This is a genomic window from Lysobacter enzymogenes (genome assembly GCF_023617245.1).
Lineage (GTDB): Bacteria > Pseudomonadota > Gammaproteobacteria > Xanthomonadales > Xanthomonadaceae > Lysobacter > Lysobacter yananisis.
In genome coordinates this window covers 282,035-397,377 of sequence record NZ_CP067396.1, presented here as the reverse complement: position 1 = coordinate 397,377, position 115,343 = coordinate 282,035, and the positions used below count along the sequence as shown (strand labels likewise).

92 protein-coding genes and 1 pseudogene (1 of these 93 cut by a window edge) are annotated in these 115,343 nt (G+C 70.5%); 36 read left to right on the top strand and 57 right to left on the bottom strand.

Features of this window, described 5'->3' with window-relative positions; translation table 11 throughout:
* The first annotated feature begins 91 nt into the window (after positions 1-91).
* Positions 92-1,108: a pteridine-dependent deoxygenase gene (locus JHW41_RS01635; RefSeq protein ID WP_250448796.1), complete on the top strand. Its 1,017-nt coding sequence runs from the start codon at positions 92-94 to the stop codon at positions 1,106-1,108.
* Between the two features lie 180 nt (positions 1,109-1,288).
* Here JHW41_RS01635 and JHW41_RS01630 read toward each other — a convergent pair whose 3' ends face one another.
* From JHW41_RS01630 to JHW41_RS01615, 4 genes are all read right to left on the bottom strand, one after another.
* A complete protein-coding gene (locus JHW41_RS01630) occupies positions 1,289-3,907 on the bottom strand; it encodes a YadA family autotransporter adhesin (RefSeq protein ID WP_250448795.1) in 2,619 nt (872 codons plus the stop codon).
* Positions 3,908-4,055: 148 nt separating this feature from the next.
* Positions 4,056-4,235: a hypothetical protein gene (locus tag JHW41_RS01625; protein WP_250448794.1), complete on the bottom strand. Its 180-nt coding sequence runs from the start codon at positions 4,233-4,235 to the stop codon at positions 4,056-4,058.
* 254 nt (positions 4,236-4,489) lie between these two features.
* Positions 4,490-6,040: a dipeptide ABC transporter ATP-binding protein gene (locus JHW41_RS01620; RefSeq protein ID WP_250448793.1), complete on the bottom strand. Its 1,551-nt coding sequence runs from the start codon at positions 6,038-6,040 to the stop codon at positions 4,490-4,492.
* On the bottom strand, positions 6,037-6,903 hold the full coding sequence (locus JHW41_RS01615; RefSeq protein ID WP_250448792.1) for an ABC transporter permease: 867 nt from the start codon (positions 6,901-6,903) through the stop codon (positions 6,037-6,039). Before JHW41_RS01615 ends, JHW41_RS01620 begins: the two co-directional genes overlap by 4 nt.
* 205 nt (positions 6,904-7,108) lie before the next feature.
* Here JHW41_RS01615 and JHW41_RS01610 point away from each other — a divergent pair, with 205 nt between their 5' ends.
* The 9 genes from JHW41_RS01610 to JHW41_RS01570 all read left to right on the top strand — a co-directional run bounded on the left by JHW41_RS01610 (position 7,109) and on the right by JHW41_RS01570 (position 15,843).
* Positions 7,109-7,624 carry an RrF2 family transcriptional regulator gene (locus JHW41_RS01610; RefSeq protein WP_082644722.1) on the top strand — a complete coding sequence of 172 codons (516 nt, stop codon included), beginning with the start codon at positions 7,109-7,111 and terminating at the stop codon, positions 7,622-7,624.
* Complete coding sequence (locus JHW41_RS01605; protein WP_057949463.1) at positions 7,621-7,872, top strand: hypothetical protein; 252 nt, start codon at positions 7,621-7,623, stop codon at positions 7,870-7,872. The genes JHW41_RS01610 and JHW41_RS01605 overlap by 4 nt, the downstream gene beginning before the upstream one ends.
* Before the next feature lie 200 nt (positions 7,873-8,072).
* Complete coding sequence (locus JHW41_RS01600) at positions 8,073-9,524, top strand: OprO/OprP family phosphate-selective porin (RefSeq protein WP_250448791.1); 1,452 nt, start codon at positions 8,073-8,075, stop codon at positions 9,522-9,524.
* Between the two features lie 73 nt (positions 9,525-9,597).
* Positions 9,598-10,599, top strand: a complete 1,002-nt coding sequence (locus JHW41_RS01595) for a sulfate ABC transporter substrate-binding protein (RefSeq protein WP_082644723.1) — start codon at positions 9,598-9,600, stop codon at positions 10,597-10,599.
* A gap of 349 nt (positions 10,600-10,948) precedes the next feature.
* Positions 10,949-11,812 (top strand): sulfate ABC transporter permease subunit CysT, encoded by an 864-nt coding sequence (gene cysT / locus JHW41_RS01590; RefSeq protein ID WP_057949466.1) that lies wholly within the window; start codon positions 10,949-10,951, stop codon positions 11,810-11,812.
* Entirely contained in the window at positions 11,805-12,662 is an 858-nt protein-coding gene (cysW, locus tag JHW41_RS01585) for a sulfate ABC transporter permease subunit CysW (protein ID WP_250448790.1), read from the top strand. Before cysT ends, cysW begins: the two co-directional genes overlap by 8 nt.
* A 15-nt stretch (positions 12,663-12,677) precedes the next feature.
* Positions 12,678-13,721, top strand: coding sequence for a sulfate/molybdate ABC transporter ATP-binding protein (locus tag JHW41_RS01580; protein ID WP_343226586.1), 1,044 nt, complete (start codon positions 12,678-12,680; stop codon positions 13,719-13,721).
* A gap of 287 nt (positions 13,722-14,008) precedes the next feature.
* Positions 14,009-15,001: a porphobilinogen synthase gene (gene hemB, locus JHW41_RS01575; protein WP_250448789.1), complete on the top strand. Its 993-nt coding sequence runs from the start codon at positions 14,009-14,011 to the stop codon at positions 14,999-15,001.
* A gap of 23 nt (positions 15,002-15,024) precedes the next feature.
* Positions 15,025-15,843, top strand: a complete 819-nt coding sequence (locus tag JHW41_RS01570; protein ID WP_250448788.1) for a hypothetical protein — start codon at positions 15,025-15,027, stop codon at positions 15,841-15,843.
* Here the strand turns inward: JHW41_RS01570 and JHW41_RS26170 are convergent.
* From JHW41_RS26170 to JHW41_RS01560, 3 genes are read right to left on the bottom strand one after another with little or no spacing between them, the layout of a single operon-like run.
* Positions 15,803-16,018, bottom strand: coding sequence for a DUF6053 domain-containing protein (locus tag JHW41_RS26170; RefSeq protein WP_428995440.1), 216 nt, complete (start codon positions 16,016-16,018; stop codon positions 15,803-15,805). The genes JHW41_RS01570 and JHW41_RS26170 overlap by 41 nt on opposite strands.
* Positions 16,019-16,049: 31 nt before the next feature.
* A complete protein-coding gene (locus tag JHW41_RS01565) occupies positions 16,050-16,397 on the bottom strand; it encodes a hypothetical protein (RefSeq protein WP_250448787.1) in 348 nt (115 codons plus the stop codon).
* Positions 16,385-17,311 carry a TolB family protein gene (locus JHW41_RS01560; RefSeq protein WP_250448786.1) on the bottom strand — a complete coding sequence of 309 codons (927 nt, stop codon included), beginning with the start codon at positions 17,309-17,311 and terminating at the stop codon, positions 16,385-16,387. Before JHW41_RS01560 ends, JHW41_RS01565 begins: the two co-directional genes overlap by 13 nt.
* 49 nt (positions 17,312-17,360) lie before the next feature.
* Here JHW41_RS01560 and aroE point away from each other — a divergent pair, with 49 nt between their 5' ends.
* The 3 genes from aroE (at position 17,361) to JHW41_RS01545 (ending at position 18,911) form a co-directional block, all read left to right on the top strand.
* The gene (gene aroE / locus JHW41_RS01555) at positions 17,361-18,230 is read left to right on the top strand and encodes a shikimate dehydrogenase (protein ID WP_057949471.1); all 870 of its coding nucleotides are present in this window, start codon (positions 17,361-17,363) and stop codon (positions 18,228-18,230) included.
* A gap of 70 nt (positions 18,231-18,300) precedes the next feature.
* Positions 18,301-18,645, top strand: coding sequence for a hypothetical protein (locus JHW41_RS01550; protein WP_250448785.1), 345 nt, complete (start codon positions 18,301-18,303; stop codon positions 18,643-18,645).
* Positions 18,646-18,656: 11 nt separating this feature from the next.
* Positions 18,657-18,911, top strand: coding sequence for a YkgJ family cysteine cluster protein (locus JHW41_RS01545; RefSeq protein ID WP_250448784.1), 255 nt, complete (start codon positions 18,657-18,659; stop codon positions 18,909-18,911).
* Between the two features lie 41 nt (positions 18,912-18,952).
* Here the strand turns inward: JHW41_RS01545 and JHW41_RS01540 are convergent, their stop codons facing one another.
* The 8 genes from JHW41_RS01540 to JHW41_RS01505 all read right to left on the bottom strand — a co-directional run bounded on the left by JHW41_RS01540 (position 18,953) and on the right by JHW41_RS01505 (position 27,231).
* Positions 18,953-20,338 carry a DUF58 domain-containing protein gene (locus JHW41_RS01540; protein ID WP_250448783.1) on the bottom strand — a complete coding sequence of 462 codons (1,386 nt, stop codon included), beginning with the start codon at positions 20,336-20,338 and terminating at the stop codon, positions 18,953-18,955.
* A complete protein-coding gene (locus tag JHW41_RS01535; protein ID WP_057949474.1) occupies positions 20,335-21,324 on the bottom strand; it encodes an AAA family ATPase in 990 nt (329 codons plus the stop codon). Before JHW41_RS01535 ends, JHW41_RS01540 begins: the two co-directional genes overlap by 4 nt.
* A complete protein-coding gene (locus JHW41_RS01530; RefSeq protein WP_078997201.1) occupies positions 21,321-22,538 on the bottom strand; it encodes a DUF4350 domain-containing protein in 1,218 nt (405 codons plus the stop codon). Before JHW41_RS01530 ends, JHW41_RS01535 begins: the two co-directional genes overlap by 4 nt.
* Positions 22,535-24,376, bottom strand: a complete 1,842-nt coding sequence (locus JHW41_RS01525; protein ID WP_250448782.1) for a DUF4129 domain-containing protein — start codon at positions 24,374-24,376, stop codon at positions 22,535-22,537. Before JHW41_RS01525 ends, JHW41_RS01530 begins: the two co-directional genes overlap by 4 nt.
* Positions 24,373-25,386: a stage II sporulation protein M gene (locus JHW41_RS01520; RefSeq protein ID WP_057949477.1), complete on the bottom strand. Its 1,014-nt coding sequence runs from the start codon at positions 25,384-25,386 to the stop codon at positions 24,373-24,375. Before JHW41_RS01520 ends, JHW41_RS01525 begins: the two co-directional genes overlap by 4 nt.
* Before the next feature lie 16 nt (positions 25,387-25,402).
* Entirely contained in the window at positions 25,403-26,086 is a 684-nt protein-coding gene (locus JHW41_RS01515; RefSeq protein ID WP_057949478.1) for an RDD family protein, read from the bottom strand.
* Positions 26,086-26,592, bottom strand: coding sequence for an RDD family protein (locus JHW41_RS01510; protein ID WP_057949479.1), 507 nt, complete (start codon positions 26,590-26,592; stop codon positions 26,086-26,088). Before JHW41_RS01510 ends, JHW41_RS01515 begins: the two co-directional genes overlap by 1 nt.
* Before the next feature lie 96 nt (positions 26,593-26,688).
* Positions 26,689-27,231 (bottom strand): gamma carbonic anhydrase family protein, encoded by a 543-nt coding sequence (locus JHW41_RS01505; RefSeq protein ID WP_057949480.1) that lies wholly within the window; start codon positions 27,229-27,231, stop codon positions 26,689-26,691.
* A gap of 135 nt (positions 27,232-27,366) precedes the next feature.
* Here JHW41_RS01505 and JHW41_RS26165 point away from each other — a divergent pair, with 135 nt between their 5' ends.
* From JHW41_RS26165 to xth, 5 genes are all read left to right on the top strand, one after another.
* Positions 27,367-27,654, top strand: coding sequence for a DUF6053 domain-containing protein (locus tag JHW41_RS26165; RefSeq protein WP_428995439.1), 288 nt, complete (start codon positions 27,367-27,369; stop codon positions 27,652-27,654).
* Entirely contained in the window at positions 27,543-28,970 is a 1,428-nt protein-coding gene (locus JHW41_RS01500) for a coniferyl aldehyde dehydrogenase (protein WP_250448781.1), read from the top strand. Before JHW41_RS26165 ends, JHW41_RS01500 begins: the two co-directional genes overlap by 112 nt.
* 67 nt (positions 28,971-29,037) lie before the next feature.
* On the top strand, positions 29,038-30,303 hold the full coding sequence (locus tag JHW41_RS01495; RefSeq protein WP_250448780.1) for a hypothetical protein: 1,266 nt from the start codon (positions 29,038-29,040) through the stop codon (positions 30,301-30,303).
* Between the two features lie 58 nt (positions 30,304-30,361).
* Positions 30,362-31,702, top strand: coding sequence for a hypothetical protein (locus JHW41_RS01490; RefSeq protein ID WP_250448779.1), 1,341 nt, complete (start codon positions 30,362-30,364; stop codon positions 31,700-31,702).
* Positions 31,703-31,778: 76 nt separating this feature from the next.
* Positions 31,779-32,546: an exodeoxyribonuclease III gene (gene xth, locus JHW41_RS01485; protein ID WP_057949484.1), complete on the top strand. Its 768-nt coding sequence runs from the start codon at positions 31,779-31,781 to the stop codon at positions 32,544-32,546.
* Between the two features lie 192 nt (positions 32,547-32,738).
* On the opposite strand, the gene JHW41_RS01480 is transcribed toward xth, so the two are convergent.
* Positions 32,739-33,014 (bottom strand): GlsB/YeaQ/YmgE family stress response membrane protein, encoded by a 276-nt coding sequence (locus JHW41_RS01480; RefSeq protein ID WP_057949485.1) that lies wholly within the window; start codon positions 33,012-33,014, stop codon positions 32,739-32,741.
* A 244-nt stretch (positions 33,015-33,258) separates the two neighbouring features.
* Here JHW41_RS01480 and JHW41_RS01475 point away from each other — a divergent pair, with 244 nt between their 5' ends.
* Positions 33,259-33,621, top strand: a complete 363-nt coding sequence (locus JHW41_RS01475; RefSeq protein ID WP_250448778.1) for a hypothetical protein — start codon at positions 33,259-33,261, stop codon at positions 33,619-33,621.
* Between the two features lie 365 nt (positions 33,622-33,986).
* On the opposite strand, the gene JHW41_RS01470 is transcribed toward JHW41_RS01475, so the two are convergent.
* Positions 33,987-35,048, bottom strand: a complete 1,062-nt coding sequence (locus JHW41_RS01470; RefSeq protein WP_057945874.1) for an IS30 family transposase — start codon at positions 35,046-35,048, stop codon at positions 33,987-33,989.
* A gap of 152 nt (positions 35,049-35,200) precedes the next feature.
* On the opposite strand from JHW41_RS01470, the gene JHW41_RS01465 reads away from it, so the two are divergent.
* Positions 35,201-35,389 (top strand): hypothetical protein, encoded by a 189-nt coding sequence (locus JHW41_RS01465; RefSeq protein ID WP_250448777.1) that lies wholly within the window; start codon positions 35,201-35,203, stop codon positions 35,387-35,389.
* 139 nt (positions 35,390-35,528) lie between these two features.
* Here the strand turns inward: JHW41_RS01465 and JHW41_RS01460 are convergent, their stop codons facing one another.
* From JHW41_RS01460 to JHW41_RS01450, 3 genes and pseudogenes are all read right to left on the bottom strand, one after another.
* A complete protein-coding gene (locus JHW41_RS01460) occupies positions 35,529-36,551 on the bottom strand; it encodes a 3-oxoacyl-ACP synthase III (RefSeq protein WP_057949486.1) in 1,023 nt (340 codons plus the stop codon).
* Positions 36,552-36,822: 271 nt separating this feature from the next.
* A pseudogene (locus tag JHW41_RS01455) lies at positions 36,823-37,125 on the bottom strand (DUF4156 domain-containing protein); the annotation flags it as partial.
* A 204-nt stretch (positions 37,126-37,329) separates the two neighbouring features.
* Positions 37,330-40,200: a M16 family metallopeptidase gene (locus JHW41_RS01450; protein WP_250448776.1), complete on the bottom strand. Its 2,871-nt coding sequence runs from the start codon at positions 40,198-40,200 to the stop codon at positions 37,330-37,332.
* A gap of 139 nt (positions 40,201-40,339) precedes the next feature.
* Between JHW41_RS01450 and JHW41_RS01445 the strand changes: the two genes are divergently transcribed.
* A complete protein-coding gene (locus JHW41_RS01445; RefSeq protein ID WP_057949488.1) occupies positions 40,340-40,819 on the top strand; it encodes a tRNA (cytidine(34)-2'-O)-methyltransferase in 480 nt (159 codons plus the stop codon).
* Between the two features lie 136 nt (positions 40,820-40,955).
* On the opposite strand, the gene JHW41_RS01440 is transcribed toward JHW41_RS01445, so the two are convergent.
* The 12 genes from JHW41_RS01440 to JHW41_RS01385 form a co-directional block, all read right to left on the bottom strand.
* A complete protein-coding gene (locus JHW41_RS01440; protein ID WP_250448775.1) occupies positions 40,956-42,185 on the bottom strand; it encodes an MFS transporter in 1,230 nt (409 codons plus the stop codon).
* A gap of 8 nt (positions 42,186-42,193) precedes the next feature.
* Positions 42,194-43,033 (bottom strand): Rossmann-like domain-containing protein, encoded by an 840-nt coding sequence (locus JHW41_RS01435; protein ID WP_250448774.1) that lies wholly within the window; start codon positions 43,031-43,033, stop codon positions 42,194-42,196.
* A 65-nt stretch (positions 43,034-43,098) separates the two neighbouring features.
* Positions 43,099-44,376 carry an ATP-grasp domain-containing protein gene (locus tag JHW41_RS01430; protein WP_250448773.1) on the bottom strand — a complete coding sequence of 426 codons (1,278 nt, stop codon included), beginning with the start codon at positions 44,374-44,376 and terminating at the stop codon, positions 43,099-43,101.
* A gap of 25 nt (positions 44,377-44,401) precedes the next feature.
* Entirely contained in the window at positions 44,402-45,463 is a 1,062-nt protein-coding gene (locus JHW41_RS01425; protein WP_250448772.1) for a pyridoxal-phosphate dependent enzyme, read from the bottom strand.
* Entirely contained in the window at positions 45,460-46,404 is a 945-nt protein-coding gene (locus JHW41_RS01420) for a hypothetical protein (RefSeq protein WP_250448771.1), read from the bottom strand. The genes JHW41_RS01425 and JHW41_RS01420 overlap by 4 nt, the downstream gene beginning before the upstream one ends.
* 22 nt (positions 46,405-46,426) lie before the next feature.
* The gene (locus JHW41_RS01415; protein WP_250448770.1) at positions 46,427-48,373 is read right to left on the bottom strand and encodes a TonB-dependent receptor domain-containing protein; all 1,947 of its coding nucleotides are present in this window, start codon (positions 48,371-48,373) and stop codon (positions 46,427-46,429) included.
* A gap of 2 nt (positions 48,374-48,375) precedes the next feature.
* On the bottom strand, positions 48,376-49,908 hold the full coding sequence (locus tag JHW41_RS01410; RefSeq protein WP_250448769.1) for a DUF3526 domain-containing protein: 1,533 nt from the start codon (positions 49,906-49,908) through the stop codon (positions 48,376-48,378).
* Complete coding sequence (locus tag JHW41_RS01405; protein ID WP_250448768.1) at positions 49,905-51,308, bottom strand: ABC transporter permease subunit; 1,404 nt, start codon at positions 51,306-51,308, stop codon at positions 49,905-49,907. Before JHW41_RS01405 ends, JHW41_RS01410 begins: the two co-directional genes overlap by 4 nt.
* The gene (locus JHW41_RS01400; protein ID WP_250448767.1) at positions 51,305-52,060 is read right to left on the bottom strand and encodes an ABC transporter ATP-binding protein; all 756 of its coding nucleotides are present in this window, start codon (positions 52,058-52,060) and stop codon (positions 51,305-51,307) included. The genes JHW41_RS01405 and JHW41_RS01400 overlap by 4 nt, the downstream gene beginning before the upstream one ends.
* Positions 52,057-54,312 carry a TonB-dependent receptor gene (locus JHW41_RS01395; RefSeq protein WP_250448766.1) on the bottom strand — a complete coding sequence of 752 codons (2,256 nt, stop codon included), beginning with the start codon at positions 54,310-54,312 and terminating at the stop codon, positions 52,057-52,059. Before JHW41_RS01395 ends, JHW41_RS01400 begins: the two co-directional genes overlap by 4 nt.
* Positions 54,313-54,610: 298 nt before the next feature.
* Positions 54,611-55,390, bottom strand: a complete 780-nt coding sequence (locus tag JHW41_RS01390; protein WP_250448765.1) for a peptidoglycan-binding domain-containing protein — start codon at positions 55,388-55,390, stop codon at positions 54,611-54,613.
* 330 nt (positions 55,391-55,720) lie between these two features.
* On the bottom strand, positions 55,721-56,476 hold the full coding sequence (locus tag JHW41_RS01385; RefSeq protein ID WP_250448764.1) for a 2OG-Fe(II) oxygenase: 756 nt from the start codon (positions 56,474-56,476) through the stop codon (positions 55,721-55,723).
* Between the two features lie 350 nt (positions 56,477-56,826).
* On the opposite strand from JHW41_RS01385, the gene JHW41_RS01380 reads away from it, so the two are divergent.
* Positions 56,827-57,477, top strand: coding sequence for a diffusible signal factor-reguated Ax21 faimly protein (locus JHW41_RS01380; RefSeq protein WP_250448763.1), 651 nt, complete (start codon positions 56,827-56,829; stop codon positions 57,475-57,477).
* A gap of 215 nt (positions 57,478-57,692) precedes the next feature.
* Here JHW41_RS01380 and JHW41_RS01375 read toward each other — a convergent pair whose 3' ends face one another.
* From JHW41_RS01375 to JHW41_RS01355, 5 genes are all read right to left on the bottom strand, one after another.
* Positions 57,693-58,730, bottom strand: coding sequence for an NAD(P)H-dependent glycerol-3-phosphate dehydrogenase (locus JHW41_RS01375; protein WP_057949500.1), 1,038 nt, complete (start codon positions 58,728-58,730; stop codon positions 57,693-57,695).
* 31 nt (positions 58,731-58,761) lie between these two features.
* Entirely contained in the window at positions 58,762-59,271 is a 510-nt protein-coding gene (secB, locus tag JHW41_RS01370; protein WP_057949501.1) for a protein-export chaperone SecB, read from the bottom strand.
* Between the two features lie 397 nt (positions 59,272-59,668).
* Complete coding sequence (locus JHW41_RS01365; RefSeq protein WP_078998131.1) at positions 59,669-60,106, bottom strand: rhodanese-like domain-containing protein; 438 nt, start codon at positions 60,104-60,106, stop codon at positions 59,669-59,671.
* 183 nt (positions 60,107-60,289) lie between these two features.
* Positions 60,290-60,712 carry a hypothetical protein gene (locus JHW41_RS01360; protein ID WP_250448762.1) on the bottom strand — a complete coding sequence of 141 codons (423 nt, stop codon included), beginning with the start codon at positions 60,710-60,712 and terminating at the stop codon, positions 60,290-60,292.
* A 75-nt stretch (positions 60,713-60,787) separates the two neighbouring features.
* The gene (locus tag JHW41_RS01355) at positions 60,788-61,246 is read right to left on the bottom strand and encodes a YiiD C-terminal domain-containing protein (RefSeq protein ID WP_057949503.1); all 459 of its coding nucleotides are present in this window, start codon (positions 61,244-61,246) and stop codon (positions 60,788-60,790) included.
* A gap of 278 nt (positions 61,247-61,524) precedes the next feature.
* Between JHW41_RS01355 and JHW41_RS01350 the strand changes: the two genes are divergently transcribed.
* The 5 genes from JHW41_RS01350 (at position 61,525) to JHW41_RS26155 (ending at position 65,644) form a co-directional block, all read left to right on the top strand.
* Complete coding sequence (locus JHW41_RS01350; protein WP_250448761.1) at positions 61,525-62,226, top strand: uroporphyrinogen-III synthase; 702 nt, start codon at positions 61,525-61,527, stop codon at positions 62,224-62,226.
* 464 nt (positions 62,227-62,690) lie between these two features.
* Positions 62,691-63,692: a uroporphyrinogen-III C-methyltransferase gene (locus JHW41_RS01345; protein WP_078998133.1), complete on the top strand. Its 1,002-nt coding sequence runs from the start codon at positions 62,691-62,693 to the stop codon at positions 63,690-63,692.
* 52 nt (positions 63,693-63,744) lie between these two features.
* On the top strand, positions 63,745-64,995 hold the full coding sequence (locus JHW41_RS01340; RefSeq protein ID WP_057949506.1) for a heme biosynthesis HemY N-terminal domain-containing protein: 1,251 nt from the start codon (positions 63,745-63,747) through the stop codon (positions 64,993-64,995).
* A gap of 339 nt (positions 64,996-65,334) precedes the next feature.
* The gene (locus JHW41_RS26160; protein WP_428995610.1) at positions 65,335-65,538 is read left to right on the top strand and encodes a DUF6053 domain-containing protein; all 204 of its coding nucleotides are present in this window, start codon (positions 65,335-65,337) and stop codon (positions 65,536-65,538) included.
* Positions 65,456-65,644 (top strand): DUF6053 domain-containing protein, encoded by a 189-nt coding sequence (locus JHW41_RS26155; protein ID WP_428995609.1) that lies wholly within the window; start codon positions 65,456-65,458, stop codon positions 65,642-65,644. Before JHW41_RS26160 ends, JHW41_RS26155 begins: the two co-directional genes overlap by 83 nt.
* On the opposite strand, the gene JHW41_RS01335 is transcribed toward JHW41_RS26155, so the two are convergent.
* Complete coding sequence (locus JHW41_RS01335; protein WP_428995608.1) at positions 65,557-67,131, bottom strand: CocE/NonD family hydrolase; 1,575 nt, start codon at positions 67,129-67,131, stop codon at positions 65,557-65,559. The genes JHW41_RS26155 and JHW41_RS01335 overlap by 88 nt on opposite strands.
* 394 nt (positions 67,132-67,525) lie before the next feature.
* Here JHW41_RS01335 and JHW41_RS01330 point away from each other — a divergent pair, with 394 nt between their 5' ends.
* Both JHW41_RS01330 and JHW41_RS01325 read left to right on the top strand, forming a co-directional pair.
* Positions 67,526-68,380, top strand: coding sequence for a hypothetical protein (locus tag JHW41_RS01330; RefSeq protein WP_057949508.1), 855 nt, complete (start codon positions 67,526-67,528; stop codon positions 68,378-68,380).
* A 22-nt stretch (positions 68,381-68,402) separates the two neighbouring features.
* Positions 68,403-69,668, top strand: a complete 1,266-nt coding sequence (locus JHW41_RS01325; RefSeq protein WP_250448759.1) for an XVIPCD domain-containing protein — start codon at positions 68,403-68,405, stop codon at positions 69,666-69,668.
* Between the two features lie 100 nt (positions 69,669-69,768).
* Here JHW41_RS01325 and JHW41_RS01320 read toward each other — a convergent pair whose 3' ends face one another.
* Positions 69,769-70,497, bottom strand: coding sequence for a hypothetical protein (locus tag JHW41_RS01320; protein ID WP_250448758.1), 729 nt, complete (start codon positions 70,495-70,497; stop codon positions 69,769-69,771).
* A 461-nt stretch (positions 70,498-70,958) separates the two neighbouring features.
* Positions 70,959-72,236 (bottom strand): acetyl-CoA C-acetyltransferase, encoded by a 1,278-nt coding sequence (locus tag JHW41_RS01315; protein ID WP_078998142.1) that lies wholly within the window; start codon positions 72,234-72,236, stop codon positions 70,959-70,961.
* A gap of 139 nt (positions 72,237-72,375) precedes the next feature.
* Here JHW41_RS01315 and JHW41_RS01310 point away from each other — a divergent pair, with 139 nt between their 5' ends.
* The gene (locus tag JHW41_RS01310; RefSeq protein WP_057949511.1) at positions 72,376-73,293 is read left to right on the top strand and encodes a hypothetical protein; all 918 of its coding nucleotides are present in this window, start codon (positions 72,376-72,378) and stop codon (positions 73,291-73,293) included.
* A gap of 145 nt (positions 73,294-73,438) precedes the next feature.
* Here JHW41_RS01310 and JHW41_RS01305 read toward each other — a convergent pair whose 3' ends face one another.
* The 5 genes from JHW41_RS01305 to JHW41_RS01285 all read right to left on the bottom strand — a co-directional run bounded on the left by JHW41_RS01305 (position 73,439) and on the right by JHW41_RS01285 (position 78,244).
* The gene (locus JHW41_RS01305) at positions 73,439-73,948 is read right to left on the bottom strand and encodes a GNAT family N-acetyltransferase (protein WP_250448757.1); all 510 of its coding nucleotides are present in this window, start codon (positions 73,946-73,948) and stop codon (positions 73,439-73,441) included.
* 148 nt (positions 73,949-74,096) lie between these two features.
* Positions 74,097-74,672, bottom strand: coding sequence for a superoxide dismutase family protein (locus tag JHW41_RS01300; RefSeq protein WP_057949513.1), 576 nt, complete (start codon positions 74,670-74,672; stop codon positions 74,097-74,099).
* A 424-nt stretch (positions 74,673-75,096) separates the two neighbouring features.
* Positions 75,097-76,503 carry a nitrogen regulation protein NR(I) gene (gene ntrC / locus JHW41_RS01295; RefSeq protein WP_250448756.1) on the bottom strand — a complete coding sequence of 469 codons (1,407 nt, stop codon included), beginning with the start codon at positions 76,501-76,503 and terminating at the stop codon, positions 75,097-75,099.
* Positions 76,500-77,561: a two-component system sensor histidine kinase NtrB gene (locus JHW41_RS01290; protein WP_250448755.1), complete on the bottom strand. Its 1,062-nt coding sequence runs from the start codon at positions 77,559-77,561 to the stop codon at positions 76,500-76,502. Before JHW41_RS01290 ends, ntrC begins: the two co-directional genes overlap by 4 nt.
* Positions 77,562-77,629: 68 nt before the next feature.
* Positions 77,630-78,244: a flagellar basal body L-ring protein FlgH gene (locus tag JHW41_RS01285; protein WP_250448754.1), complete on the bottom strand. Its 615-nt coding sequence runs from the start codon at positions 78,242-78,244 to the stop codon at positions 77,630-77,632.
* A 235-nt stretch (positions 78,245-78,479) separates the two neighbouring features.
* Here JHW41_RS01285 and JHW41_RS01280 point away from each other — a divergent pair, with 235 nt between their 5' ends.
* Positions 78,480-79,277 carry an SDR family NAD(P)-dependent oxidoreductase gene (locus tag JHW41_RS01280; protein WP_250448753.1) on the top strand — a complete coding sequence of 266 codons (798 nt, stop codon included), beginning with the start codon at positions 78,480-78,482 and terminating at the stop codon, positions 79,275-79,277.
* Between the two features lie 34 nt (positions 79,278-79,311).
* Here the strand turns inward: JHW41_RS01280 and JHW41_RS01275 are convergent, their stop codons facing one another.
* The 4 genes from JHW41_RS01275 to JHW41_RS01260 form a co-directional block, all read right to left on the bottom strand.
* On the bottom strand, positions 79,312-79,716 hold the full coding sequence (locus JHW41_RS01275) for a hypothetical protein (protein ID WP_078999554.1): 405 nt from the start codon (positions 79,714-79,716) through the stop codon (positions 79,312-79,314).
* A gap of 186 nt (positions 79,717-79,902) precedes the next feature.
* A complete protein-coding gene (locus JHW41_RS01270) occupies positions 79,903-80,394 on the bottom strand; it encodes a hypothetical protein (RefSeq protein ID WP_139382083.1) in 492 nt (163 codons plus the stop codon).
* Complete coding sequence (locus JHW41_RS01265; RefSeq protein WP_250448752.1) at positions 80,394-94,931, bottom strand: LysM peptidoglycan-binding domain-containing protein; 14,538 nt, start codon at positions 94,929-94,931, stop codon at positions 80,394-80,396. The genes JHW41_RS01270 and JHW41_RS01265 overlap by 1 nt, the downstream gene beginning before the upstream one ends.
* Positions 94,932-95,159: 228 nt before the next feature.
* A complete protein-coding gene (locus tag JHW41_RS01260; RefSeq protein WP_250448751.1) occupies positions 95,160-95,636 on the bottom strand; it encodes a tetratricopeptide repeat protein in 477 nt (158 codons plus the stop codon).
* Between the two features lie 170 nt (positions 95,637-95,806).
* On the opposite strand from JHW41_RS01260, the gene JHW41_RS01255 reads away from it, so the two are divergent.
* Complete coding sequence (locus JHW41_RS01255) at positions 95,807-96,574, top strand: trans-aconitate 2-methyltransferase (protein WP_250448750.1); 768 nt, start codon at positions 95,807-95,809, stop codon at positions 96,572-96,574.
* A 1,006-nt stretch (positions 96,575-97,580) separates the two neighbouring features.
* On the opposite strand, the gene JHW41_RS01250 is transcribed toward JHW41_RS01255, so the two are convergent.
* The 3 genes from JHW41_RS01250 to JHW41_RS01240 form a co-directional block, all read right to left on the bottom strand.
* Positions 97,581-100,661, bottom strand: a complete 3,081-nt coding sequence (locus JHW41_RS01250) for a TonB-dependent receptor (protein ID WP_250448749.1) — start codon at positions 100,659-100,661, stop codon at positions 97,581-97,583.
* Between the two features lie 301 nt (positions 100,662-100,962).
* Complete coding sequence (locus tag JHW41_RS01245) at positions 100,963-102,054, bottom strand: FecR family protein (RefSeq protein WP_250448748.1); 1,092 nt, start codon at positions 102,052-102,054, stop codon at positions 100,963-100,965.
* Positions 102,032-102,658, bottom strand: coding sequence for an RNA polymerase sigma factor (locus tag JHW41_RS01240; RefSeq protein WP_057949523.1), 627 nt, complete (start codon positions 102,656-102,658; stop codon positions 102,032-102,034). The genes JHW41_RS01245 and JHW41_RS01240 overlap by 23 nt, the downstream gene beginning before the upstream one ends.
* 146 nt (positions 102,659-102,804) lie before the next feature.
* On the opposite strand from JHW41_RS01240, the gene JHW41_RS01235 reads away from it, so the two are divergent.
* Together JHW41_RS01235 and JHW41_RS01230 are read left to right on the top strand one after the other, a co-directional pair.
* Positions 102,805-103,935, top strand: coding sequence for a cyanophycinase (locus JHW41_RS01235; RefSeq protein WP_078997896.1), 1,131 nt, complete (start codon positions 102,805-102,807; stop codon positions 103,933-103,935).
* A 49-nt stretch (positions 103,936-103,984) separates the two neighbouring features.
* Positions 103,985-104,989, top strand: coding sequence for an isoaspartyl peptidase/L-asparaginase family protein (locus tag JHW41_RS01230; RefSeq protein WP_250451337.1), 1,005 nt, complete (start codon positions 103,985-103,987; stop codon positions 104,987-104,989).
* A 348-nt stretch (positions 104,990-105,337) separates the two neighbouring features.
* Here JHW41_RS01230 and JHW41_RS01225 read toward each other — a convergent pair whose 3' ends face one another.
* The 4 genes from JHW41_RS01225 to JHW41_RS01210 form a co-directional block, all read right to left on the bottom strand.
* Positions 105,338-107,992, bottom strand: coding sequence for a LysM peptidoglycan-binding domain-containing protein (locus tag JHW41_RS01225; RefSeq protein ID WP_250448747.1), 2,655 nt, complete (start codon positions 107,990-107,992; stop codon positions 105,338-105,340).
* A 457-nt stretch (positions 107,993-108,449) separates the two neighbouring features.
* Entirely contained in the window at positions 108,450-109,283 is an 834-nt protein-coding gene (locus JHW41_RS01220; protein WP_250448746.1) for a DNA alkylation repair protein, read from the bottom strand.
* A gap of 297 nt (positions 109,284-109,580) precedes the next feature.
* Entirely contained in the window at positions 109,581-110,543 is a 963-nt protein-coding gene (locus JHW41_RS01215; protein ID WP_057949527.1) for a TerC family protein, read from the bottom strand.
* Between the two features lie 371 nt (positions 110,544-110,914).
* Positions 110,915-112,360, bottom strand: coding sequence for an alpha-L-fucosidase (locus tag JHW41_RS01210; protein WP_250448745.1), 1,446 nt, complete (start codon positions 112,358-112,360; stop codon positions 110,915-110,917).
* A 240-nt stretch (positions 112,361-112,600) separates the two neighbouring features.
* On the opposite strand from JHW41_RS01210, the gene JHW41_RS01205 reads away from it, so the two are divergent.
* The gene (locus JHW41_RS01205) at positions 112,601-114,088 is read left to right on the top strand and encodes an alpha-L-fucosidase (protein WP_250448744.1); all 1,488 of its coding nucleotides are present in this window, start codon (positions 112,601-112,603) and stop codon (positions 114,086-114,088) included.
* 250 nt (positions 114,089-114,338) lie between these two features.
* Positions 114,339-114,803, top strand: a complete 465-nt coding sequence (locus tag JHW41_RS01200) for a hypothetical protein (RefSeq protein ID WP_057949529.1) — start codon at positions 114,339-114,341, stop codon at positions 114,801-114,803.
* An 88-nt stretch (positions 114,804-114,891) separates the two neighbouring features.
* On the opposite strand, the gene JHW41_RS01195 is transcribed toward JHW41_RS01200, so the two are convergent.
* On the bottom strand, positions 114,892-115,343 hold the final stretch of the coding sequence (locus tag JHW41_RS01195; protein ID WP_250448743.1) for a DNRLRE domain-containing protein. 1,294 nt of this gene lie beyond the right edge of the window; the window shows 452 of its 1,746 coding nt (coding positions 1,295-1,746); its start codon lies beyond the right edge, outside the window — the gene reads right to left on this strand; it ends in the stop codon at positions 114,892-114,894.

Sequence of the window (115,343 nt, the reverse complement as noted above, 5' to 3'; positions counted from 1 at the left end):
CCGAGCCGTCCGCACCCGTTCCGACCGCTCGCCCCACCCCGCTCCCGGCGCCGCGCGCCGCCCCGGCCGCCCGGCCGCCGCGAGGCGGCGCATGAGCGCGGCCGCCGCGACCGTCGCCGGCCCGCGCCTGGACGTCGATTACCTCGACGCCGATCCGGCCCAGGCGCTGGCCCAGGACGACACCCTGGCGCTGTTCGGCTTCGGCCAGGAGGCCCCGCACCACGACGACCCGCGCTACCTGCGGGTGCCGCTGGAACCGGTCGGCGACCGCCGCCTGGAACGCTGGCGCGGCAGCGGCCCGGTCGCGCGCGGGCGCGACGGCGACCTGGCCTGGGCGGAGGACGGCGCGCTGCAGTTCGGCGTGATCGAAGTCGACGAGCCCGCGCCGCTGCCGGGCGAACCGGCCAACGGCGAGATCGGCCGCGCCGCCGAATACCTCTACCGCAAGCTGCTCGCGTTCACCGCGCAGCGCGGCTACCCGCAGTTGCTGCGGATCTGGAACTACCTCGACGGCATCACCCTCGGCCACGGCGACGAGGAACGCTACCGCGTGTTCTGCGTCGGCCGCGCGGCCGGCCTGGGCGAGTTCCCGATCGCGCGCCTGCCGGCGGCGACCGCGATCGGCCGCGTCGACGGCGCGCGCCGGCTGCAGGTGTACTGGCTGGCCTCGCGCACGCCGGGTACGCCGCTGGAGAACCCGCGCCAGGTCAGCGCCTACCGCTACCCGCGCCAGTACGGCCCGCAATCGCCGAGCTTCGCCCGGGCGATGCTGCCGCCGGGTCCGGCGCGGATGCCGCTGCTGCTGTCGGGCACCGCGGCCGTGGTCGGCCACGAATCGCGCCACGCCGAATCGGTGCTGGCGCAACTGGAAGAAACCCTGGCCAACTTCGACAGCCTGATCGGCGCCGCGCGCCAGCACCGTCCCGACTTGCCGCCCGCGTTCGGCCCCGGCTCGCGCCTGAAGGTGTACGTGCGCGACCTGCCCGACCTGCCGATCGTCGCCGCCGAACTCGACCGCCGCTACGGCGACCGGGTGCCGCGAATCCTGGTGCATGCGGCGGTGTGCCGGCACGAGTTGCTGGTCGAGATCGACGGGGTGCACGGCTGAGGCCGGGGACCGGGGACCGGGGACCGGGCAAGAGCGTAAAACACCGTGCCGGACTGCACGGCTGAAACGATCCGCGAAAAGCAAGAAGGCCCGCCGAAGCGGGCCTTCCTGCTTTTGTGGGTCCCCGGTCCCAGGTCCCAGGTCCCCGGTCCCCGGTCCCGGGTCCCGCAGCCCCATCACTTACAGATCGACGCCGAACCCCACGCCGCCGGAGCTCTCCGAGCCCGAGAACGCCGCGCCGATGCTGATCGACACGTTGTCGTTGATGCGCCGGCCGTAGCCGATGGCCAGGCCGCTCTCGCCGTCCTGGAAGCCCGCGCCGACCGACAGGCGGCCGCGGCCGGGCTTGGCGTAGGCGCTGTTGGCCGACATCTGCGCCATCGCCGCCGACATCGCGCCGTTGCGGCGGATGCGCCGGTCCAGGTCCTCGAAGCGGTCGTTGACCTCGGCGCGGAAATTGCCGAAGTCCAGGTTCAGGCCATTGATGCGCTGGTCGGTGTAGCTGTTGGCCGACTGCAGGGTGCGCGCGTCGCCGGCGTCGGCGCGGGCGTTGGCCTGCTGCACCTGCTGATTGGTGTAGCCGTTGGATTGCTGCACCGCGGCCGCGTCGCCGGCCTGCATCTGGCGCAGGTTGACCGCGTCGGTCGCGGCGGTGGCGTCGGCGACGTTGGCCACGCGGGTGCCGTTGGCGCCTTCCAGGGTCAGGGTGCCGCGCGAGGCGTCGTCGTAGTTCGCCGACAACGGCGAGCCGCCCGAACCGCCCGGGCCGGCCGGCCCCTGCGGGCCTTGCGGTCCCTGGGGGCCTTGCGGACCCTGCGGCCCTTGCGGGCCCTGCGGACCGGCCGGAATGTTGGCGATGCGCCCATACAGGTCGGTCAGGCGGCCATCGACCGCGCCGAACGCCGAAGCCACGTCGTTGAACGCGCTGCCCTGGACGGTGAAGGTCGGCGCGGCGAACACGCCGCCGGCGAAGCTGGCGCCGCCGCCGAACACGCCCATGACCCGACCGAGCTGGGACAGGTTGACCGCATCGGTGTCCTGGGTCGCCGCGGCGACGTTGACGATCTGCCGTTCCGCGCCGGCCGCACCGACCGACACGGTGTTGGCGCGATCGGCCACCGCGTTGTTGCCCAGCGCCACCGCATCGTCGGCCGTGGCCTGCGCGTTGTAGCCGGCCGCAAGGCTGCGCGCGCCGCTGGCGACGTTGTTGTTGCCGATCGCGGTCGCGTCCACGCCGCTGGCGTCGTTGTCGCCGCCGAACGCATTGGCGCGTTCCGCGCGCGCCCGGTTGCTGCGGCCCACCGCGTTCGCGCCGACGCCGTCGGCGACGTTGAAGTTGCCCAGCGCGCTGCTGTCCTGCACGTTGGCGCTGTTGACGTAGCCCACCGCCGTCGCGCTCGCGCCCGCGGCCTGGTTGCCCAGGCCGACCGCGGTGGCGTCGTCGCCGCCGGCCACGCTCGAGGCGCCGACCGCGGTCGCATTCACGCCGATGGCCTGCGCGCCGTTGCCCAGCGCGCTGCTGCCGACGCCGCTGGCGGCGCTGCCCGCGCCGGCGGCCACGCTGTCGGTACCGGTCTGGGCGCCGCGCACCACGAAACCGTCGCCGATGGCGCCGACCGCGCCTTGCAACTGGCGCAGGTTCACCGCATCGGTCGCCTGGGTGCCGTCGGCGACGTTGACGACCTGCCGTTCCGCGCCTGCCGCGCCGACCGACACGGTATTGGCGCGGTTGGCGACCGAGTTGTTGCCCAGCGCCACGGCATCGTCGGCCGTCGCTTGCGCGTTGAAGCCCGCCGCGAGGCTGCGCGCGCCACTGGCGATGTTGCCGTTGCCGACCGCGGTCGCATCCACGCCGCTCACGTCGTTGTCGCCGCCGAACGCGTTGGCGCGATCCGCGCGCGCCCGGTTGCTGCGGCCCACCGCGTTCGCGCCGACGCCGTCGGCGACGTTGAAGTTGCCCAGCGCGCTGCTGTCCTGCACGTTCGCGCTGTTGACGTAGCCGACCGCCGTCGCGCTCGCGCCGGCGGCCTGGTTGCCCAGGCCGACCGCGGTGGCGTCGTCGCCGCCGGCCACGCTCGAGGCGCCGACCGCGGTCGCGTTCACGCCGATGGCCTGCGCGCCGTTGCCGAAGGCGCTGCTGTTGATCCCGCTGGCGCTGGCGGCTACGCCGACCGCGACCGCATCGTCGGCGCCGGCCTGCGCGCCGAAGCCGGCGGCGAGGCTGCGCGCGCCGCTGGCGACGTTGTTGTTGCCGAGCGCGGTCGCGTCCACGCCGCCGACGTCGTTGTCGCCGCCGAACGCGTTGGAGCGATCCACGCGCGCGCGGTTGCCGCGACCGACCGCGTTGGAACCCACGCCGTCGGCGAAGTTGAAGTTGCCCAGCGCGCTGCTGTCCTGGGCGTTGGCGCTGTTGATGTAGCCCACCGCGCTGGCGTTGGCGGCGGCGGCCTGGTTGCCGCGCCCCAGCGCCACGCTTTCGTCGCCCGAGGCGGCGTTGTCGGCGCCCACCGCGGTGGCGCTGACGCCGCCGGCGAAGTTGCCGTTGCCGATGGCCTGGGCATCGATGCCGTCGACGGTGTTGTTGCGGCCCAGCGCGACGCCGCCGTCGGCATTGGCGTTGTTGCCGCGGCCGCAGGCGATCGCATCGACGCCGTTGGCGGTGCTGCCGCCGCTGTTTTCGTTGCCCGCGACGCCGTCGTTGAGGTCGCAGTCGTTGCCTGCGAACGCCTGCCCTGGCGCGGCCATGTTCATAGCGATGACGCTGGCGATGGCCAGCGCCAATAAGGTGCTGCGATTCATTCCTTGTTTCCCCTAAGACTGACAAGAACCGATTCGGAACCGTCGTGGCGTGCGTGCTGCTCGATCGGAAGACCGCGCCCTCCCCGGCACCGGCCTTGCCAACCATAAAGCGAATTGATGCACTTTTATACGGCTAAACACGTACGAATTACTTCACCGACACCGCCAGTTCCGGCACGCTCGCGGTCATGCTGTTGCAACGCAGCAGGCGGATGCTGTCCGGTGGCCTGGCATTCGCTTCACCGCGCCGATGCGCGAGGCCGCATCCGCGCGCCGCCACACGCGCCGCGCCGGCGCGGCGGCGGCTTGCGGTGTCGGCGGAAGCCAAGCGCGGCCGCGACGCGCGATTTGCGCCAATTGCAAAGCGGACTGCGTCGTGCCGTCCCGGCATGCGGCACGGCGGCGGACGACGCCCGAATCGCCGCGTTCAGCCGCCGACCGCGTCGTCCCGAGCAGCAGCGGCGCAAGCCGCGACCGCGCCGCCGCGACTACGACGAACCCGATCCACGCAGGCGTTCCGCGCGAGCGGCGCGACCGCCCGGCATCGATGCAGCGCCGGAAGCCGGCCGCCGCGCGCGAAGCTCACAACGTCGCGCGCGCCGCCAGCAACGCCCGCGTATGCGCGTGCGCCGGCGCCGCCAGCACCTGCGCCGTCGTGCCGGACTCGACGATCCGCCCCGCCTCCAGCACCGCGATGCGCTCGGCCACCGCGGCGGCCGCCGACAGGTCGTGGGTGACGAACAGCAGCGCCAGCCCGTGCTCGCGCTTGAGCCGCGCCAGCAACTGCAGCACCGCCGCGCGATGGTGCGCGTCCAGCGCCGACACCGCTTCGTCGCAGACCAACAGCTGCGGCCGCGTCGCCAATGCGCGGGCGATGGCGATGCGCTGGCGCTGGCCGCCGGAGAACTGGTGCGGGTAGCGTTCGAGCATGGCCTCGTCCAGACCGACCGCGCGCAGCAGTTCGGCGGCGCGGGCGCGGCGCGCGCCGGCATCGCCGTGGCGATGGATGCGCAGCGGCTCGGCCACGATCTCGGCGACGCTCAGCCGCGGGTCCAGCGAGGCGTAAGGGTCCTGGAACACCACGCCGGTGCGCGCGCGCAGGCGGCGCAGCGCGGCGGCGTCCAGCGTCGCCAGGTCGACGCCGTCGAACGCCACCCGCCCCTGCGCGCCGCGCAACAGCCGCAGCAACGCGCGGCCGAGCGTGCTCTTGCCGCTGCCGCTCTCGCCGACCAGGGCCAGGCCTTCGCCGCGGCGCAATTCGATGTCGACGCCGTCCAACGCGGCGCGCGACGCGCGCGGGTAGCGCATGCGCAGGCCCTCGCCGCGCAGCAGCACCGGCGCGTCGTCGACGGCGGGCGCGGCCAGCGGCGCGATCCGGTCGGCGGCGATCAGCTCGCGGGTGTAGGCCTGCGCGGGCGCGGCGAACACCTGCGCGGCGTCGCCGCGCTCGATCGCCGCACCGCGCTGCAGCACCAGCAGTCGCTGCGCGTAGGCGCCGACCAGCGGCAGGTCGTGGCTGATCAACAGCAGGGCCAGCCCGTCCTCGCGGCGCAGGCGGTCGAGCAGGTCGAGGATGTCGCGGGCGATGCGCGCGTCCAGCGCCGAGGTGGGTTCGTCGGCGATCAACCCGCGCGGCTCGGTCGCCAGCGCCAAAGCGATGGCGATGCGCTGGCGCTGGCCGCCGGAGAACTGGTGCGGATAGCGCGCCAGCGCCGCGGCCGGCTCGGGCAGTTGCACGCGTTCGAGCAGCGACCGCGCCTGCCGCTGCGCGTCGCCGGCCGGCAAACCGCGCACCGCGCGCAGGGTTTCGACCAGTTGCGCGCCGACCCGGCGCAGCGGATGCAGCGAAGCCAGCGGGTCCTGCGGCACCCAGGCCAGCGTGCGGCCGCGCAGGCGCGCGTGCGCGGGCGACGCCAAAGCGATGTCCGCGCCGTCCACGCGCAACCGCCCCTGCGCGCGCAGCGGCGGCGGCAACAGGCCCAGCAGCGCCAGCGCGGTCAGGCTCTTGCCGCTGCCGCTTTCGCCGACCACGCCCAGGCATTGCCCGGCGCGCAGTTCCAGGTCGAGCGGGCCGAGCAGTTCGCGCCCGGGCAGCGACACCCGCAGTTCGCGCAGTTCCAGCAGCGCGCTCATGCCGCCGCGGCCTCGGGCGCCGGACCGTCGCCGCGCGCCTGCGCCTGGCCGCGCACGTCGAGCCAGTCGCGCAGGCCGTCGCCGAGGAACTGGAACGCGGCCAGGGTCGCGACCAGGAAGCCGGCCGGGAACAACAAGGTCCACGGCGCGCTGTCGAGTTCCTGCACGCCCTCGGCGAGCAGGCCGCCCCAGCTGGAGGACGGCTCGTCGATCGACAGGCCGAGGAAGCCGAGGAAGCTCTCGACCAAAATCGCCTGCGGCAGGATCAGGCCCAGGTAGACCAGCGCCAGCGGCAGTAAGTTGGGCAGCACGTGCCAGCGCAGGCGCTGGCCGAAGCTGGCGCCGGCGGCCTGCGCGGCCAGTACGAACGCCGCCTCGCGCAGGCGCGCGGCCTCCGCGCGCATGACCCGGGCCAGGTCGATCCAGACGTAGCCGCCGATCGCCGCCAGCAGCAGCCACAGCGAGCGGTCGAACAGGGTCAGCAGCAGGATCACCACCAACAGGAACGGCAGCGCCGAGAACACGTCGAGCACGCGCAGCATCCAGCGCTCGACCCAGCCGCCGGCGAGCCCGGCGACCGCGCCGTAGCCCAGCCCGATGACCAGCGCGACCACGCTGGCGAGCAGGCCGATGCCCAGCGACAGCCGGCCGCCGGCCAGGGTGCGGGCGAACACGTCGCGGCCGATGGCGTCGGTGCCGAACCAGTGCCCGGCCGTGCCCGGCGCGGCCGACAGCGCCTCCCAGTCCGGCAGCACCGGCCCGTAGCGGCCGAGCCACGGCCCCAGCCAGCACGCGGCGGCGAGCAGGCCCAGCACGGTCAGGCAGGTGCGGGCGAGCGGAGGCAGGGGAGTGGCGAATCGCATCGGGGGGCATCGTAACGGTTTGGCTTCGACGATCGGGACCGGGGACCGGGGACCCGGGACCCAGAGGCCGGATCCTGGTCCCGGGTCCCGGGTTCCCGGTCCCGAACCCCACCCGCCACATTCCCACCCGTCATATCCCCATCACCCAATACCTTTTCCCCCGCCCGGCCCCGCCGCGCCACATTTCCTACATGGTGACTGGGAAATGCTGACGATGAAGGCCAAGTACGCCCTGCGCGCGATGTGCGCGCTGGCGCGCGCCGAGAGCGGGCGGACCGCGCCGGCGGTGCGCCACGGCCGCCTGCAGGCGAAGGCGATCGCCGAGCACAGCGGCGCGCCGAGCAAGTTCCTCGAATCGATCCTGGTCGATCTGCGCGAGGCCGGCTTCATCCACAGCCGGCGCGGGCAGAAGGGCGGCCACACCCTGGCGCGGCCGGCCGACCAGATCATGGTCGGCGACCTCATCCGCGCCATCGACGGCCCGCTGGCGCCGGTGCGCTGCGCCAGCGTCAGCGCCTACCAGCCCTGCGCCGACTGCGCCGACCCGGACGCCTGCAGCCTGCGCGCGCTGATGCGCGAGGCCCGCGACGCGCTCTCGCACGTGCTCGACCGGCGCAGCCTGCGCGAGCTGGCGCTGGCGCCGGACTTCGGCGCGGCGGCGATCGACCCGGCCCTGCTCGACGCCACCTTCCTGTCCGGCGAGCTCGGAGGCGGCCGGTGAGCCGGGCGCGCAAGCCCTCCGCCAAGCGCGCCGACGCGCAGGTGTCGACCGTGCGCTACGAAGCCGGGCGCGCGCCGGAGCCGGAGATCAACATCGTCAACCTCAGCGACAGCGAGTTCGTGCTGTTGCAGGCGCTGCGCGGGCTCGCCGCGGGGCGGATCGAGGTGGTGGTGCAGGGCGCGCGGATCGTCGAGATCACCCGCAGCGAGCGGGTGGAGGTGACGGTGGCGGGGGAGTCGTGGGGGTGAGGGGGCGCTGTTGTTGAACTGAGAGCGCGGCCGCCGGGGGGTGGGCGCGGGTACTCGAAGACTTTTGTTATTGGGGAGATCGTGGGGACGCCTGGGGGCGGCTGCGGTTTCTATCGGGAACACCTTTGTTGTTTTTTCTGCCAGTTCCGTGGTCCGCGCCACCGGGCCCTTCCACCGTTTTCGATGAAAGGAGCACACCGATGCCAATCCAGGTTCGCCGCCGACCGCGCCCGTTCGCGCGCCTGACCGCCGCGCCGCTATGGGCCGCGCTGGCCTGCGCCGCCGGCCTGCCGGCGCACGCGGCCGAACTCACGGTCGAGCAGTTGGCGCAACGGCTCAAGGCGATCGAACAGCGCCTGGGCACCGCCGCGCCGGCCGACGCCGGCGGCGAAGGCCTGGCCGATCTCGACCAGCGCCTGCGCATCATCGAGCGCAAGCTCGAACTGCAGGCCGAGGACAGCGCGGCCAAGGCCGCCAGCACGCCGACGGTGGCGCTGAGCGCGAGCAAGGGGCTGTCGATCAAGTCGCCGCCGCCGGGCGATGTCGAAGTCAAGTTCAAGGCGCTGCTGCAGGCCGACGGCCGCTTCTTCGTCGGCGATTCGCAAGTGCCGCAGAACGACACCTTCCTGTGGCGCCGGATCCAGCCGAGCATCGAAGGCAGCTGGGGTTCGCTGGTCGGCTTCCGGATCCTGCCCGAGTTCGCCGGCGACAGCGCCACCATCAACGACGCCTACCTCGACCTCAAGTTCGATCCGCGCGCGACGCTGCGGGTCGGCAAGTTCAAGAGTCCGGTCGGCCTGGAGCGGCTGCAGTCCAGCGGTTCCACCGGCCTGATCGAACTGGGCCTGGCCTCCGAGCTCACGCCCAACCGCGACCTCGGCCTGCAGCTGCAGGGCGAGTTCGCCGGTTCGACCGTGTCCTACGCGCTGGGCGTGTTCAACGGCGCGGTCGACGGCCGCGACAGCCCGACCGCCAACCCCGACAACGAGTTCGAATACGCCGGACGGATCTTCCTGGAACCGTGGAAGAACGCCGGCGGCGCGCTGCAGGGCCTGGGTTTCGGCCTCGGCGCCAGCGCCGGCGACCGCGCCGGCAGCGGCAACAACTTCTTGCCGCGCTACCGCACGCCAGGGCAGTCGCAGTTCTTCAACTACCGCAGCACGGTGCTCGCCGACGGCGCGACCAAGCGCTGGTCGCCGCAGCTGTACTTCTACCGCAACGCCTTCGGCCTGCTCGGCGAATACGTCAGCTCCAGCCAGGAAGTGCGGGTGAGCGCGGCGCGCGAGGAACTCGACCACCGCGCTTGGCAGCTCACCGCCGGCCTGGTGCTCACCGGCGAAGACGCCGGCTACCGCGGCGTCGCCCGGCCTAACCAACCTTTTACCGTGGGTAGTGCAGGCTGGGGCGCGTTCGAGCTGGTCGCGCGCTATGGCCGCCTGGAGATCGACGACGCCGCGTTCCCGCGCTTCGCCGATCCCAACGCCGTCGCCGCCGCGGCGCGATCGTGGGGGCTGGGCTTGAACTGGTACCTCACCGCCAACCTGAAACTGGTCGCCAACTACACTCAGACCGCATTCGACGGCGGCGCCGCCAACGGCCGCGACCGCGAAGACGAAAAGGCGTTCTTCACCCGCGCCCAGCTCGCGTTCTGATGCGCGGCCGCACCACGCCGCGACCGCCCCACACGCTGTATTGGACTTACGCCACTTCGCAGAGGATCGACCGATGAAAACCGCATTCCGATGGGTTCTGCTCAGCGTGGCGCTCGCCGCCGGCACCGCCGCGGCCAAGGACGCCGAACTGCTCAACGTTTCCTACGACCCCACGCGCGAGTTCTACGCCGAGGTCAACCAGGTCTTCGCCGCGCAATGGAAACAGCAGACCGGCGAAACGCTCAACATCCGCACCTCGCACGGCGGCTCGGGCAAGCAGGCGCGCGCCGTGGTCGACGGCCTGGAGGCCGACGTGGTGACGCTGGCCCTGGCCGGCGACATCGACACCGTCGCCAACGCCAAGCAGCTGCCGGCCGACTGGCAGAAGCGCCTGCCGCACCAGAGCTCGCCGTACACCTCGACCATCGTGTTCCTGGTGCGCAAGGGCAATCCGAAGGGCATCAAGGACTGGGACGACCTGATCAAGCCGGGCGTCGGCGTGATCACCCCGAATCCGAAGACCTCCGGCGGCGCGCGCTGGAACTACCTGGCGGCCTGGGCCTGGGCCTCGACCAAGTTCCGCGAGGGCGACAAGGTCACCGGGTATCTGACCCAGTTGTTCAAGAACGTGCCCGTGCTCGACACCGGCGCGCGCGGCTCCACCACGACCTTCGTCGACCGCAAGATCGGCGACGTGCTGATCGCCTGGGAGAACGAGGCGCTGCTGACGCTGGATCAATCCAACAGCCGCGGCCAGTTCGAGATCGTGGTGCCGAGCCTGAGCATCAAGGCCGAGCCGCCGGTGGCCTGGGTCGACAAGAACGTCGACAAGCACGGCACCCGCAAGCAGGCCGAAGCCTACCTGCGCTTCCTCTACACCCCCGAAGGCCAGCGCCTGGCGGCCAAGCACGGCTACCGCCCGGCCGAACCCGACAAGGTGCCGGCGGCGGAGCTGGCCAAGTTCCCGGCGGTCAAGCAGGTGACCATCGACGGCGCGTTCGGCGGCTGGAAGAAGGCGCAGGCCGCGCATTTCTCCGATGGCGGGTTCTTCGACAAGATCTACCAGCCCAAGTGAGTTCCGCCTGAGACCGCGGCCGCGCCGGCGTGCGAGAGCCGGCGCGGCCGCGGCTCGCTGTCTGTCGAAGCCGGGTTGTGCTGTTGTGGGAGGGCCTTCAGGCCCGAAGCTTTTCTCTCAGGTCATGGCGATCTGAAACAAGCTTCGGGCCTGAAGCCCCCCCACAACAGCCTGGTTCTTCCACCAGGCGCCGCCCATTCACCGTACGGAACTTCCCGGCCATCTCCGACTCAGACCCCATATCGCCATCGCGCACCTCGAAACAACCAACGCGCATTTCCACCGGTTCGGGAAACCGCGATAGCGTCGCCACCCTGCGTCCCTCAAAACTTCTGCCGCCCACCGCCACATGAGCGAGCAAGCCCTCCCATTGCCGGCCTCCGGTCGCTGGCGCCGTCCCCTGCCCGGTTTCGGGCTCGGCCTCGGCATCGGCCTGACCTGGCTCGGCCTCATCGTGCTGCTGCCGCTGGCGGCGCTGATCCTGCGTTCCGGCGGGCTCGGCTGGGCCGGCTGGGCGCGCGCGATTTCCGATTCGCGGGTGATCGCCTCGCTCAAGGTCAGCTTCGGCGCGTCGTTCGTCGCCGCGGTCGCCGCGCTGCTGTTCGGCGCGCTGATCGCCTGGGTGCTGGTGCGCTACCGCTTCCCCGGCCGGCGCCTGATGGACGCGCTGGTCGACCTGCCGTTCGCCCTGCCGACCGCGGTCGCCGGCATCACCCTGGCGGCGATCTACGACGAGAACGGTTGGGTCGGGCAACTGCTGCAGCCGTTCGGCATCCAGTTGGTCAACAACTTCACCGGCATCGTCATCGCCCTGATCTTCGTCGGCCTGCCGTTCGCGGTGCGCACGGTGCAGCCGGTGCTGGAAGCGCTCGGCCGCGAGCAGGAAGAAGCCGCCATCTCGCTCGGCGCCTCGCGCCTGACCACGCTGCGACGGGTGATCCTGCCGGAATTGCTGCCGGCGCTGCTGACCGGCTTCGCCCTCGCCTTCGCCCGCGCGCTCGGCGAATTCGGCTCGGTGATCTTCATCTCCGGCAACCTGCCGTGGAAGACCGAGATCGCGCCGATGCTGATCACCATCCGCCTGGAAGAAGACGGCGGCGTGCCCGCCGCGATCGTGCTGGCGACCTTGCTGCTGCTGATGTCGTTCGCCTGCCTGCTGGCGATCAACGCCGCCTCGACCCTGTTCGCCCACGGGAACCGCCGCGATGGCTGAGCGCGACCACCTGCAGGAATCGGCCTGGGTGCGCTGGCTGCTGATCGGCCTGGCCGCGGCGATCATGCTGCTGGTGGTGGTGCTGCCGCTGTTCGCCCTGCTCGGCGCGGCGTTCGGCAGCGGGCTTGCGGTGTGGTGGAACGCGGTCGCCGAAGAACACACCGTCGCCGCGCTCAAGCTCACCCTGCTGACCGCGGCGATCGTGGTGCCGGTGAACGCGATCTGCGGCGTGTTCGCGGCCTGGGCGCTGACCCGCTTCGAGTTCCGCGGCAAGCGCGCGCTGCTGTCGCTGATCGACCTGCCGTTCGCGGTCTCGCCGGTGGTCGCCGGCCTGTGCCTGGTGCTGTTGTTCAGCCCGACCCACGGCTTCCTCAAGGACGTATTGAACGCCTACGACCTCAAGATCCTGTTCGCCACGCCCGGGATCGTGCTGGCGACCTTGTTCGTGACCTTCCCGTTCGTGGTGCGCGAGCTGATCCCGCTGATGGAGCAACAAGGCAGCGACGAGGAACTCGCCGCGCGCTCGCTCGGCGCCAACGCCTGGACCATGTTCTTCAAGGTCACCCTGCCGAACATCAAATGGGGCCTGCTGTACGGCGTGCTGTTGTGCAGCGCGCGGGCGATGGGCGAGTTCGGCGCGGTCACCGTGGTCTCGGGCAACGTCATGGGCAGCACCAACACCCTCTCGCTGCATGTGGAAGTGCTGTACAAGCAACTCGGCGGCGAAGCCGCGGCGGCGTTCGCGGCGGCCTCGCTGCTGGCCGGCCTGGCGCTGGTGACGCTGGTGGTGAAACTGTGGCTGGAAACGCGGCACGGCGATGCGCTGGCGCAATCGCACCGGCGCAATTGATCGAGCGGATACCGAATGGACCTTCATCTCAAAGCCATCGCCAAGCGTTACGCGAACGTGGCCGCGCTCGACGCGGTCGACCTGGACGTCGCCTCGGGCGAACTGGTCGCGCTGCTCGGCCCGTCGGGTTCGGGCAAGACCACCCTGCTGCGGGTCATCGCCGGCCTGCTGCAACCCGATTCGGGGCAGATGCTGTTCGGCCAGACCGACGCCACCCGGCTGAGCCTGCGCGAGCGCAACGTCGGCTTCGTGTTCCAGCACTACGCGCTGTTCAAACACATGACTGTGGCCGAGAACATCGCCTTCGGCCTGCGCAGCCGGCCGCGCGCGCGGCGGCCGGACAAGGCGGCGATCGCCGCGCGCGTGCGCGAACTGCTCGGACTGATCCAACTGCCCGATCTGGGTTCGCGCTATCCGGAGCAGTTGTCCGGCGGCCAGAAGCAGCGCGTGGCGCTGGCGCGCGCGCTGGCGATCGACCCGACCGTGCTGCTGCTCGACGAACCCTTCGGCGCGCTCGACGCCAAGGTCCGGGTCGAACTGCGGCGCTGGCTGCGCCGCCTGCACGACCAGACCGGCCAAACCACCTTGTTCGTCACCCACGACCAGGAAGAAGCGCTGGAACTGGCAGACCGCGTGGTCGTGCTCAAGGACGGCCGGATCGAGCAGATCGGCACGCCCGACGAGATCTACAGCGCGCCGGCCTCGGCCTACGTGTTCGACTTCATCGGCCGCGCCAACGTCATCGACGGCCAGACCGAAGGCGGCGAGCTGTCCGTCGACGGCCACGGCCTGCGCCTGCCGGTGGACCTGCACAGCCGCAGCCGCGCGCGCCTGTACGTGCGCCCGCACGACATCGGCCTGGTCGGCGAAGGCGAAGGGCTGCCGGCGCGGGTGCTGTCTTCTCACCGGCTGGCCGAGCGCATCACCCTGGAACTCAACGTGGAAGGCCAGGCGCGGCCGCTGGAGCTGGACCTGGTGGCGACCCCGGACGCGGTGACGCCGGCGTCGGGCAGCCTCGTCCACGTGCGGCCGCTGCGCTACCGCGTCTACTCGGACTAGCCGAAGCCTCCTGTAGGAGCGGCGCAAGCCGCGACCAACCGAAGCGACGTACGCAAGCGCAACCACCGGAAAACCGGTCCTCCAAGCCCTCATGGGCGATTCTGGGGATCGCCGCAGGCTCCGGGCGCCGACGCTTACATAAACCGTTTCGGTTGGTCGCGGCTCGCGCCGCTCCTACAGGGCGCTTTGCCGCATCCGCGGCATCCGGTTGATGCAACGCGCTGTCCCACCCATCCGCGACCCTCGGCCGCAGGCCCCCGCCCCGCGCGGGAGTAGACTAGGCCGCCATGAGCTACCCCTACACCCGCCCGCGGCGGATGCGCCGCGACGACTTCTCGCGCCGGTTGATGCGCGAGACCGTCCTCACCGCGAACGACCTGATCTACCCGGTCTTCGTCCACGAACTCGACGGCCGCGCCCCGGTCGGCTCGATGCCCGGCATCGAGCGCCTGTCGATCGACGAACTGCTGCGCGTGGCCGAACGCGCCAGCGAACTGCGGGTGCCGGCGCTGGCGCTGTTCCCGGTCACCGCGCCGGAAGCCAAGTCGCTGACCGCCGAAGCCGCGTGGCAGGACGACGGCCTGTGCCAGCGCGCGGTGCGCGCGCTCAAGCAGCGCTTCCCGGACCTGGGCGTGATCACCGACGTCGCCCTCGACCCCTACACCACCCACGGCCAGGACGGGCTGATCGACGACAGCGGTTACGTCATGAACGACGAAACCGTCGAAGCCCTGGTCAAGCAGGCGCTGTCGCATGCCGCCGCCGGCGCCGACGTCGTCGCGCCGAGCGACATGATGGACGGCCGCATCGGCCAGATCCGCGCCGAGCTGGAAAGCCAGGGCCACATCCACACCCGCATCCTGGCCTACAGCGCCAAGTACGCCTCCAGCTTCTACGGCCCGTTCCGCGACGCGGTCGGCTCGGCCGGCGCGCTCGGCAAGGGCAACAAGTACACCTACCAGATGGACCCGGCCAACAGCGACGAAGCGATGCGCGAGATCGCGCTCGACCTCGACGAAGGCGCCGACATGATCATGGTCAAGCCGGGCATGCCGTACCTGGACATCGTGCGCCGGGCCAAGGACGAATTCGGCGCGCCGACCTTCGTTTACCAGGTCAGCGGCGAGTACGCGATGCTGCGCGCGGCGATCGGCAACAGCTGGCTCGACGAACGCGGCTGCGTGATGGAAGCGCTGACCTCGATCAAGCGCGCAGGCGCCGACGGGGTGCTGACCTACTTCGCATTGGATGCGGCGCAGTGGATGCGCGAGGCGGGCTGACGGCGGGCCATACGCCGCCCGCGGTGCGCGTCCACATCCTGCTGGCGCGCGCCGCGGACACCGCCGTCGTCATTCGCCGCGGCCCGGAAAAGATCGGCTGCGTGCTCGGCTGGGACCGCGCCGGCGATCGCATCGAAGTCGGCCAATGGCTCAAGGCGCGCATCCACGAACGCCGCTGCGACCTGTCCCCGGACGGCCGCCACCTGCTTTACTTCGCGACCGATTATCGTGGCGTGCGCGGCGACTTCTGCGGCTGGCAGGCGATCTCGCGCGCGCCGTACCTCAAGGCCCTGGGGTTCTGGCCGATGACGGACAACGCTTACGGCGGCGGCCAGTTCGACTCGAACGAATCCTACTGGCTGCGGCGCGTGTCCGACCCGCACGCGCTGGATCGCGACGCGACCGACTTGCGGCGCGTCGCGCCGAGCGCGGCCGCCCTGGACAACCGCGGCTACTTCGAGCTGTACGACCTGCGGCTCCAGCGCGACGGCTGGACCCTCGTCGACAGCCAGCACACCGGCAGGTTCGCCCAGGCCGATTTCCGCAAATCCACCGGCGGCCCCTGGTCGCTGCACAAATCGGTCTATAGCGGCTTCGGCCGGCGCAAGGGCGACCCGCGCCGCGCAGTCAACGAAGACCACGCCCTGCTGCATCGCGACGGCCGCGCGATCCCGCTTCCCGACTGGTCGTGGGCCGACATCGATGCCGCGCGCGAGCGCCTGGTCTGGGTCGAACACGGACGCCTGATGGCCGCGCCGATCGCAGACGCGGGCCTCGGTACGGCGCGCGAACTCTACGACTTCAACCCGCTGGCCTGGCAGTCGCTGCAAGCGCCGTATTGAATCGGACCGCCGCGGCCTGAAACAAAAGTATCGGGCCTGAAGGCCCTCCTACAACCACCTTGCAACCGACTATCGCGCGAAGGCCATCCTCGTGGGAGGGCCCTTCAGGCCCGATGCTTTTCGCTCGGATCGCCATGACCTGAAACAAGAGCGTCGGGCCTGAAGGCCCTCCCACTACACTCTCGCAGCCGCTCCTCGCCGCGGGATCAAGCCGGCGCGTGCAGCACGCAGACCGGCGAATCCGCGCCCCCTTCCAGGCTTGCCAGCAACTCCATCGCCTCGTCGGCGTCGGCGAACCAGCTGCCGAGAATGAAGCGGTGTTCGCCGTTTTCGGCGTCGAGATCCAGCATCACGCAGACATCGATGAACCGATCGAACAACTGCGACGAACGCGCGCCGACGAAGGCGACGGCATCGATGCCGTCGCTGCGCCATTGCGGCACCCAACGCCGCAGTTCGTCGAGATCGTCGAGATCGCTCAACACCATGAGCTTGCGGCCGTAGCCGGCAACGACGCCCGCATCGCCGCCGACCTGCGCCGTCACCGCGCCCACGCTTTCGTCTCGGCCGCGCCCACGCATCCGTCCTTGCCCGTGACCGCCGGCGCCGCGATCCGGTAGATGTCCTGCTTGCCCGCCTTCGGCGCCTTGGCCATGCCGTTGAGCAGCATCTCGCCGGGCTTGTTCCAGTCGATCACCGGCCCGTAGGTGAATCCTTCGGCGGTGTTGAACGACAAGCCCAGCGGCACCGCTTCGCCATAGCGCTTGCCGTCGCATTGCGCGACGTACAGCCGCACCGGTTTTTCGTTGACGTCGTCGGAGCGGGTGAACACGATCGCGCGGCCGTCGCCGAGCCAGGTCGCGTCGAATTCGTCGGCGGCGGTGTTGATGCCCGGCGCCGGTCGCGGATCGACGAAGGCCTTTCCATCCCAGCGCGCGATCCACAGGTCCTGGCGGCCCGCGCCGCCGCGTCCGTCGCTGGCGAACAGCAGGTGGCGTCCGTCGCGGCTCGGCGCCGGCGCCCACTCGCGTCCCGGCGTGTTGACGCCGGGGCCGAGGTTCTCGGCCGGGCCGTAGCCGCCGTCGGGCCGCACCGCGGCGCGATAGAGGTCTTCGCCGCCGAGCCCGCCGGGACGGTCGGAGAAGAAATACAACCAGCGGCCGTCGCCGCTGAACATCGGATCGTAGTCCTTGGCCGCGCTGTTGATCGGCAACGGCTCGGGGTTCTGCCAGCGGCCGTCGACCAACGTCGCCTGCCACAGATCGCGCCCGCCCGGACCGCCGGGACGGTCGCTGCCCCAGACGATGCGCCGGCCGTCGGGACTCACGCTCGCGCGCACTTCGCTGTGCGGCGTGGACACCACGCCCATGCCTTCTATGCCGAATTCGTTCAGGGCCGCGGCCGGCGGGCTGGCTACGGCGCAGACGAGGAGTACACTCGGAATCCACCAGACCCTGGCGTGGCGCATGCGCGTCTTGCTCCCATCGGAAGGGTCACCAGTCTAACGAGGCGCGCCCATGTCGATCGACTCCAGTTCGTCCAGCCCGGTCCTGCGCTTCGCGGTCTTCGGCCATCCGGTCGCGCACTCGCTGTCGCCGCGCATCCACGCGCACTTCGCGCGCCAGTTCGGGATCGCGCTGGACTACGCGGCGATCGACGCCGCCGCCGAGCGCTTCGACGTAGCCCTGGCCGAGTTCGCCGCCGAGGGCGGCCTCGGCGCCAACATCACCCTGCCGCTGAAGACCCGCGCCGCCGGCATCTGCACCCACCTGAGCGAGCGCGCGCGCCGCGCCGGCGCGGTCAACACCCTGATCCGCAGCGCCACCGGCTGGGAAGGCGACAACACCGACGGCGTCGGCCTGATCCGCGACCTCACCGAACGCCACGGCCTGGACCTGCGCGAGCGCCGCACCCTGCTGATCGGCGCCGGCGGCGCCGCGCGCGGAGTCGCGCCGGCGCTGCTCGATGCCGGCATCGGCGACCTGTTCATCGTCAACCGCACCGGCGAGCGCGCCGACGCGCTGGCCGACACGCTCGGCCAGCCCGGCCGCGTGCATCCGCGCTATCTCGACGACGTCGGCAACCTCGGCAACTTCGACCTCATCGTCAACGCCACTTCGGCCGCGCGCGAACATGAGTTCCCGAGCCTGCCGATGAGCCTGGCCACGCCGCGCACCGCGGCCGTGGACCTGAGCTACGGCGAAGCCGCGATCCCGTTCCTGGCCTGGGCCAAGGTCGCCGGCGCGCACGACCGCATCGACGGCCTCGGCATGTTGGTCGAGCAGGCCGCCGAGAGCTTCGAGCGCTGGCATCGCCGCCGTCCGGAGACCGATCCGGTCTACGCGCTGCTGCGCCAGGGCGCGGGCACGCTGGTGACCGCGGACTGATGCCGGCAGCGTTCGCCGCCGCATTCGACCGAACCCCCATCTTCGCCGCGCCCATGGCAAGGAGCCGCGCATGACGTTCAACGACTGGCTGCCCGCCCTCCTGTCTCAGGCGGCGTTCATGACGCCGAGCCTGCTCGCCTACATCACCGGCATCGTGCTGTGCCTGTCGTGGCGGCGGCGCATCGGCGTCGGCGCGACCTATGCGGTGGCCGCCTTCGCGCTGCTGGTGTTCGGCCAGGCGCTGAGCCTGCTCGGGCAGGTCTGGATCTACCGGGCGATGGCCGACGGCATCAGCGCGAGTTCCACCTCGCTGGGCCACAGCGTGATCGGCGTGGCGCACGTGCTGATCTCGCTGGTGTCCACCGGCCTGCTGATCGCCGCGGTGCTGGCCAAGCGCCCGCCGTCGCCGGTCTGAGCCGCGCGCCGATGCAGTGCCGCGACCGCTGCGGCGCCTGCTGCATCGCGCCTTCGATTACTTCGCCGATCCCGGGCATGCCGCACGGCAAACCGGCCGGGATTCCCTGCGTGCAGCTCGACGACGAGCTGCGCTGCCGCCTGTTCGGCCGGCCCGAGCGGCCGCGCTTTTGCGGGTCGCTGCAGCCGCAGGCGGAGATGTGCGGGCAATCGCGCGAGCAAGCGCTCGCCGGGCTGCTGAAACTGGATCGGGCGACCGCGCCTTAGCGCCGAACGCGGACGCCGCGCGTCGCTGCGGGCGAGCCGGGCTACAGCAAGCGATCGCGCTTCACCGCCAGATACTTCTCCACCAGCGACGCCGCCAACTGCTCGCAGGCCACGTCCAGCACCATCACGCCCTGGCTGCGCAGCGCCTCGTGGGCCTGGGTGCGGTGTTCCAGGTATTGCGCGGCGGCGCCGGCGCGGATCGCGCCGGACAGGTCGTCGACTTCGTCGCCCAGCGCCTGGTCGAGCGAGCCTTCGCGCAGGCTGGCCACGCACACCAGGTGGCGGCCGCGCAGCATCCGCACCGCGGCCAGCAGGTCGTCCATGTCTTCGTCGCGCAGGTTGGTCACCAGCATCACCAGCGAACGCCGGCGCTGGCGCAGCGACAGTTCGGTGGCGGCAGCGAGGAAGTCGGTCGCGACCGGCTGCGGCTGCAGCGCGTAGCTGGCGCGCAGCAGGTTGTCGATCGCGCCGACGCCGCGCTGCGGCGGCACCCAGCGGCTCTGGCCGCCGCTGGCGAGCAGGCCGACGCCGTCGCCCTGGCGCAGCGCCAGGTACGACACCACCAGCGCCGCGTCGAGCACGTGGTCGAAGTGCGAGAGTTCGCCGTCGCGCGCCATTAGCCGGCGGCCGGTGTCGAGCATCAGCACCAGTTGCTGGTTGCGCTCGTCCTGGTACTCGCGCGAGATCAGCCGGCGCGCGCGCGCGGTGGCCTTCCAGTCGATCTGGCGCAAGCTGTCGCCGACGCGGTACTCGCGCATCTGGTGGAAGTCGGTGCCTTCGCCGCGGCGGCGCTTGACGTGCGCGCCGACCAGGCGCGAGGCCTGTTCGGCGCTGAACATCGCGAACTTGGCCAACGGCGCGAAATTGGGGAACACGCGCACCCGCTGCGGCGCGCCGGCCACCCGCGACTGCCACCACAGGCCCCACGGCGAATGCAGCCGCAGTTGGGTTCCGTCGAACTGGAAATCGCCGCGGCTGTTGGCGCGCAGGAAGTATTCGAAATCGGTCGATTGGCCCGGCGCGAGGTCGAGCCGGCGCGGCAGATCGCGCATCGCCCAACCGCCCGGATGCAGGTCGAACGCGTCCAGGCGCTGGCGCCGGTCGCCGTCGATCTGCAGCGTCACCGCGCGCTCCACCCCGATCGCCCAGGTGTCGTGCATGCGCCGCTGCACGCGCGGCGTCGGCGCGCGCATCACCCGCCACAGGTCCAGCGCGAGCGCCGCCAGCGCCAGCAACGCCGCGAGCTGCCACCACTGCGGCGCCAGCCAGCCCGCGCTCGCCGCCAGCCCCAGCGCCGCGCACGGCAGCGCCAGCCAGCCCAGCCGCAACGACGGCCGCGGCCAGGCCTGGCGCGCCTGCGCGCGCTCGCGCGGCACCGCGGGCGCGGCGCCGGCGACGGCGGGCAGCGGCGGCGGCGCCGAGCTCATTGCCGCGGCGCTTCGACCGTGGCCAGCAGCGCGTGCAGCACGTCGTCGGCGGACTGGCCTTCGATCTGCAGTTCCGGCGCCAGCGCGATGCGATGGCGCAGCACCGGCTTGGCGATCTCGCGCACGTCGTCGGGGGTGACGAAGTCGCGCCCCGACAGCACCGCCTGCGCGCGCGCCGCGCGCACCAGGCCGAGGCTGCCGCGCGGCCCCGCGCCGAGCGCGATGCCGGCCCAGTCGCGGGTCTTGGCGACGATGCGCACGGCGTAGTCGATCACCGCCTCGTCCACCCGCACCAGCGCGGTGCCGAGCTGCATCGCGACGATCTCCTCCGGCCCGAGCACGCGCTGCACCTGCGAGAGATCGAAGTCCGACGCGCTGCGGCCCAGGCTGACCGCGGCGACCATGCGCTTCTCGTCGGCCAGGGTCGGGTAGCCGATCAGCACCTTCAGCAGGAAGCGGTCGAGCTGGGCTTCCGGCAACGGATAGGTGCCTTCCTGTTCGACCGGGTTCTGGGTGGCCAGGGTCAGGAACGGCGGCGGCAACTCGAAGCTGTGGCCTTCGATGGTGACCTGCAGCTCCTGCATCGCCTCCAGCAGCGCCGACTGGGTCTTGGCCGGCGCGCGGTTGATCTCGTCGGCCAGCAGCAGGTTGGTGAACACCGGGCCGCGGCGGATGTTGAAGCTCTCGGTCTTGGGGTCGTACACCGCGTGGCCGCTGATGTCGCTGGGCATCAGGTCGGGGGTGAACTGGACGCGCGCGTAACCGCAGTCCAGGGCCTTGGACAGCGCCCGCACCACCAGCGTCTTGCCGAGCCCGGGCACGCCTTCGAGCAGGGCGTGGCCGCCGGCGAGCAGCGCGATCAGGATCTGGTCGAGCACGTCGGCCTGGCCGATGAAGGCCTTGCCGACCTCATCGCGCACGGCGGCGGCGCGTTCGGCGAGCGCGGGGCCGGTGATCGGGACGAGCGGAGCGGCGTCGAGGCTCATAGTCGGTTTCTCATGCGGATCAAGGTGGCGATGCGGGTGCGGAACGCGGCGTGGTCGCGCGCCAGCGGATGGGCCAGGGCGTCGCGGATCTGCGCCGGTCCCAGGCCGGGTTCGTTCTTGTAGCGCTGGGCAAGCAGCTCCACCTGCGCCTCGCCTTCGATCGAGGCGGCGTAGGGATCGCGCCGGCGCAGGCGCAGCAGGAACGCGGCGCGCACCGAGGCGTACAGGCTCGGGCCGTAGCCGTAGCGGTAGATGTGCTCGCCGCTGGCGACGATGTGTTCGAGCAGCGAGCGCCGCTCCATCGCCGGCGCCGGCCGCAGCGGGCCGAAGCGCTGCATGCGCTGCCACAGCCACGCCGCCAGCCACAGCAGCAGCGGCAGCCAGGCCATCCAGCTGTTACGGATCAGGGTCTGCCACAACGACGGGACGTCGGCGGCGTAGATCAGGTGGATCGTGCCGGCGCGGTAGTTCGGCGCCAGCACCTGGCGGGCGAAGGCGGCGTTGGACGGCTGCGCGACCTCGTCGTCGCCGTGGCGGACGCCGGCGAACGCCGCCAGCGCCGAACCGCCGCGGTTGGACAGGAAGTCCATGTCCGCCAGCACGTCGACCCGGCCCTCGCCGTAGGGCAGGCGCGCGTAGACGTAGGCGCTGTCCTCGTCGCCCCAGGCCGCCTCGGGCGCGGCGTCGGCGTTGTAGAAGTAGAAGCGGCGCGCGCCGCAGAACACCAGTTGCGATTCGCGCCCGCGTTCGTACAGATTGGCGCAGCCGCTGCGCTGGCCGTTGTCTTCGTTGTCGGCGGCGTCGAGCAGGGTCACCCCGACTTCCTCGAGCACCGGCACCTTGGCCTCGCCCAGGCGCTCGCGCCACGGCGGCGTGCGCACGATCAGGTGGCCGCCGCGCGCGACCCATTCCAGCAGCGCCTTGGCGTCCGGCGCGGCCAGGGTGCGCGGGTCGCGGTAGATCAGCACCGTGTCGCGCGGCTGCAGCGGATGCTGCGACAGCAGCAGGCGCTGGCGCGCGTCGACCTTGACCCCGTCCTTGGCCAGCGCCAGCTTGAGCACGTACAGCGGATTGCTCGCCGCCTCGCCGGTGCGCGGCAGGTCCACCATCTCTTCGCTGCGCACGTAATCCTTGCGCCACAGGCTGTAGCCGCCGAACCCCAGCAGCGCGACCAGCGCGAGCAGCGCCAACGCGATCAGGCCCTGGCGGCTCATGCGGCCCACCCGAAGCGCCGGCTCAGCAGCGCCACCAGATCGTCGAAATCGTCGCCGCCGGGCAGGGTCTGGGCATAGGCCGCGTACTGCCAGACCCGCACCGCGCGCGCGAACGCATCGCGGTCCTCGGCCAGCGGCAGTTTGCGCGAGGCGCGCAGGCACTGCGCCTCGGTCGCGCCGGGCACCAGGGTCACCTGCGCGCGCTGCGCCATCGATTCGACCGCGGCGCGGTACATCAGCGCCAGCGCGTCGCGCGCGCGGCCGCCCTGCCACAGCCGGCGGATCGCGGTCGGGATGTCGTCGGGCAAGGGCTCGGGTTCGGCCAGCGCGGCGTTGCGCAGCTCGCCCGGCGCCGGTTCTTCCTCGAACGCGCCGCCGCGGAACCAGCCCAGCCAACGACCCATGCTGAACAACAGCGCGCCGACCACCAGCGCCACCACGCCCCACAGCGCCAGCTCCAGGCCGGTCGCCAGGCCGCCGCTGAGGCCCTTGAAACCGTCGAAATCGCGCGAGTCGCGGCGCCGCTCGGTCTTGGGCTTGTCGGCCTCGGCGCGCGACTTCCACACCGTCTGCTTCTGCTTGGGCGCGACCGTGGGGTCCTTCATCGCCTGCTCGACCGCGTTGCGCAGCGAGCGGTCGTCGCTGCGCGCCGGGCCGTACAGGCCGTCGAGCGTGGAGGGCTGGTCGGCGGCCTTCTCGCCGGGGCCGCGGATCGGCACGCTGGGGAAGGACGGCGCGTCTTCTTCCTCGTAGGACGCGTCGTCCTGCGCTTCTTCGCTGGCCGGCTCTTCGCTGACCGCGTCCTCAGTGACCGTCTCTTCGCCAGTCGCGTCCTCGCTAACCGCGCCGGCCGCGTCGCGCGCGGCCGCCTCGGCTTCGCGCCGCATCTGCGCGGCGACCGCTTCGCCGCGCTCGCGCGCCTGCCGCTCGATGCGCGCCTCGTCGGTCTCGCGGTCCGCCGCCGGCGCATCGCCGCCCTCGAACTGCGCCGAGCGGTCCGCGCCCGACTGCGCCATCGCCTGCGGCAACCACGCGCCCAGGCCGACGCCGACGCACAGCGCCAGCAGCGCCGGCGCCGCCGCCGCGCTCAGGCGCGCGCGCAGGCGGCGGAACACGATCTCGATGTCCCAGCCTTCGATCTCGGTGCGGCGGTTGAGGTACAGGCCGAAACCGGCGCCGACGTAGAACGGTTCGATCAGGCTGGCCGCGATCCAGGCCAGCGCGTTGAACAGCGCGTTCATCCAGTGCGGCTGTTCGAGGAAGGCGTCCCACAGCGACTTGAACGTGTCGGGCAGGTAGTCGAAGGGCACGAACATGATCCCGGCGAACACCAGCCCCAGGATCATCACCAGTTCGAAGTTCGCGCACACCAGGGTCAGCAGCGAGCACACCCCGTACACCGGCGCGCCGAGCGCGGCGCGGCGCTGGCGCGCTTCGCCGCTGTCGCCGCCTTCGAGCAGGTCCACCGGCAGGTACAGCGGCCGCGCCGGGCCGAGCCGGCGCCAGGTCAGGTACGGCAGCCACCAGCGCCCGCCCCAGCGCAGCGCGGCGCGCACGGTCTGGCGCGGAGTCGGGGTTTCGCCGAACACCGCGCGCGAAATGACGTACAGCGGGATGCGGTCGAACCAGGGCTTGAGCCACCACATCAGCAGGCCCGACAGCCACAGCAGGTCCAGCGCCCAACCGGCGGCGTTGAGCAGCACCAGCAGCGGCAGGGTCACCAGCAGCCACGGCTTCCAGATCGCGCCGGCGTTGCGGCGGACCAGGGCCATGCCCAGTTCGCAGGCTTCCCAGGCGGTGCGCGGGCGCAGGGCGACGGTGAGCGCTTCGAGCTTCATGCGGCGTCTTCGTCGTCCTGGTGGGCCGCGTTGCGGCCGCCGCGCAGCAGCCACAGCGCGGTCAACGCCCACAGCAGCGCGCCGACCGCGTACTTGATCGACGCCGGCATGTTGGCGATCGACGACCAGAACGCCTCGACGAAGGCCGCGAACACCAGCATCGCGAACACGCCGATGCAGATCTTGGCGCCGCGGCGGCCGCCGTGGATCAGCGAATCCACGCGCCGGCGCTGGCCCGGCGCGATCAGGCTCAGGCCCATGCGCAGGCCGGCGCCGCCGGCGATCACGATCGCGGTCAGCTCCGGCGCCGAATGCCCGGCGACGAAGCGCCAGAACGGATCGCCGTGGCCGACCGCCTGCAGGTGCCCGGCCACGCCGCCGATCATGATGCCGTTGAAGATCAGCACGAACACCGTGCCCACCCCGGCGACCAGGCCGGTGGCGAAGGTCTGGAAGCCGATGCCGACGTTGTTGCCGATGTAGTGGGCGAACATCTGCAGATCGTCTTCGTTGGTGCGGCCCAGGCTGCGCTTGGAGGCCGGGTCGTACATCTGTTCGAACTGCGCCAGCATCTGCGGCGGGAACAGGCCCGAGGCCAGGTCCGGCTTGACCTGGATGGCGACGAAGATGCTCACCAGCGGGACCAGGAACAGCAGCGCCGCGGCCAGCATGCAGCGCCACTCGGCGCGGACCAGGCGCGGGAAGCCGGCCAGCAGGAATTCGACCGCGCGGCGCGGGTGCGCCGGCTTGGTCCGGTACAGCACGCTGTGGCCGCGCTGCATGAGTTGTTGCAGGCGGTCGGTGACCACCGCGCTGTAGCCGCGCCGGCGCGCCAGCGCCAGTTGCTGGCACAGGCGGCGGTGGCGCGCGGGCATCTCGTCGTCGCGGATGCCGGACCATTCGCGCCGGGTCGAGCGCGCGCGCCGCGCGCTGTCGCTGCGGCGCTCCAGCCACAGTTCGAATTCGCGCCACTCGGCCTGGTGGCGTTCGACGAATCGTTCCTGCTTCATCGCGGTACGCCCCGGGTCATCGCCGCCCCAGCAACCAGTTGGCGATGCCGTACAGGCGCGCCACCGCGGCCTGGCCGCGCGCGTGCACCAGCGGCTCGGCGAGGTCGGCCAGTTCGGCCTGGCGCGCCGCGGTCAGGCCCGGGCCGCGCTCGGCGAAGGCCACCACCGCGGCCTGTTCGTGCGCCAGCAGCAGTTGGTCCGGCGCCACCGCCGGCGCCGCCACCGCCTCGTGCAGCAGCGCCTGGCGCGGCGCGTGCACGACCAGGGTGCGCGCGACCATGTCGCCCAGGCGCCGGCCCCACGGATCGATCAGGCTGGTCGCCAGCCCGACCGCATAAAACAGCGGCAGCGCGTCCACCACCCGCAGCAGGTTGCGCGCGAACGCGGCCATCCAGCCCACCGGCGCGCCGTCGGCGGCGACCACGCGCAGCCCCAGCGCCCATTTGCCGGGCGTGCGGCCCTGCATCAGGACTTCGAACAGCACCGGGTAGAACCAGGTCAGGGCGAAGCTGGCCAGCATCACCAGCGCTCCGCCGGCCTGGCCGAACGGAATCGCCAGCAACTGCACCAGGGCGACGTAGATCGCGCCGCGCGCGAGCAGGTCCAACAGGTACGCCAGCGCGCGCGGCACCGGGCCGGCGGCGCGCAGGTGCAAGGCCACGCCTTCCGGCGTCACCACCTGGCGGTAGGTGTCCAGCATCAGGCGTTGACGACCTTGGTATCGCAGATCAGATCGTGCAGGCAGCGGCTTTCCGCGCCGAAGATCCACAACGCGTTGACCAGGGCGAACAGCGCGCCCAGGCACGGTACCTGTTCGATCAGCGCGATCACGAACATGCGCAGGCCGAAGATCCGCCCGAACGAGCACGGCGAGCCGTCGTTGCGCACGATCTTGATCTTCAGCCAGCGCTTGCCCAGGGTCTGCGAGTGCTGGTTCAGCAGCACGCACTGATAGACGAACAGCCCCAGCGCGGCGAGCACGCTGAGCGCCATCATCGCCATCTGCAGCCCCGAGGGCTCCTTGTTGCCGGGATCGATCGCGATGGCCAGGAACGTCGGCACGAAGCACACCATCATCAAGGCGCCGTCGATCAGCCGCGCGACCAAGCGCAGGCCGCGGTCGGCCTTGACCGAATCGTCGACCAGTTCGCCCGGCAGCGGCGGCGGCGCGGTCGGCGCCGCGTACGGATTCTGCGTATCTTCCATGTAGCGATGACTCCTTGAGTCCTGCTTTTCCCCTGCCGCGACTGTAAACGCGGCCGGCGGGCCTGGCTAGCCGGCCGCGTCTCGACCGCGGCGCGCTCAGGCCGCGGGCATGCCCAGGTAGCGGTCCTTCAACCGCACATAATGCTGCGCGCTGTATTGCAACTGCTCGATCTCGCGCTCGCTCAGCCGCCGCGCCAGCCGCGCCGGGTTGCCCAGCCACAGCTCGCCCTCGCCGACCACCTTGCCCGGCGCGATCACCGCGCCGGCGCCGACGAAGCCGTAGCGGCACACGCGGGCGCCGTCGAGGATCTTGGCGCCCATGCCGATCAGGGCGAACTCATCGATGGTGCAGGCGTGGACGATGGCGCCGTGGCCGATGGTCACGTCGTTGGCGATGACCGTCGGCAGGCCGCCGGGGCGGGTGAACGGGCCTTCGTGGGTGACGTGGACGATGGTGCCGTCCTGGACGTTGGTGCGCGCGCCGATGGCGATCGAGTTGACGTCGCCGCGGACCACGCAGCCGGGCCAGATCGAGACGTCGTCGCCGAGGCCGACCGCGCCGATCACGGTCGCGGCCGGGTCGACGTAGACGCGCTCGCCGAGGGTGGGGAAGGTGTCGAGATAGGGTCGCAGGCTCATCCGCGCATTGTAGGCGCTGGCGGCGGCGCGCTGCGGACGCGGCGGCGGAACGCCCGATCCGGGCAGGCCTCGTTCTTGCAGGAGGGCCCAGCCGTTGTGGGAGGCCCCGCTTTTGTGGGAGGGCCTTCAGGCCCGATGCTTTTGTTTCAGACCGCGGCGATCGGACCGGAAAGCATCGGGCCTGAAGGCCCTCCCACAAAAGCCTGCGCCTCGCCGCGCTCCCAACTCGACCGCCGCGCCCCCCGCGCCTGTCCTCTGCCGCCCCACCGCGTTCGCGTTTTCCCGCCCCGGGCCGTACTAGACTGCGGCGTATGGACATCCTCGCCGACACGCCCATCGCCGACCTCGCCGCGACCCGCGAACGCCTGCGCACCGCCTGGCAGGCGCGCAAGCCCGATTACGCCCAGCGCCGCGCCGACCTGATCCGCCTGCGCGACGCCTTCCGCGCCCACATTCCGCAGATGGACGCGGCGATCCGCGCCGACTTCGGCCACCGCTCCAGCCACGAGAACCTGCTCTCGGAGGCGATGATCACCCTGGCCGAGATCGAGCACGCGTTGTCGCACCTGCGCGCCTGGATGCGCCCGCGCCGGGCCGCGGTCGGCTGGCGGTTCTGGCCGGCGCGCGCGCAGATCCGGCCCGAGCCGGTCGGCGTGGTCGGCATCCTGTCGCCGTGGAACTATCCGGTGAACCTGGCCCTGGTGCCGCTGGTGTCGGCGATAGCGGCAGGCAACCACGTCTACCTCAAGCCGTCCGAACACACTCCGCGCACCTCGCAGTTCCTGCGCGAACTGCTCGCCGACGTGTTCCCCGAAGACCGCGTCGCGGTCGCGCTGGGCGGGCCGGAGCTCGGCGCGGCGTTCTCGGCGCTGCCGTTCGACCACCTGCTGTTCACAGGCTCCACCGCGGTCGGGCGCAAGGTCATGGCCGCGGCCGCGCCGAATCTGACCCCGGTGACCCTGGAACTCGGCGGCAAGGCGCCGGCGCTGGTGTGCCCGGACTATCCGCTGGAACAGGCCGCCGCGCGCATCGCCACCGGCAAGTGGTTCAACGCCGGACAGACCTGCATCGGCGTGGACTACGTCCTGGTCGACCACGCGCGCCGCGACGCCCTGGTCGAAGCGCTGCTGGCGCAACTGAAGGCGCGCTACGGCGACATGACCGCGCCGCAGGACTACACCCGCATCATCAATGCCAGCCAGTACGCGCGGCTGGCGTCCTACCTCGACGACGCGCGCGCGCGCGGCATACAGGTGGTCGAGCCGTTCGAAGACGGCAGCACGCGCGAGGCCAACGCTGCGCAGCGGCTGTTCCCGCCGACGCTGGTGATCGAACCCGGCGACGACGCGCAGGTGATGCAGCACGAGATCTTCGGCCCGATCCTGCCGGTGCTGTCCTACCGCAGCCTCGACGAGGCCATCGCCCGCATCAACCGGCTCGACCGGCCGCTGGCGCTGTATCCCTTCAGCCGCGACTCGGCCCAGGTCGACAAGATCCTCGCCCAGACCCTGGCCGGCGGCGTCACCGTCAACGACACCCTGCTGCACTTCGGCGCCCACGACCTGCCGTTCGGCGGCATCGGCCCCAGCGGCATCGGCACGATTCACGGCCGCAACGGTTTCGACGCCTTCAGCAAGCTGTTGCCGGTGTTCTACCAACGGCCGTGGGCCGGCAGCGATCTGCTCAAGCCGCCGTACAAGGGCAAGATCGACGCGATGATCCGCTTCCTGGCGAAGTAGGCCGCGCCGGCGCGCGATGCGATGATGCGGACGCGGCGTACCGCCGCGCCGATGGACCGCATCGCCCATGCAAGGAACGCCAGGCCCCGCCGCCGCGCCCGCGCGCACCGAACCGCCGCGCTCCAACGCGCCGACCTGGACCGCGCTCGCGCTGCCGCCGCTGGCCTGCGCGCTGTGGCTGGCTTGGGCCGCCTATCGGATCGGCAACGCCGAGGCCGACACCGGCCTGGCCTACGACACCGTGCTGCAGGGCATCGTCGGCGCCGCGGTCGCCGCCGTCGTGGCGCTCGCGGTGCTGCTGTGGGCCGGCCGCCGCGGCCACGCCGGCCACGCCCTGCTCGCCCTGATCGCCGGCACAGCGCTGTCGCCGCTGCTGCTGTGGTTCGGCCTCGGCGCGGTGCTGTCCTCGCGCCGCCACGATTTCGAACGCCGCCAGCAACAGGTGCAGGCGCTGTCGGCGACGATCCGCGGCGGCGACGCCGCGCGCATCCGCGCCGCCATCGACGCCCTGCCCGATAACCCTGGCCCGGCGCGCACGCTGTGCATGCTGCAGGGCCGGGAAAGCTATCGCCTGGTCAAATGGCTGTGGGTCGACGAACACGGCTACGGCCCGAACCTGCCCAGCGACGAACTGCTGGCCGCGGCCGCGGCGGTGGTCGGCGGGCCGGCGTCGGCGCAGGACAAACAGGCGAGCCTGCGGGTCGTCCTGCGCGCCTTGGCCGACCGCCGCGAACCGCAGCGCCTGGGCGAATGGGTCGCGCTGTGGCGGCGCACGCTGCCGCAGCCGGCGCCACGACCGCTGCCGCTGTCCGCGCCGGCCGAGGAGTACGGCGATTGCACGCTCGGCGACCCAGCCGAACGCGTACTTCGCGAGTGGGGCGACGACGGCGTGCGCGCGTGGCTGGACGCGGGCCTGGGCTTCGAGCCCGGCCGCGGCCAGGCCATCGTCGCGCTGCGCGCGGTGCGCCGTACCGACACCCTGCGCGCCCTGCTCGCCGCCGATCCGCGCTTCGCCGAACTGCTGCGCAGCGACCGCGACGCCGGCGAAGACGCGCTGTCGGCGCAGGCCGACTCCCTGAGCGCCGCGCTGGACGCCTCGCCGCAGCCTTCGCAGCAGGCCGAACTGGTCGAAGCGCTGCGCGCCGCCGGCGCGCGGCCGCGCGAGATCGGCCCGGTCACCAGCTGCGAGTTGTTCGACAACAACGAACAGCGGCGCGCGCAACCGCACGATCCGCCCGCGCGGCAGGCGGCGGCGCGGCGCATTCGCGCGGTGCTGTGTCCGGGCGCGGCGAACGCGCCCACGCCGAAACCGCGCAAGCCGGCCGCTGCGTGAGCGCGCTGGCATCGTCCGCGGCGGTGCGGTAGAACGGTTTTTTCCAAGGATTCGAACCATGGCCCCGGACGGCAGCCCCGACCAGACCGCGCGCCGGCGCCGCCGCGCCTTCTACCGCTGGCTGCTGGCCTATCCGCTGGCCGCGCTGGCGTTGACGGTCTACTACACCGCCACCTCGGCTCGGACCGACATGGGCGAGTTCCTGTTGCTGATCGTCATCGTCATCGTCGTGGCATCGGCGATCCCGGTGGCGGCGCTGATCGACGGCGCGCGCTGCCGCGCGATCGGCCCGGCGCTCGGCGGTTGCCTGCTCGGCATCCTCCCGGCCCTGCTGGTGTTCGCCGGCATCGATGCGTTGGACAGCGCCCGCTTTAAACACAGCCTGCAGGTCCAGCGCGATCGCATGGCGGCCCTGATCGAGGCCAGCGCGCGCGGCGACCGCGCCGGCGTGCGCGCGGCGATGACGCCGCTGGAAAGCGCGTACGGCCCCGGCCACGCGCTGTGCCTGATCGGCGGCGCCGGCAAGAGCGACGACTGGGTGTTGCCCGAACCCGACGGCGGCGCTGTCCGCGTGTCCAGCGAGCGCTTGTTCGACGCCGCCGAAGCGTTGATGCAGGGACGCACGCGCGAGCAGCGGCAAACCGTGCTCGGCGCGCTGCTGGTGCGGCTGAGCGAACGCCAGGAAACGGTCGCCGTCCTGCCCCGCTGGCTGCGCCTGTGGCGCGGCACCGACGCCGACGCGACCGCGCGCGCGCTGGAATTCGCGCAACCGCGCGAAGCCCAATCCGCCGGCGATTGCTTTCTCGAAAACGACACCGACCTCGCTCGGATCGTCGCCGATACCTGGCACGACGAAGGCCTGCGCGCCTGGATCGCGGCCGGCTACGATTTTTCTTCCGAACAGGCGCCGTTGGCGCTGGACGGCGTGCGCAGCCAGGCCGGGCTCGACGCGCTCGCCGCGACCGGCCTGGAGATGGGCGCGCTGATGCTGCGCGCCGACTCCCGTGGCGATGCGCTCAACCGGCTCGCCACCCGGCTGCCGCAGCGGCTGGACGACAGCGACGCCCCCGAAGCTTTGGCCGACCTCGTCGACGGCTACCTGCGCGCGGGCGCGCGCCCGGACCGCGCCGCCTTCGGCAAGACGCCGTGCGAGACCTTCGTCGACGGCGAGCGTTACCAGGCAAACATCCGCAACGCCACGCCCGCGCCCACGCCGGCGCGCGAGGCCGCCGCGCAGCGCATCCGCCTTTCGCTGTGTCCGCAGGGCCGGCCGCCGGTGGCGACGTCTTCCTCGACCGACGCGCACCAGGACCGCCTCAACGCCGCCGTCGAAGCCGCGCAGCGCGAGGGTCGCGGCGAAGGCGGCGAGGACAGCGGCGACACCGATCCCACGCCCTGACCGGCGCGGCGCCCCGACCGCCCGAAACCGGGCCGCCGGCCGACGACGCGGCGGCAAACGCGGCTACACTTCGCCCATGAAAATCGTCAGCTGGAACGTCAATTCCCTCAACGTGCGCCTGCCGCACCTGCAGCAGTGGCTGGCCGCGTTCGCCCCGGACGTCGTCGCGCTGCAGGAAACCAAGCTCGAGGACAGCCGCTTCCCCGACACCGCGCTGGCCGAAGCCGGCTACCGCAGCGTGTTCGCCGGGCAGAAGACCTACAACGGCGTGGCGATCCTCTCGCGCGAAGCCGCGCAGGACGTGCAGATCGGCATCCCCGGTTTCGAGGACGAACAAAAGCGCGTCATCGCCGCCACCGTCGGCGGACTGCGCATCATCGACCTGTACGTGGTCAACGGCCAGGACGTGGGCACCGACAAGTACGCCTACAAACTGCGCTGGCTCGATGCGGTGCATGCCTGGGTGCAGGACGAACTCAGCCGCCATCCCGACCTGATCGTGCTCGGCGATTTCAACATCGCCCCGGAAGCGCGCGACACCCACGACCCGGCGGTGTGGAACGACAGCCACATCCTCACCTCCACCGCCGAGCGCGACGCGCTGCAACGGCTGCTGTCGCTGGGCTTGCACGACGCGTTCCGGCTGTTCCCGCAAGAAGAAAACGCATTCTCGTGGTGGGACTACCGCCAGGCCGGCTTCCGCCGCAACCTCGGCCTGCGCATCGACCTGACCTTGGTGTCCGAATCGCTGCGCGCGCGCTGCGTCGCCGCCGGCATCGACCGCGAACCGCGCACCTGGGACCGGCCGAGCGACCACGCGCCGGCGTGGGTCGAACTGGCCTGAGCGGGCTTGTTCGAAACGGGCTTGTTCGACGCGAGCTTGTTCGAAGCGGGCCCGCCTGAAACGTAGCGCCGCGCAGCGGCCTATCGACTAGGCGATACCGCGACACCCAAAACGAAGGCCCGGCGGATGCCGGGCCTTCGTCGTTTCATGAACGCGGATCGCGAAGCGCCGCGCTCGCGGCCGACGCCCGGCTCAGCGCACGCGGCCGCGCCGGAACAGATTGACGATGCCGAGCAGCACGATCGCGCCGACCAGCGACAGCGCCAGACCGGCGATGTTGAACGCACCGCTGTTGATGGTGCCCGCGCCGATGCCGAGCACCCCGCCGAGCCAACCGCCGAGGAAGGCGCCGACGATGCCGACGATGATGTTGAGGAACACGCCTTGTTGGCCGTCGGTCCTCATGATCATGCTGGCGATCCAACCGATGATGCCGCCCACGATCAACCAAATGATGATGCCGAGCATTGCGTCTTCTCCTGAGAATGGCAGGCGATGCATGCGGCGCCGCGGCGTACCTGATCGTTTCGCGGACCGCCGTCCCTGAACGGGTATGGACGCAGTCTGCTGCGCCGTGCGTGATGGCAACGTCGAATTGCGCATCATCGCCATGTGAAGGAGCGCGCGAGCGTGAGGTTCGTGAACGGTGGTGCGGGCATGCGCACGGCCTACTTCTTCATCCGAAAGCCGGCGATGCGCGACCTTAGTCCCGATGGCCATCGCGAGACGGATCAAGACGGCAGCGGCCTCGACGGCGGCCAGCGACGAACTCCCTCACCACCGTTCCGGCGCAAGCCGGAATCCACAAGATCTCACCGTTGCTGTTGTTGTCGTTGCTGTTGTTTTTGTCGTTGCTGTTGCTGTTGCCGTTGCAGTTCGCTTTGACGCAACCTCAAGCAAAGCACACGTTCCGCAGCCCCGGAGGGCGTGCGCATGGATGCGCACGCGCGACATGGGGCAGGATGCCCCTTATGGCGCGGCCCCGCGCCCGTTTCGAGCCATAGTGGCTCTTGATCCGAAAAAACAAGGCCTTTTCTTTGGTTACTTTCTTTGTGGCTTAAGACAAAGAAAGTGACCCGGCCGCTTGCGGACGGAAGCTCTTGATGTTCGCTTGTCGTCACGCGTGCAAACACGCAAACGCAGACCCCACCGCGGCACGCCCCCTGTAGGAGCGGCGCAAGCCGCGACCGCGCCATCGCGCCTGCAGCGAAAGTTACGGCGTAGTTGCGTTGTCGCGGTCGCGGCTCGCGCCGCTCCTACAGTCGGATACGCAACCCTACGCCCGTCATTCCGGCGAAAGCCGGAACCCATGTTGACGTTGCTGCTGCTTTCGCCGTTATCGATGCGTCGCGCGACGACAAGCCACCATCAACAGCTTTCGTCCGCAAGCGGCCGAGCTACTTTCTTTTGTCAGCGCGACAAAAGAAAGTAGCGGCGGAGTCAATGTCCAAGTGCATCACCCTGCGCCCGCGGGTTTTTGAGTTCCTCATAGAGCACCTCGACGGGCGAGCGCCTGCCCAGGCTACGGCGGGGGCGGTTGTTCATTTCCCACGCCACCTCTTTGAGGCGCTGCGCAGAATGCACCGACAGATCGGTGCCCTTGGGAAAGTATTGCCGCAACAAGCCGTTGGTGTTTTCGCAGGTTCCGCGTTGCCACGGGCTATGGGGGTCGGCGAAGTAGATCGCTAAACCAGTGCGTTCGCTCAACTGCCGATGCGATGCCATTTCCTTGCCCTGGTCGTAGGTCAAGGTCTTCTTCAAACTTTCCGGCACGCCTTCGAACGCCGAGCTGAAGGCCTCCAGCACCGTGTGCGCGGTCGCGTCGGCGAGCTTGACCAGCTTGACGTACAAGGTGCGGCGGCAGACCAATACCCCAATCGCCGAGCGGTTGTGCGCGCCCACGATCAGGTCGCCCTCCCAATGCCCCGGCATCAGGCGCTCATGCGCGGCCGGCGGCCGCAGGCGGATGTTGGGCAGATCCGGCAGATGGCCGCGGGCGTCGCTTCCCTGGCGCGTGCGGCGGCCGGACTTGCGCCCCTGCCGCAGCAGACGGGTCACCTGGCGGCGCAATTCGCCGCGCGGCATCGCATAAATCGCGGTATAGATCGTTTCGTGCGACACGCGCAGCCAGGGCCGGTCCGGGTACAGATCCCGCAGTTTGTCGGCAATCTGTTGCGGCGACCAGCACCGTTCCAGCCAATAGCGCACGCGTCGCCACAGCACGGTGTCGCGTCGCAGCTTGCGGCGCACCCGCGCCCGTCGCCGCAGTCGCTGGGCCCGCCGGCCCGCCCGGGTCGCATCGTAGCCAGGGTCGAAACGAGGGCGTCCGCGCAGCGGCGGCCCCGAATGGGACCGAAACCCATTACGGCGCAACTCGCGAGCAATTGTGCTTTGCGCCCGACCCAACGTCTGGGCGATTTGCCGTCCGCTCGCCCCTTGGGCGATCAAGACCATGATGGCCCCGCGCTCTTCTGCGCTCAGATGCGAATACTGCTGACCCATTCACAGTGCCTCACTGAGGTGATGCACTTGAGGTTAGAGACCAGCAGCCAAAGAAAAACGCTTGTTTAAGGTCACAAGCCACTAGGTCCAGCACCTTTCGCGGGGATGCGCCGTAAGGGGCATCCATGCCCCTACGGCGCACGCGCGCATCCATGCGCGCGCCCTCCGGGTCTGCAGGGCAGCGCGTGAGTTCGGGGGCGAGCAAAATCAACAGCAACAGCAACAGCAACGGCAACGGCAACAACAGCAACGACAGCAGCGGCAGCGGCAGCGGCAGCGGCAGCGGCAGCGAAATCGATTCTGGCCCCTGTCCGGGCGATGGACAGGCCGATTCGATATGACCATCGCTGGCGCAGTCGCTGCTTGCCCGCCGCCACGCCCCTCGACCACGAAAAACAAAACGGGCCCGGCGCTGTAGCGACGGACCCGTTCGTTTGTCGGTACAGCGCAGCGCCCGCGGGCGCCGCGCTCATCCCGCGATCACCACACCACTTCGGCCATCGAGCAGTTCAAGCCCGAACCGATGCCCAGCAGCGCCACCCGGTTGCCCTTCTTCAGGCGCCCCATCTCGCGCAGCTTGCTCAGCACGATCGGCACCGAAGCCGGGCCGATGTTGCCGTGCTCGCCGAAGATGGTCATGACCTTGTTCGGGTCGATGCCGAAGGCCTTGAGGAAGGCCTGGGTGTGGGCGCGGCTGACCTGGTGGATGACGAATTCGTCGAGCTCCTCGACCGCCCAGCCCAGCGCGGCGCGCGCGGCGGTGAAGGTCTTCTGGCCGAGCTTGAGGCCTTCGATCATCAGCATGCGACCGTCGGCGACCATGCGGTCGTGGTGCAGGTCGCCCACGCACAGATGGTTCCACTCGGTCGCCGAACGGGTCACGCCGCCGCGGTAGCGCGGCGCGCCCGGGGCCAGTTCGGCGCGGGCCAGGACCATCGCCGCGGCGCCGGAACCCAGGGTCAGCGTCGCCATCTCGTCGCGCAGCTGCGCTTCGGTGACGTCGGCGCGCGAGAGCCGGTCGAGCGTCTTCTCGTAGGCCTTGTTGGCGGTCTCGCCGTCGACGACCAGGGCGTAGTCGATCTCGCCCCGCTCGATCATGCGGCCGGCGATGTCCATGCCGTTGATGAAGGCCAGGCAGGCGTTGGCGACGTCGAAGTTCTGGCAGTTCTCGCCCAGGCGCAGGTTGCCGGCGACGATGGAGGCGGTGGACGGCTCCAGGTAGTCGCGGCTGACCGAGGTGTTGACCAGCAGGCCGATGCGGTCGGCGTCGACGCCGGCGTCGGCCAGCGCCTTGACCCCGGCCAGGGTGGCCGCTTCCGAGGGCTTGACCTCGCCGTCCCACAGGCGGCGCTCGCGCACGCCGGCGATGTTCTGCAGCACGTCCACCTTGATGCCGAGGCGATCCAGCGTCGGCTTGAGCCGGGCGTTGATTTCCTCGGTGGTCAGCTTTCGCGGCGCGTCGACATGGGCGAGGCCGGCGATGGCTACGTGTTGGAACAGCATGGGCGCGAACCCTTGGCAGGCAGAAAAGTGCGACAGGTTAGCGCCTTCGCGCCCCCTGTGCACCAGCGAAAGTCACGCTTCGGCCTCGACCTGAACCCTGCCGAACGCGAATTTCCCGTTATTTTTCAGCCGCTTATGCCGATTTTTGCACCGCAAAAAACCCGTACGCCGGCGTTTGGATTTGCGTTCAACCGCCGACGGGATAGGTCTGGGCGCCGCCCGAGGCGGGGTTTTGCGCGGCCGGGGCCGCCGCCGGGACCGCGCCGGCGCCGCAGCGGTAGGCGGCGAAGCGCTGCGCGCCCTCGGCCGGGGCGGCCAGCGCCTGAATGGTGTCGGCCTGCAGGCTTGGGGCCTCGTTGCGCGCCAGGGTTTCCAGTTCCTCGCGCACGCGCAGTTCGTTGCGCTCGTAGAAGGCGACGTTGTGCTTCACCGCGACCTGCACCTCGCCGCGCTTCTCGCACGAGGGCGCCGCGCCGGGGGAGATCACCCGCACGCTCTGCGCGCCCGGGGCCATGTCGACCCAGGTGCAGGCGGAAACGCTGAGGGCCAGGAGCAGGATTGCCGGTGCGCGCATGCGGGAGCCTCGTTGGGTGCGGTGAGCCGGGCGGCATTGTCGCCGGAATCGGCTGAGTACGATAGGAACGGCGCGCGCGCGGCGGCAAGCCCGGCGTCGCGGCGCGCACGCCTGCGGCGGCGCGACGCCATCCGCATGCGCCGCAACGAAAACGGGCCGCCTGCTCGCGCAGGCGGCCCGCCGTCCGGCCCGCGGCCGCCGCGCTCAGCGCACCGGCTTGCCGTCGTTGTCGATCACCTTGACCTCGCCTAGGCCCAGCGCGCGCACCGGCTGCTCGATCTTGGACAGGTCGCCGACCACCACCCAGGTCAGCGCGGCCGGGTCCAGGGTCTTGGCCGCGGCCTGCGCCAGCGCCGGGGTCATCGCGTCGTTGCGCGCCTTGTACTGCAGGATGTAGTCGGCCGGGCGGCCGTAGCGCAGGTCGGCGCCGATCTGGTCGAGCACCGCGTCGTTGGTCTCGTACGCGCCCGGCAGGCTCAGGGTGTTGGCGGCGCGGACCTTGGCGACCTCGGCGTCGAGGATCGGCCGCTTGCCGTCGCTGAAGGCCTCGATCTCGCGCTTGAGCTCGGCCAGCGACTCGGCGGTCTTGTCCGACTGCACCGCCGCGCGGGCGATCCACGGACGCTGGCCCAGCGCGCTGCCCGAGCCGCTGTAGGCGCCGTAGGCCCAGTGCTTATCCTCGCGCAGGTTCATGTTGAGGCGCGAGCTGAACTCGCCGCCGAGCACGCCGTTGGCGAAGTCGAAGTCGATCGCGTCCTTGTCGCCGGTCGGCGCGGTCAGTTCGCCGACATAGACATTGGACTGGATCGCGCCGGGCTGGTCGACCAGGAACACCCGCGGCGCCTTCGGTCGCGGCACCGTCGCCAGGGCCGGCGCGGCCGGGGCGTCGGCGGCGCCCTTCCAGTCGCCGAAGCGCCGCTCCAGCAGCGGCACGATCTGCGCCAGGGTGGTGTCGCCGACCACGATCACGCGCGCGCGCTGCGGCTGCAGCCAATCGCCGTGGAAGCGCAGCAGGTCCTCGCGCTGGATCGAGGCGATCGAGGCCTCGGTGCCCGAACCGGTGAACGGGATCGCATAGGCGTGGCCCGCGCCGTACAGCAGCGGCGGCAGCACCCGCAGCGCCGCGGTCTGCGGGCGCGCCTTCTCCTGCTTGATCCCGGCCAGCCACTGCGCGCGCACGCGCTCGATCTCGCCGGCCTCGAAGCGCGGGCGGCGGACCACGTCGGCGAGCAGGTCCAGCGAGGGTTCGAGCTTGTCGCTCAGCGCCGACAGCGCGACGCTGGCCGAATCCAGCGCGGCGCCGCTGCTGAGTTCGGCGCCGAGGGTTTCCTTGCGCGCCGACAGCTGCAGCGCGCCGTAGTCGCCGGCGCCCTCGTCGAGCATCGCCATGGCGAAGCTGGCGGTGCCGGTCTTGCGGCCGAGGTCGGCGCTGAAGCCGCCGGGGAACTCCATCTGCACCTGCACCACCGGGGTTTCGTGGCGCTCGACCAGCACCACTTCGATGCCGTTGGCGAGCTTCGCGCTCTGGCGCTGCGGGAACTTCAGCGCCGGGAACGTCTGGGTCTGCGGCACGCCCTGGCTGCGGTCGACATCGGACTTCACCGTCTTGAAGCGCGGATCCGGCGCCGGCAGCGCGGCCGGACGGCTGGCCGGCGCGGCGCGCGCGGTCTCCGGCAACGCCGACGCCGGGGTGTCGCCGGGCACCACCACGATGGTGTGCGAACCCACGCCCAGCCACTTGCGGCCCGCGGCCTGCACGCTGGCGACGCTGGCCTTGTCGAGCGCGGCGAGGTCGTCGCGGTAGCAACCGGGCTTGCCGGCGAACACCGCGCAACGCGCGAGCACGTCGGACTTGCCGCCGAAGCCGCCGATGCGCTCGACGCCGCGCACGAATTCGGCGCGGCTGGCGGTCTTGGCCCGCTCGAGTTCTTCCGCGCTGGGGCCCTGCGCGATCAGGCGCTGGATCTCTTCGTCGATGGCCGCGCGCACCTTGGCCGGCTCCACGCCCTGCTTGACGTTGGCCACCACCACCAGGGTGCCAGCGATCTCGGCGGCGTTGTAGGACACGCTGGCGCTGTCGGCGATGCGGTCGCGGTGGACCAGGCGCTCGTCCAGGCGCGAAGCGGCGCTGCCGCCGAGCACCTGCGCGAACAGCTCCAGGTCGGTGCCGTCGGCGGCGCCGAATTCGGCGACCGGCCACGCACGGTAGACGCGCGCCTGCGGCACGCGGTCGGGGATGTTCTCCTCGGTGTCGCGCGCGCGCTTGGGGATGCGCGCGGGCAGGTCCTTGAGCGTGGCGGTGGCGGGGATGTCGCCGAAATAGCGCAGCGCCTTTTGCTTGGCGGTGGCCGCGTCGATGTCGCCGGCCAGCACCAGCACCGCGTTGTTGGGGCCGTACCAGCTGCGGAACCAGGTCTTGACGTCGTCGAGCGAGGCCGCGTCGAGGTCGGCCATCGAGCCGATGGTCTGCCAGCTGTAGGGATGGTCGGCCGGGAACAGCGCCTCGTACAGGCGCGCGCTGATGCGGCGGCCGTAGGGCTGGTTCTCGCCCTGGCGCTTCTCGTTCTGGACCACGCCGCGCTGCTCGTCCAGGGTCTTCTGGTCGATCGCGCCGAGCAGGTGGCCCATGCGGTCGGATTCCATCCACAGCGCCATGTCCAGCGCGGTGGTCGGCACGTTCTGGAAGTAGTTGGTGCGGTCCAGGTTGGTGGTGCCGTTCTGGTCGGTGGCGCCGACCAGTTCGAACGGGCCGAAGAATTCGTCGCGGTGGTTCTCCGAGCCCTGGAACATCAGGTGCTCGAACAGGTGGGCGAAGCCGGTGCGGCCGGGCTGCTCGTTCTTGCTGCCGACGTGGTACCAGACGTTGACCGCGACGATCGGCGCCTTGCGGTCGGTGTGCACGATCACCCGCAGGCCGTTGGGCAGGGTGAACTCGTCGTACGCGATGTTGACCGCCGCGGCGGGCCGGGCCGGCGCGGCCTCGACCGCCAGCGCCGCGGCGGGCGCGGCCAGCGCGGCGGTCAGGGCCAGTGCGAGCGCGGCGGCGCGCGGGAAGGACGAGGCGGGATGGGACATGACGGCTCCGGTCGTGAAAGGACGGCCGCGGACGGCCCGGCGGCCATCTTAGGCCGGCCGCGGCGCGCGCGGCACGGGCCGGCGGTCACGAGGGGGTGGCGGCGCGCTTCTGCGTTGCGCCGCCGCGCATAATGCGCGGATGTTCAACGTCATCCTGTTCCAGCCGGAGATTCCGCCCAACACCGGCAACGTCATCCGCCTGTGCGCGAACACCGGCGCGGCCCTGCACCTGATCGCGCCGCTGGGCTTCACCCTGGAAGACAAGCAGCTCAAGCGCGCCGGGCTGGACTACCACGAATACGCCAGCCTGCAGGTCCACGACGGCCTGGATGCGGCGCTGGCGGCGATCGCCGCCGCGCAGGGCGCGCCGCCGCGGCTGTTCGCGCTGAGCACGCGCGGGCGCGAGCGCTTCGACGCGCCGCGCTACGCCGCCGGCGACGCCTTCCTGTTCGGCCCGGAAACCCGCGGCCTGCCGCAGGACGTGCTCGACGCGGTGCCGCAGGCGCAGCGCCTGCGCCTGCCGATGCGCCCGGACAATCGCAGCCTGAACCTGTCCAATTCGGTCGCGGTGGTGGTGTTCGAGGCCTGGCGGCAGTTCGGCTTCGCTGGCGGCGAATAGCCGCGCCGCCGCGGGCGCGGCGCGCGCGGCTGCGGGGCGGGAAAACGCTCGCCGATAAAAAGAGCCCTCTCCTTTCGCCGGAGTCGAGGAGAGGGCAAGTATCGCTACGGGGAAGGGAGAGAGCGCGACCCGAGCGTTACGACGGCGCCGCGCGCCCGCGCAGGGCCAGGTGCAGACCCAGCGCGCTGGACAATCCGACCGCGCAGAACACCGCCCACGGCAACCACGGCCGCTGCGTCGCCGCGGCCACGTCCATCAGCCAGCCGCCGGCGATGTTGCCCAGGCCGCCGCCGACCGCCAGGCTCAGCGAACTCACGCCGAGGAAGGTGCCGAGCGCGCGCGCATCGGCCAGGCCGGCGATCAGGGTCTGCTGGGTCGGTCGCGTCATCACCGCGCCGAGCGCGTAGCCGGCGACGCAGGCGAGCAGTCCGGCATACGAGCCGGCGAAGGCGATGGCGCCGGTGGACAGCGCCATCAGCGCCACGCCGAGCACCAACACCTGCGCCGCGCTGAGCCGCCGCTCCAGCCAGCGCACCAGCCCGTACTGCAAGGCCACGGTGATGCCGGCGCTGAGCGCGAACATCGCGCCGACGCCGTCGGCGCTGCCGGCCAGTTTCTGCGCCAGCAAGGGAAAGCTGATGTTGATCTGCACCGCCAGGAACCAATACAGCATCAACCACCCGACCAGGGTCGCGAACGCGCGGTTGGCGCGCACCAGCCCGAGGCCGTGGCGCAGCGGCGGCGGTTGCGGCGGCATCTCGAACTTCGGCAGCAAGCGCAGGGCGATGACGAAGTTCAACGCGAAGCACGCCGCCGCGGCCAGGCAGACGATGCGGAAATCGAAGCGCAGCAACGCCACCCCGAGCAGCGGGCCGAGCGTGGTCGCCACTCCGCTGACCCAGTTGCTGATCGCGTAGTACCGCGGCCGCGACTGCGCGTCGGTCAGCGCGGCGATGCTGGCCTGGTACGGCGCTTCGAACATCGCCCCGCCCAGCGCCGACAGCGCCATCGCCAACAGCAGCAGCGGCAGGTCGACGGCGAAGGCCAGGCTGGCGAAGCCGGCCGCGCGCAGCAGCACGCCCAGGCAGATCATGCGCCGCGCGCCGTAGCGGTCCGACAGCATGCCGCCGAGCAGCGCGAGCCCTTGCTGCAGCAACTGCCGCACCGCCAGCGCCAGGCCGACCGCGGCCGCCGCCATGCCCACGCCGTCGACGTAATGCACCGCCACCAGCGGCATCAGCATGGCGAAGCCGGCCACCATGAAGAAGGTGTAGACCAGCAGGCCGTTGAGCGCGCGCTTGCGCGCGGCTTCGTCCAGGACCGGGCCCGCGGCGACGGACGCGGCGGGCGTGGCGGCGGCGTTCATGCCCGCGCTCAGGCGGCTTCGCGCGCGCCGAGGCCGTCGGCGCGGTAGAGGTGGATCGGGGTCGGATCGGCGCTGAACTGCGAGAACGGGAACGGTTCGGCCGACACCGCCGACACGCCGTGGCCGAGAAAGCGCGGCACGATCGCGCTGCCGGTCTGCGCGTACACCACCAGACCGGTGCCGCGTTCGCGCGCGACCTCGACGATGCGGTCGAACGAGCCGTTGCTCAGGGTCATGCCGGTGGCGATGACCATGTCGGCCTGCGCCAGCACCAGTTCCATGTCGGCGACGACTTCGGTGCCGTCCGCGGTGTGCTTCAGGTTGAAATCGCACGGCAGGCAGACGCCGCCGCGCGCGCGGATCGCCTCGACCAGCGGATTGACCACGCCGATCAGGCCCACCCGCATGCCCGGGCGGATGTCGAGCAATCCGGCGATCGCCGCGTCGCGCGCCTTGGCCCGCTCCAGCGGCGTGCCGTGCGGCAGCAGTTGCGCCCGCGCCTGCGCCTGTTCGCGGTGCGGATAGGCCAGGGCGAGATAGGCATCGAGCGCGGCGATGCGCACCGGCGTGCGCGGATCGCGCAGCAGCTCGGCCAGGCTGCGGCCGGACAGTTCTTCGGCGATGGCCGAGTCGAGCTGGTCGCGCTCCAGGCAGCAGCCGCCGAACGCGGACTCGGCGCGCAGCACCAGATAGTAGTTGCGGTACTTGGTGTCGGTGCCGGGGAACTGGGTGCTTTGGCGGACCCAGAACGCGCCGACCGCGTGCAGCGCGGCGGGATCGGGGCCGTGGGCGCCGCGCAGGACGGCTTCGATGAGGTCGGCGACGGTGGTCGGGGCGGGTGTGCGCATGTCGGGCTCGGTGGGTGGGCGAAAAGTCGCTGCGTCGCGAGTCAGGTCGCGAGTCAGGTCGCGAATCAGGCCGCGGGCGCGACCGCTTCGTCGGCGTAGCGCAGGGTCAGGCCGGCGACGGCGCGCTCGGCGTGGGCGCGCGCGTGCGGACCGTCCGGGTCGGTGGCGACGACGTGGCCCAGGTAGCAGGCGTTGTCGATCGGCGCGGACACGTCGGTGCCGGCCACCGCGGCGAGGCTGTAACGCGCCACGCGCGGATCGGCGTCGAGCGCGGCGGCGCCGTCGAGCGCGAGCGCGCGGCCGGCGCGCGGCGGCACCAGGAACCGGATCGCCGCGCTGGCCACGCCGGTGTCGCGCCGGCGCAGGTCCGGCTCGCGGCCCAGCGCCAGTTCGATCTGCGCATCGAGCAGATCGATGCCGGTGACCCGCTGGATCAGTTCGGCGATGTAGTTGCCGCCCGGACGCGGATTGATCTCGACGATGCGCGGCCCCTTCGAGGTCAGCTTGACCTCGGTGTGGCTCAGGCCGTGGTCGTGGCCGACCGCGGCCAGCGCGCCGCGCACCAGCGCCTCGACCTCCTGCGCCAGCGACGGCTCCAGCCGCGCCGGGAACATGTGGCCGTCTTCGATGAAGTACGGAAAGCCGGTGACGCTCTTGTCGGTGATGCCGATCACCGTGGTCTCGCCGCAGTAGGTGCAGGCCTCGACGCTGACTTCCTCGCCGTCCATGTACTCCTCCAGCAACAGCAGCGGCACCCGCTCCTGCTCGCGGAAGTTGCGCGGGAACGCGGCCAGCGCGTCGAACGACCCGCGCAACTGCGCCTCGTCGCGCACCAGCTTGACGAACGCGCTGGAGGCCAGGTCGGTGGGCTTGACGATCAACGGATAGCCGATGCGTTCGGCGTCGCGCCGCACCGCCTCCCACTCGCCGGCGACGGCGAACTTCGGATTCGGCAGGAACGCGCGCTCGATCGCCTCGCGCACCAGGTCCTTGCGCCGCTCCATCACCACGTTGTCGGAGAACGCCTGCGGCAGGTTCAGCGCCTGCGCCACTTCGGCCACGGTGCCGATGTAGTAGTCGCAGATGGTCACCACGCCGTCGAACTCCAGCGTCTCGTGCTGGGCGCGCAGGAACTCGACCAGCGCCGGCACGTCGTTGGTGTCGAAGCTCAACACGTTGTCGGCGTGCTCGATCACCGGGTGGATCTCGCGCGAACGCGGGTCCTGGTAGTGGCCGCGGTTGCGGGTGACGAAGGTGTAGCGGTGGCCGAGCCGGGCGATCGCCGGCGGGAAGATCCGGCCGGTGCCGCCGACCCAGCTTTCGATCATCAACAGATGCGCCATGGCGCGAAGCTCCGTGGAAGGGGATTCAGTGCGCGGCTGCGGGCTGCGCCGCGGTCGCGGGAAGGGGATGGACGTTCGGCTCGAACGCGGCGCGGTTCCAGCGCATCGCCGACCACGGCAGCCGCAGCTGATCCAAACGCTGCACCGGCGTGGGCTGCAGCCCGTCCAGCGCCAGCGCGTCCGGGTAATGGGCGAACACGCCCTCGACATAGCGATGGCCGGTGTCGGCGGCGAGGAACACCACGTTGCGCCCGGGGTTCAGCAGAGCCTCGCGCCGCGCCACCAGGTAGCAGCAGCCGCTGGACAGCCCGGCGAACAGCGCGTGTTCGCGCAGCAGCGCGACCGCGCCGGACAGGCCGTAGTCGAACGAGACCCAATGCACCTGGTCGTACAGCGCGTGGCGCACGTTGCGGAACGGGATCGAACTGCCGATCCCGGCGATGATGATGCCGGGGTCTTCGATGTGCTCGCAGCCGAAGGTCATGCTGCCGAAAGGCTGCACGCCGATCAGTTCGGTATCGCCGGCATGTTCGCGCAGGGCGCAGGCCAGCCCGCCGGTGGAACAACCCGAGCCGACGCCGCCGACCAGGGTCAGCGGCGCGCCGCGCACGCCCGCGGCGATCAGCTCGGCCACCGGCTCGTAGCCGCAGTAATGGATGTCGTCGTGGTACTGCTGCATCCAGTGCAGGTCCGGATCGGCCGCCATCAACTCGCGGATGCGCGCCACCCGCAGGCTCTGGTCGAGCTTGAGCGTGGCTTGCGGCTCGACCTGCTCGACGATGGCGCCGAGGATGCGCAACTGCACCATCAGCGTCTTGTCCACCGTCTTGGAACCGACGATGCGGCACTTGAGCCCGAACTTGTGGCAGGCCAGCGCCAGCGCATACGCGTAGATGCCGCTGGAGCTGTCCATCAGCGTCGCGCCGGGACGGATCCGCCCGCTGGCGAGCAAGCGCTCGACCGCGACCAGGGTCGAATACACCTTCATCGTCTCGAACCGCGCCACGTACAGGTTCGGCGCCAGCCGCACCAGATCCGGCGCCTTGATCGCATCGCTGATGTGGGCGTGCACGGGGGTCGCGTTCATGGCCCGGTCTCGATCAGGCGGCAGGACCGGCCGAGCCCGGCGAAGAACGCCGAGACCTCGCCCAGTTGCGCGCTGTCGGGGCGCTGCGCGAACAGATAGCCGAGCAGGCTGCCGGTGTGCGCGATCACCAGGCCGTCGGCGCGCAGTTCGCGGCGATGGCGCAGCAGGATGTCCAGGTGCGCCTTCGGCGTCACCCATTGCGCCAGCTGCGCGCTGCGGGTGGCGACTTCGCACACCGCGACGGCGTCGCCGCGCTCGAACGCCTCCAGCGCGAGGTCGAGGTGGCTGCGATAGGAAGAACGGTGCCGCCGGTAGTGGCGCAGCAGCGGCTCGGCCAGCTTCTCGGTTTCCACCGTGCCGCCCTCGTCGATGTAGCACGCGTGCAGCCGCGGCGCGTGGGCGAACTCGCGCAGCACCCGTTGGCGGCCGCTGAGGTAGAGCGCGTAGCGGTCCAGGAACACGCTGTCGGAGCGCTCGATCGGCCGCAACAGCGCGGTCAGTTGCTCGTGCGTGGTGCGCAGGCCGAACACCCGGTCCAGGCAACGCACGGTCGCGACCAGGTCGGCGGTCGAACTCGCCATGCCCTTTCCGGTCGGCAGTTCGCTGTCGTGGCTGAAGCGCCCGGGCGGCAGCGAGACCGCATGCAGCTGCAGATACGCCTCGATCGCGCGCCGGCACTTGTCCTTGCCGGCGAGGTCGCGCTCGATCCCGCCGTCCTCGCCGGGCAGAAAATGCATCCAGCTGTAGCGCCGCACCGGCAGCGAGATCAGGCCGATGTGCAGCTCGCCTTCGTGCTCGCACGGCCCCTGCCACAACTCGCCCAGGGTGCCATGGCACACGCCGCTGCAGGCCGCGCGCAACGCCGCCTGCGGCGCCTGCACGGCCGCCGCGCTCGCCGGCTCCAGCGCCGGCCTGTCCCTCGATTCGGTCCGTTGCAACATGCGCATCTCCCCAGCGCGAAGGTCAACCGTCGAAATCCACCGTCAGCTGGGCCAAGTAGCGGCGCCCGTCGGTGAGGCCGAAACTGTTGTTGCCGTAGATGTTCCAGGTGAAGGTGTCGCCGACGTTGGCCACCAGCAGGCGCAGGCTCGCCGGCGCGTCGCCGAGGCGGAAGCGGTAGCGCGCGCCCAGGTCGACCAGCGCATAGGCCGGCACCCGGTTGCGGCCGTCGCGCGAGGCCACGCGTTCGCCGTAGCGACTCATCGAAGCGTCGAACGACCAGCCCGGCAGCCACGGCGGCCGGTACTCGATGTCCGTACGCAACATCTGTTCGGTCTGGCCGATGGGGCGGTCGCCGACCCGGCCCAGCCGCACCGCCTCGCCGCTCACGCGCGGCTGCATCAGCACCGCGCCGGCGACCAGGTTCCAGTGGTCGGCGGGCTTGCCGCTCAGGCTCAGCTCGACGCCGCGATGGCGCACTTCGGCCAGCGGCGCGAACACGTTGTTTTCGTCGGTGGCGAAGTACGGTTTGCGCACGTCGAACGCGCCGGCCACCAGCTTCATGTCCTCGCCGAGCTTCCAGCGCAGCCCGGCGTCGCTCTGGCGGGTGCGGATCGCCGGCAGCGCCTGGTTGCGGTTGGCCGCGTCGTCCGGGGCGATGCCGCTTTCCTCCAGGCCGCGGGTATGTCCGGCGTACACCGCCAGGCGCGGACTCAGCTGCAGCGACACGCTGGCGCTGGGCAGCCACGGATCGTCGCGGCTCAGCGCCGGCGCCAGTCCCGGCTGAACGATGCGCTTGCGGTAGCGGCTGCGCTGGATGCCGAGGTTCCACTCGCCGACGTCGCGCCAGCGGCCTTCGTAGGCCAGGCCCGCGGTCCACTGTTCGACATGGTCGTGGGTGCGCTCGCCGAACTCGAACGCGTCCGGACGCGGCTGCGGACGCGGCTCGCCGAGCGGCCGCCAGCCGTAGTCGATCGCCGGCGCCGAGCCGCCGTACTCGTTGTCGACGCCGCGGCCGCGCACCGCCGCATGCAGCACGTGCAGCCGCGGGCCTTCGCGGAAGCTGCGGCTCAACCGCAGTTCGCCGCTGGTGGAGGCGTAGCGCTGGCGCGGATCGGCGACCACGCGCTCACGGGTCAGCCCTTCGCGGGTCGTGTCGGCGAACAGCTCGGCGAAGCCCTGCGGCTGGTCGTTGATCGAACGCACCACGCCGCCGGCGAAGGCCCAGTCCGCGCCGATGCGCGCCTTGGCCAGCACGCCGAAATTGCGGCTGTCGTATTCGTTGTCGCTCCAGCTCTGGCCGAAATGGCGGCGGCGCTCGATCTTCGGCGGCCGATAAGGACCGGCGGTCAGGATGGTCGGCGCCACTTCCTCGTCGCGGCCGCGCGAGATGCTCCAGAACGGCAGGATCTCGACGTTCTCGCTCGGCCGCCAGCGCGGCACCAAGCCCGCACGCACGTAACGCGCGTCGGCGCCGTCGTAATACTCCTCGCGCGAGATCGCCAGGTTCGCGGCGATGCCGAAGCGGCCCTCGGCCAGCGGCAGCCGCGCATCCAGTTCCAGCGCCGGCGCGCCGTAGGCGTTGAGCGCGGCCAGCACGCTGAGCACGCGCTCGTCGCCGGCCTTCTTCAGGCGATAGTCGACGATGCCGGTCGGTGCCGGGAACGGATAGTTCAGCGCCGACGGGCCGACCCGGATCGTCGAGCCTTCCACCAGCGCCGGCGGCACCGTGCCCTGGCGATCGAAGTAGATGCCGTCCATGCGCACGTTGCCGGCGTCCACCGGCGAGAAGCCGCGCACCTGCTTGGCGCTGTACAGGCCGATGCTCTCGTTGCCGAGGGTCGCGCCGAACGCGTCCTCGGCCGCGGTCACCGCGTTGTCGCCGGCGCGCTGGGCCTGGACGGCACCCGCGCACGCCGCGAGCGCGGCGCCCACGGTCCACAACCATGGCGTCGGGATCCGTGTCTGCATGGTCACAGCTCCGCCGGCCACTGGCGCAGGCGCCGCAGCGCCCAGGCGCTCAGCGCGGCGGCCAACAGCGTCAGCCACAGCGCGGTCGGCAGCGCGCCGGCCACCCGCGACCACGCCGGCGCGTCGTGCCAGGCGTACGCCGGAATCGCGTCGAATTCGAGGAAGTTCATCCGCCCGTAGCTGTCCGCGCGCGGCTTCGGCGTCGGCGCGGAGATCTGGCGCTGGATGCGCGGATAGAACCATTCGCGCAACTGCCGCTGGTAGCCCGCCGCCTGCCGCTCGAAACGGCGATGGCGCTGCGCGTCGGTGCCGGCCAACTGCGCCAGCGCCTGTTCCATGCCCAGCGGCGGCGCCAGATAACCGGCCCACTGCGACAGCCGCTCGCGCGCGCTGCGCGCGCTTTCCTGACGGTCGCGCAGCGGCTGCAGCCGCCGTTCCAGCTCCGGCGCGAGGAAGGTCATGCGCGTCGCGTAATCGAGGCTACCGAGCTTGTCGAGTGAGCCAGCCAGATCGCCGCGTGCGCGGAAGTCGCGCGCCAGCAGCGCGTCGCGTTCGCCGGCGATGGCGTCGTTGGCGCGGCGTTGCGCGTCGACGTAGGCGATCGGCGCCGGCGCATCGCCCAGCCGCGCCGCCGCGCCGCTGCCGAGCAGCGGCAGGCCGATCGCCAGCACCGCCCAGACCGCGCTCATCAGGCTGATCGCGCCGGCGGCGCCGGGCCACGCGGACACCACGACGAAACCCAGCGCGGCCCAGAACCCCAGGTAGGCCACCACCAGTGCCGCCGACGCGATCAATTCGGGAACGGCCGCAGCGAGATCGGCGCCGGCCGAGAATAAGGACACCGCCACGCCCAGCAACACCGCCGGCGCCAGCCAGGCGAAGATCGCGGCGATGCGCGCGCCCAGCCACGCGCGCGGGCCGACCCGTTGCGCCGCGATCAAGCGCAACATGCCGTGGTCGCGCTCGAAGGTCGCGAGCAGGCCGATCAGCACGATCACCGCCACCGGCAGCAGGTACACCAGCACATAGCCCAGATCGAAGCGGCCCAGGCCGAGCGCGCGCGGATTTTCGAAGTCGTAGGCCGGCTCCACCCCGAACGGCGTTTCCAGCTTCACCGGCAGGCGCGTGGGCATCAGGTCGCTGCCGCCGACCGCCAGCGGCGACAACGGCAGGTTGGGCTTGTAGGCGTGGGCGCGCAGGAAGTAGCGGCTGAAGCCGGCGACGTCGGTCGGGTCCTGCCAGTACGGCACCGGTTCGTCGGCCGGCTCGGCGTAGCGGCGCGCGCGTTCGAGGATCTGCTGGGTCCAGGCCAGGTCGGCGGCGCGGCTGCGCTGGATCGCGCGGTCCTGTTCGCGATGCAGCGCCGCGCCGCTGTGCGCGCCCCACAGCATCGCCGCGAACAACAGGCCCAGCACCGCCCACAGCAGGCGGCTGCGGCCGACGTGACCCAACTCCCAGCGCAGCAGTTCGGCGAAGCCGGCGGTGCGCGCGGCCGGCAGGTCGAGCGCGCCGAGGTGTCCGGTCTGCGCGCTCATGGCCGCAACCTACGCGCGGCCAGCGCCAGCAGGCCCGCGGCCAGCGCCGCCCAGCCGAACAGGCCGGCCAGCGCCGGCGCGGCGTTGCGCCAGTTCGCCGCCAGCGCCGGTTGAGGCGCCTGGAACTGCGGCACCTGCGCCCACAGCGACTCGTCGTTGGTGTGGCGCGGCTGCGCGCCGTTGAGCGGATGCGCCATCACGTCCTCGTTCATGCGGTTGACCAGCGCGCGCCGGTATTGCTCGGCGGCGTCGATGAAGCGGCGGTGGTGGCCGAAGTCGCTGCCGGCCAGCATCGGCGACAGGCTCTGCATCGCCGCCGCCGGGCTCAGCCAGCTCCACGCGGCGAACGCGCGGTCCTGCGCGGCGACGCGGTCGTAGAAACCGCCGAGCACGCGATCGAACACCTGATGCGAATGGCGCTCGCTCAAGTCCAGTTCGGCGCCGCGCGCGTCCACCCGCATGTCGCCCACGTCCTTGGCGCCGTATTGCGCGAGCAGCGCCTGACGATGCTTCTTCGCCTCTTCGGCGGTCCAGAACGACGGCGCTTCGTCTTGCAGTTGCTGCTTGACCTGTTGGCTCGACGGCAGCGGATGCGCCGCTTCCACCGCGCTGCTGGCCCAGCGCGGCAGCGCCAGCGCCAGCGCGATCCACAAGCCGAACAACAGCGCCAGCGCCCCGCGCACGCTGCGCGCCAGCAGCGACACCGACACGCCCAGCGCGGTCAGCACGCCCAGGTACAACGCCATCGCCGCCGCCCACAGCGCCAAGCGCAACGCCAGGTCCGCGTTCAACGCGCCGAGCGCGGCGCTGGCGACGGCCGAAGCCGCGACCACCGGCGCCAGCAACGCCAGCATCAGCGCCGACCAGATCGCTAGCGCCTTGGCCGCGACGATCGCGCGCGGCCGCAGCGCCGCGCCCAGCGCCAGGCGCAGGGTGCCGCGCTCGCGATCCATCGCCACCGCGGTGAACGCGAGCAGGAACGCGACCAGCGGCGCGAACGCGATCAACAGGCTGGCCGGGCTGGCCAGGCCGGCGCGCTGCAGCGGCGAGGCGTCGCCCTGCGGCCGGTACAGCATGTCGTTCTGCACGTGCGCTTCCAGCCACACGGTCTGGCCGACGAAGGGTTCGGCGCCGGGGTCCAGCGCCGCCAGCGCCGGAGTCGGCTTGAACGCGAAGATGCTGTAGTGCGCGGCCGAGTGCGGGTCCTTCTCGCCCTGCCCCAACCAGCGCGCGCGCTCGGCGCGCGCGGCCTCGTTCTTGGCGGCGTTGCCCGCGGCGACGCCGGCCAGATCGAACGCGAACGCCAGCAGCACCAGCGCGGCCAGCGCCAGCAGCGCCCACCACGCGCGCCGGTCGCGGCGCAGCAGGGTCCATTCGTAGCCGGTCAGCGATGCGCTCATGCGGCGGCCGCTCCCGCCGGGTCCGCGGCCTCGAGTTCCTGCAGGTACAGCGCTTCGATCTGCGACGCCGACAGTTCGCTGGTGCGGCGCTCGGTCAACAACCGGCCCGCGCGCAGGATGCCGAGGCGATGGGCGACGTCCTTGACCCGGTACAGATCGTGCGTGGCCATCAGCACCGCGACGCCGCGGCGCGAGGCCGCGCGCACGCCGTGCGAGAGATCGTTGGCGGCGCTGGCGTCCAGGCCCGAGGTCGGTTCGTCGAGCAACAGCAACTGCGCGTCCTTGGCCAAGGCGATGGCGAGGCCGACCTTTTGCCGCATGCCTTTGGAGAAGCCGCCGGCGCGGCGCGCATGCGCTTCCTCCTGCAGGCCGGCCTGGCGCAGCAGTTCGCGCGCCTGGTTCGCATCGATGCGGCGGCCGCCGAGCAAGGCGAAGTAGGTCAGGTTCTCGATCGCATCGAGCTGCGGATGCAGCATCACCGTTTCCGGCAGGTAGGCGATCTTGGCGCGCGCGCCGAGGCGGTCGCGGGCCACATCGATGCCGGCGACCTCGATGCGGCCGGCATCCGGATCCAGGAAGCCCAGGATCAGGTTCAAGGTCGTGGTCTTGCCGGCGCCGTTGGGGCCGAGCAAGGCGTACACCTCGCCCGGCGCGATCTTCAGCGACAACGCCTGCAGCGCATGGCGTTCGCCGAAGTCCTTGCGCACGCCGTCCAGTCGCAGCGCGTCCGCGCCGTCGTTCGTCGAATTCATAGGTTCACCCTCAAGGTCAGCTCGACGCTGCGCGGCGCGCCGAGCACGAACTGGTCGGCGGCCCCGCCGATCCAGTCGGCGTACAGCGCGTCGCCGAGGTTGCGGCCGTACAGCGCGATCTCGCCGAACGGCAGCCGGTAGGCGACGCTGGCGTCCCATACCGTGCTGCCGGCGACGCGCAGGCGGTTGGCGTTGTCGGCGTACCACGGGCCGACATAGCGGGCGTCGGCGCCGACGGTCAGCGGCAGCGCGTCGAAGCGATAGCTCGCGTGGAGCTGGGCCAGGCGTTCGGGCACGTTCGGCGGCACGTTGCCGGCGCGGTCGGCGCCGCCGGCTTCGCGCAGTTTGTCGAAGCGCGCGTCGAGCGCGGCGACGCTGGCGTCGACGCGCAACGCGCGGGTCAGCGACGCCGCCGCGCTCAGTTCGACGCCGCGCGAAGACTGCGTCCCGCCCTGCACCGACAGGTTCGCGTTGTTCGGATCGCGGGTGACGATATCGTCCTGCTCGATCCAGTACGCGCTCGCGCCCAGATCGACGCGGCCGTCCCACACGCTGCTCTTGATCCCGGCCTCGGCCGAGCGGCCCTGGGTCAGTTCGAAGCGCGAGTTGGCCAGCGACAACAGCGGCAAGCTGCCGACCGGCGCCACCGAGGTGCTGTACTGCGCGTACAGTTGGGTCTTGGGCGCGAGGTCGTAGACCGTACCGACCCGCCACGACAACGGTTCGTAGTTGCGCTCGAAGCGCGAGCGCGCGCCGGTGTTGCGATCGACGATGCGCCGTTCCAGCTCGATCCGGTCGTAGCGCAATCCCGCCAGCAGCAGCCAGCGCTCGCTGAGGTTCAGCGCATCCTCGGCGAACACCGAGTACACCCGGGTGCTCGAATCGAAATCGACGCGATTGCCGGCGCCGGGAAAGTTGGCCGCGGTGTCGGCGAAGCCGGCCGATCCGCGCCGCGGCGCGAACGGATCCACCGCCGTGGTCGTACCGAACCGGCGCATGACCGCGAAGTGGCCGTCGCTGACCTCGGCGCCGATCGCGGCACGGTTGCGGCGGCCGCCCCAATCGCCGTCCAGCGACAGGGTCGCGCGCTCGACCCAGAAGCGGTGATCGTGCTCGATCCGGGTGGTGCCGCGGTCGAGCAGGCGAGTGCGCGGGTTGAACGCATAGGTTTCCGAGTTCCACCAGCGGCGCTTGGCGTCGTAGTAGCTGAACTCGTTGGAGAAACGCAGGCCCTCGCCGATCTGCCAGCCCACCCGGGTGCGCAGCCAGTCGCCGCGCGAGTCCTGCAGGCCGTTGTCGACGTTGTAGTTGCGCCGGCGCAGCGAACGGTCCAGCACGCGGCCGTCGGCGCTGCGCACCAGCGACGCCGGATCGCGCGCCAACGACGCCGGAACCAGCGGCGTGCCCCAGTAGGCGGTGTCGTAGTCGTCTTCGAAATGGTCGAGCGCGACATCGACCTCGACCGCATCGCTGGGCCGCCAGCGCGCGGCCACGGTCGCCGAGGTCGCCTCGCTCGCGGTGCCGTCGACGTAACCGTCGCTGCGCCGGTGGCTGGCGATCGCGCGCAGCGCCAGGCGTTCGCCGACCGGCTCGTTGAAATCCACCGCATAGCGCTGGCCGCCGAAGCTGCCGATCCCGACCAGGCCCGAGAACGCGCGGCCGTCGAAGTCGGGACGCTTAGGCACCAGGTTGATCGCGCCGGCCAGCGCGCCCTCGCCGTACAGCACCGAGGCCGGGCCCTTGAGCACTTCGATGCGCTCGAAGCTCCAGCTATCGAAATCGCGGGTCACCAGCGGCGCCGCGCTCTGACGCACGCCGTCGTACAGCAGCGCGATCGCGCCGCCGCTGAAGCCGCGCATCGAGGCCATGCCGGGCGAAGACGGCAGCTGCCCGGCGAGCACGCCCGGCGCGGCGTTGAGCGCCTCGACGCTGCCGCGCAGGCCGCGCGCCTGGATCTGTTCCTGGGTCAGGGTTTCGACCGTCGCCGGGGTTTCGCGCGCGCTCAGGCCCAGGCGCGAGGCGGTCGGCGCCGGCCGGTCCCAGGGCGCGGCGGCGGCGCTCTCGACGGTGACCTTGTCGAGCAGCTTGGGGGTGGCGCCGCCGGCGGAAGCGTCGGCCGGCGCGATCGGATCGATCGCGTCCTGATCGGGCGCGGCCCGCGCCGCGCCGGTCTGGGCCAGCGCGGCCGGCAGCGCGAACGCCGCCAGCGCCGCGCCGGCGATCCAACGCGTCGCGCCCAGGCGCGCCGCCACGGGCCCGCCGCTCCCGCGTCGTTGCGTTTCGATACCCGCCGCCGCTGCCGCGCGGCCTCCCCGCCTGCCTGTACTCACTGCGACCCCTGCTACGCTCAAAGTGTGAAATGAAACGATATATCATTTCATTATCGACACAAGGTAAGCGCGGCGAACCGGGCCGTCAATACGGGTTGAAGAGATTCCGTCCGGAATTTGTGCGCGCCGCCGCTGCCGGGCGCGAATGAGGCGGCGCGAATGAGGCGGCGTGATCGAGGCGGTGCGGACCGAACCGCGCCGCACCGCAGCTGGCCGCCGCTCAGCCCAGGCGGATGAAATCGCAGGCCGCGGTCTTGCGCGCGCGCTGGGCGACCTCGAAGCCGTTGGCCGAGCCTTTGTGGTCGGTGTTGCCCTCGATGCTGAGGAAGCTCTCGGCATTGCCGTCGAAGGCGAATCCGGTGTGGACCCAGTCGCTGGCGCTCTTGCGTACCAGGAACACCCCGCACGCCCCGAGCGCGGCGAAGCCCGGGCTGCCGCCGGCGACCGTGCGCCCGGCGAGGAAGCGCCCGGCCGCCTTGGCCTGCGCGGCCAGTTCGTCGCAGCCGAAGCTGCCGGCGATGGGCATCGCCCGCTGCGCGTGCTCGGCCGCCTGGCGCAGCACCGTGCTGACGAAGCCGGCGCACCACAACATCGAGTCGCCTTCGCTGCCCTTCATGTACAGCCGCACCCACGGCCCGCGATTGGCGCCGCCGATCTCGATCGGATGGACCGACAGATGCTGTTCGGCGAACCAGCGCACCAGCTGCGGATACGGCTTGTTGGCCGGCGCGGCGGCGGCGAGCACCCGCGCCATCGGTTCGGTCAAGGCCGCCCACACCGCCGGCCCGACTTCGCCGGCATAGGCGATGCGCTTGCGCGCGGCGAACCCCTGCAGCGCGCGCTCGGTGCCCGGGCCGAACTTGCCGTCGACCGGGGTGCCGTTGCCGTGGAAGCCCAGCCATTCCTGCACCCGCTTCACCGCCGCGCCGCTGGCGCCTTGGCGCAAGGCGCCTGGGAAGTCGAGTTCGCGGCGAACGAACGATTGATCCTGCAGCGGCATGGTCCTGCTCCTTGAGGCCGACGCGTCCATGAGGGCAGCCGCGCGGCGTGCGTCGCGGCCGGTGCGCGCAGCGCAGGCCGCGCGACGTTGAAGCCAACGCTGCCGCGGCGGCGCGACGGTCACGCCAGGGCGATGCACGAACGCAACGTCGCGGCGGCCGATCAAGCGGCAAAATCGCGTTTCCGCGAACGGTTGAACAACCTTCTGCGCAGACCCCTCATCTGCCGGCGCTCTTGTGGGAGGGACTTCAGTCCCGACGCTCTTGTCCCAGACCGCGGCGACCCGAGCGAAAAGCATCGGGCCTGAAGGCCCTCCCACTCCGACCGCCGCTCACTGCGCGTCGTGGAAGATCACCCCGAGCGTATGCCGCGTCCCCGCGCGCAACGCGCTTACGCCATGGCGCAGGTTGACCCGGTAGAACCCGCGCGCGCCGCGCTGCGGTCGATGGCGCACGGCGAAGACCACCGCGTCGCCCTGTTGCAGCGGCACGACCTGCGCGCGCGACTGCATGCGCGGGCGCTGCTCGGTCAGCACGAACTCGCCGCCGTCGAAGTCGCGTCCGGGCTGCGACAGCAGGATCGCGACCTGCAGCGGAAACACATGCGCGCCGTACACGTCCTGGTGCAGGCAGTTGTAGTCGCCTGTGCCATAGCGCAGAAGCAGCGGCGTCGGCCGCGTCTGTCCGGCCGCGTGGCAGCGCGCGAGAAACGCCTCGAGCGTGTCCGGATACGCATCGTCCACCCCGAGCATCGCGTTCCAACGCGTCGCCACCGGCGCTAACCGCGGGTACAAGCTTTCGCGCAGGGTTTGCAGCAACGGCGGCAGCGGATAGCGGAAGTAGCGGTATTCGCCGCGGCCGAAGCCGTGGCGCTGCATCGTCACGCGGCTGCGGTAACGCGCGTCCTCGTCGTAGCCCTCGGCCAAGGCCGCGCATTGCCGCGCGCCGAGCAGCTTCGGCAACACGGCCCAGCCATCCGCGTCGAGCGCGGCGGCGAGCGCATCCCAGTCGTAGCCGGCGATGCGGCGGCACAGGCGCTGGCGCGGATCGCGCGCGGCGTCCGCCGCGGCGTCGGTCTCTGCTCGCATCGGTCGGATGCCCTCGAACGTATACGGATGACGAGCGTCATGCTGGCGATGCGCGCATCTGCGCGCCATCCGATTCTTGCGCCCGGGCGGTTTGCCGATTGTGCGCGGCGATGTTCAGCCGCGAGCAAGACTGCGCCGCGAAAAACGCGAAAAACCCCTTGAAAACCATGACTTCAGGCCTAGTACAAAACCGAAGTACCGTAAACAGAACGTTTAGTTCCCATAAAAATCCCGGAAAAATTCAGGCGCTATTGAAGCGCGGCGACGATACTGCGCACACCGAATCCACAAGTACGCCTTACCCCGAGGCGCGTGGAAACGGAATAAGACCAATAAGAGGCTAGACCTTCATGAAGCGTGCATTGCTTGCCCTCACCCTCGCCGCCGCGCTGCCGTTCACCGCTTCGGCCGCGGAAGGCATTTCCTACAACTACGTCGAAGCCGGCTACGCCAAGTTCGACGCCAAGAACAAGTTCGCCGACTCCGATGGCTGGACCATCGCCGGTTCGTACGCGTTCCACCCGAATTTCCACGTCTTCGGCAGCTACAGCCAGCAGGAGACCGACTCGAAGAACCTCAACGTCGGCGGCAACGTGTTCCGCATTCCGAGCACCGATGTCGACCGCTTCAACGTCGGCCTGGGCTACAACCATGAGCTGAGCAGCCGCGTCGACCTGGTCACCCGCATCGCCTACGAGCAGAACAAGTACGACTTCGACAACGCCCTGGGCGGCGGTTCGCAGAAGTTCAAGGGCGGCTTCGTCGAGGCCGGCGTGCGCGGTTCGCTGGCGCCGAACTGGGAAGGCTATGCCTTCGCCGGTTACCAGGACTTCGACAAGGCCGAGCGTTACGGCGACCTGACCAAGCAGTACGACGGCAAGTTCTACGGCCGCGTCGGCACCCAGGTGAAGTTCAACCAGAGCTGGGGCATCACCGCCGACGCCAAGTTCGTCGACGGCGGCCACAAGGAATTCTTCATCGGTCCGCGCTTCAGCTTCTAAGAAAGCGCTCCGGGAAGACTCAGGCAACACACTCGCGCACTTTTCTCTCTCTCCCCCGAATCGTCGCGATGGAGCCCGGCCGCAAGGCCGGGCTCTTTTTTGCGTGTCGGTCGCGGCGAAGAGGCGCGCTGCGTTCGCGCCGCGGATCGCACGCGCATCGCGGCATGAAAAAGCCCGGCATCGCCGGGCTTTTCGTCCGTACTACCCGGCGCGCCTCAACCGAACAGGTCGTTCGGGTACTCGGGCTTCTGCTCGCGCGCGAGCAACTGGCGCAGGCCGTCGGACGGCGTGATGCGGCCGTGCAGCACCTCGCGCACGGCGCTGGAGATCGGCAGTTCGATGCCGTGGCGTTCGGCCTGGCGCATGACTTCGTCGGCGGTCTGCACCGACTCGACCACCTGGCCGATCTCGCGCACCGCGTCTTCGATCGACTGGCCTCGGCCCAGGGCCAGGCCCAGGCGGCGGTTGCGCGACAGGTCGCCGGTGCAGGTCAGCACCAGGTCGCCGAGGCCGGCCAGGCCCATCAGGGTTTCGGGCTGGCCGCCGATGGCCTGGTTGAGGCGCAGCATTTCGTTGAGGCCGCGGGTGATCAGGCCGGCGCGGGCGTTGAGGCCCAACTGCATGCCATCGGCGACGCCGGTGGCCACCGCGAGCACGTTCTTCATCGCGCCGCCGAGTTCGGCGCCGAGCATGTCGTCGCCGGTGTAGGCGCGGAACGCCGGGCCGTGCAGCGCGTCGGCCACCGACTGGGCGAAGTCCGCGTCCTCGGAATGCACGGTCAGCGCGGTCGGCAGGCCCTGCGCGACTTCCTTGGCGAACGAGGGGCCGGTGACGACCGCGAGCGGCACGCCGGCGCCGAGCGTTTCTTCGGCGACTTCGTGCAGGAAGCGGCCGCTGCCGGGCTCGAAGCCCTTGGTCGCCCAGGCCACGCCGGCGTGCGCGGGCCGGTGCGGGGCCAGCGCGCGCAGGGTTTCGGCGAAGGCGTGCGAGGGCGTCACCACCAGCACCAGGTCGGCGTGCGCGAGCGCGGCCGGCAGGTCGGTGGTGGCGCGCAGCGCGTCCGGCAGGGCGATGCCCGGAAGGTAGCGCGGGTTCTCGTGGCGGCTATCGATGGCCGCGGCGACGTCGGCGTCGCGGCCCCACAGCACGGTCGGATGACCGTGCCGGGCGATCAGGGCGGCCAGCGCGGTGCCCCAGGAGCCGGCACCGAGCACCGCCACGCGCGGCTTGGGAGTCGTGGTCTGCGAAGTCATGCGCGCGGCGGGCCCCGATGCGTGCGCGGGATCAGGCGTTGCCGGCGGTTTCCGCGTCGGCCAGGTTGCCCTGGGACGCGCGCTGGCGCAGGCCTTCGGCGTAGAGCGCGTCGAAGTTGATCGGCTGCAGGAAGAACGGCGGGAAGCCGCCGGCCTGGATCAGGTCGCTGACCAGCTGGCGCGCGTACGGGTACAGCACGTTCGGGCAATGGGTGCCGAGCATCGCGTCGAGGGTCTGCTCGTCGAAGCCGATCAGGCCGAACACGCCGGCCTGCTTCACTTCGGCCAGGTACATCGGCTTGTCGCCGGCGGTGCAGGTCAGGGTCACGCCGAGCACGACTTCGAAGGCGTTGTCGCCGACGCGCTGCACGTTCTGCGACAGGTTCAGCTGCAGCTGCGGCTGCTGGGTCTCGGCGAACACCGCCGGCGCGCCGGGGACTTCGAAGGAGACGTCCTTGACGTAGATCTTTTCGACGGTGAACGCGGGGCCGGTTGCGGCTTCGGCCGGCGCGGCGGCGCCGTTGACGTTTTCTTCGGACATCGTGGTGACTCCCCCAGCAAGATGAAATTCGGAAAAGAGGCCGATTATGCCCGCTCGCCCGCGCCGGGACCAAACGGCCCGGCGGCGGCGGCGCGGGATCGGCCGCGGAACTAAGGTGGATTGAGGCGATTACGGCGCGATCAAGTCCCCGCGACGCGGGCGGACCGGTCGCCGCGCCGGAACCCCGGCGCGCCTCACACAATCGGCCGGCGCGGTCGCCGGCGGCGAGACGCGGCGCCCAGCCTAAGCGGCGCGCGTGGCGGCGATACGACAGCGGCGACGGGCGCGGATCCGGATTGGGACGGCCGCTGGCGTGGGCGCGGCCTCGCCGGGAAGACCGCGCGAATACGCCGACGCGCGCCGCGTCAGCCGCCGAGTCGGCGCGGCCGCGACAGCGTCAGTTGCGGCCCTTGACCAGCGGCAGCTCGGCCTGTTGCCAGGCGGCGATGCCGCCGTCGAGCCAGTAGACCTTCTCGAAACCAGCCTTCTTCAGACGCTTGGCCGCGTCGGCCGAGGCCTGGCCGTTGCGGCACACCGCCACCACCGGCAGCTGCTTGGCGTTGGCCAGCAGCTTGCTTTCCGGATCGAACTGGCTCGGCTGGACCGAGCGGCTGCCCGGGATGTGGCCCTTTTCGTACTCGCCGATTGCCGACAGGTCGATGACCAGGGCGTTGTCGCGGTTGATCATCTGGGTCAGCTCGGCCGGGCGCAGGGCCTTGTAGCCGCGGAACAGGCGCGCGGTCTCGGTGTAGATCAGCGCCAGGGTCAAGCCGACCAGGCCCAGCGACAGGTACAGGTGGCGGCCGGCGAACGCCAGCAATTCGTCGAAACTCACGGAGTCAGCTCACGCACGGGCGGGGCCGGCACGGCCCTCGCGGGGCGGGGATTGTCTCTTAGGCGGGGCCGGGGCGCAAAAGGGCCCTGCGGGGCCGGAGCGAGCGGGGGAGCGCAGAGGAGCGAGCAGTGAGCGAAAGCGGCTTTCGCTCACTGCTCGCTCCTCTGCGCTATTTCCTCGCCCTTACTCGCCTTGCCAGAAATCCGGCAGGCCTCCGATCAGCCACCAGGTCTTGGCCACCGGATCCCATTCCCAGGCCTCGATGTAGCGCACGCTGCGCTCGGCCATGGTGTGGCGGTTGATCACGCCGATGTTGACGATGCGCACGGCGCTGCCCTTCTTCTTGTCGACCTCGCTGCCGACATCGTTGTAGCCGGACACCTGGATCTGCTTGTAGCGCTCCAGCTGCATCGGCGTGGGCGCCAGCTGCTTGCGCAGCTCGGGCTTGATCAGGTTGGCCGCGCCTTCGAAGTCGCCCCAGCGCACCGCCGCCGAATAGGCGTACTGCATCTCGGTCAGGCGGTTGTTCTGGGTGCCGGTGGTCTGGCAACCGGCCACGGCGAACGCGAACAGGCAGGACAGCAGCAGGTACTTCACGAGGCGCATCGCGGGCTCCGGCTCGAAGGCGGTGTGGCGTGCATCCTACCCGCACGCCCGCGCCGCGTCAGGCCCGCGCCGGCCTCAGGCCTTGGCGATGGCGACGTAGCGCGCGGTGAACTCGGTCGCCACGCCGCCCTCGGGCAGCAGCGCGCGCGCGACCAGGCCGGTGCGGGCGCGGCCGCGGCCGCGCAGGGTCTGCACGAACAGGTCCCAGTCGGCGCCGTCGGCCAGTTCGGCCTGCACTTCCAGGTCGCCGAACAGCGGCGCCAGGTAGCGGATCTGGCTGTCGGCGACGAACACTTCCGCGCGCAGCTCGGCCAGTTCCAGGCCGAGCGAGACCAGGCCCCACGAGGCCAGGGTCATCACCGAGGCCAGACTGCCGCCGAACGCGCAGCCCTTGTCGTTGACGTGGTGGCTCAGCGGCGCGCGCAGGCGCAGGCGCCTGCCGTCGTAGCCGGAAATGCCGACGTTCATCGCCGCCACCGGCGGCATGGACTGGTAGTGGGTGTGCAGGCGTTGCAGTGCGGCGTCGAAAGTCATCAGCGTCGGTAGCGCGGTGCGAAAGATGTTGAGGAGCGGAACGACACGCCAGGCGAACGAGCGCCGGGCGGACTACGGACCAGGCCGACAACGCCTGGCGAACAAACGCGTGCGAATGGCGCTGCGACGTCCGGCGGCTGCCTTCGCGCGCGGCGCTGTGCGAAGCTGACCGCATGAGCCGCGAGCCGCTGACACCGCCGCGATGGTACGTGATCTCGTTACGTCCGAGTGACGATAACGAGGCGATACGCTGTATCGCAGCGCAATACGGCAGCGCATTGATCGAGCTGTCGCCATGGGCGATCCGCAGCGAGAACACCGCCGTCGCGCGCGCGGCGCTGTCCTCGGCGCTGCAGTCGGCGCACGTGCTGGTCACCAGTCCCAACGCCGCGCGCGCGCTGCGCGATCTGTGCGCGGCGGATGCGCGCGCGGCCGCGCCGTCGCTGCCGCAACCGCCGCAACGCGAGGGCCAGGCGTGGTACGCGGTCGGTTCCGGCACGGCACAAGCCTTGGCCGAATCCGGCATCGCCGATGTGCGTTGGCCCGAACGAATGGATAGCGAAGGCCTGCTCGCCCTGCCCGGCCTGCAGCGTTTCGACGCCGGCGAAGCGGTGGGCCTGCTGACCGCGCCCGGCGGCCGCGGCGTGATCGCGCCGACGCTGGCCGCGCGCGGCGCGCAGGTGCGGCGCGCCGACATCTACCGGCGCGAGCCGGCGCGGCTGGACCGGTTCATGGTCGCGCGCCTGAGCCAGGCGCGCGCGCCGCTGCTGCTGGCGCTGTCCAGCGGCGAGGCGCTGCAACGCGTGCTCGCGCAGTTGCCGCCGCCGGCGGCCGCGCGGCTGCGCGAGGCGAGAGTCAGCGCGGCCAGCGAACGGCTGGCGCAGTCGGCGCGCGAGGCCGGCTTCGCCGACGTCGGCGTCGCCGCCGGCCCCGGCGCGCGCGAGTTGCTGGCGCCACTGGCGCACGGCGATCGCGACTGAAACCGGGTCGGGCGATGCGGCTCGGCCCGGCCGTGCTCGCGGGTCTCTTCAGCTGGACCTGTCCGTGCCGGCGGCCAGGACCGCGCCGGCGAATTCGGATCGGTCCGAAGCGGCCCTGTTGGAATGACGCGGTCGCGGCTCGATGCAACGGACGCCCGATGACGCGGCCGGAATGAAAGGGCTCGTTCGGATCCGTCGGGTCGGCGCCTTCGGACCGAACCGGCCGCGGCCGCAACGCCCAGGCCGGGACGGCCGCAGCGATCGAGCGAACGCACCGAATCCGAACCGTCCGATCCAAACGCGAGCCGGCGCGGACGGCCGCACTCGCGACGGCCACGCTCGCAACGGCCCGGTCAGCGCCGCCCGTCCCGCCCGCCGTCCATCCCGGCCAACCGCCCGACCGCAGCGCGGCGCGACCGCGTCAAGACTGTCTTGATCCGTTCATCCGGTAGCATGGCCGGGTCATGAACGACCCCATCGATCCCGTGTCCACCTCCTCCTCCACCGCTGCCGCGCCGCGTCGCGGTTCCTCCGCCTGGCTGTGGCTGCTGTTGGCGCTGCTGGTCGCCGCCGGCGGCGGCTGGTTCGGTTGGCGCGAGTGGCAGCAGCGCGAGGTGCGCGAGCGCGAGCAGGCCGCCGACGGCGCGCAGCGCCTGGAGGCGCTGGAGCAGCGCGTCGACACCCTGCGCACCAACCAGGACGCGCAGAACCGGCGCATCGTCCAGGCCGACAGCACCAACCGGGTGCTGCGCGACGAACTGCACGGCATCGGCCAGCGCGCGGCGCTGATCGAAGACAGCGTGTCCAAGCTCGCCGATCCCAACCGCCACGGCGCCCAGGCCATGCGCCTGGACGAAACCGAGCTGCTGCTGACCCTGGGCCAGCAGCGCCTGCAGATCGCCGGCGACCTGGAAGGCGCGCGCCGCGCCTACCTCCTCGCCGGCGGCGTGCTCGACGGCATCGACGATCCGGCCTACCTCAGCCTGCGCCAGACCCTGCTGCAGGAAACCGCCGCGCTCAAGGAACTGGGCATCGAGCCGCGCATGCAGGCGATGGCCAAGCTCGACGCGCTGGCGCAGGGCCTGAGCCTGCCCGAAGACACCGCCAAGACGGTCGCCGCCGAGCCGTCGCCGTGGTGGCGGCGCGCGTTCGGCACCCTGATCGAGACCCAGCCGGTCAACCGCACCGTGGCCTCGCATCCGGCCGACCGCGCCGCCGCGCTGGCCGGGCTGCAACTGGAAATCTCGCTCGCGCGCGCGGCGGCCGAACGCCGCGACGCCGCCGGCTACAAGGTCGCGCTCAAGCGCGCCGAACACTGGGTGCAGCGCCTGTCGCCGCCCTCGCCGGCGCAGGACCAGCAGCTCGCGCGCCTGCGCGAACTGGCGGCGATGCCGCTTTCACTGACGGTTCCGACCCTCGGCACCACACTGCAGCAGTTGCGCCAGCTGCGCACGGCCGCGCATTGACGGCCGCCCGCACCGAACGCACCGACTGGGCCCCGAGGAAGGAGGCGCCGCGATGAACCTGTTCCGCAATCTTCTGTTCTGGATCGTGCTGGCGCTGCTCGGCGCGCTGGTCGCGCAACTGCTGCTGCAGGACCCGGGCCGGGTGGTGATCACCTACGGCGGCTACGACTACCTCACCAACGTGCCCAAGGCGCTGTTGATGCTGGTCGGCGGGCTGATCGCGCTGTGGCTGGTGTGGAAGGCGCTGAGCCTGCCGTTCGTGGCGATGCGCCGGCACCGCAAGAAGCAGGCGCGGGCGCGTTTGATCGACGGCCTGGATGCGCTGCACCAGGGCCATTGGACCCGGGCCGAGAAATCGCTGGCGCAGGCGGCGCGCAGCCGCGACGTGGCCGCGATAGCGGCAGTCGGCGCCGCGCGCGCGGCCGCCGCGCGCGGCGACGCCGCGGCGCAGGCGCAGCACCTGGACGCCATCGCCGCCGACCATCCCGTCGCGCGCGCATTGGCCGCGGCCGAACAGGCGCTGGCCGAGGAACGCGCGGGCGATGCGCTGGCCGCGCTCGACGCGCCGGCCGCGCAGCCGCTGCCGCCGCGCGGACTCGCCCTGCGCGCGCAGGCGCTGGCCGCGCTGGGCCGCGCCGGCGAGGCCTATGGCCTGCTCGGCGCGCTGCGCCAGAACAACGCCTGGCCGAGCGCGCGCCTGGGCCGGCTGGAAGCGCAATGGGCCGAAGCCGCGCTGCGCGAAGCCGCCGACGCCAACGTGCTGGCCGACCTGTGGGAAAGCTTGCCAAAACCGCTCAAGAACGAACCGGCGGCAGTGGCCGCCTACGCCGAGCGCGCCGCCGAGATGCGCTGGGAAGAGGCCGCGGCCAAGAGCCTGGAACAAGCGCTCGACGCGCGCTGGGACGAGTCGCTGGCGGCGCTGTACGGCCGCCTGCCGATCGGCCGCCTGGACGCGCGCCGCGCCCAGGCCGAACGCTGGCTGGCCGGGCATCCCGGCAGCCCGGGCCTGTTGCTGAGCCTGGCCCGGCTGGCGCGCATGCAGGGCCAGTGGCCGCAGGCCGAGGCCTACCTGCATCGCGCGCTCGCGCAAGGCGCCGGCAGCGAAGCCTGGGAAGAGCTCGGCCATGGTTTCGCCCAGGCCGGCGACGAAAGCCGGGCGCGGCTGAGCTACCTCAACGCCCTGCGCGCCGCGCGCGGCGAGGCGCCGAGCGAGCTGCCCGGACGCGACCTGCGGCAGAAACTGTTCGACGAGGCGGTGGTCGAAGAGCGCGACGAATTCGGCATGCCGCGGTTGCGCGGCTGAGTTTTCGGGTACCGCGGGATTGCGCGCGGTTTCGTCGCGACTGATACAAAAGCGTCGGGACTGAAGTCCCTCCCACAAGAGCGCCGGCGTCGCCGGCCTGTGCGGGTGTGGTGGGTGGGCCTTTCAGATCTGATGCCATTCGCCCAGGTAGCCGCTTGCTCCTTCGCGATCGACAGGAAGCGTCGGACTGAAGCCCCGCCCACAAGAGCGCCGGCGTCGCCGGCCTGTGTGGATGCAGTGGGAGGGCCTTTCAGGCCCGATGCCGTTCGCCCAGATGGCTGCCCACTCCATCGCGACTGACACAAGAGCGTCGGGACTGAAGTCCCTCCCACAACAGCGATCCGGCTCGGGTATGGGGCTTCAGGCCCGGCGCTTGTCGCGCAACTCGACGGCCTGTTTCATCGCAGCCGAGACAAGAGCATCGGGCCTGAAGGCCCTCCTACGACTGCCGCTTGCTCTTGTGGGAGGGCCTTCAGGCCCGACGCTGTTCGCTCAGGTCGCCGGCCTGTTGCGACGCGGCCGATACGAAGGCATCGAGACTGAAGTCCCTCCCACTGGCGCTCAGCGCAGCGGAACCGTCAACGTCGCCGGGTTCGACGCCGGCGAGCTGAAGCTCACCGTGCCGCCGATGCGGCTGGCGCCGGCGTAGCGCGCGTCGACGGTGTCGATCACCAGCACCAGGCGGCGGCCCGGAGCGATGTCCCAGCTGGTCGCTTCCAGACGCAAGTCGAGGTTCTGCGCCACGCCCGGGCGGGCGCCGCGCAACGAGATCGGCTTGTGGCTGAGCAGCTCGCCGGTGCCGAGCAGGTCGACGCTGTAGAGATAGGCGAACAGGCTCACCTCGCTCTGGCTCGGCGTCGCGGTGATGCGCAGCTGCGGCATGCCGCGCAACTGCGCGCCGCTCCAGTACACCGGCGTCTGCCACACCGCCGCGCCGGCGCGCGCGACCAGCGGGATCGACGCGACCGGCGCCACCTGCAGCGATTGCAGGAAGCCGCTGACCATGGCCACGCCGGAGCCGGCCACGGTCGGCAGGCCGGTCAGGATCGAGTGGTTCCAGCCCACGCTCGGCGCGCTGCGCAGCTCGCCGGTGGGCGCGATCAGGCCGCTGGGCTTGCTCAGCGCGAACACGGTCGCGCCGGCTTGCACCGCGTTCCAGTCGGCGTAGCCGCGCCAGTCGCCGTCCTGCGATTTCAGCCGCACCGCCGGTTCGCGCGGCACGCCGTTGTCGGCGCCCTTGAGGTGATGATCGAACCAGCGCTGCACCGCGGTGTAGGTCTCGTTCGGCAGGCCCAACGCGCCGGGCGCTTCGACGGTGGCGTGGTCGCCGTGGGCGAACAGCAGCTGCTTGGGGCCGGCGAGCGCGTTGTAGAAATCCACGTACTGGCCCGGCGGAAACAGGCTGTCGTTGAAGGCGTTGGCCAGCAGCACCGCGGTGCCGTTGCGGTTCAGCGCGGCGACCTCGGTCATCGGGCTGCGCTGCGGCACGACCGGCAGCAGGCCGGCGACGGCGCCGTCGAAATCGCCCAGGGCGATGCGCGCGGTGGCCTGGGCCAGTTCCGGCCCGGGCCGGCCGGTGACCGCGCCGGCCACCACCAGCAAGGCCGCGCCCTGCTGGCTGACGGTGCGGTTGGCGTACAACGACGCCTCCAGGTCGGCCCAGCCGCTGAGCGCGGCCACCGCCTTGATGCGCGGGTCGCGCTCGGCCGCGAGCAGGCTGATGCCGGCGCCGTAGGAAATGCCGCTGGCGCCGATCCGTTCCGGGTCGGACGGCGTGTTCGCCAGCGCCCAGTCGATCACCGCGCTGACGTCCTCGACCGTGCCCGGCCCGGCGATGTCGATCTTGCCGGCAGAATCCCAGAACCCGCGCGAGGTGTAGCTGACCACCACGTAGCCCTGCGATGCCAGCTGGCCGCCGCGGCCGACGTATTCCAGGTTCGGTACGCCCCAGCTGGCCGGCATCACCAGCAGCGGGAACGGGCCGGGGCCCTGGTCCTTGGGCACCATCACGAAGGCGCCCATGTCGGCGCCGTCCCAGCCGGGAATGCGCTCGTAGCGGCCGGCGAAGCCGCCGGCGTAGGCCGGGGCGAGGATGGACAGGCACAACAACAGACACGACAGCCACAACGAATGAATCCTGCGCATGAGCTCGTCCCCTCCCAAGGACCGGTCCTGCACTCGTGGATACGTTTGCGTATGGTTTACCGCCCCAGGACCGTACCACCGCGAATGGATGCACAACAATCGCGATCCCGGAGCAGCAAGGTGAACGAGGACGACGTGGGTCACGGGATGCACATTTCGTACCCAGAAAAGTGCAGCTTCGGCATGTATTCGAGGGCCGACGGCCGCGCTCCGCCCCGTGCCGCGGCAACCTCATGCCGCAGCGTCGCTCCGGCGCCCGCGTGCGCAGGGCCCGGATGCGGCCGCCCGCGGCCCGCCGCGCGGGTTTACCCCCGTGGGCGGCGCACCTAGACTCGGCCCTGCGCCCTCGCCGTCCGCGCGAGTCCGGATCGAGGTAAGGATGCTCATGACCCCGCCGCGCGCACCGCTGCCCTGGCTGCTCGCCATCGCCTGTCTGGCGGCGGCCGCTTGCGGTTCCGGCGCCGCCCCGCCCCCTGCCGCCGAGGCCTCCCGCCCGATGACGCCCACCGACGCGAACGCAGGCGAACGCATGGTCGAGGTCCATCTCGGCCCGCACCGCTTCCGCATTGCATCCAACTACTTCGACATCGAGCGCGGCCAGGACGCCCAGGGCTTCATGCGCCTGATCCTGCGCTGGCCGGAGCTGGCGCCGCTGCCCGCCGGCACGCATTACCTCAGCGGCGGCGAAAGCGAACGCGCGCGCAACATCGACATCAGCCCCGATTACATCGACCGGGTGCCGCTGCAGACCAGCCTGGAGCGCGACCTGATCTCCAACACCGACTCGGAGCAGGAGCGGCGCGAGAACCCGACGCTCAACCCCGATCTGCGCATCCACGGCGATCCGGTCCATGGCCTGACGCCGTACTACACCGACTTCGCCAAGGTCGACGCGTACTACCGCGCGCGCTACGGCAAGCACGGCGACACCGCCGCGCAGCGCCACTCGCCGTTCAACAACGACTGGCTGGTCGGCCGCGACGCGCAGGGAACGCTGACCACGGTCATCAAATGCACCTCGCGCGAAGAACCCGAGGGCGCGCGCATCGTCGAGGGCCGGCTGGAACTGCTCGATGCGCCGATGCTGCCCAGTTGTTCGCACAGCTTCCTGATGCCGCGCTACGGCGCCAACGTGCGGGTGAGCTACCAGCGCATCTTCGTGCGCGACTGGAAACGCATCGAACAACGCATTCGCGAGATCTTCGACAACGGCTACCTGGGCGACGCGCCCGCGCGCTGAGCCGCCACTTCAGGGAGGAAACATGAGCGGATTGACCCAGCAAGACCTGAACGTCCTCGGCCACTACGCCCGCACCGGCAATCGCGAGCTGTACTGGAACTACCTCGCCCGGCACGAGGATTCCGACGGCTACGGCCGGCTCGCGCTGGGCGTGGTGCGCAACGACAACGCGCCCGGGCGCGTGGCCAACATCTATGCCGACACCCGCGCGCGCGAAGACGGGCGCAACCTGCGCGAAAGCGACTGGGAACGCTTCGGCGTCGACCTGATCAACCAGGACCTGCGCCGCCGGCAGATGCATTTCAACGACAACCGGCCGGACCTGGCGCTCAACCTGCCGGCCCGCGATGTCCAGCGCTCGCACGACGTCGCCTTCCACAACGCCCGCATCGATCCCGACGCGTGGACGCCGCGCGCCCTGCTGGAAGCCGCGCGCAACGGCCGCGGCGAAAGGGAGGTCGAGCGCATCTGGTCGAACATGCTCGACAACGGCTACTTCGGCGGCCCGCGGCTGGGCAACACCATCGGCTCCATCGCCTCGAACATGTCGGTGTGGGAAGGCGGCGCGTACACCGGCCGGCTGTTCGCGGCGCGCGGCCTGGCCACCGGCGCCCACGCCACCACCGACCCGAACACCATCGGCGGCCCGCCGCTGACCTTCAGCTACAACGAGCGCGACCGCAGTTGGACCCAGATCAGCAGCGGCGGCATGGTGTCGCACGTCAGCGAAGTCACCAATCCGCGCATGCTGGACGACCTCAACGACGCGCGCAGGACCCGCCTGCACCGCCAGGACCTGCGCGACGACTTCCATCCGGCCGACCCCAACCGCAATCGCCCGATCATGAGCAGCCCGTGGGTGGTGGCCGACGCCGGCGCCGCGGACCGGCCGGGCCAGAGCGCGGTCGCGCTGGCCGCGGCGCGGACCGGCGAGCTCAGTCCCGCGCAATGCGCGATCCACGACCAGTGCCGCGACGGCGTGCAGCGCCTCGCCGCCGGCTACGGCCCCGAAGGCGAAGCCAACCTCAGCGCGCGCCTGGCTCGGCTGGCCGGCGACCAGGGTTTCCGTCAGGTCGACGCGGTGCTGACCGGCGGCGGCAATGCCTTCATCGTCGAGGGCAATCCCGCCGACCCAGCCAACCGCAACGCCCACGTCGGCCTGCGCGAGGGGCTGGAAACGCCGGCGCGCGACTCGCTGCAGGCGATGGCCGCGCAAGGCGCGCAACCGCGCGAGGACGCGACGCCGCAGCAAGAGCAGCAACGCACGGCGGCGCGGGCGATGGTTTGAGGGCGGGCGCGACTGTAGCGGTCGCGTTGGTTCGCGTTGCGGCGCTGTGCGGCCTCGACGCGAGCGCCGGAAGCTGCGCTGCGCCGGCAGGCGCGCGCCGTCAGAAATCGACGATCTCGCCGTTCTCGTCCAGGCGCGCGTGCGCGACGCTGCGGTCGCGGATCAGCGCGAGTTGGGCCTCGACGATCTTGCGCCGGTAGTCGGCTTCCTCGGCCCCGAGCCGTTTGCCGGGAAAACCGCGGTCGGCGCGCAGCGCCTCGAAGGTCGCGCGCGCGTCGTCGAAATGGCCGAGCCGGCGCTGCAATTCGCCGACGAGCATGCGGGTGTCGTAGCCGCCGCTGCCGGCCTCGCGCAGGGCGCGCCGCTGCCAGGCCGCCAACGCTTCTTCGGCGTAGCGCGGGTAACGGCGCGGGCCGGCCTCCCAGGTGGCGACCAACAGGCTCTGCGCGATCGCGTCCTCGGACTCGCCGAGCAGGGCCTGCTGCCGCGCCAGCCGGTAATAGGGCGTGTCGTTGGCGACCCAATCGCGATACGCCGGGCTGGCGACGAATTCGCGCAAGCGCGCCAATTCTGCCTCGCCGTAGCGGCGTTCGCGGTCGAGCACGACGAAGCCGTTGCCCGGGCAGACCGGCAGCGGCCAGGGCGAGGCGATCGGGCCGTAATGCTGGCCGTCGAAGTAGCGGCCGAACGCAGTGCCCGACGCCGCGACCCGGGTCTGGAACGGCTGGCCGTCGATGGGGCAGACGAAGTTCGCTTCCATGAACGTCATCGCCGCGGCGGCGTGCGGCAGCGATGCGAGGGCGAACAGCAACAGGGCGTACGGGCGCATGACAGGTCCTTGTCGTGGCGGGTGGGCATTGTGCCCCAAACCGCGCGGGCCGGCCCTGGGGATCGCGGTGGGGCGGGAATGTCGCGGCGGATACGAGAGCGTCGGGACTGAAGTCCCTCCCACGTCGTCGCGCTGTCGCAGCGGCTTCCCGCTGCGTCGCTACGCAGCCGCCTCGCGGGCGCGCAGTCGCGAAGCCCGCCGTCTTAGCGAGGCCCCGGCCATTGTCGGAGGTCCCGGCAATTCTTGGAGAGCCTTGCAGTTGCGGGAGGGCCTTGTTGTGGGAGGGCCTTGCAGTTGTGGGAGGGCCTTCAGGCCCGACGCCTTCCGATCCGCCGCGACGCAAAGGCCGGTCCCGGCCGAGACAAAAGCATCGGGGCTGAAGCCCCTCCCACGTCGCCCTTTCCGCTTCGCCGCAGCCGCGGGCGCCTGCGCAATCGCCGGCGCCCGGGCTCACCCGGCGCTCAACGCTCCAGGATCGCCACCACGCCCATGCCGCCGGCGGTGCAGATCGAGATCAGGCAACGCCCGCCGCCGCGCTGCTTGAGCTCCTTGGCGGCGGTGGCGACGATGCGCGCGCCGGTCGCGGCGAACGGATGCCCGGCCGCCAGCGACGAGCCGTTCGGGTTGATCTTGGCCGGATCGATCCGGCCCAGCGGCGCGTCCAGGCCGAGCCGGTTCTTGCAGTAGTCCTCGCTCTCCCACGCGCGCAGCGTGCACAGCACCTGCGCGGCGAAGGCTTCGTGGATTTCGTAGATGTCGAAATCCTGCAGGGTCAGGCCGTTGCGCTTGAGCATCTCCGGCACCGCCACGGTCGGCGCCATCAGCAGGCCCTCGCCGTGGACGAAGTCGACCGCGGCGACCTGCGCGTCGCGCAGATAGCACAGCACTTCCTGGTTGTGCGCCTGCGCCCACTCTTCCGAGGCCAGCAGGCACGCGGCGGCGCCGTCGGTCAGCGGGGTCGAGTTGGCGGCGGTCAGGGTGCCGCGACCGGAGGTCTTGTCGAACGCCGGCTTCAGCGTGGCCAGCTTTTCCAGCGTGCTGTCGGCGCGCAGGACGTTGTCGCGCGAGACGCCGCGGAAGCTCACCACCAGGTCGTCGAAGAAGCCGCGCTCGTACGCGGCGGCGAGCTTCTGGTGCGACGACAGCGCCCACTCGTCCTGCGAGTCGCGCGAGATGTTCCACTGCTTGGCCATGTCCTCGCAGTGATCGCCCATGCTCTTGCCGGTGCGCGGCTCGGCCACGCCGGGGAACTCGGGCTTGAGCTCGCGCAGGTGGAAGCCCTTGAACGCGGCGATCTTGTCCTTGGTGGTCTTGGCCCGCGCCGCGGTCAGCAAGCGCCGGCGCAGGCTGCGGCCGTAGACGATCGGCACGTCGGAAGTGGTGTCCGAACCGCCGCCGATGCCGGCCTCGATCTGGCCGGTGGCGATCTTGTTGGCGATGGTGATGATCGAATCCAGCGAGGTGCCGCAGGCGCGCTGCAGGGTGATGCCCGGGGTCAGCGGCGACAGCCCGGAGGACAGCGCGGCCTCGCGGCCGAGGTTCCAGTCGCTGCTGTGCTTGATCACCGCGCCCATCGCCACTTCGCCGAGCTGCTGGCCGTGCAGGCCGAACTTCTCGACCAACGCGCCCAGCGTGCGCACCGACATGCCCAGGTTGCCGACGTCCGCATAGGCGGTGTTCTGCCGGCAGAACGGGATTCGCACGCCGCCGAGCACGGCGACGGGACGGTTTTGACGCATCGGCAGCACCTCTGAAGACCGGGTTTCGGGGAAATTCGTGCGGTTTTTGACGCGGGCCCACCCGGCGGAGCGGGCATAATGGGCTTCAGTGTAGCGCCGCCAGCGCGCTCTACCAAACGCCAGCGTATCCTCGGTGACCATGACCTCCGAATCCCCCTCCGCACGCGGCCCGGCCGCGCCCCTGCACGTCCTCGGCGCGCTCGCCCTGGAGCTCAAGGGCGACGCCGCCGTGCAGCGCAGCGCGCTCGCCCGCCACGACGCCGGCGCGCTGTCGGAGAAGATCGCCCGCGACCTGGCCGGCTTCGCCGCCGATACCGCCGCGCTGGACCTGGTCACGGTCGGCGCCCACTACGACCCGGTCGAGCTGCTGCGCCCGGGCTGGCCGCTGCACCGCGAACTGGACGAACTCGCCGCGCGCGCCCCGCGCGAACGAGGCGCCGAACAGGCCGGCCGGGTCATCGCCTTCGGCGCCCACGACGACCAACTGCCCGGCGCGCTGACGCCCTCGCCCGACTTCGCCGGCGGCCCGCTGCGGCTGGTACCGTTCGCGCTCAGCGGCTCGCCCGAGCTGGTCGCCCGGGTCGGCGAGACTCTCGAATCCAGCCTGCTCGAACGCGGCATGGCCGGCGCCGATACCGCCCTGGCCGCGCAGGCCGCGTTCGGGCTCAAGGTCGAGCACGCCCGCTACCTGACCGTGCACGACCTCGCCGCGATGATGGCCCTGCAGTACGACCACGCCGGCCTCGGCCCGCTGTGGCCGCTGCTGGAGACCGCGCTGCTGCAGCCCGAAGGCGAACAATGGCTCGACGCCCTGCCCGAGCCGCTGGTGCACTACGCCGACGGCGAGGCCCGCATCGCCCTGTTCTCGCCGGCCGCCTGGCACGCGCGCTACGCGCCCGAGGCCCCGTGCGACACCGCCGAATGCCGCGACAAGCTCAACCGCCGTTACCAGCACTTCGAAGCGCGGCTGCGGCAGATCGCGGCGGTGCTCGGCGCGCACGCGGTGCCGGTGACGTTCGTGCATTGCGACGGCGAGCAGCCGCGCGAGGAAATGTAGGCGCCGCCGCGCGGGTATCGCGCAGCGGGCTGCACAGGCCAAGCCGACCTCAGTGGTCGGCCGCAGTGGCCGCCGTCAGTGGGAGGGACTTCAGTCCCGACGCCTTCCGTTCCGCTCTACGCGCCACCACGCCCGCGCTGAAAATTCACTCGCCGACACTGCGCCCGCCCGCGCCGAATTCCTGTTCGAACAAGTCGTAGCCCGCATCGACCATGCCCTGCGCGCGATAGGTGCGCTGCGCCGCGGCGTTGCCGCGCTCGACGTACAGCCGCAAACCGACCACATCGGGCGTCGCCTGCGCCAACGCCACGACATGACTGTGCAGCGCGTCGTACACGCCCTGGCGGCGGTGTTCGGCGGCGACGTAGACGCTTTGGATCCACCACCACTCGCCGTTGCGCCAGTCGCTCCACTCGCGGGTGAGCATCAAGGTGCCGGCGGGAACGGCGATGGTTTCGTGGCCGGCGGTCTGCGCTTCGCGCATGGCGACGAAGTAGCGCGCCTTGGCCGGATCGGCCAGGCCGGCACCGACGCCGGCGTGGACGGTGGCCGGGTCCAGGCGCTTGTGTTCGGTTTCCCAGGCCATCGCCAGCATCCATTGCGCGATGAGATCGCCGTCGGCAGGGGCGGCGTCGCGGATGCGCAGGTGGGTCATGGCGGTGGGCGCTTGTGGGGTTTGCGGTGTCGGAGCGGAAGGCATCGGGCCTGAAGGCCCTCCCACTAAAAGCGCGGGAGGGCGATGCAACGGCGCGACGCGCCGCGGACGCGTCGCGCTTGCGCCGGCCGCAACGGCCGGCCTGTGTTCAGCGGCCGGTCTTGATCACGCCGCAGGCCAGGCGCGCGCCGGCGTTGCCGGTCGGCTGGGTTTTGTAGTCGTCGGCCGAAGCGTGGACGATCACCGCGCGGCCGGCGACGTCGTTGGGCGCGCCGCCGCCGAGGGTCACGCCGCTGGCGTGCGCGTCGACCTTGGCCACGCCTTCGGCGTTGGCGACCAGATTGTCCATGTCGCCGGCGTGGTGCGCGCCGTGATCGACCTGGCCGTGCGGCTGCGCGGCCGGATTGAAGTGGCCGCCCGCGCTGGTGGCGTCGGCGGCGCTGCAATCGCCCTTCTCGTGGATGTGGATGGCGTGGGTGCTGTTCGGGGTGAGGCCGCCGATCTCGCCGGTGATGTGCACGCCGTCGCCCATCGGACGCACGTTGAGCTTGCCGCTGACCAGGCTGCCCGACGCCGAGGCCAGCACCACGCTGGCCGAACTGGCGGTGGACACCGGCTTGGCGGTCGCGGCCGGCGGCGGCGTGGGCTTGACGGACTGGCCGCCGCACGCGGCGAGCGCGGCGGTGGCGGCGGCGAGGACGGCGATGCGAAGAGTCGCGTTCATTGCGGTGCTCCTGGTCGGCGGCGTCGCGCAGCGACGCCGGGTCGTGGAACCGACGCTAGCTGGGCCTGGGTTCAGCGCGGGTGAAGCGCGATGGCGTGGCGGCGCGGTAGGGGTGGCCTTGCCACGCGATTATGGCGGCGATGCGGGCGATGGCGCCATCGATGCGGCGATCGGACAGGACGCGCATCGTCCAGCGCGAAATTTTTTCGCGAGCCGATTCCGTGGTGGAAGCGCCCTCGGATCCGATGCTGTTGTGGGAGGGCCTTCAGGCCCGACGCTTTTGTCTCGGCCGGGACGATGCCCGCGGCGAGCTTCATCGAGTCGGAGCGAAAGGCGTCGGGCCTGAAGGCCCTCCCACAACAGCCATGAAGCACGCTCCCGCAGAAGCGGTATCGCTGAGGTCGTACTCAGACCGCATCCATCCTCAGCGACGCTTGCGCCCCGGCCCGAGCTTGCGCGTCAGCGTGTTGCGCCCCAGCCCCAGGCGCGCGGCCGCTTCGGTGCGGCGCCCGCCAGTGTGCGCCAGCGCGGCTTCCAGCAGCGCGCGATCGAAACGCTCGCGCGCGTCGGCGTGCAGGTTGGCGCGGCCTTCGGCCAGTTGCGCGCGCGCCCACGCCGACAACAGCGCCTCCCACGCTTCGCCGGCATCGGCGGCGCGCGCGGGTTCGGCGCCGAGCGCCTGGTCGAGGTCCTCGCGCGCGATCGCGTCGCCCGGCGCCAGCGCGGCCAGCCGCCAGCACACGTTCTCCAGTTCGCGCACGTTGCCGGGCCAGTCGTGCGCCATCAGCCGTTCCAGCGCGGGCTTGGACAGGCGCTTGAGCGGGGTGCCGAAGCGCTGCGCGGCGGCGGCAAGGAAACGCTCGGCCAACTGCGCCACATCGCCGCGGCGCTCGCGCAGCGGCGGCAGGCGCAGGCGCACCACGTCCAGCCGGTGCAGCAGGTCGGCGCGGAAGCGGCCTTGTGCGACCAGCCCTTCCAGGTCTTGATGGGTCGCGGCGATCACCCGCACGTCCACCCGGATCAGCTCGCGCCCGCCGACGCGGAAGAACTCGCCTTCCGCGAGCACCCGCAACAACCGGGTCTGCAACGGCAACGGCATGTCGCCGATTTCGTCGAGAAACAAACTGCCGCCGTCGGCCTGTTCGAAACGGCCGACGTGGCGGCGCTGGGCGCCGGTGAAGGCGCCGGCCTCGTGGCCGAACAATTCGCTTTCCAGCAATTCGGCCGGTATCGCCGCGGTGTTGAGCGCGACGAACGGCCGCTGCGCGCGCGGCGACTCGCGATGCAGCGCGCGCGCGACCAACTCCTTGCCGGTGCCGGTTTCGCCGGTGACCAGCACCGACAGCGGCGCCTGCGCGAGCCGGCCGATGGCGCGGAACAAGGTCAGCATCGCCGGCGTGTCGCCGATCAGCGCGTCGGCGGGCGCGGCCTCGGCGGCGGGCGGCGGCTCCGCGACCGGCGCGCTCGTCGAGAGCGTGCGCGCGGCCAGCGCGACCGCGTCGTCGAGATCGAACGGTTTGGACAGGAACTCCTGCGCGCCGCCGCGGAACGCGCCGGCGGTGCTGGCGACGTCGGTGTAGGCGCTCATCACCACCACCGGCAGCGCCGGCGCGCGCGCCTTGAGTTTCTCCAGCAACGCCAGCCCGCCGTCGCCGGGCATGCGCACGTCGGTGAACAGCAGGTCCGGCGCGCCGCGCTGTTCCAGCGCGTCGAGCGCGTCGGCGGCGTTCTCGAAGCCGTCCACGGCGTAGCCGGCCTCGCGCAGCGCGGTGGCGAGCACGAAGCGGACCGAGCGGTCGTCGTCGACGACCCAGATGCGCGCCCCGCTCATGCGCCGGTCTCCGCGCTGGCGTTGTCTTCGATATGCATCGGCAGCAGCAGGGTGAACACGGTGTGGCCCGGACGCGAGCGATAGGTCAGCGAACCGCGATGCTCGCGCGCGACCTGCTGGGCCAGCGCCAATCCGAGCCCGCTGCCTTCGGCGCGGCCGGACACCAGCGGCAGGAACAACTGCTCGGCCAGTTCTTCGGGCACGCCGCGGCCGTCGTCGATGATCTCCAGACGCAGCGCGATCGGATGCGCGCTGTCGCCGACGCGCGCGCCGTGCTCGACCCGGGTGCGCAGGTGGACGTGGTTGGCGCCGGCCTCGATCGCGTTGCGCGCCAGATTCCACACCGCCTGCATCAGGCGGTCGGCGTCGCCGGCGAATTCGGGCAGGCTGGGATCGTAATCGCGCACCAGCCGCACCGCCCAACCGGCGTCGGCCTCGGCCAGGCGCAGCACGCGTTCGAGCACGGCGTGGATGTTCAGCGGCGCGTGCGGGCGCGGCGGCGCCGGGGTCAGCAAGCGATCGACCAGGCCGGTGAGGCGCTCGACTTCGCTGTCGATCAATTCGATCAACTCGCGCGCATCGCGATCATCGATGCGGCGCGCGAGCAGTTGCGAGGCGCCCTTCAAACCGGCCAGCGGGTTGCGCAACTCGTGCGCGAGGCCCTTGAGCGAGGCCGACAGCGCCGACGGCAGCAACAACGCCGGGTCGTCGCCGGGAAACTCGTCGACCGGATGCGCTTCCAGCAACCAGCCGCCGTCGTCGCGCCGGCTCAGCCACAGGTCGGCGAAACGCTCCTCGCCGTCGGCGTAGCGCAGGCGCATGCGGCGCATGCGCAGCGGCGCCTCGTCGCCGCCCGCGCGCGCGACCGCCAGCGCCAGCCGGCCGTCGGCGTCGAGCCCGGCCAGCGGCCAACCCAGCAGCCGGCGCACGCCGATGCCGAACCAGCGCGAGAACGCGAGGTTGCAGCCGGTCAGGCTGCCGGCCGCGTCGCTCCAGGCCACGGGAGTGGTCAGGGCATCGAGGCTGAGGTCGGTGGAGGGCGCGGGATCGGAGGGCATTGCACCATGTTAGTGCAAAGAATCGGTCGTTGCGGTCGCGTTTCGCCAGTTCCCCGGCGGCCTGCCGATCATCGCGCCCGCTGCAGACTCAGGAACTTGTACATGTTCTCGATCGTGCGTTGGCGCCGCGAAGGATCCATTCCGCCGTCGTCGACCAGTTCCAGCCCGGCGTCGGCGATCCGGTTGGAAACGACCGCATTGTCGATGTCGAGGTCCTGGCGGCGGACCAGGCCGGACACCCGGTAAGTCTGTTCCCTGCCATCGACATCGAGCGTCAGCAGGCCCCGGATGCGCACGCTGCGGTCCGGGTTTACCGCCACCACCTCGGCCGGAATGATGGTCAGCAGGTTACTGGACGCGGCCTGGGGATTGCTCGCGACCGGAGGCTTGGCCCAGGTCGATTTGAGCGCGAAGACCTTGATCGCATCGCCTACCCGATGCGCGGGCTGGGTCGCGGGGTAACCGACATAGTCGTTGACGTCGACCGGGCCCTTGCGCTCGAACGCGGACGCCGGCGGCGGCGACATCGGCAGCGGCGGCGCCTCCAGCACCGGCCCGGACGGCTCCGGAGGCGGAGGCGCGGCCACCGCGGGGCTCTGGGCCCCGACCGGGCCGGCGCCTGCGGCCAAGATCATCAGCAGAGCCAGGATCGATGCGTGTCGGCTATTGGCTTGGGTACTCATCTGGGACGTCCTTTTCATTTCCGGTCACGGGCGAACGAGCGAAGGGGCCGATTTCTCCGCGCCCGGTCGGCAAGGCGTTCCGGATACAGAAGGGTCTTTCTGTGCCGGGGCAACCGGCTGAAAAGCAGAAACGCCCGTGGCCGCGGCTATTTAACCACATGGTTGACAGCAAGCCAGGACAGGGTGTCGACTGGCGTCCCGGGCGCCGACCTGGCCCATCCGATCGAGGAAGACTATGCAAGGCGAACTCGCAGGCAAGGTCGCGGTGGTCCACGGCGGCAGCGGCGCCATCGGCGGCGCGGTGGCGCGGGCGTTCGCGCGCGAGGGCGCGCGGGTGTTCCTGGCCGCGCGCGGACGCGAGCGGCTCGACGCCACGGTGGCCGCGATCGCCTCGGCCGGAGGCGACGCCGAAGCCGACTGCCTCGACGCGCTCGACGCCGACGCGGTCGCGGCCCACGCCGACCGCGTCGCCGAACGCGCCGGCCGCATCGACATCGCGTTCAACGCCGTCGGCTTCGTCCACGTGCAGGGCGTGCCGTTCGCCGAACTGAGCCTGGCCGACTTCGAACTGCCGGTGCACCGATACATCCGCAGCCAGTACGCGATCGCCCAGGCCGCGGCGCGGCATATGGGCGACGGCGGCGCGATCGTGTCGTTGGTGACGCCGGTGTCGCGCATGACCGGCCCCGGCTACCTCGGCCACTGCGTCGCCTGCGCCGGCGTGGAAGCGCTGTCGCGGCACCTCGCCGGCGAACTCGGCGCGCGCGGCATCCGCAGCGTGTGCCTGCGCTCGCATGTGATTCCGGAAACGCTGCAACACGGCTCGCATGCGCGCGAGGTGTTTCAGCCGCAGGCCGATGCGGCGGGCGTGAGCTTGGACGAGATGATGCGCGCCGCAGCGGAGAGCACGCCGCTGAAGCGGTTGCCGACGTTGGACGACATTGCCGCGGCGGCGGTGTATGCGGCTTCGCCGCGGGCTGCGGCGATGACCGGGGCGATTCTTAATTTGACGGGTGGGGCGTTGGTGGATTGACGCCGCTGCGGCGGTGGCCGCAACGGCGTACCGGTCAGGGCTGCTTGACCGGATTCACCGAGTTGTTAGCGACGTACAGCGCCGTGCAATTGCCGCTCGCGTCGCGGTTGAAGTCGATATAGGAATCGGGGCCGACCGCCTGCGCGGCGGCGACGATGTTGGGGTGGGTGCTGAAGCATAAGGTCGATACGCCCGCCGCATTGCGCGCCTCGCAACCGGCGCGCAGCAGGCTGCCAGATGCGCTGAGGTAACAACCGATCAACTGCTGGCTGTCGGCGCTGTTGCGCGCGCTGGCGATCATGCCGTAGGCGCGGGTGACCTGGCCTTGGGCGTTGGTTTCCAGCGTTACCGGGGCCTCGACCTTGTCGCCGGCGCGGGCCGCGCCGCATAACGTAGCCAGCATCGTGGCGGCCAGGATCGCCTGAATCACTTGCTTCATTGCGGCCCCTCCATGAGAGCCTCCGAAACGGAGGCCCGCACAGACTGGGCCAAAAAATTGGCTCATGAATGTGCAATTGCTGGTCATTCGTCACAACCGTGCAAATAACCCAACCGACTCCCACACAAAGATCGGACTCGAGAAAAAGACGGTGCAGCCAACCGCGATCGGCTACGCAATCAATTTCTAACGCACCTCCGACTTTATTTCCGATAACTGTTCAACAGAAAGATCCGTTATGTGGATCCAAGCGAGCTGGCCATCAGCCGTTGCGAAATAGAGATTTCCACAACGAACAACCTTGTCTGTCGTGCGCACCGGCCCAATTGCAATGAACGCCGAACTCGAAGAAATGGCCAGACTCGCTACGGCCGTGACATCTAGTCTTTTGCGACCGCCCCAAGCATGAAGATCGAACATCGGAAGGCCGACCTCGCAGTCCACAGGAACCGCTGGAATCTGCAGGTCCGACAGTTTCGGCACGTGCACGAGCCTTATGGATGACAGGGCCTGATCGTCCGCAGAAACGCCCAGTTCCAACAAAGAGACATCCGATACGAACCTCAGGAAAACATCTCCCTCCCCTCTGTCGCCAAAACTCAGAATCAGGGGGATGAATTCCTCGTCCATGATCTCTACCGAAGCATCGGCGGCCAAGACGCCAATCATATTGCTCATTATTCGTCTCCTAACCATAGCGCGTGCTTGACCACCAAGAACCCACCATCCTGTTTCGGCGGAGAAAGAATGATCTCCCAACGGCCCTTCGTCACATACGGCTTATTAAACACATAATCGCCACTGCGAACAGTGTCTGCAATCGCCTGATGGAGACTGTCCAACAGCATTTGCGTATGGATCACTCCCGGCGTTTTCCTGTAAGAACGAACAGCGTCTTCCAGCACCACTCCATACTGCTCATTGGTCATGCCGCTAGGCTTCAGAGGCACTCCGCGACCGGTAATTTCTTCGTAGAGATGCTTGGTAGCGTTACCCGCGATGAAATAACTCTCTCCGTCCACCTCGGCCACATATGCCCGAGGCAGAACGGTACCAGGATAGTCTGAATACTCTGGAGCGCCAGGAATGCGATGGATCGTACCCCACACATTGTGGGAGGACGAAGTCCGGGCGCTCGCGTCGGCCTCAAGTCCGTTCATCCATATACCCTGGACGCCGCCCTTGGCCGCCGCCGATCCGCGTCCGAAACGCGTGAGCAAACTCAGGCTTTGAGCGAGGGTCACCCCGCCCCATTCGTCGTCCCGTACGGACGGGATATAGCCTCGAAGGTTATCGCTGATCCGTACTTGATCCGCAAACGAATCGTCCACGAAAACAAGCCCGAGGTTCTCATACGATTCGACCAGGCCGATCCCTACGTCCAGCACCCCCTTGCCCAAACCCGTTACCGTGCCCGATGCGGAGGTCGAAGCGGAAACGTGCTTATTGTTGCGCATATGCACGGCCGCCGGAACGGTTCCGCTCAACACCCAACCCGCGCCGTCTTCAACCACATCGTAGATCGGACGCTGCGACAAAGGCAGATTACCCGAAGTGGCGAGCGCGGGGTCCGGCACGCTCACAGGCATCCTGACGTCGTAGTGGCTGTCGTGCTGATCGAATTCCCCGCCATTGGTAACGTTGATCAAGCCATTGGAATGTATGTTTCTGGCCCAGAACTGCCAATCGCTGCCATAAGCGGTCGCCGTCACCCGATCCAACGTAGCGATCTCGCCGTCAGCGCCCGATGCCCGCGGCGCGAAGTAGGCCGAGGCCGTATCACCGCTGCCGTCGCTGTTGCTGACGCCACCCATGGCGAGTGCGTCATCCGGCCTGCGTCTCCACGCCGCATCAACAATGGCATTGCCGACAGTGGTCGCAAACGCATCCAAACCGAGAGTCAACAAGACTCTGCTTGAGAGATTTCCACGCGCGGCGGCGTCCGTGACTCTCGATGCAAATCCGGCGCTGAAGTCCGCAGCACGATAAATCGACGATTCGCTCCAGTCGCGATAATCCCCGAAGGCAGCCACCTTATTGCCGACCCAGCGACCGACATTCGCGCTTACTGCAGAAACTGCGACGCTTCGCCAATCGAAGCTGTCCTGCGCTCCGATGGCCATGGCCGTACTTTGGGAAGCGGCGTTGCCCAACATGGCTCTCGTTGCGGTCTGCGCCCACTCGCTCTGAATTCCAATCTTTCCTAGAGCGGCGGTGAAACCCTGCGAGGACAATCCGGCGCTGACCGCGCCGCCGATAGCGCCTAGGGCAACACTCTTCCAGTCGAATCCATCTTGTTCGCCACCCGCAATCAGTATCGCCTGGCTGGCGATGCTGCCTACCGCACCGCCAAGCGCGCCAGCTCCTACCGCAAAAGCTGCGCCGCCCGCCCCGGCCAACGTCGCAGCGCCAGCCCCCATGATCGAGCTAAAGCCCGCGCCAACGCCTACAGTAGCCACACCTGCGGTAAATACCGTTGCCACGATCGCTACCACCACCGCAAGCACCTTGACGAACCCGCCACACCCCTTCTTAGCCGCCGGCGGCGGCGGCGGTTCCGGCACCGTCGGGCTGGTGTTGCCCATCGCCGAGCCCGCGTCGTACGGCTTGAACGTGCTGGCGTTGTTGTGGATGTTGGCGACCTTGTTCGGCACCGTGAGCACGGTGTTCGGAATCAGGGCCTGGGTCGGGGCGAGGTTGTTGGCGTCGGCCAGCAGGTACCACATCGCCGAGTCGCCCCACAGCGCGGCGGCGATGGTCTGCAGGGTGTCGCCGGCCTTGACGATGTAGCTGCCCGGCGCGGCGGTCGGGTAGAGGCTGTTGATCGGCAGGTAGTTCTGGTCGAAGTCGGCGCCTGAGACCGGTGCGAAGCGCTTATGGCGCTCGTCGTTCTGGGCGCCGGGCTTGACCTGGTTCTGTGCCAGTTCCTTGGCGTAGTCGATGCGGTCGATGCCGTCGTTGCCGGCGTTGCCGACCTGGCGGTCGTCGAAGAAGTAGTAGCTGTGGAAGCGGTTCTGGGTGCCCGAGGAGAAGCTGCCGTCCGGCCGCTCTTCGACGCCCAGCAGCTCGTCGCGCTGCAGGATGCGGCCTTCGCCGTCGGTCTCGTAGGAGAACGCGCGCCCGCCCTTGACGTCGCGCGCGGTCTTGATCCGTCCCAGGTCGTCGTATTCGAACAGCGAGAAGCCCGGCGCCCACCGGCCCTGCACGCTGTCGTTGCTGGCCTGGACCCTGATCTCGCTCTGCTTGGCGCTGTCGAACCAGCGGTAGGTGTAGGTGGTGGTGACCGTGGTCGCTTCGCCGTAGGTCTCGGTCGAAGTAACGGTGCCGTCGGCGTCGCGGTAGGTGATCGTGCCCTTGTTGGCCTGGTTGTCGTGCTCCTGCAGCAACAGGCTGTCGTTGTCCCAGTAGCGGGTGGTGCTGCTCTTGAGCGCGCCGCTGGCGTCGTACTCGTAGTAATCGCCGACGCGGCCGGCGAGGTCGTTGACGCGGCGCGCGCGCAGCGTGCCGTCGATGGTGGTGTCGGTGAGGTAGCCGCGGATGTCGTAGGCGTAGCGCTCGGTATGGCCGTCGCGGCCGTAGCGCGCCATCACGCGCTGGTTGGCCTGGTCGTAGGCCAGGAGCACGCCGTCGCCGCTGCCCTCGTTCACCTGCACGCGGGTGTCGTCCACGCTGGTGCCGCGGACTTCGTTCTTCTCGCCCAGCGTGCCCATGGTCACGACGAACCGGTTCATGTTGTCGTAGCGGTACCAGTAGTCCTGCTGGGACCGCACGCCCGACACCGGGTCGTTGTACGTGGACAGCATGTGGATGCGGTTGCCCTGCGCGTCGTACTCGTACTCGATGACGTAGCGCGGGTCGATGACCTTCTTCAGGCGGTTGAGCTGGTCGTATTCGGCCCTGGACTGCTGGAAGGCCCAGGTGCCGCCGCGGGTGGTGAAGCCCTCGAAGGTGCGGTTGCCGTTGCGGTCGTACTCGTAGTAGCCGCGGATGCCGCTGACGATGTCGGTCTGGCTCTTGATCAGGCCGTTGCCGTAGTACTCGTACACCGTATTGCCGGCCTTGGCGAGCAGGCCGGCGAGGTTGTAGTCGTAGACGAAGGCGTTGTCGCCGAAGTCCACGTGCGACAGCCTGCGGCCGCTGGCGTCGACCAGGTCGGTCGAGCTCTTGTTGTTGGCCAGCACCGTCACCTTGTGCCAGGCGCCCTTGCCGCCGTTGGCCTGCGCGTCCCAGGTGGCCGAGTAGCGGGTCACGCGCCCTTCGGCGCTGACCACGCGGCTGACGGCGCCTTCGATGTCGAAGTCGGTGGTGTCCTGGCCCAGGCTGGAGACGGTATGCGCGATGCGCCGGTCGAGTTCGTCGTACTGGTAGGTTTCCTCCAGCGCCTGGGTCTCGTTCGCGGCCTTCGGACGGGTCACCGAGATCAGCCGGTTGCCGGCATCGTAGCGATAGCTGGTGGTGCGGCCGATCTCGTCGGTGACCACGCGCTGGTTGCCGTGCACGTCGAAGCCGTAGCGCCTGGCGCCGCCGTCGGCATGCCATTCGCCGACCAGGGTCGGCTTGGCGCTGCCGTAGTTCCAGGCCTGGGTGGTCAGGTTCCGGTTGGCGTCGTAGTAGGCGACGATGTTGCCGACCCGGTCGTAGACGTACTCCACCAGGTTGCGCACCGTGGCGACGTAGCCGTTGGCGTAGGTGATCTCCGCCAGCGGATCGAGCTTCTTCACCATCTTGCCGAGCGTGTTGTAGCTCAGGTTGGTGGTGTTGCCGTTGCCGTCGGTCTCGCTGGCGATCTCGCCGAAGGCGTTGTAGCTCTGGTAGCGGTGGATCAGGTTGGCCGAGGGCTGGATGGTGCCGAACTCCCAGCGCACTTCGCTGGCCGGGCGGTCGAGGTCGGGCCAGAAATAGCCGGTGTTGCGCACCAGGCTCAGGCCGGCGCCGGGGTTGCGCGCGTCGGCGAGGGTGCGGAACGCGTCGTAGAAGTACTCGTAGGTGATGCCCTTATCGAGCGTCACGCTGTCCCAGTGGAACTTGCCGTCGGCGCCGCGCAGCACCACCACTTCGCTGAAGTTCGCGGCGGTGTTGCCGTCCGGGCGGTAATGCAGCACCAGCACCTGGGCTTCGGCCTGCTTGGGGTCCAGGGTCAGCGAGTACAGGTGGCCGGCGAGCTGCAGCACCGGCTTTTCCTGCCGGCGGCGCGGGCCGATTTCGATGGTGCCGGAGATCTCGTAAGTCTGCGCCGGATCGACCATGCGGTCGGTCACGCTCAGCAGCAACCGGTAGCTACGCACGCCGTCGCCGACTTCGGCCAGCAGTTCCGGCGGGATGTTCCAGCTCAGCGCGCCGTTGACCACGCTGAGGTTGAAGGCCTGGGCGGCGACGCGGTTGCCGTCGAGCACCTGCAGGTTCAACGAGCTCGCGTTCGGCGGCAGGTTGGCCAGGCTGATGACCGGCGCGTTCTTGGCGAAGTCCAGGTTCACCGCCGGCGCGGCGCCGACGCTGATGTCGCCGGTGACGGTCTCGATGACGGTATTGTTGATATCGCGCAGCTTGAGCACGACTTCGTAGTCGCCGCTCATGCCCGCGGTGTCCCAGCGGTAGCTGCCGGCGGTGCCCAGCGGCGGCTGCAGCGGCAGGTTCGCGGTGCCCGCCCACGGGTCCTGGCTGCCCTTGCGGCGGTACTCGACGATCGCGGTGTAGGGAATCGCGCCGTCGCGGGTGCGCAGCGCGCTGATGTCCAGGCCGGCGTCGGTCCAGACGAAGTTGCCCAGGCCGTTGGCCTGGAACGCCGGCGAGTAGGCCGCTTCGTTGTCTTCCAGGCGCTGGACGCTGAGGTTGGGACCGGCGACGAAGTTGTAGCGCTCGCGCCGCACCAGCTGGCCGTCGGTGTTCTCCACCACGTAGAGCATTTCGTACGACTGCCCGGCCGCGAGGCCGGCGGTATCGACCATCGCCTTGCCGTTGACGATGCTGATCGGCCGGCTCTGGAACGGGCCGTTGGAACCCATCGGGCGGACATAGACCTGCGCGCTGTTCGACGCCTGGATCGCCTCCGCCGGCAGGATCACGCCGCCTTGGGTGCCCTGCGGCAGGTTCGAGGCTTCTTCGTCGGGGGCGCGGTACTGCAAGCCGAAATACTTGTCGCCGCTGATCGCCTGGAAGTACCACTCGTGTTCCTGGTACTCCTCCAGCTCGACGATGACGCCGCCGCCGATGTCGACCGGCGTGGTGGTGTAGCGACTGATGAGGACCGGATTGCCCGGGTCGGACTTGCGCACTACCAGCACGCGGAAGGCGACCTCGATCCGGTACGGATTGCTCAGCTGCAGGATCTGCCCGAACAGGCCTCCGTTGGCGGCGTTGTTCTTGTCGAGATGGATCGTGACCGGGCCGGTGCCGAGGCCGTAGCCGACCACCGGGCTGCCCATGGTCGTGGGCGAGAACGCTTCGACCTTCAAGTCGTACTGGCCGAAGATCGAGGTCAAATCCGGAACGTTGACCGTCAGGTTCACGTCCAGCGACGAAACGCTGTAGTGCGAGTCGAAGCTTAGCGTGCCCTCGGCCTGGAAACTCATCTTCACATCGCCCAGCGCCGGCTGCGCCTGGATCACGCCGTGCGCCGCGCCCAGGTTCGGCACCTGCCGCTCGGCACCGATGCGCCCGCCCACGCCGACCGAGATCTCGCCCGGACGGGTCGGATTGATCGGAGTCGGCTTGAGGCCCAGGCGCTGGCCTTCGGCGCTCATCGCCGCCTGGATCACCTGCACCGCGTTGTTGCGCTTGTCGTACAGGGTCAGCGTGCTGAACAACGACGCCTTGTCCTCCAGCGACATGTTGCGGACGGTTTCGAGATCGACCCCGCTCAGGTCGGCGGTCTGCGACTCGATCTTGACCGTGGCGTTGCCGTTGCGGTCGTACGCGTACAGCCGCATCACCCCGCCTTCCATGTTGCTGCGGTACATGCGGCCGGCGCGGTCGTAATCGGCGACTTCCTGCCATCCGCTCGCGCCGGTGCCGCGGCCGGTGACGTCGCCGAACAGGTTGTAGCGGGTGCGCCGCTCGACGCTGCGGCTGCCGTCGCTGCCGACGGTGACGCGGCTGGTCTCGCGGTTGTCCTGGTCGTAGGCGACCTGCACGGTCTCGGTGCGCTGGCCGCCGCCGGAATCGGTGCGCCGGTAGCTCATCGTGAGCATGTTGCCGGCGAGGTCGTAGCCGAATTGGGTGGTGTAGCCCATCGCGCCGGTCTTGCTCAGCAAGCGGCCGCCGCTGCCGTAGACGTAGGTCGAGGTCTGGTCGGCCTCGACGCCGCCGCCGCGACGCACTTCCTTCACCACCTGGTTGAGGCCGTTGTAGGTGTACTCGGTGCGCGAGCTGACGCTGCGGCCTTCGTAATCGACGAAGCCGGGCAAGATCACCGCGGTGTTGCGGCCGGCCTTGTCGTACTCCCAAGAGAACAGGCTGCCGTTGGCGTCGGTGCGGCGCAGCAGGTTGCCGGCGGCGTCGTAGGCGTATTGGGTGAGCGCGCTGCCGGTGGCCTGGGTCAAGCGGCCGTTGCCGCTATCGACCGTGCCGTATTCCACGCCCAGGCGCGTTTCGCTGAGGCGCCGGCCCATGCGGTCGTAGGTGTATTCGGTGACGCGATGCTGGCCGGAGTCTGCGGTCGCGACCGGCCAGGCGTCGATATACGCCTGCAGGTCGGCGCCATCGACCGGCGCTTGCGGGTTGCGGGTGGCGTAGCGGGTTTCCTTGAGCACGTTGCCTTCGGCGTCGCGCACCCAGGCCACGCCGTAACCCTCCGCATCGATCTCCAGGCGCTTGTTGCCCAGCGCGTCGTACCAGGTGCGGGTGACGCCGCGGTTGCCGTCGGTGTGCTCGATCAGGCGGCCGCCGAGGTCGTAGTGCCAGCGCTCTTCGATCTGGCCGATGTTGAGCTGGTAGCTGCGGGTCTGCTGGTTGGTGTCGCCGAAGATCGCGCCGAGGGTGAGCGCGCGGGTGCGGCGGCCGTTGGCGTCGTATTCGAAGGTCTGCTCGCGCGCCGCGCTGGCCTGGCCGGTGGTCAGATCGTTCGGAATCGCCGGCACGGTGGCGCCGGCCGGCAGCGCCACCGGCGTCAGGAACGCACGGGTGCGGATCAGGTTGCCGGCCTTGTCGTAGTCGTTGAGGGTCAGCAGGCCGTTGGCGCCGACCTGGCCGACCAGGCGGTCGGCGGCGTCGTAGTAGAACGCCGTGCGCGCGCCGTTGGCGGCGATCTTTTCGACCAGATTGCCGCGCGCGTCGTAGAAGCTCTTCTCGACCGCGTTGGCGTTGGCGCTGCCTTGCGCCGTCGCCACGGTCTGGGTGCTGGAGATCGCGCGGTCGAGCGCATCGTAGGCGAACACCGTCACCCGCTCTTCGGCCGTCTGCACCGCTTCGGCGCGGCGGATCAAGTTGCCGCGCGCGTCGTAACGGTTCTGGATGCTCAGCGACCTGGGCGCGCCGCTGTATCGATCGACCACGGTCACGTCATAGACCTCGGTCACCACCCGGCCGAGCTTGTCGTAGAAATAGGAGGTCTTCGCGCCGAGCTTGTTGGTGAACAAGCTCCTGTTGCCGAACTGGTCGTAACCGTACAGCTCTCCCTTGCCTTCCGCGTCGGTGGTCGAGATCAGCTGGCCGAGCCCGTTGTAGTTCATGCGGGTTTCCGACACCGCGCCCGCCGGAATCGCCGGCAGCGCACCCGGCACGACCGCGCCAGAAGTGCGGTTGGCGTAGCGGCGCACGACCACGGCATTGCCGCGGTAGTCGTACTCGGTGACGGTGAGGAAACCCTCGGGATCGACCTGGTGGGTCGTGTTGCCGTTCGCGTCGAAATAGAACGTACCGACGTTGCCGAGCGCATCCTGCACGGAGACCGCATTGCCGAACGCGTTGTACGTCCGGGTCACGGTGCCGCGGAGCGCGTCGATCGACTGGATCAGGCGCCCTTGGCGGTCATATACCGCACGGCTGGTGTAGACATCCAACAGCGCGGCGCGCTGTGCCGGGCTCAGGTCGGCGGCGCGCAAGGCCGCTCCGGTTTCGTTGGTGAAGTCCAGCGACTTGCGCAGTTCCAGCGCCCAGGCCGAATCCGATTCGGCCAGTTCGACGCCGCGCGGATCGATGGTCGCGATCGCCTGCCCGAACGCATCGTAGACATAGCGCGTGTGCGCCGCCAAGGCCGTGTCCGCCGCCCGGGTCTGCTCCAGCAGGCGGCCGGCCGCATCGAAACGCCGGCGCGTGGCGACCTGAGCCGCAGTGCCCCAGGCCTGGAATTCGGCCGTCACTTGGCCGAGCCCGTCGTACTCGTAGCGGGTGGTCACGCCGAGCGCGTCGACCCGGTCGCGCACCCGTCCAGCGGCGTCGTAACGGTACAGCGTCGATGCGCCGTCGCCGCCGGCCACCCGGGCGGCGATAGCCGCCACGGTTTCGCCGTCGGTGATGGTGTTGGCCGCGCCGGTATAGGTCGGCCACTGCTTGTCGTACTGGATGGTCCGTTCGAGATTGCCGCGCGCGTCGTAGCGCTTTTCGATGAAGTAGCCTTCCGCATCGAACGAGAACACCTCGCGTCCGGCGGCATCGTAGAACCACAGTGTCGTCGCGGTGGCGAAGGTGTAGACGCCGCCGCCGGTGACCCTCGTCGCCCATGCGCGCATGCCCGCGTCGGTGTAGGCGTCGGGCCTGGTGTAGGGATATTCGGTGCCTTCCTGATACTGCATTCGCCGGGTCCGCTGCCCGGCGGCGTTGTAGACGTTGCCGACCACATAACCGCCGGCGTCGATCTCCCACGCCAGCCGGTTGGCGGCGTCATAGACCCAACGCTGGCGCGACACCGGAGGCGAGGCCGCGTTTTCGTTGAGATCGGCCCAGGCCGTCAGTTCGCTCAGGCCGGTGCCGGCATTGCCCGGATACGGCCAGTAGTGGCGCACCCGTCCGGTCAGGTTGCCGTTGCCGTCGTAATAGTTGCGGGTGACATAGCGGTTCGCATCGAGCTGGAACACCATCCGGCCGGCAGCGTCGTACACGAACTGCGAAGCGCGATCGGCCGCGTGCGCGCTGGCGCCTTGCGCCGCCAGCGCCGCCGCCACGTCCGCGACCGTGGCCGCTACCGCCGCACCGACGGCCGTTGCGTAGGCGACGGTCCGCACCACGTTGCCGCCGTTGTCGTAGACCGATTCGACCACGTAGTTGTAGGAATCCAGCACGTAGCGCAGGCGGCCGTCGCGGTCGTAGACGTAACGCGCGACGCGGTCCTCGCCCTGCGCCGTCAGCTTCTGTTCGATCTCGGCGGCGGTGGGATACGCGCTCAGGCTGGCCGGATCGATCCGGCCGGCGTAGGCCGTGGTGCGCGCCAGGCGGCCGTCGGCGTCGTAGGCGCGGATCTCCACCGCGCCGGTGGCGTCGACCGTATGGGTCAGGCGGTTGTTGACGTCGTAGACGTAGCGGGTGACCTTGCCGTTGGCGTCGGTGCGGGCGACTACATTGCCGCGCCAGTAGGCGAACTGGGTCTTCAGCGCCAGCCCGTCCGGATCGACCGTGACGCTGAGCAGCTGGCCCTTCTTGTCGTAGCTGTTGAGCGTCACCTTGGCCGCGGCGGTGCCGGCGCCCTCGGTGACCCGCAGCAAACGGCCGAGCGGATCGTAGTCGTACGCGGTGGTGAGGTTGAGCTTGCCCTCGCCCGCATCGACCACCACGGCGATCTTCTGTCCGCCCAGGTCGTAGCGGGTCTCGGTGACCATGCCCAGCGGATCGGTCGCGCGGACCAGCTGGCCCTTGGCGTCGTATTCGTAGGTGGTCTTGATCTTGAGCCCGTCGGGATCGACCACGCGCTCGAGCACGCGGCCGGCTGCGTCGTAGGCGAAGGTGGTGCGCACGCCGCGCGCGTCGGTGCTCTCGATCACCTGCCCGGCCTGGTCGTAGGCGTTGCGCACGGTGCCGGCGGGCGTGGTGGTGCGGATCAGGCGGCCATCGAGGTCGTACTCGTAGACGGTGCTGTTGCCGCGCCCGTCGATCACCTCTACCGTCTGCCCGTGGGCGTTGCGCTTGACGACGGTCTGGATGCCCTCGGCGGTGGTGGTGCGCACCTCGCGGTTGAAGGCGGTGAAGCTGTATTGGGTCGTGTTGCCGCTGCGGTCGGTCTGGCTGAGCACGTTGCCGAAGGCGTCGTACGTCATCTTGGCCCAGGCGTCGCCGCCGTCGAGCTGTTGCACCGCGCGGCCGTTGCGGTCGAAGCTGGTCAGGTACTGGCGCAGGCTGTATGCGGTGCCGAAGTAGACCTGCCCGAATGCGTTGGCGATTTCGGTGGTGGTGCGGCCGTTGTTGAGGACGTCGTCGACCCGCGCGTTGCGGTTGCCGCGCCGGTCGTAATAGAAGAGCGTGCGCGCCTCGTTGTTGGAGATGCGGTTGGCGCGATCGGTCCACTGCGAGGTCTGCTCGAGCTGGCCGAAGACGGTGTAGCGGTAGTCGGTGTAGCTTCCCAACGCATCGATGCTGCGGCTCAGCGCGCCGGCGATGGTGTAGCTCAGGTCGACCCGGCTGGCCTGCGCGTCGTCGAGCAGGGCGAAGGCCTGTTGCACCGCGCTGCTGAGCGCGCCGCCGTGCATCTGGCCCAGCGAGGCGGAGGTCAGGCGCTTGGCGTAGGAGACCGTCTGCGCCACGTCGCCGAACGCGTTGTAGCGCTTCTGGGTCACTTCGCCGGCGGCGTTGACCACATGGGTCGCGCGGCCCATCGCGTCGTAGTAGTACAGCGTCGCGCGGTCGAGCGCGTCGGTGACCGAGGCCAGCCGGCCGGCGGCGTCGTAGGCGTAGCGGATCGCGCGGTCCTGCCAGAGCGCGTCGACCTGCGCCGCGGTGGCGCCGCTGCCCAGCGCCGCCAGCGCCTTGGCGCCCTCGCCGGACAGTTCGGCCACCACCCGGCCCAAGGCGTCGTAACGGAACAGCGACTTGCGATCGTCGCGAACCTGTTCGACCACCCGGCCCTGGCTGTCGTAGCGGAACGTCGACAGCGTGGTGCCGCTGGCCGAATACTCGGTCTGCTTGAGCAGGCGGCCGTCGAGGTCGTACTGGTACTCGGTGGTTTCCAGCACGCCGGGGGCCGAGGCCGTCAGCGCCAGCAGGTTCGACGGCGCCACCATCCAGCGCAGCGCGCCGGGCGCTTCGAGCTGCTGGGTACCGGCGGGCCTGACCGACACCAGGCCGCTGTCGGCGCCGGTGCCGCCGGCGTCCCACACCGCGGCCAGGCCGGCATCGAAGGCCACGCCGGCATAGCTGGCCCGCTCGATCCAGACCTTGCGCTCGCTGCTGGCGTCCACCACCACCAGCGCGATCTGATGATTGCCGCCGACCGCGGCATCGGCGAAGAAGTTGTAGGTGTTGCTGGTGCTGTTGAGAGTGACGGTCTGCACCTTGGCCCCGTCGACCCACACCTCCACCTTCGGCCACACGCCGTCGGCGCCGGCGCTCGCGCGGGCGGTGAAGCTGCCGCCGAACCGCACCGGCGTGGTCGCCGGGAAGGCGACCTGGGCCAGCTTGAGCCCGCGCACGCGACGCGACACGTTGCCGGCGCTGTCGTAGTCGTAGCGGGTGACGTAGCCTTCGCCGTCGACTTCGGCGATCAGCAGGCCGCGTTGGTCGTAGAGGTAGTCGTGGAAGCGGTCGGTGCCGTCCAGGCTGGGGCGGATCTGCTCGACGGTCGCATCGTCGGTCAGCTGCACCTGGCGGTTGTACGCGATCTCGCGCACCTTGCGGCCGGCGCCGTCGTAGACGATTTCCGTCATGTAGCGATCGCCATCGACCTGCGCGCGCAGCAGACCGTCGCGGTCGTAGAAGTAGCGCATGGGACGGTCGAAGGACTTGTCGGTGACCGTGCCCAGCGACACCGCGTTGGCCGCCGTCGGCGCGGCCAGGAACGCGGTCATGTCGACGCGCTTGTAGTGGGCCATCGTCGACAGCAGCCGCGACGCCGCGTCGTAGGCGTACTCGACCAGCGCGCCGTCGGCGCCGACGGTCTTGGACAGGCGGCCGGCGGCGTCGTAGAACCGCCACTGCGAGCGATCGTTGGCTGCGTCCGCGGCCGGACGCAGGCCGGAGTTCGCCAGCGTCAGCGCGACGGTCTGGCCGCCGACCGTCGCGGTCTGCCGCGGCTGGCCGTTGCCGTCGACCAATCCCGCCAACGCCGTCGCGTCGACCGGCGCGGCGTAACGGGTGGTGCGCACGATCTGGTTGTTGCCGTCGTAGACGTACTCGGTCAGCGCCCCGGCCGCGTCGATCTCGGCCACTCGGCGGCCGGCCTCGTCGTACAGCACGTGCGTCCTCGCGCCCAGCGCGTCCTCGCTCATGCGCAGGCGGCCGTCGCTGTCGTAGCGGAAGTTCACCTGCGACAGCACGGTGCCGCCGTTGCCGGACTCGGTCACCGCGATCAGCTCGCCGGCTCGGTTGTAGCTGGAGGTGCGCACCAGGCCGTTGGCGAAGCTGACGATGGTGCGGCGCTGCGCGTCGTCGTACTGGGTGACGGTGACGCTGTCGTCGAACGCGGTGGCGGTCAGCAGCCGGCCCAGGCCGTCGTAGGTGAACTGCTCGACATCCTGCTGCGCCGTGCCCTCGCCCTTGTAGCGTTGCAGCAGGCGGCCCTGCGCGTCGTAGACATAGCGCGTGGAGACGACGCCGGCGTTGACGCCGTCGCCGTTCTGCAGGCGCGTCTGGTAGCGGGTTTCCAGCGTCAGGTTGCCGCGGAAATCGTAGCCGTAATCGACCTGCTCGCCGATGGACTGGGCGCCGGCCCAGGCCGCCAGCGCCGCTTCGCTGCGGTCGGCGTCGGCGTAAAGGGCCTCGGCGAACTCCCGCATCGACACGGCTTGGCCTTCGGCGTTGTAGCGCCACTCGGTCACCCGTCCTTCCACGCTGATCTTGAAGCGCAGGTGCTGCTCCGCGTCGTACACATAACGCGTCGTCGCCGCGGCCGTATTCGGCCCCGACACCGTCTCGCTCAGCAACTGGTTGTCGCTGCCGAAGGTGCGCTCGACCACCGTGCCGACCGCGTCTTCCTGCTTGATCAGGTTGCCGGCCGCGTCGTAGGTGTACTTGACCTCGTTGCCGAGGCCGTCGCGGATCGTCGCCACCTGGCCGGCGGCGTCGTAGCCGAAGAACTGGGTCTGGCGCGTGCCGTTCACCGCCGGGCTGCTGGTCTGCAGCAGCCGGCCCTGGGCGTCGTAGGCCAGGATCGTGTCCTGGCCCAGCGGGTCGGTGATCGTGGTGCGGCGGTTGGCGGTGTCGTAGCTCAGCGTGGTCGTGCGCAGCACGCCGACGTCGCTGGTCTGGGCGATGCTGACCACGCGGTACTGGCCGTCGATCAGCTGGTAGCCGAAGGCGACCTTGGCGCCGTCGGACTGGGCGATCGAGGCGATCCGGCCGCTGCTGCCGTCGTAGCCGTAGGTGGTGGTGAACACCTTGCCGTCGGCGACCGAGTTGTCGTCCGGGCTCAGGTCCAGGGTCACCGTGCTCAGCCGGCCGGCGCCGTCGTAGCCGTAGCGCACCGCGGTCGAGGTCTGCGGACCGCCGCCGTTGTTGGTGACGGTGCGGATCTTGCTGAGGCGGCCGTTGCCGTCGTAGTCGAGGTAGGTGATCTCGCCGTTGGCGGTGCGCACTTCGCCGAGCGCGCCGGCGGCGTTGTAGACGTAGCCGGTGGTGTTGCCGTCGCGGTCCAGGCTTTCGAACACGCGGCCGTTCTTGCTGGCGTCGTAGCGCTCGATCAGCTGGCTGCCGCCCTGGGTCCAGGTCCAGCGCTGGTTGCCGGCGTCCCAGGCCAGGGTGTCGCGGGTGCCCGCGCCTTCGCCGGCCACGTACAGCGAGCGCGCCGCGTCCCAGGCGTAGGCGATGCGGCTGCCGTCCCAGTCGGTGCGGTAGACCACGCTGCCGGCGGTGTCGACCGTCCCGGTCAGGCCGCCGACCTGCTTGCTGACCCCGGCGCGCCAGCTTTCGCCGATCAGCTGCGCCTGGCTGTTGTAGGCCCGGTACAGCTCGGCGTCGACGCCGCGGCCCATCAGCCATTGGTCGCGGTCGCGCAGGATCAGGTTGCCGGTCGCGGCGTTGACGAACACCTGTTCGCCGGACTTGCCGAACCCGGCCGTGCCGACCTGACCCCTGCCGCCCAGGCCCAGCGCCGAGGACGCCTGCAGACCCAGCCCATTCCCTGTGACGATCGCGACCATGTGTGCCTTCCCGTTCCATTTGTGCCGCCAAGGGGCGGCTCTCAAATGGACTTCTCGGCACTTCGCGGAAAAAGTTTAGCCGGCCCTCGCAGCGGCCTTCCCGGGGCCGGCCCGGATCGTCGCAAGGCCCGTCCCGCCTGGCTTTCGCCGTTTCGAGGGGGTGTCGGGCCCGGGCGGGACGATGGCCGTGGCCTACCCCGTTGCGGGGGCAGGCGCCCCGGCGCCGGGTTACGTCTTAGCCAGCGAGGCCCGCACGCCCTGCAGGCGCCGTTCGAGCATCTGCCGGGTCGCCTCGTCGGGCCCGAAATCCAGGCAGCGCTCCAGGTCGGCGATGGCGGCGGCGTGATCGCCGCGCTCGATGTGCAAGGTCGCGCGGTTGTTGTAGGCGAAGGGGTGGCCGGGTTCCAGCTCGATGGCCAGGTCGAAGCAGCGCAGCGACTCGTCGAAACGGCGCAGCGCCAGCAACACCGAGGCGTACGTGGTCAGCAGCCAGCCGTCGCGCAGCCCCATCGCCATCGCCCGCTCCAGGTCGCTCAGGGCCCGCTCGTGCGCGCCGAGCATCGCGTGGGTAGTGCCGCGGTCGGCATAGCCGGGGGCGTGGTCGGGGAACGCTTCGAGGACGCGGTCGTACAGTTGCAGCGCTTCGTCGGTGCGGCCCTGGCCGACCAGGGCGCGGGCGCGCTGGCATTGTTCTGAGGGATTCATGCGGGCTCGTTCATGACACGGGCGGGAGGCTCGCGCGGGCCGGACCAACGCGCCGGCGCGGCGCGCACGCAGTCTACCGGCGCGCGCGCCGATGCGGCCACGGCCTGCACAGTCCCGCACCGGCGCCGGTCCTATAGTGCCGACAGTCGTTCTTCGCCTGGAGCCGCGCCATGTGGGACCCCGCCAAGTACCTCGACTTCGCCGACCTGCGCGGCCGACCGTTCTTCGACCTCACCGCGCGCATCGGCGCGCGCGAGCCGCGCCGGGTCGTCGACCTGGGTTGCGGCCCCGGCAACCTGACCGCGGCGCTGGCCCAGCGCTGGCCGCAGGCGGCGCTGGAGGCGAGCGACAATTCGCCGGAGATGGTCGCCGCCGCGCGCCAGGCCGGCCTCGATGCCCAGTTGCTCGACGTGCGCGACTGGACGCCCAAGCCCGACACCGACGTGGTGATCTCCAACGCCGTGCTGCAGTGGGTGCCCGAACACCGCGAACTGTTGCAGCGCTGGGTGCGCGAACTGCCGGCGGGCGCGTGGATCGCGATCCAGGTGCCGGGCAACTTCGACGCCCCCTCGCACGCGCTGACGCGCCGGCTCGCGGCGAGCGCCGGCTGGGCCGACACACTCGGCGCCATCGGCCTGCGCGACGAAGGCGCGGTCGACGCGCCGACCGAGTACGCCGAACGGCTGGCGCGGCTGGGCTGCCAGGTCGACGCCTGGGAAACCAGCTACACCCAGCGCCTGCACGGCGAGAACGCGGTGCTGGAGTGGATCACCGGCACCGCGCTGCGGCCGGTCAAGGCGGCGTTGAGCGCGCACGACTGGCAACGCTTCCGCGCCGAGCTGGCGGCGATGCTGGACGAGGCGTATCCGCCGCGTAGCGACGGCACGACCTGGTTCGAGTTCCGGCGCATCTTCGTGGTGGCGCGCACGCCGGAGTGAAGCTCGCACCCGCGCAGATCACCTCCGGCCTACCTCGTTCTCGTCCTCGTCATTCCGGCGGAAGCCGGAATCCATTTTGCTCCTGCTGTTGCCGTGGCGGTTGCCGCTGCTCGTGCTCGCTCCCAAGCCCGAAGCCGTCGTCCCGCAGCCCCGGAGGGCGTGCGCATGGATGCGCACGCGCGCCATGGGGCAGGATGCCCCTTATGGCGCGGCCCCGCGCCGCTGCGAGCCATAGTGGCTCTTGATCCGAAAAAGATAAGGCCTTTTCTTTGGTTACTTTCTTTGTGGCTTAAGACAAAGAAAGTGACCCGGCCGCTTGCGGACGGAAGCTCTTGATGATCGCTTGTCGTCACAAGTACGCACACGCAAAGACGAACCCCACCGCGGCACGCCCTCTGTAGGAGCGGCGCAAGCCGCGACCGCGCCATCGCAGCGATGGCGAAAGTTTCATCGTAGTTGCGTTGGCGCGGTCGCGGCTCGCGCCGCTCCTACAGTCGGATACGCAACCCCACGTCCGTCATTCCGGCGAAAGCCGGAACCCATGTTGACTTTGCTGTTGCTTTCGCCGTTATCGATGTGTCGCGCGACGACAAGCCACCATCAAAAGCTTTCGTCCGCAAGCGGCCGAGCTACTTTCTTTTGTCAGCGCGACAAAAGAAAGTAGCCAAAGAAAAACGCTTGTTTAAGGTCACAAGCCACTAGGTCCAGCGCCTTGCGCGGGGATGCACCGTAAGGGGCATCCATGCCCCTACGGCGCACGCGCGCATCCATGCGCGCGCCCTCCGGGTCTGCGGGGCATACGCCTCAGGCGAGGGCCAGAACGGCAACAGCAAAGGCAAGGGCAACGGCAAGGGCAAAAATGGATTCCGGCTTTCGCCGGAACGACGGCGCGCTGGGAACAGCCGCTTACCCATCGCCCATAAAAAAGCCCCTCGCCACCATCCCTGTGGCGAGAGGCCAAACCCTGAATCCCTCGGTGCGGGCGACACCCGCGCCGGTCGCGCGCTTACAACGCCGCCCCGCCGAACTTGTGCGTGTACTGCACGAACACCTGACGCCCCAACGCATCGAACCAGGACACGTCGTAATACGGATAGCCGGTGTAGCTCGCGTCCTTCGGCGGCATCTTGTCGAACAGGTTGGTCACCGATACCGACAGCTGGTTGTGGTCGGTGAAGCGGTACTGCAACGACAGGTTGTAGCGGTAGGTCGCGCCGATCCACGGGCTGCCGCCCTCTTCGGGATCGTAGGCCTCGTTGTAGGAATCGTAGTTGGGCAGCTTGCCCAGGCGCTCGCCGTGCACGGTCGCGGTCCAGCGGTCGCGCTCCCAGCTCACGCTGGCGCTGGCCTTGCTGCGCGGGATGTCGAAGCCGCTGTTGATCGCGAACTGGTCCTCGACCCGGTCGCCGGCGTACTGCTGGCTCTCGTGCTCGCGCACCCAGCTGTAGTTGCCGCTGAAGCGGAACACGCCGGCCGCGGTCTCCCAGCGCCAGCGCGCGGTGAAGTCGACGCCGTTGGTGCGCTCGCGGGCGATGTTGATCGGGTTGACGTAGGTGCCGTACAGGCGGCCGTCGGCGCTGCGCACCACCCGCGCCAGCGCGTCCACGCAGGTCGGCGAACCCGCGCTCACCGGGGTGCCGTCGGGACGCTGGCCCAGGCGGCAGTCGGCTTCGTCCTGCAGCACGCTGTCGGCGCGCAGGTCCTGCACCTGATGGCGCAGGTCGATGTCGTAGTAGTCCAGCGAGAAGTCCAGGTTCGCCAGCGGCGACCAGACCACGCCGGCGGTCCACGAGGTACTGGTCTCCGGATCGAGCTTGCGGTTGCCGCGCCGGGTGACGATCAGGCTCTCGTCGGAATAGCTGCAGTCGGCGTAGTCCACGCCCGGCTCTTCGCTGCGGCAGCGGTAGTAGTCGATCGCCGCCGATTCGCTGTTGCCTTCGCCGGCGAACACGTAATGCAGGTCCGGCGCGCGGAACGCGGTGCCGTAGGAGCCGCGCAGCAGCAGCGTGTCCAGCGGCCGCCATTCCAGGCCGGCGCTGTAGGTGAACTTGTCGATGCTGCCGCCGCCGTAGCGGTATTGGTCGTAACGGCCGGCGACGCTGAGGTTCAGCCGCTCGAACAAGGGCAGGCGCAGCTCGCCGGCCGCGGCCCAGCGGTCGCGGCTGCCGCGGCCGTTGGAGTCGCGCCAGCTGTAGTAGTAGTACTGCGTGGCCAGCGGGTCCGGACGCAGGTCGTAGCTCTGATTGCCCGCCTCGACGGTGCCGGCGAAACCGGCCGCGCCGGCCGGCATCTGGAACAGCTCGGTGTTGGTGAAGGTCAGCGACAGCGTGTCGGTGCGCGACTTGGGCTGGTACACGGTGCGCGCGGCGATCGAGTCGTATTCGGCGCGGCTCAGCGGCCGGTACAGGCGCGAGGGATCGGCGTCGAAGATCGGGTAGCCGTCGTCGTCGGTGCCCAGTTGCGGGCCGAGGAACAGCGCGTTGGCCTTGGCCGCGACGATCTGCGGCCAGCTGATCGTGGACTGGTACTGCGAATGGCTCAGCGCGGTTTCCCAATCCCAGTTCGCGCCCCACCGGCCCTTGAAGCCGGTGGTCAGGCTGAAGGTCTTCTGCCGGGTGCGGATGTCGCCGTTGTTGAGCCCGCCCATTTCCTCGGGCGTGAACTGGCGCTGCCAGTATTCGAGCTGGTCGGTGGCGCGGTTGAAGAAATAACCGCTCTCGTCGCCGTCGGGACGCTGGTACACCCACTGGGTCACGTCGCGGAACATCGACAGCTCGTGGTAGCCCAACTGCAGGTCGGCGAACCATTCCACGTCGTTGTCGAAGCGGTAGCTCAGCGAGCCGTAGGCGTTGAGCCCGCGGCGCTTGCTCAAGATGGTGCCGTAGCCGATCGAACGGTCGCTGCCGCAGTAATAGCCGTCCTCGCCGTCGACGCCGTAGCCCGGGCGCGAGGCGCGATAGGTGTTGCCGCCGTTGAGCGCGGCGACGCCGTCGCAGGCGCCTTCCGGGTCGAGGTATTCGTCGTACCAGTTGGTGCGCAGGAAGGTGCGGCGCGGCGCGCGGCTGCCCGCGCTGGGGCCGTCCAGGGTCGAGTCCTGGCGCGAACGGTCGTAGGCCCACAGCGGGTTCTGCACGACGATCTCGGCGCCGTAGATCGCGGTGAAGCGGTCGTTGCTGTAGCCGCTGGACACGCTCAGGTCGAACGACTCGGCGCCGCCGCGGGTGGCGTCGCCCATGCGCACGTCGACGGTGGTGCCGTCGGCCTGCTTCTTGAGGATGAAATTGACCACGCCGGAGATCGCGTCCGAGCCGTAGATGGCCGAGGCGCTGCCGGTCAGGATCTCGATCCGCTCGACCATGCCCAGCGGGATGTTGGAGATGTCGGTGAAGTTGCTGCGGCCCTTGAACGGCATCGGGAAGTCGGCGATGCGGCGGCCGTTGACCAGCACCAGGGTGTGGTTGGGGCCGAGGCCGCGCAGGTCGACCTGCTGCGCGCCGGGCGAGAAGTCGGCGCCGCTGGCGGACTGCTGGCTCTGGGTCTCGCCGCCGTTCTGGGTCATCGCCCGCAGCACGTCGGGCACGGTGGTGAAGCCGTTGGCCTTGATCTCCTGCGCGGTCATCACCGTGACCGGCGCCGGGCCCTCGATCTGCGCGCGCGGGATGCGCGAGCCGGTGACCTGGATGGTCTCCAGGTCGGTCGCCGCCGGCGGTTCCGGCGAGGCGCCGCCGCTGGTCGCCGGCGCGCGCGGCGCGGCCGCGGCGGGCTTGGCCGCGGCCGCGTCCTGGACGATGACCAGGCCGCCGGACGGATCGCGGCGGGCGACGAAACCGCTGCCGCGCAGCAGCCGGTCGAGCGCGTCGCCGGCCGCCATCGTGCCGCTGACGCCGCCGGTGCGCAGGCCGCGCAGCTGGTCGGCGGAGTAGACGAACTGGGCGCCGGACTGGCGCGCCAGCGCGTCCAGCGCGGCCGACAGGTCGCCGGCGGGAATGTCGACCCGCGCCGGCGCCCCCTGCGCCTGGGCGGACAAGGCGGCCGAACAGGCCAGCGCCAACAGCAGCACACGCACACCACGCACAGCTCGCACCATTGGTTTCCCCTCTCCCCATCGGCGCTCGTACGGCGCCGTTGTGTATGTCAGACGAACGAAGTCGGCAAATCCCGCATGCGGCGGCGGCTGGGCCGGGGCTGCGGGGGGCATAGTCTGCCCGGCTTTTGTGGGAGGGCCTTCAGGCCCGAAGCTTTTCGCTCCGACGCAGCGAACCGGCCGGAGGCTCGGGCCTTCAGGCCCGAAGCTTCGAGTGGCTCGGCCGCGACCCGGCGCAACAGCGTCGGGCCTGAAGGCCTTCCCACGATGGCCGGTCCACGACTGCGGCCGACCCGGGCCGCCCTCAGCGGCTGTGCAGCACGATCCGGTCCGGCAGCCGCTCCGCCCGCACCGGCATCGCCTGTTCCAGCAGGCCGACGAACATCTCCGCGTTCGACCAGCGGAAATTCCCGCCGACGCGCAACTCGCCCGCGGCGGTGTCGGCGATCACCAGCTTGCGCGCGCTGTAGCGGTTGAATTCGGCCGCGGCCTGCGCCAACGGGGTGTCGCGGAACACCAGGAAGCCGTGGCGCCAATCGACATAGCGCTCGGCCTCCTCGACCGCCACGCTGCGCACCAGCACGCCGTTGGGCCCGGCCAGGGCGATGCTGCCGGCCGGCAGCAGCGTGGTCGGCTGCGGGTGGCCGCCGACCGGTTCGGATTCCAGCCGCACCGTGCCCTCGGTGACCACCACGCGCAGGTCGGCGCCGTCGCGGCGGACCGAGAAATGGGTGCCCACGGCGACCACCCGGCGCGCGCCGGCTTCGACCGCGAACGGCCGGCCCGGGTCCTTGGCCACGTCGAAGAAGGCCTCGCCCTGGGCCAGCTCGACCCGGCGCCGCGCGCCCGACAGCGCCACCTCGATCCGGCTGTCGCTGCTGAGGGTGGCGCGCGAGCCGTCGGCCAGCGCCACTTCGTCGGTCGCGCCCAAGGCGGTGCGGTAACTGGCGCGCTCGGTCGCGCCGTAATGCAGCCAGCCCCAGCCCAGCCCGACCGCCAGAACGGCGACCGCGGCGGCGGCGGCGAAGGGCCAGCGCGACGCCCGCGCCGGCTCGCGCCGCGGCTGGAACGTCAGCGCATCGGCGCGCGGCGGCGCGGCGCGGTCGCGATCCTCGCCCACGTCAGCGCCTGCGTCAGCGCTCGTAAACGGCGCGCGCGGCGGCGCGACCTCGTCCCACGCGGCGCGCGCGGGCACGCCGCCTTCGCCGGCGGCCAGCGCCTGCAAGCGCCCGGCCTGCCGCCACGCCGCCTGCAGGCGCACGAACGCGACCCGGTGCGCGGTCGCGCGCGCCAGCCAGGCCTCGAATTCGGCCTGCGCGGCGGCCGGCCAATCGCCGCTGTCGCGACGGGCCAGCCACTGCGCGGCGGTTTGTTCAATCTCCCTGCTTCCTGCCATGTCCGTCCTGTCCGTGCGTGCCTTCGTCCGTCGCGGACGGGTGCGCCGCCTCGCGCCGCGCCCGGCCTTGCGCACCCGCCCCGTCCGCCTGCGCCTCGCCGCCGAAATAGTGCTCGGCCAGCAGGCGCATGCCCTTGGCGATCTGCTTCTCCACGGTCTTCTCGGTGATGCCCATGCGCTGCGCCACCTGTTTCTGCGGCAGTTCCTCGACCCGGCGCAGCCACACCGCCTCGCGGCAGCGCTGCGGCAGGCGGTCGAAGGCCTCGGCCAGGCGGCGCAGGTTCTGGCGCGCGCCGAGCCGGCGCTCGGGCGAGCACTCGTCTATTAGGACGTTCAAGGACTCGAAATCACCCACCGGCTCGATCGACACCACCCGGCCGCGGCGCAGCCGGTCGGTCATCAGGTGGCGCGCGGTGGCGAACAGGAACGGCTTGGGCTGGTGCGGGCGGGCCTTGCCGGCCGCCTCGTAGACGCGCACATAGACTTCCTGGCGCAGGTCGTGGATCTCGTCCGGATGCGGCCACACCCGGCGCAGGTACTGCACCAGCGCCGCCTCGTGCACCAGGATGTCGGCGGCGAACCACGCGTCCAGATCGGTGTCCATGCGCGGACATTAGCCCAGCCCCGCGCGCGGCGCACCACTCTGGCGCCGGCCGCGCGCGCGGCGATCGTCGATGGGGGATCGCGCCTCCCTGCTTCGTCGTGATGTAAAGATCCCGATTCGGAGAGCGTGCGATGCGCAGTTCGTCGATGTGGTCCCTGTCCGCGTTGCGGCGCAAGACGCTGGCGGGGCTGTGGCTGGCCGCGGGGCTGGCCTGCGCGACGCTGGGCGCGTACGCGCAGGCGCCCGCCGGCGGCGCCGACCCCGCGCAACGCGACGGTTATCGCTATTACGAAATCGGCCGCCTCGACGCGCCGCGCCCGCAGCCGACCCGCGCCGGGCTGATGCTGGTCGGCGGCGGCGACTGGCCGCGCGAGGCCTTCGCCTGGATGGTCGAGCGCGCCGGCCACGGCCGCATCGTGATCCTGCGCGCGTCCGGCACGGTCGAGGCGCAGAACGAATTCTTCGACGACATCGGCGGCATCACCGGCGCGCAGACCCTGGTGTTCCAGGACCGCCGCGCCGCCAGCGACCCGCAGGTGCTCGACATCGTCCGCCAGGCCGACGGCATCTTCATCGCCGGCGGCGACCAATCGCGCTACGTGCGCTTCTGGAAGGACACGCCGCTGGCGCGCGCGCTCGACGCGCACGTGCGCGCGGGCAAGCCGATCGGCGGCACCAGCGCGGGGCTGGCGATCCTCGGCGCGTATTCGTACGGCGCGATGGACGGCGGCAGCGTGGTCTCGCAGACCGCGCTCGACGATCCGGCCGGGCCGAAGCTGACCATGGTCGACGACTTCCTGCACCTGCCGTACCTGCACAACGTCGTCACCGACAGCCACTTCGGCAAGCGCCAGCGCCTGGGCCGGCTGATCGCGTTCCTGGCGCGGCTGTCGAAGGAACACGGCCGCCACGATCTGGTCGGCCTGGGCGTGGACGAATACACCGCGCTGTGCATCGACGCGCACGGCGAAGGCAGCGTGTTCAGCGGCAACGGCGGCAAGGTCTGGCTGGTCAAGCCGCGCCAGCCGGCGCGGGTGTTCGCCCAGGGCGAGCCGCTGAGCCAGCGCGCGGTGCCGGTGATCGGCATCGGCGAAGGCAGCGCCTTGCGCATGCGCGATTTCAAGGTCGAGCGGCCGGCGTTCGTCGAGCTTTATGATGTCGAATCCGGGCAGCTGATCCTGCGCGAGGACCCCGCCGACGGCGACGCCGCGCGCGAGGGCCTGCGGCTGCCGAACCTGTCCTATGGAGCCGATGATGACGAACTGGTTGCGCCGTAAGCTGCACCTTGATCTGCGTGGCGCTTGCTGCGCCGCCTTGCTGGGATCGATGGCGCTCGCGCCGGCCGCATGGGCCGCGGATGCGGCCAAGCCCGCCTCGCCCAAGCCCGTGCTGGTGATCCACGGCGGCGCCGGCGTCGAGCGCGCCGGCCTCAGCGAGCAGGACCAGAAGGACGCGCGCGCGGCGCTGGAAAACGCATTGCGCGCCGGCCACGCCGCGCTCGCCGCCGGCAAGCCGGCGCTGGACGCGGTGACCGCGGCGATCGTGGTGTTGGAAGACGCGCCGATGTTCAACGCCGGGCGCGGCGCGGTGTTCACCCACGACGGCAAGAACGAACTCGATTCGGCGGTGATGGACGGCGCCAGCGGCCGCGCCGGTGCGGTCGCCGGCGTGCACCGGGTCAAGAACCCGGTGACCTTGGCGCGCGCGGTGATGGAGAAATCCAAGCACGTGATGCTGGTCGGCGACGGCGCCGAGGTCTTCGCCAAGGAGGCCGGCGTGACCCTGGTCGAACAGTCCTACTTCCGCACCGAGAAGCGCTGGCAGCAGCTGCAGAAGGCGCTCAAGGAAGAGGCGTCCGGCCAGGCCCACGAGGACATCGAGACCGCCAAGCACTTCGGCACCGTCGGCGCGGTCGCGCTCGACGCCCAGGGCCGCCTCGCCGCCGGCACCTCCACCGGCGGCATGACCAACAAGCGCTACGGCCGCGTCGGCGATTCGCCGATCATCGGCGCCGGCACCTACGCCGACGCGCGCTGCGCGGTGTCGGGCACCGGCTGGGGCGAGTACTACATCCGCGCGGTGGCCGCGCACGAGATCTGCGCGCGCATGCGCTACGCCGGCCAGAGCGTGCGCGAAGCCGCCGAGGGCGTGATCGACCGCGACATCCCCGCCGCCGGCGGCGACGGCGGCGCGATCGTGCTCGGCGCCAACGGCGACTTCGCCCTGCCGTTCAACACCGAAGGCATGTACCGCGGCTGGATCGGCGCCGACGGCGTACCGCACGTCGCGCTGTTCAAGGACGAGAAGCTGGCCGAGCCGGCGGCGCGCTGAGCCGCGACGCCGCGGATGCGACGCGACCGGCTACTCCGCGGTCGCGGCTCGCGCCGCTCCTACAGGGAGCATCCGCCGCTTGCATCGCAGCCGGAAAACTCAGCGCACACTTCGACGCGGCCTCGATTCCCCCTGTAGGAGCGACGCAAGTCGCGACCGCGCCGCCGCGGATACGTCGCGACCGGCCACCCCGCGGTCGCGGCTCGCGCCGCTCCTACAGGGAGCATCCGCCGCTTGCATCGCAGCGGGAAAAACTCACGGCACGCCCCGACACAGCCGCAACCCCCCCTGTAGGAGCGGCGCAAGCCGCGACCGCGACGCCGCAACTACGACGCAGCCACTACAGCCTCAGCGATTGGCCATCCGCAACTGGTTGACCATCACCTGCAGCTTGTCGCGCGGCATCTCGTTGATGTAGTCGATCGCCGCCTGCCCTTCCAGCGGGCGGCCGGCGCCGATGCGGTCGTCGCGCGCGGCCTGCATGATCAACGGCACCGTCGGGATCGACAGGTAGTATTCGTCCTCGCCCTGGTCGCTGAGCACCGCCGCGGCGTCGGCGTCGAAGCCGGCGTTCTGCAGGAACTTCATCGAGCCCTCGACCTTGCCCTGCTTGTCGCGGTAATCGCCGAGCGCGGACTGGCCGAACACCGACACGCCGATCATCACCGAGCCGACCAGCGCGCCGACCGGGCCGGTCGACACCGCCATGATCACGGTGCCGGTCGCGCCCAGGCCGTACAGGCCGGCTTCCACGCCCTTGAGCGGACGGTCGGACAGCAGCGCATCGACCAGCTTGGCCACGTCGCCCACCGCCGACACCACGCCGAGCACCTTGTTGACGTTCTCGAAGCGCTTGAGCCCGCTTTCCAGCGCTTCCATCGCCGCCGGCGAGTTGCGGTCCACCGCCTGCGCGGCGGGGTTGGTCAGCAGGTCGCGCGCGTCCTTGACCAGGCCGGCCGCGTCGCCGAACGCGGCGATCTGGTTGGCCCAGGTCGGATCGGAGATGGCGTCGGCGGTGGACTTGCCGAAAGCCAGGCCGGCCGCGGCCACGCCAAGCGCGCGGAAGGTGATGCCGGCCGGCTGCTTGGCGCCGAAGCCCTCGATGCCCTGCAGTTCGGTGTGGAACTTGTTGAGCTGGGTCGCCATCGCCTGGGTATCGCCGGCGGGCACGTCCAGCAGTTTCTCCAGTTCGCCGATCGCGCGGCGGTACTGTTCGGCATCGGCGCCGAGCGCGCCGGAGTACTGCCGGCTCATCGCCTCCAGCCGGGTCTTGCCGTCGGCGACGCTGGCCGGGTTGTCCGGATCGACGCCGGCGAACACATTCATCGCGTTCTGGTTGATCGCCTGGCTGGCGAGCCGCTTCAGGTACTCGGCGCCTTCCTTGGAGACCTTGGTCGCGTCGAACAGCGCCGCGGTCGAATCGGCGTTCTCGCCGACCAGGAAGCGGTCGTCGCTACCGGCGGCCAGGCCGAAGGCCTGCAGGGTGTCGTCGTCGTTGGCGATGGACTTGATCGTGTCCATCAACTCCGGGTTGGTCGCCTTCACTTGCGCCGGCAGCGCGTTCAGGCCGCCCAGCGTTTCCTGCAGCAGGCGCCCGTCGGCGGCCAGGTCCTTCTCCAGTTTCTGGTACTTGCTCAGCCAGTCCGGATCGTCCTTGCCCTTGGCGGCGAGGTAGTCGTTGACCGCCTTGTTCAACTTGTCCGGCGGCAGGCCTTCGGAATACTTCAGCAGGCGCGCCAGCTCGCCCATCATCTCCTTGTACTGGCCGAGGTTGCCCTCGATGCGCTGTTGCAGCAGCTCCGCGCCATGGCTCACGCCGCGCAGGAACACGCCGGCCAGTTCGTTCTCGCCCTTGCCCTGCAGTTGCCTGGCCATCTCCAGCGCCAGTCCGGGACCGACGCCGTCGCGTATCGCATTGGAGATGTTCTCGGAGAACGGATAGCCCTGCCCGCGCCAGTCGCCGGAATGGCCGACGTAGCTGGCGGCGAGGTCCGAACGCAGGCGCGGACCGTCGCCGGTGTCGCCGAGCGATTCGTACACCCGGGCCATGTTGGCGTAGGACGTCGCTTCGCCGAACTTGTTGCCGCCGGCGTACATCGGCTTGACCTCGGTGATGCGCAGCACCGTGTCGAGGTTCTGGGTGACCACGGCCTGCGCCAGCGCCGGCGGCAAGCCGTCGGTCAGTTCGGCCAGGCGCCGCGAGGCCTCGTTGGCCGGGGCCATCAGCGCCTTGGGATCGCCGCCGGAATCCACGCCCTTGAACGGCTCGGCCACGTACGGTTCGATTTTCTCGTTGATCAGCTTGCCCAGCTCGATGCTGGTCGACAGCCGCTGCTGCGCTTCGGGCGAGATCTTCGACCACTGGTCCTTGAGGATGGCGACCACCGACTTGGGATCGCCGGCGTTGGCGACCATCACCGTGAACTCGACTTCGTGGTCGACGCGGATGTCCTTGCTCACCGCCTCGATACCGGCGCGCGCGGCCGGATCGTCGGCGTAGCGCTCGGCGATGCTGCGGCCGTAGCCGTCGATGGTCTTGGCGTCGTAGACCGCGCCGGTCGGGCGGGCGTCGAATTCGGCCTGGTAGCGCGACTGCATCTCGGCCTTGACCGCGGCCTTGAGCTCGGCGCGGGTTTCCGGCGTGGAATGGGCGGCGTCGGCCTGGACCGCGGTGTCCACGCGCTGCACTTCCGGCGACTTGTCCGTCTTGTCCGGCGCCTGCTGGGTGTAGGCGACGGTCTGCGCCTGGGCGCCGTCGTGCTCGGCCGGCGGCAGCGCGATCTGCGTGTCCGGGTACAGCGCTTCCCAGTTGAGCACCTGCGGGTTGGCGTCCTTGATCTGCTGTTCGAAGGTCTCCTGCGGCACCGTGCCGCGGTATTGCGCGGCGATCTGCGGCAGAGTTTCGTCGCGGGCGATGGTGTGCACCGGCGGCAGCGGCTTGGGCTGCGTGGCCAGCTGCTGGACGGTACGCGCGACCGAATCGATGAAGCTGAAGAGGGACATGGCGGGGGCCTTGGGATTCAACCCGCAGACCGTAGCACCGGGGCCGCCGTGGCGATGCCTGGGGGCGGCCCCAGGGGGCGGGAAATGCGGGCGGAAACTGCCCTCGACGACCGGCATCCAGCAGCGTTGCGCGCGGCGCGACCGCAGTTCGCAAGACCGGCACAACGCGCGCGCAGTGCGTATGTTCAGCCACTATCGGGCCCTGCAGCAGCGGCGCAAGCTGCGACCGCGACACCGCAGGACGACGCGACCAGCCACCCGCGGTCGCGGCTCGGGCCGCTCCTGCAGAGGGCCCACAACGTACGGCGACGCTGCAATTTCCCCCTGTAGGAGCTGCGCAAGCTGCGACCGCGACACCGCAGGGACGACGCAACCGGCTACCCTGCGGTCGCGGCTCGCGCCGCTCCTACAGGGCGCTATCGCAACTTCCGTCGTCGATGCCGTTGCGCCCCGGAGGTCAGGCCTTGCGTGCCAGCCGGCGCGCAGTGGCCGGGCCGTTGAGTTCGCGCAGCGCGTCCTTGCCGTTCCAGCGCGCGACCGGGTCGGCGGACGCGGCCAGGCGCGCGGCGGTCGCGAGCGCCGCGGCGTGCAGCGCGGCGTTGCGCTTGCCGATCGAACGCAGCGCCCAGTTCACCGCCTTCCTGACGAAGTTGCGCGCGTCGCCGGCATGCGCTTCGACCAAGTCCAGGCCGCGCAGGAACGGTTCGTCGCCGGCGCTCTTGTCGTGCACGCTCTTGCTCGCCAGCAGCGCGAACGCGGCGCGGCGCACGAACTCGTCCTCGCGCCGCGCCCATTGCTCGATCTTGCGCCAGGCCAGCGGGCTGCGGTCGAACAGGGCGAAACAGACGGTGTCGCACACCGCCCAGTTGTCGAAGTCGCGCGCCCAGCGGTCCATCTGCGCGGCGGTGACCGCGGCCGGGTCGTCGAGGTAGGCGGCGAGCAGGCGCGCTTCGTACCAGCCGCTGTCCCACAGCGCCGCGGCGAGCGCGCGGTCGCGGCCCAGGCGCTTGGCCACGGCCTGGACCTGGGCCATCGGCACGCCGAAAGCGCGCTGGTTCGGGATCGCGAAGCGCGCCATGCCGTCGCGGTGACGCGCGTCGGCGGCGGCGCGCAGGGCCTGCAGCGCCTGCTCCAGGCGCGCCGACAGCGGTTGCGCGGCGAACGCGGCCTGCGCGGCCTTGCGCGCGGCCGCGGTGGCCTTGCCGTCGGCGCGTGCGGTCGCTCGCGAACGGTTCGGCGCCGATATCGCCGCGGAGGTCTGGGTGGCGGTCTTCGCCGCGGCCTTCGGCACGGATCGCTTGGTCGCGGCTTTCTTCGCCACCGCCTTGCCCGCGGCGGGCTTCTTCAGCGCAGGCTTGTTCGCAGCAGATTCGTTCGCAACACCGCGTCGCGGCCCGCGCTTCGACGCCGGCGTCTTCGCGCCCGCGGCGTCCGCCGGCGCGATCGCGGCGCGGGCGGACGTTCGGGCGGTCGCGTTCTTGGCCATGGCGGCGCCTCGGATCGGCGCGGCCGCCAACGAAAAGGGCCGCGACGCCAATGTACCCATCGGCGCCGCGGCCCGCTATCGCTCGGGACTGGACCAAAGGCCTCAGTGCCCGCCGGCCTCCGGCTTCGGCGGCCGCACCAGGCTCAGCACCACCGAGGTGCCGATGATCGCCGCCACGCCCAGCAGCGAGACCAGGATCGGGATCTTGTAGATATCGATCAGCAGCATCTTGGCGCCGATGAACACCAGCACCGTCGCCAGCCCGTACGGCAGCAGGTGGAAGCGGTCGGCCATGCCCTGCAGCAGGAAGAACATCGCGCGCAGGCCCAGCACCGCGAACACGTTCGAGGTCAGCACGATGAACGGATCGGCGGTGATGGCGAAGATCGCCGGGATCGAGTCGACCGCGAAGATCACGTCGGTCACGCCGATCAGCGCGATCACCGCGAACAGCGGGGTGAACCAGCGCTTGCCGTCGCGCACGATCGACAGCTTGCTGTCGTGGTAGTCGTCGGTCAGGCGCAGGTGGCCGCGCATCCACTTGAGCACCGGGTTCTGCTCCAGGTCCGGACTCTTGCCCGCGGCCATCAGCATCTTGATGCCGGTGAACACCAGGAACGCTCCGAACACGTACAGCACCCAGTGGAACTTCGCCAACAGCAGCGCGCCGGCGAAGATCAGCACCGAGCGCAGCACGATCGCGCCGAGGATGCCGATCACCAGCACGCGCTGGCGCTGCTCTTCGGGCACGGCGAAGTAGGTGAACAGCATCAGGAACACGAAGATGTTGTCGACCGCGAGCGACTTCTCGACGAGGTAGCCGGTCAGGAACTCCAGGCCGATCCGGTTGCCGACTTCGGCGCCGGACTCGCGGCTGACGTACCACCACAGCGCGGCGTTGAACACCAGCGCCAGGGCGATCCAGCCCACGCTCCACCACGCCGCTTCCTTGAACGTGACCTTGTGCGGCCCGCCGTGGCGCATCAGCACCAGATCGACGAGCAGCGCGACGACGACGAAGGCGGCGAACGCGCCCCACAGCATCGGACTGCCGATGGTTTCCATTTGACTCTCCCGCAAGACGTTGGGGGCGCAAGCGCGCCGGTTTCGAGGCCGCAGGCCACGAAGCGTCGTCCGGAGGGAATTCGGGAGACATGCCTTCGCCGCTGCGGCGAAGGTCTTGCTCGCATCCGGCCGACCGTTCGGCGGTCCGGACACCTGTCGCACCGGGGCGGTGAGCCCGTAGTGACGGCGACGACAGCGGGAGCTACTCCCCTTCTGGCGGGGAAGATACCACGCTTGCCGCTGAACTGCCGTTCAGGCTCGATGTTTGTGCGGGGGCCTTCAAGCCCGATGCTTTTGTCTCACATCGCGGTGAGCTGACAGGAAGGCGTCGGGCCTGAAGGCCCTCCCACAAAAGCGCCTCCCGCAAGCGCTCAGGCGCCGCGGTAGACAGCCACCGTCGCGATCCGCGGCAGATCGTAGGCGTGCTCGATCACCAGCCGCAGCCGCCGCGCCCGCACCGGGTCGAACCGCTCCAGGCGCTTGCAGCCGATGGTCGTGCCCCAGGCCACGGTCTGCCAGCCGCCGTCGCGCCAGGCTTCGAAACGGTGGTTGGCGACATGCTGGCCTTCGGCGACGGCTTCCTGCAGGCACAGCAGGTCGAACTCGATCTGTTCGCCCGACTCGAATTCCAGCCAGGCCTCGCCCGCGTCGGCGCGCCAGTACGAATCCGCGTCGCCGTCGAGCACGCGCGCGGGCGCCGCGCCGCCGCTGGCGCGCACGCGCGCGCCGGCCAGAAGGTTGCCGCCGGCGAACAGCGCCGCGCGCTTGCGGCCGAACTCGGCGAGGCGGGCGACGTCGGTGTCGTGGAAGCGCCCCGCGCGCGTCGGCGGCACGTTGAGCAGCAGCTTGCTGTTGCGTCCGACCGAACTGCAGTACAGGTCGATGAGGTTGTCGGCGCTGCGCACCTTGGCGTCCTCGGCCGCGTGCCAGAACCAGCCCGGCCGGATCGACACGTCGGTTTCGCCCGGCCGCCACGCGCTGCCGTGCGGATCGCCCTGTTGCAGCGCCTCGCCGACCCACGGCCGGTCGAAGCCCGGATACGGCACCCGCGCCGGATCCACCGTCGCCCAGCAGGTGCTGCCGGCGACGCCGCGCTCGTTGCCGATCCAGCGCACGTCCGGGCCGGCGTCGGAGAAGATCACCGCATCGGGCTGCAGCGCGCGCACGGTGCGGTGGATGCGCGCCCAGTCGTAGGCCCGGCGCCGCCCGTTCGGGCCTTCGCCGTTGGCGCCGTCGAACCACACCTCGACCACCGGGCCATAGTCCGTCAACAGCTCGGTGAGTTGGGCGATGTAGAAATCGTCGTAGGCGCGGCCGCTGCCGTAGCGCGGCTCGTGCCGGTCCCAGGGCGAGAGATAGAAGCCCACGCCGAGGCCCTCGCCGCGGCAGGCCTCGACGAACTCGCGCACCACGTCGCCGCGGCCGTCGCGCCACGGGCTGCTGCGCACGCTGTGCGCGGTGGTCGCGGTCGGCCACAGGCAGAAACCGTCGTGGTGCTTGGCGGTGAGGATCAGGCTGCGGAAGCCGCCGGCCTTGGCCGCGCGCGCCCATTGCCGCGCGTCCAGATCGGTCGGCGCGAACGCGCGCGGATCTTCGTCGCCCTCGCCCCATTCGCGATCGGTGTAGGTGTTGACGCTGTAGTGCACGAACAGCGCGAGCTCCTCGCGCTGCCACGCCAGTTGCTGCGGCGTCGGCCGCGGGCGCGCGCCGTTCGGCGTCGCGGCGGCGGGCGCAGTCGCGGCGGACGCATCCAACGCGAGCGCGGACGCGGAAAGCGCGCAGGCGGAACTGGCGAGCAGGAAACGGCGACGGTCCATGGCGATGCGAAGGCGGCGGCGATCGCGGCAGTCTAGTGGCGATCGCGCGCGCCGCCATGTTGCGCCGCGATTGTCGCGCTTTGGATTTGTTTGGACATCGCGCATGCGTGGCGAATCGCGCGCAATCCGAAAGCAGACTCGCGCGCGCGGCGGCGAAACGAAAGCGCGCGGCGCAGCGCCGGTTGACCGCATCGCGCGCGGTCTGCTGGGATGCCGTGGCCCGCTTCGAGGAGAACGCCGATGACGCCGCTGCACGCCGCCCCTTTCGCCAGCCGGATCGTCGCCGCCCCGCTCCTGGCCGGCTTGATCGCCGCCGGCCTGGCCGCGCTCGCCGGCGCGGCCCACGCCGCCACGCCGGCCGCGTCCGTACCCAAGCCCGCGGTCGCCGCTCCGACCGAATCGCAGGCCGCGTTCGACGCGCGCATGCGGTGGTGGCGCGAAGCGCGTTTCGGCCTGTTCGTGCACTGGGGCCTGTACTCCGGCGCGGCCGGGCGCTGGAACGGCGAACCGGTCAAGGGTTCGGCCGAATGGATCCAGCGCAACGCCCACGTACCCACCGACGAGTACGCGCGGCAGATGCTGCCGTTGTTCGAGCCCAAGCCCGGCTTCGCCCGCGAATGGGCCAAGCTGGCGAAACAAGCCGGCGCCAAGTACCTGGTGTTCACCAGCAAGCACCACGAAGGTTTCGCCCTGCACGACAGCGCGGTCAGCGACTTCGACGCCAAGGACGCCACCGGACGCGATCTGGTGCGCGAGATCGTCGAAGCCGCGCGCGCCGAAGGACTCAAGGTCGGGCTGTATCACTCGGTGATCGACTGGCATCACCCGGCCTATCCCTACCGCGACTTCGCCCGCCTCGAACACCCGCTGCCGCATCCGCTGGAAAAGGCCGGCGACGCGCAGGACCCGGATTACGCCAAGCGCGCGAACCTGCGCCAATACCAGGACTTCCTGCACGCGCAGGTGCGCGAACTGGTCGAGCGCTACGGCCCGATCGACGTGCTGTGGTGGGACTATTCCAACCCCGGCGCCGAAGGCGAGACCTGGCGCGCGCAGGAACTGATGGCGATGGTGCGCAAGGACCAGCCCGGCATCGTCATGAACAACCGCCTGTACCGCTCGCTCGGCTACGACGATCCGCAGGGCAGCCTGCAATGGTTCGACCGCGCCCACGGCGACTTCACCACGCCGGAGCAGGCCATCCCCGCGCGCGGCGTGGCCGGCGTGGACTGGGAAGCGTGCATGACCATGAACGGCACCTGGGGCTACAGCGCGCTGGACACGGACTGGAAGTCCACGCGCGAGTTGCTGCGCGACCTAGTCGACACCGCGAGCAAGGGCGGCAACCTGCTGCTCAACATCGGGCCGATGGCCGACGGCAGCGTACCGCGGGCCAGCGTCGACCGGCTGCGGCAGATCGGCGCGTGGCTGCGGCGCAACGGCGAATCGATCTACGCCACCAACGCCAATCCGCTCGGCGAGGTGGCATGGGGCCGGATCACCGCCAAGCGCACGGCCGCCGGCGAGCGGCTGTATCTGCACGTATTCGAACGACCGTCCGATGGCGAGCTGCGGCTGCGCGCGCCGGGGCGGTGGACGGCGCGTCTGCTCGACGGCGGCGCGGCCCTGCGCGTGCGCCGCGACGGCGATGAGCTCGCGGTCGCAATGCCGCGGACGCCGGCCGATACCATCGACACGGTGATCGAACTGGTTCCGGCGAAATCCTGAGGGCGGCCGGGCCAAAACCCGTTCATCAAACTGATCGGCGACGGCCGGGTCGGCTGCCGCAATGGGTAACGCTTCTGCCGCGCCGGGTCAGTTTGTCATGCCGCGTCACGGGTATACCGCCGAGCATCACAATTCATGTGGACCGGATCGAAAAAATACCCTTGTTTTTTCGCTATTTTTCGTGATTTTTCATCACGCGGCCTTTACGTAATGCCCTCGTAAATAGCAAGGACGTCAGGGGGCGTCATCCATGAAGAACATCGAGGTATTCAGCATCGCCACCGCGCGCATCTGCGCGACGGCGCTCGAGCAGCATCCCGTCGTAGCCCGTTTCAACGCCGAGGAATCGGCGCGTCATCTGCCGGGCCTGGACCCGACCAATCGCGAAGCCATGGCGCAGGCGGTGCTCGCCTGCGGCGCGACCTTCGAATGGCTGCTCGACGAGGGCTACGTGCGCAGCACGGCCTGCGTCAAGGAGTCGTTGAACGGAGTCGCGTTCGTGCACGTGGCGCTGCGCTACCGCCTCACCGAGAAGGGCCTGGCGATCCTCGGCGCGCACGCCAGCAGCAACGACGAAACCAAGACCATCGGCGAGCGCCTGATCGCCGCGGTCAAGCTCGGCGGCGCCGAGCGCATCAAGGAATCGGTCAAGTTGATGATCGGCGCCGGCGCGGGCACGCATGCCGCGCGTCCGGCCATGCAAGCCATCGCCTGATCGAGGCGTCCGCGAAAGAAAACGCCCGCGCGGTCCGCGGGCGTTTTCGTTTGTGCCGCTGCGCCGTGGGCTCGCACGGCCGTAGCGCTCAGGGCGTATAGGTCAGGATCAGCTGCGGCGCGTTCGTGCCCTCGCGCGAGGACCAGTCCACGCCGTCGCTGGAGCTCGACGCGAGCACTACGCCGTTGTTGGCGACCGCGCCGGAGGCCCAGTTCTTGACCAGCTGCAGGCCCGCGGCATTGAGCGCGATGGTCTGCGCGCCGGTCGCGTTGGGCACGACCGAACCGATCTTGGTGCCCAGGCCCACGCCGCTGTAGCTGGCGTTGGACTCGGTCCACGCCGCGCCCGCGGCGTACAGGTCGTAGGTGCCGCCGGAGCGGTCGCTGACCTGCAGCTTCACCTGCGCGGCGGTGAGGGTCTTGCCGGCCGCGCTGGACACGTCCCAGCCCATCAGCCCGCGCAGCACCTGGCCGCCGTCGCTGCCGTCGGCATAGAGAGTGGCGCCGTTGTCGCGGCTGCCGCCGGACTTCACCGTCACGT

Bases quoted from the DNA above. Each gene is read 5' to 3' on its own strand.
- JHW41_RS01635 (WP_250448796.1), top strand. From the start codon at position 92: ATGAGCGCGGCCGCCGCGACCGTCGCCGGCCCGCGCCTGGACGTCGAT.
- JHW41_RS01630 (WP_250448795.1), bottom strand. From the start codon at position 3,907: ATGAATCGCAGCACCTTATTGGCGCTGGCCATCGCCAGCGTCATCGCT.
- JHW41_RS01620 (WP_250448793.1), bottom strand. From the start codon at position 6,040: ATGAGCGCGCTGCTGGAACTGCGCGAACTGCGGGTGTCGCTGCCCGGG.
- JHW41_RS01615 (WP_250448792.1), bottom strand. From the start codon at position 6,903: ATGCGATTCGCCACTCCCCTGCCTCCGCTCGCCCGCACCTGCCTGACC.
- JHW41_RS01610 (WP_082644722.1), top strand. From the start codon at position 7,109: ATGCTGACGATGAAGGCCAAGTACGCCCTGCGCGCGATGTGCGCGCTG.
- JHW41_RS01600 (WP_250448791.1), top strand. From the start codon at position 8,073: ATGCCAATCCAGGTTCGCCGCCGACCGCGCCCGTTCGCGCGCCTGACC.
- JHW41_RS01595 (WP_082644723.1), top strand. From the start codon at position 9,598: ATGAAAACCGCATTCCGATGGGTTCTGCTCAGCGTGGCGCTCGCCGCC.
- cysT (WP_057949466.1), top strand. From the start codon at position 10,949: ATGAGCGAGCAAGCCCTCCCATTGCCGGCCTCCGGTCGCTGGCGCCGT.
- cysW (WP_250448790.1), top strand. From the start codon at position 11,805: ATGGCTGAGCGCGACCACCTGCAGGAATCGGCCTGGGTGCGCTGGCTG.
- JHW41_RS01580 (WP_343226586.1), top strand. From the start codon at position 12,678: ATGGACCTTCATCTCAAAGCCATCGCCAAGCGTTACGCGAACGTGGCC.
- hemB (WP_250448789.1), top strand. From the start codon at position 14,009: ATGAGCTACCCCTACACCCGCCCGCGGCGGATGCGCCGCGACGACTTC.
- JHW41_RS01560 (WP_250448786.1), bottom strand. From the start codon at position 17,311: ATGCGCCACGCCAGGGTCTGGTGGATTCCGAGTGTACTCCTCGTCTGC.
- aroE (WP_057949471.1), top strand. From the start codon at position 17,361: ATGTCGATCGACTCCAGTTCGTCCAGCCCGGTCCTGCGCTTCGCGGTC.
- JHW41_RS01550 (WP_250448785.1), top strand. From the start codon at position 18,301: ATGACGTTCAACGACTGGCTGCCCGCCCTCCTGTCTCAGGCGGCGTTC.
- JHW41_RS01545 (WP_250448784.1), top strand. From the start codon at position 18,657: ATGCAGTGCCGCGACCGCTGCGGCGCCTGCTGCATCGCGCCTTCGATT.
- JHW41_RS01540 (WP_250448783.1), bottom strand. From the start codon at position 20,338: ATGAGCTCGGCGCCGCCGCCGCTGCCCGCCGTCGCCGGCGCCGCGCCC.
- JHW41_RS01535 (WP_057949474.1), bottom strand. From the start codon at position 21,324: ATGAGCCTCGACGCCGCTCCGCTCGTCCCGATCACCGGCCCCGCGCTC.
- JHW41_RS01530 (WP_078997201.1), bottom strand. From the start codon at position 22,538: ATGAGCCGCCAGGGCCTGATCGCGTTGGCGCTGCTCGCGCTGGTCGCG.
- JHW41_RS01525 (WP_250448782.1), bottom strand. From the start codon at position 24,376: ATGAAGCTCGAAGCGCTCACCGTCGCCCTGCGCCCGCGCACCGCCTGG.
- JHW41_RS01520 (WP_057949477.1), bottom strand. From the start codon at position 25,386: ATGAAGCAGGAACGATTCGTCGAACGCCACCAGGCCGAGTGGCGCGAA.
- JHW41_RS01515 (WP_057949478.1), bottom strand. From the start codon at position 26,086: ATGCTGGACACCTACCGCCAGGTGGTGACGCCGGAAGGCGTGGCCTTG.
- JHW41_RS01510 (WP_057949479.1), bottom strand. From the start codon at position 26,592: ATGGAAGATACGCAGAATCCGTACGCGGCGCCGACCGCGCCGCCGCCG.
- JHW41_RS01505 (WP_057949480.1), bottom strand. From the start codon at position 27,231: ATGAGCCTGCGACCCTATCTCGACACCTTCCCCACCCTCGGCGAGCGC.
- JHW41_RS26165 (WP_428995439.1), top strand. From the start codon at position 27,367: ATGCTTTTGTTTCAGACCGCGGCGATCGGACCGGAAAGCATCGGGCCT.
- JHW41_RS01500 (WP_250448781.1), top strand. From the start codon at position 27,543: ATGGACATCCTCGCCGACACGCCCATCGCCGACCTCGCCGCGACCCGC.
- JHW41_RS01495 (WP_250448780.1), top strand. From the start codon at position 29,038: ATGCAAGGAACGCCAGGCCCCGCCGCCGCGCCCGCGCGCACCGAACCG.
- JHW41_RS01490 (WP_250448779.1), top strand. From the start codon at position 30,362: ATGGCCCCGGACGGCAGCCCCGACCAGACCGCGCGCCGGCGCCGCCGC.
- xth (WP_057949484.1), top strand. From the start codon at position 31,779: ATGAAAATCGTCAGCTGGAACGTCAATTCCCTCAACGTGCGCCTGCCG.
- JHW41_RS01480 (WP_057949485.1), bottom strand. From the start codon at position 33,014: ATGCTCGGCATCATCATTTGGTTGATCGTGGGCGGCATCATCGGTTGG.
- JHW41_RS01475 (WP_250448778.1), top strand. From the start codon at position 33,259: ATGGCCATCGCGAGACGGATCAAGACGGCAGCGGCCTCGACGGCGGCC.
- JHW41_RS01470 (WP_057945874.1), bottom strand. From the start codon at position 35,048: ATGGGTCAGCAGTATTCGCATCTGAGCGCAGAAGAGCGCGGGGCCATC.
- JHW41_RS01465 (WP_250448777.1), top strand. From the start codon at position 35,201: ATGCGCGCGCCCTCCGGGTCTGCAGGGCAGCGCGTGAGTTCGGGGGCG.
- JHW41_RS01460 (WP_057949486.1), bottom strand. From the start codon at position 36,551: ATGCTGTTCCAACACGTAGCCATCGCCGGCCTCGCCCATGTCGACGCG.
- JHW41_RS01450 (WP_250448776.1), bottom strand. From the start codon at position 40,200: ATGTCCCATCCCGCCTCGTCCTTCCCGCGCGCCGCCGCGCTCGCACTG.
- JHW41_RS01445 (WP_057949488.1), top strand. From the start codon at position 40,340: ATGTTCAACGTCATCCTGTTCCAGCCGGAGATTCCGCCCAACACCGGC.
- JHW41_RS01440 (WP_250448775.1), bottom strand. From the start codon at position 42,185: ATGAACGCCGCCGCCACGCCCGCCGCGTCCGTCGCCGCGGGCCCGGTC.
- JHW41_RS01435 (WP_250448774.1), bottom strand. From the start codon at position 43,033: ATGCGCACACCCGCCCCGACCACCGTCGCCGACCTCATCGAAGCCGTC.
- JHW41_RS01430 (WP_250448773.1), bottom strand. From the start codon at position 44,376: ATGGCGCATCTGTTGATGATCGAAAGCTGGGTCGGCGGCACCGGCCGG.
- JHW41_RS01425 (WP_250448772.1), bottom strand. From the start codon at position 45,463: ATGAACGCGACCCCCGTGCACGCCCACATCAGCGATGCGATCAAGGCG.
- JHW41_RS01420 (WP_250448771.1), bottom strand. From the start codon at position 46,404: ATGTTGCAACGGACCGAATCGAGGGACAGGCCGGCGCTGGAGCCGGCG.
- JHW41_RS01415 (WP_250448770.1), bottom strand. From the start codon at position 48,373: ATGCAGACACGGATCCCGACGCCATGGTTGTGGACCGTGGGCGCCGCG.
- JHW41_RS01410 (WP_250448769.1), bottom strand. From the start codon at position 49,908: ATGAGCGCGCAGACCGGACACCTCGGCGCGCTCGACCTGCCGGCCGCG.
- JHW41_RS01405 (WP_250448768.1), bottom strand. From the start codon at position 51,308: ATGAGCGCATCGCTGACCGGCTACGAATGGACCCTGCTGCGCCGCGAC.
- JHW41_RS01400 (WP_250448767.1), bottom strand. From the start codon at position 52,060: ATGAATTCGACGAACGACGGCGCGGACGCGCTGCGACTGGACGGCGTG.
- JHW41_RS01390 (WP_250448765.1), bottom strand. From the start codon at position 55,390: ATGCCGCTGCAGGATCAATCGTTCGTTCGCCGCGAACTCGACTTCCCA.
- JHW41_RS01385 (WP_250448764.1), bottom strand. From the start codon at position 56,476: ATGCGAGCAGAGACCGACGCCGCGGCGGACGCCGCGCGCGATCCGCGC.
- JHW41_RS01380 (WP_250448763.1), top strand. From the start codon at position 56,827: ATGAAGCGTGCATTGCTTGCCCTCACCCTCGCCGCCGCGCTGCCGTTC.
- JHW41_RS01375 (WP_057949500.1), bottom strand. From the start codon at position 58,730: ATGACTTCGCAGACCACGACTCCCAAGCCGCGCGTGGCGGTGCTCGGT.
- secB (WP_057949501.1), bottom strand. From the start codon at position 59,271: ATGTCCGAAGAAAACGTCAACGGCGCCGCCGCGCCGGCCGAAGCCGCA.
- JHW41_RS01360 (WP_250448762.1), bottom strand. From the start codon at position 60,712: ATGCGCCTCGTGAAGTACCTGCTGCTGTCCTGCCTGTTCGCGTTCGCC.
- JHW41_RS01355 (WP_057949503.1), bottom strand. From the start codon at position 61,246: ATGACTTTCGACGCCGCACTGCAACGCCTGCACACCCACTACCAGTCC.
- JHW41_RS01345 (WP_078998133.1), top strand. From the start codon at position 62,691: ATGAACGACCCCATCGATCCCGTGTCCACCTCCTCCTCCACCGCTGCC.
- JHW41_RS01340 (WP_057949506.1), top strand. From the start codon at position 63,745: ATGAACCTGTTCCGCAATCTTCTGTTCTGGATCGTGCTGGCGCTGCTC.
- JHW41_RS01330 (WP_057949508.1), top strand. From the start codon at position 67,526: ATGACCCCGCCGCGCGCACCGCTGCCCTGGCTGCTCGCCATCGCCTGT.
- JHW41_RS01325 (WP_250448759.1), top strand. From the start codon at position 68,403: ATGAGCGGATTGACCCAGCAAGACCTGAACGTCCTCGGCCACTACGCC.
- JHW41_RS01320 (WP_250448758.1), bottom strand. From the start codon at position 70,497: ATGCGCCCGTACGCCCTGTTGCTGTTCGCCCTCGCATCGCTGCCGCAC.
- JHW41_RS01315 (WP_078998142.1), bottom strand. From the start codon at position 72,236: ATGCGTCAAAACCGTCCCGTCGCCGTGCTCGGCGGCGTGCGAATCCCG.
- JHW41_RS01310 (WP_057949511.1), top strand. From the start codon at position 72,376: ATGACCTCCGAATCCCCCTCCGCACGCGGCCCGGCCGCGCCCCTGCAC.
- JHW41_RS01305 (WP_250448757.1), bottom strand. From the start codon at position 73,948: ATGACCCACCTGCGCATCCGCGACGCCGCCCCTGCCGACGGCGATCTC.
- JHW41_RS01300 (WP_057949513.1), bottom strand. From the start codon at position 74,672: ATGAACGCGACTCTTCGCATCGCCGTCCTCGCCGCCGCCACCGCCGCG.
- ntrC (WP_250448756.1), bottom strand. From the start codon at position 76,503: ATGAGCGGGGCGCGCATCTGGGTCGTCGACGACGACCGCTCGGTCCGC.
- JHW41_RS01290 (WP_250448755.1), bottom strand. From the start codon at position 77,561: ATGCCCTCCGATCCCGCGCCCTCCACCGACCTCAGCCTCGATGCCCTG.
- JHW41_RS01285 (WP_250448754.1), bottom strand. From the start codon at position 78,244: ATGAGTACCCAAGCCAATAGCCGACACGCATCGATCCTGGCTCTGCTG.
- JHW41_RS01280 (WP_250448753.1), top strand. From the start codon at position 78,480: ATGCAAGGCGAACTCGCAGGCAAGGTCGCGGTGGTCCACGGCGGCAGC.
- JHW41_RS01275 (WP_078999554.1), bottom strand. From the start codon at position 79,716: ATGAAGCAAGTGATTCAGGCGATCCTGGCCGCCACGATGCTGGCTACG.
- JHW41_RS01270 (WP_139382083.1), bottom strand. From the start codon at position 80,394: ATGAGCAATATGATTGGCGTCTTGGCCGCCGATGCTTCGGTAGAGATC.
- JHW41_RS01265 (WP_250448752.1), bottom strand. From the start codon at position 94,931: ATGGTCGCGATCGTCACAGGGAATGGGCTGGGTCTGCAGGCGTCCTCG.
- JHW41_RS01260 (WP_250448751.1), bottom strand. From the start codon at position 95,636: ATGAATCCCTCAGAACAATGCCAGCGCGCCCGCGCCCTGGTCGGCCAG.
- JHW41_RS01255 (WP_250448750.1), top strand. From the start codon at position 95,807: ATGTGGGACCCCGCCAAGTACCTCGACTTCGCCGACCTGCGCGGCCGA.
- JHW41_RS01250 (WP_250448749.1), bottom strand. From the start codon at position 100,661: ATGGTGCGAGCTGTGCGTGGTGTGCGTGTGCTGCTGTTGGCGCTGGCC.
- JHW41_RS01245 (WP_250448748.1), bottom strand. From the start codon at position 102,054: ATGGCAGGAAGCAGGGAGATTGAACAAACCGCCGCGCAGTGGCTGGCC.
- JHW41_RS01240 (WP_057949523.1), bottom strand. From the start codon at position 102,658: ATGGACACCGATCTGGACGCGTGGTTCGCCGCCGACATCCTGGTGCAC.
- JHW41_RS01235 (WP_078997896.1), top strand. From the start codon at position 102,805: ATGTGGTCCCTGTCCGCGTTGCGGCGCAAGACGCTGGCGGGGCTGTGG.
- JHW41_RS01230 (WP_250451337.1), top strand. From the start codon at position 103,985: ATGGCGCTCGCGCCGGCCGCATGGGCCGCGGATGCGGCCAAGCCCGCC.
- JHW41_RS01225 (WP_250448747.1), bottom strand. From the start codon at position 107,992: ATGTCCCTCTTCAGCTTCATCGATTCGGTCGCGCGTACCGTCCAGCAG.
- JHW41_RS01215 (WP_057949527.1), bottom strand. From the start codon at position 110,543: ATGGAAACCATCGGCAGTCCGATGCTGTGGGGCGCGTTCGCCGCCTTC.
- JHW41_RS01210 (WP_250448745.1), bottom strand. From the start codon at position 112,360: ATGGACCGTCGCCGTTTCCTGCTCGCCAGTTCCGCCTGCGCGCTTTCC.
- JHW41_RS01205 (WP_250448744.1), top strand. From the start codon at position 112,601: ATGACGCCGCTGCACGCCGCCCCTTTCGCCAGCCGGATCGTCGCCGCC.
- JHW41_RS01200 (WP_057949529.1), top strand. From the start codon at position 114,339: ATGAAGAACATCGAGGTATTCAGCATCGCCACCGCGCGCATCTGCGCG.